Annotated in this window: 117 protein-coding genes (1 of these 117 cut by a window edge); 73 read left to right on the top strand and 44 right to left on the bottom strand. The window is 66.8% G+C overall.

The genetic code is table 11. The features are described from left to right. Together P73_RS22080 and P73_RS25250 are read right to left on the bottom strand one after the other, a co-directional pair. A protein-coding gene (locus P73_RS22080; protein WP_043867978.1) for an IS110 family RNA-guided transposase crosses the window boundary here: on the bottom strand, positions 1-789 show its 5' portion. It extends 240 nt beyond the left edge of the window; only the first 789 of its 1,029 coding nucleotides appear in the window; the start codon lies at positions 787-789; the stop codon falls past the left edge of the window. Between the two features lie 102 nt (positions 790-891). Beyond that, positions 892-1,652 (bottom strand): IS5 family transposase gene (locus tag P73_RS25250; RefSeq protein WP_139267087.1). Its coding sequence is split into 2 segments (ribosomal slippage): positions 892-1,328 and positions 1,328-1,652, totalling 762 coding nucleotides; the frame shifts between segments, so codons are not numbered across the junction. 200 nt (positions 1,653-1,852) lie between these two features. Here P73_RS25250 and P73_RS22065 point away from each other — a divergent pair. From P73_RS22065 to P73_RS22055, 3 genes are read left to right on the top strand one after another with little or no spacing between them, the layout of a single operon-like run. Then, positions 1,853-2,707: an ABC transporter permease gene (locus P73_RS22065; protein WP_043871247.1), complete on the top strand. Its 855-nt coding sequence runs from the start codon at positions 1,853-1,855 to the stop codon at positions 2,705-2,707. Continuing rightward, positions 2,704-3,504, top strand: a complete 801-nt coding sequence (locus tag P73_RS22060; protein WP_043871246.1) for an ABC transporter permease — start codon at positions 2,704-2,706, stop codon at positions 3,502-3,504. Before P73_RS22065 ends, P73_RS22060 begins: the two co-directional genes overlap by 4 nt. Then, positions 3,497-4,528, top strand: coding sequence for an alcohol dehydrogenase catalytic domain-containing protein (locus P73_RS22055; protein WP_139267086.1), 1,032 nt, complete (start codon positions 3,497-3,499; stop codon positions 4,526-4,528). Before P73_RS22060 ends, P73_RS22055 begins: the two co-directional genes overlap by 8 nt. 3 nt (positions 4,529-4,531) lie before the next feature. Here the strand turns inward: P73_RS22055 and P73_RS22050 are convergent, their stop codons facing one another. Genes P73_RS22050 through P73_RS22040 form a run of 3 tightly spaced genes read right to left on the bottom strand, consistent with a single transcriptional unit; the run spans position 4,532 to position 6,716 of the window. Then, complete coding sequence (locus P73_RS22050; protein ID WP_043871245.1) at positions 4,532-4,858, bottom strand: cytochrome o ubiquinol oxidase subunit IV; 327 nt, start codon at positions 4,856-4,858, stop codon at positions 4,532-4,534. Further along, on the bottom strand, positions 4,855-5,481 hold the full coding sequence (locus P73_RS22045; RefSeq protein ID WP_043871244.1) for a cytochrome c oxidase subunit 3: 627 nt from the start codon (positions 5,479-5,481) through the stop codon (positions 4,855-4,857). Before P73_RS22045 ends, P73_RS22050 begins: the two co-directional genes overlap by 4 nt. Then, a complete protein-coding gene (locus tag P73_RS22040; RefSeq protein WP_052453514.1) occupies positions 5,478-6,716 on the bottom strand; it encodes a cbb3-type cytochrome c oxidase subunit I in 1,239 nt (412 codons plus the stop codon). The genes P73_RS22045 and P73_RS22040 overlap by 4 nt, the downstream gene beginning before the upstream one ends. A gap of 133 nt (positions 6,717-6,849) precedes the next feature. Between P73_RS22040 and P73_RS22035 the strand changes: the two genes are divergently transcribed. Continuing rightward, complete coding sequence (locus P73_RS22035; RefSeq protein ID WP_043871243.1) at positions 6,850-9,168, top strand: FdhF/YdeP family oxidoreductase; 2,319 nt, start codon at positions 6,850-6,852, stop codon at positions 9,166-9,168. Positions 9,169-9,174: 6 nt separating this feature from the next. Here the strand turns inward: P73_RS22035 and P73_RS25800 are convergent, their stop codons facing one another. From P73_RS25800 to P73_RS22025, 3 genes are read right to left on the bottom strand one after another with little or no spacing between them, the layout of a single operon-like run. Further along, positions 9,175-9,279, bottom strand: a complete 105-nt coding sequence (locus P73_RS25800; RefSeq protein WP_245629213.1) for a DUF2474 family protein — start codon at positions 9,277-9,279, stop codon at positions 9,175-9,177. After that, positions 9,276-10,283 carry a cytochrome d ubiquinol oxidase subunit II gene (cydB, locus tag P73_RS22030; protein ID WP_043871242.1) on the bottom strand — a complete coding sequence of 336 codons (1,008 nt, stop codon included), beginning with the start codon at positions 10,281-10,283 and terminating at the stop codon, positions 9,276-9,278. The genes P73_RS25800 and cydB overlap by 4 nt, the downstream gene beginning before the upstream one ends. A gap of 3 nt (positions 10,284-10,286) precedes the next feature. Then, positions 10,287-11,684: a cytochrome ubiquinol oxidase subunit I gene (locus P73_RS22025; RefSeq protein WP_043871241.1), complete on the bottom strand. Its 1,398-nt coding sequence runs from the start codon at positions 11,682-11,684 to the stop codon at positions 10,287-10,289. A 258-nt stretch (positions 11,685-11,942) separates the two neighbouring features. Here P73_RS22025 and P73_RS22020 point away from each other — a divergent pair, with 258 nt between their 5' ends. Both P73_RS22020 and P73_RS22015 read left to right on the top strand, forming a co-directional pair. Continuing rightward, positions 11,943-12,737 carry an SDR family NAD(P)-dependent oxidoreductase gene (locus P73_RS22020; RefSeq protein WP_043871240.1) on the top strand — a complete coding sequence of 265 codons (795 nt, stop codon included), beginning with the start codon at positions 11,943-11,945 and terminating at the stop codon, positions 12,735-12,737. A 36-nt stretch (positions 12,738-12,773) separates the two neighbouring features. Next, positions 12,774-13,631: an SDR family oxidoreductase gene (locus P73_RS22015; protein WP_043871239.1), complete on the top strand. Its 858-nt coding sequence runs from the start codon at positions 12,774-12,776 to the stop codon at positions 13,629-13,631. 71 nt (positions 13,632-13,702) lie between these two features. On the opposite strand, the gene P73_RS22010 is transcribed toward P73_RS22015, so the two are convergent. After that, positions 13,703-15,127 carry an alpha,alpha-trehalose-phosphate synthase (UDP-forming) gene (locus tag P73_RS22010; protein WP_082033393.1) on the bottom strand — a complete coding sequence of 475 codons (1,425 nt, stop codon included), beginning with the start codon at positions 15,125-15,127 and terminating at the stop codon, positions 13,703-13,705. 140 nt (positions 15,128-15,267) lie between these two features. After that, the gene (otsB, locus tag P73_RS26085) at positions 15,268-16,005 is read right to left on the bottom strand and encodes a trehalose-phosphatase (protein WP_052453513.1); all 738 of its coding nucleotides are present in this window, start codon (positions 16,003-16,005) and stop codon (positions 15,268-15,270) included. 190 nt (positions 16,006-16,195) lie between these two features. Between otsB and P73_RS26080 the strand changes: the two genes are divergently transcribed. From P73_RS26080 to P73_RS21965, 8 genes are all read left to right on the top strand, one after another. Then, positions 16,196-16,732: a hypothetical protein gene (locus P73_RS26080; protein ID WP_052453512.1), complete on the top strand. Its 537-nt coding sequence runs from the start codon at positions 16,196-16,198 to the stop codon at positions 16,730-16,732. Then, a complete protein-coding gene (locus P73_RS21995) occupies positions 16,729-17,133 on the top strand; it encodes a phage holin family protein (protein WP_043871238.1) in 405 nt (134 codons plus the stop codon). Before P73_RS26080 ends, P73_RS21995 begins: the two co-directional genes overlap by 4 nt. Next, the gene (locus P73_RS24640) at positions 17,126-18,427 is read left to right on the top strand and encodes a DUF3618 domain-containing protein (protein ID WP_052453511.1); all 1,302 of its coding nucleotides are present in this window, start codon (positions 17,126-17,128) and stop codon (positions 18,425-18,427) included. Before P73_RS21995 ends, P73_RS24640 begins: the two co-directional genes overlap by 8 nt. A gap of 96 nt (positions 18,428-18,523) precedes the next feature. Continuing rightward, positions 18,524-19,477 (top strand): YihY/virulence factor BrkB family protein, encoded by a 954-nt coding sequence (locus P73_RS21985; protein WP_052453510.1) that lies wholly within the window; start codon positions 18,524-18,526, stop codon positions 19,475-19,477. A gap of 140 nt (positions 19,478-19,617) precedes the next feature. Beyond that, positions 19,618-21,306, top strand: coding sequence for an alpha-amylase family glycosyl hydrolase (locus P73_RS21980; protein WP_052453509.1), 1,689 nt, complete (start codon positions 19,618-19,620; stop codon positions 21,304-21,306). A gap of 23 nt (positions 21,307-21,329) precedes the next feature. Next, on the top strand, positions 21,330-23,018 hold the full coding sequence (locus tag P73_RS21975; protein WP_043871237.1) for an alpha-glucosidase: 1,689 nt from the start codon (positions 21,330-21,332) through the stop codon (positions 23,016-23,018). A 106-nt stretch (positions 23,019-23,124) separates the two neighbouring features. Continuing rightward, on the top strand, positions 23,125-23,268 hold the full coding sequence (locus P73_RS26075; protein ID WP_158401971.1) for a hypothetical protein: 144 nt from the start codon (positions 23,125-23,127) through the stop codon (positions 23,266-23,268). Between the two features lie 71 nt (positions 23,269-23,339). Continuing rightward, positions 23,340-23,921, top strand: coding sequence for a hypothetical protein (locus P73_RS21965; protein WP_043871235.1), 582 nt, complete (start codon positions 23,340-23,342; stop codon positions 23,919-23,921). A 209-nt stretch (positions 23,922-24,130) separates the two neighbouring features. Here P73_RS21965 and P73_RS21960 read toward each other — a convergent pair whose 3' ends face one another. The 5 genes from P73_RS21960 to P73_RS25230 form a co-directional block, all read right to left on the bottom strand. Then, the gene (locus tag P73_RS21960; RefSeq protein ID WP_043871234.1) at positions 24,131-24,400 is read right to left on the bottom strand and encodes a hypothetical protein; all 270 of its coding nucleotides are present in this window, start codon (positions 24,398-24,400) and stop codon (positions 24,131-24,133) included. A 56-nt stretch (positions 24,401-24,456) separates the two neighbouring features. After that, positions 24,457-24,825, bottom strand: a complete 369-nt coding sequence (locus tag P73_RS26070) for a BON domain-containing protein (protein ID WP_043871233.1) — start codon at positions 24,823-24,825, stop codon at positions 24,457-24,459. Further along, complete coding sequence (locus P73_RS26065; protein ID WP_158401970.1) at positions 24,822-25,334, bottom strand: COG4315 family predicted lipoprotein; 513 nt, start codon at positions 25,332-25,334, stop codon at positions 24,822-24,824. Before P73_RS26065 ends, P73_RS26070 begins: the two co-directional genes overlap by 4 nt. Positions 25,335-25,408: 74 nt before the next feature. After that, a complete protein-coding gene (locus P73_RS21945) occupies positions 25,409-25,912 on the bottom strand; it encodes a sigma-70 family RNA polymerase sigma factor (RefSeq protein WP_043871231.1) in 504 nt (167 codons plus the stop codon). A gap of 288 nt (positions 25,913-26,200) precedes the next feature. Continuing rightward, complete coding sequence (locus P73_RS25230; protein ID WP_074743127.1) at positions 26,201-28,192, bottom strand: Gfo/Idh/MocA family protein; 1,992 nt, start codon at positions 28,190-28,192, stop codon at positions 26,201-26,203. A 232-nt stretch (positions 28,193-28,424) separates the two neighbouring features. Between P73_RS25230 and P73_RS21930 the strand changes: the two genes are divergently transcribed. From P73_RS21930 to P73_RS21895, 8 genes are read left to right on the top strand one after another with little or no spacing between them, the layout of a single operon-like run. After that, positions 28,425-29,537: an NAD-dependent epimerase/dehydratase family protein gene (locus P73_RS21930; RefSeq protein WP_043871230.1), complete on the top strand. Its 1,113-nt coding sequence runs from the start codon at positions 28,425-28,427 to the stop codon at positions 29,535-29,537. Then, on the top strand, positions 29,534-31,519 hold the full coding sequence (locus P73_RS21925) for an NAD-dependent epimerase/dehydratase family protein (protein WP_043871229.1): 1,986 nt from the start codon (positions 29,534-29,536) through the stop codon (positions 31,517-31,519). Before P73_RS21930 ends, P73_RS21925 begins: the two co-directional genes overlap by 4 nt. Further along, positions 31,516-32,595, top strand: coding sequence for a glycosyltransferase family 4 protein (locus P73_RS21920; RefSeq protein WP_043871228.1), 1,080 nt, complete (start codon positions 31,516-31,518; stop codon positions 32,593-32,595). The genes P73_RS21925 and P73_RS21920 overlap by 4 nt, the downstream gene beginning before the upstream one ends. A 4-nt stretch (positions 32,596-32,599) precedes the next feature. Then, positions 32,600-33,709 (top strand): CgeB family protein, encoded by a 1,110-nt coding sequence (locus P73_RS21915; protein WP_043871227.1) that lies wholly within the window; start codon positions 32,600-32,602, stop codon positions 33,707-33,709. Beyond that, positions 33,706-34,806, top strand: a complete 1,101-nt coding sequence (locus P73_RS21910; protein ID WP_043871226.1) for a CgeB family protein — start codon at positions 33,706-33,708, stop codon at positions 34,804-34,806. The genes P73_RS21915 and P73_RS21910 overlap by 4 nt, the downstream gene beginning before the upstream one ends. Beyond that, entirely contained in the window at positions 34,803-35,885 is a 1,083-nt protein-coding gene (locus P73_RS21905) for a CgeB family protein (protein ID WP_043871225.1), read from the top strand. Before P73_RS21910 ends, P73_RS21905 begins: the two co-directional genes overlap by 4 nt. After that, the gene (locus P73_RS21900; RefSeq protein WP_043871224.1) at positions 35,882-36,886 is read left to right on the top strand and encodes a UDP-glucuronic acid decarboxylase family protein; all 1,005 of its coding nucleotides are present in this window, start codon (positions 35,882-35,884) and stop codon (positions 36,884-36,886) included. Before P73_RS21905 ends, P73_RS21900 begins: the two co-directional genes overlap by 4 nt. Beyond that, positions 36,883-37,620, top strand: coding sequence for a TIGR04290 family methyltransferase (locus P73_RS21895; protein ID WP_052453507.1), 738 nt, complete (start codon positions 36,883-36,885; stop codon positions 37,618-37,620). The genes P73_RS21900 and P73_RS21895 overlap by 4 nt, the downstream gene beginning before the upstream one ends. Positions 37,621-37,644: 24 nt before the next feature. On the opposite strand, the gene P73_RS26060 is transcribed toward P73_RS21895, so the two are convergent. Beyond that, positions 37,645-37,812 carry a hypothetical protein gene (locus P73_RS26060; protein ID WP_158401969.1) on the bottom strand — a complete coding sequence of 56 codons (168 nt, stop codon included), beginning with the start codon at positions 37,810-37,812 and terminating at the stop codon, positions 37,645-37,647. A 234-nt stretch (positions 37,813-38,046) separates the two neighbouring features. Between P73_RS26060 and P73_RS21890 the strand changes: the two genes are divergently transcribed. From P73_RS21890 to P73_RS21860, 7 genes are all read left to right on the top strand, one after another. Further along, the gene (locus tag P73_RS21890) at positions 38,047-39,300 is read left to right on the top strand and encodes a cytochrome P450 family protein (RefSeq protein ID WP_043871223.1); all 1,254 of its coding nucleotides are present in this window, start codon (positions 38,047-38,049) and stop codon (positions 39,298-39,300) included. A gap of 214 nt (positions 39,301-39,514) precedes the next feature. Next, on the top strand, positions 39,515-40,528 hold the full coding sequence (locus P73_RS21885) for a cytochrome c oxidase subunit II (protein ID WP_052453506.1): 1,014 nt from the start codon (positions 39,515-39,517) through the stop codon (positions 40,526-40,528). Beyond that, positions 40,525-43,095, top strand: a complete 2,571-nt coding sequence (gene ctaD, locus P73_RS21880; protein ID WP_043871222.1) for a cytochrome c oxidase subunit I — start codon at positions 40,525-40,527, stop codon at positions 43,093-43,095. The genes P73_RS21885 and ctaD overlap by 4 nt, the downstream gene beginning before the upstream one ends. Then, complete coding sequence (locus P73_RS21875; protein WP_043871221.1) at positions 43,092-43,520, top strand: hypothetical protein; 429 nt, start codon at positions 43,092-43,094, stop codon at positions 43,518-43,520. Before ctaD ends, P73_RS21875 begins: the two co-directional genes overlap by 4 nt. Further along, entirely contained in the window at positions 43,517-44,086 is a 570-nt protein-coding gene (locus P73_RS21870) for a cytochrome c oxidase assembly protein (RefSeq protein ID WP_043871220.1), read from the top strand. The genes P73_RS21875 and P73_RS21870 overlap by 4 nt, the downstream gene beginning before the upstream one ends. After that, on the top strand, positions 44,083-45,141 hold the full coding sequence (locus P73_RS21865) for a c-type cytochrome (RefSeq protein WP_043871219.1): 1,059 nt from the start codon (positions 44,083-44,085) through the stop codon (positions 45,139-45,141). The genes P73_RS21870 and P73_RS21865 overlap by 4 nt, the downstream gene beginning before the upstream one ends. Continuing rightward, positions 45,125-45,724: an exopolysaccharide biosynthesis protein gene (locus P73_RS21860; protein ID WP_043871218.1), complete on the top strand. Its 600-nt coding sequence runs from the start codon at positions 45,125-45,127 to the stop codon at positions 45,722-45,724. Before P73_RS21865 ends, P73_RS21860 begins: the two co-directional genes overlap by 17 nt. 112 nt (positions 45,725-45,836) lie before the next feature. Here the strand turns inward: P73_RS21860 and P73_RS21855 are convergent, their stop codons facing one another. Both P73_RS21855 and P73_RS21850 read right to left on the bottom strand, forming a co-directional pair. Next, positions 45,837-46,253: a glucose dehydrogenase gene (locus P73_RS21855; protein ID WP_245629212.1), complete on the bottom strand. Its 417-nt coding sequence runs from the start codon at positions 46,251-46,253 to the stop codon at positions 45,837-45,839. 127 nt (positions 46,254-46,380) lie between these two features. Further along, on the bottom strand, positions 46,381-46,569 hold the full coding sequence (locus P73_RS21850) for a DUF3008 family protein (protein ID WP_043871217.1): 189 nt from the start codon (positions 46,567-46,569) through the stop codon (positions 46,381-46,383). 245 nt (positions 46,570-46,814) lie between these two features. Here P73_RS21850 and P73_RS21845 point away from each other — a divergent pair, with 245 nt between their 5' ends. From P73_RS21845 to P73_RS21825, 5 genes are all read left to right on the top strand, one after another. Beyond that, positions 46,815-47,315: a YciE/YciF ferroxidase family protein gene (locus tag P73_RS21845; protein WP_043871216.1), complete on the top strand. Its 501-nt coding sequence runs from the start codon at positions 46,815-46,817 to the stop codon at positions 47,313-47,315. 87 nt (positions 47,316-47,402) lie between these two features. After that, entirely contained in the window at positions 47,403-48,041 is a 639-nt protein-coding gene (locus tag P73_RS21840; RefSeq protein WP_052453505.1) for a BON domain-containing protein, read from the top strand. Between the two features lie 117 nt (positions 48,042-48,158). Next, entirely contained in the window at positions 48,159-50,492 is a 2,334-nt protein-coding gene (locus tag P73_RS21835) for a pyrroloquinoline quinone-dependent dehydrogenase (protein ID WP_245629211.1), read from the top strand. 257 nt (positions 50,493-50,749) lie between these two features. Further along, a complete protein-coding gene (locus P73_RS21830) occupies positions 50,750-51,022 on the top strand; it encodes a bifunctional DNA primase/polymerase (RefSeq protein ID WP_043871214.1) in 273 nt (90 codons plus the stop codon). A gap of 9 nt (positions 51,023-51,031) precedes the next feature. Next, complete coding sequence (locus P73_RS21825; RefSeq protein WP_043871213.1) at positions 51,032-51,232, top strand: hypothetical protein; 201 nt, start codon at positions 51,032-51,034, stop codon at positions 51,230-51,232. A gap of 102 nt (positions 51,233-51,334) precedes the next feature. On the opposite strand, the gene P73_RS21820 is transcribed toward P73_RS21825, so the two are convergent. Then, positions 51,335-51,838, bottom strand: a complete 504-nt coding sequence (locus P73_RS21820) for a superoxide dismutase family protein (protein ID WP_043871212.1) — start codon at positions 51,836-51,838, stop codon at positions 51,335-51,337. Positions 51,839-52,009: 171 nt separating this feature from the next. On the opposite strand from P73_RS21820, the gene P73_RS25225 reads away from it, so the two are divergent. Then, positions 52,010-52,375, top strand: coding sequence for a hypothetical protein (locus P73_RS25225; RefSeq protein WP_245629210.1), 366 nt, complete (start codon positions 52,010-52,012; stop codon positions 52,373-52,375). A 5-nt stretch (positions 52,376-52,380) separates the two neighbouring features. Here P73_RS25225 and P73_RS21810 read toward each other — a convergent pair whose 3' ends face one another. After that, positions 52,381-52,602: a hypothetical protein gene (locus P73_RS21810; protein WP_043871211.1), complete on the bottom strand. Its 222-nt coding sequence runs from the start codon at positions 52,600-52,602 to the stop codon at positions 52,381-52,383. A gap of 126 nt (positions 52,603-52,728) precedes the next feature. On the opposite strand from P73_RS21810, the gene P73_RS21805 reads away from it, so the two are divergent. Genes P73_RS21805 through P73_RS21790 form a run of 4 tightly spaced genes read left to right on the top strand, consistent with a single transcriptional unit; the run spans position 52,729 to position 56,793 of the window. Continuing rightward, positions 52,729-53,019, top strand: coding sequence for a hypothetical protein (locus P73_RS21805; protein ID WP_043871210.1), 291 nt, complete (start codon positions 52,729-52,731; stop codon positions 53,017-53,019). Then, positions 53,009-53,272 (top strand): hypothetical protein, encoded by a 264-nt coding sequence (locus P73_RS21800; protein ID WP_043871209.1) that lies wholly within the window; start codon positions 53,009-53,011, stop codon positions 53,270-53,272. The genes P73_RS21805 and P73_RS21800 overlap by 11 nt, the downstream gene beginning before the upstream one ends. A 39-nt stretch (positions 53,273-53,311) precedes the next feature. Next, entirely contained in the window at positions 53,312-54,487 is a 1,176-nt protein-coding gene (locus P73_RS21795) for an acetate/propionate family kinase (protein WP_043871208.1), read from the top strand. Further along, on the top strand, positions 54,484-56,793 hold the full coding sequence (locus P73_RS21790; RefSeq protein WP_043871207.1) for a phosphoketolase family protein: 2,310 nt from the start codon (positions 54,484-54,486) through the stop codon (positions 56,791-56,793). The genes P73_RS21795 and P73_RS21790 overlap by 4 nt, the downstream gene beginning before the upstream one ends. Before the next feature lie 3 nt (positions 56,794-56,796). Here P73_RS21790 and P73_RS21785 read toward each other — a convergent pair whose 3' ends face one another. Both P73_RS21785 and P73_RS21780 read right to left on the bottom strand, forming a co-directional pair. Then, a complete protein-coding gene (locus tag P73_RS21785; protein WP_043871206.1) occupies positions 56,797-57,846 on the bottom strand; it encodes an ornithine cyclodeaminase in 1,050 nt (349 codons plus the stop codon). 133 nt (positions 57,847-57,979) lie between these two features. Then, on the bottom strand, positions 57,980-60,100 hold the full coding sequence (locus P73_RS21780) for a GumC family protein (RefSeq protein WP_043871205.1): 2,121 nt from the start codon (positions 60,098-60,100) through the stop codon (positions 57,980-57,982). 743 nt (positions 60,101-60,843) lie between these two features. Between P73_RS21780 and P73_RS21775 the strand changes: the two genes are divergently transcribed. Then, on the top strand, positions 60,844-61,569 hold the full coding sequence (locus P73_RS21775; RefSeq protein ID WP_052453504.1) for a L,D-transpeptidase: 726 nt from the start codon (positions 60,844-60,846) through the stop codon (positions 61,567-61,569). Positions 61,570-61,649: 80 nt separating this feature from the next. Here the strand turns inward: P73_RS21775 and P73_RS21770 are convergent, their stop codons facing one another. The 4 genes from P73_RS21770 to P73_RS21755 form a co-directional block, all read right to left on the bottom strand. Continuing rightward, the gene (locus P73_RS21770; RefSeq protein WP_043871204.1) at positions 61,650-62,012 is read right to left on the bottom strand and encodes a DoxX family protein; all 363 of its coding nucleotides are present in this window, start codon (positions 62,010-62,012) and stop codon (positions 61,650-61,652) included. A 167-nt stretch (positions 62,013-62,179) separates the two neighbouring features. Further along, positions 62,180-62,728 carry a flavin reductase family protein gene (locus P73_RS21765; RefSeq protein ID WP_052453503.1) on the bottom strand — a complete coding sequence of 183 codons (549 nt, stop codon included), beginning with the start codon at positions 62,726-62,728 and terminating at the stop codon, positions 62,180-62,182. Further along, the gene (fdxA, locus tag P73_RS21760; RefSeq protein ID WP_043871203.1) at positions 62,728-63,063 is read right to left on the bottom strand and encodes a ferredoxin FdxA; all 336 of its coding nucleotides are present in this window, start codon (positions 63,061-63,063) and stop codon (positions 62,728-62,730) included. Before fdxA ends, P73_RS21765 begins: the two co-directional genes overlap by 1 nt. An 84-nt stretch (positions 63,064-63,147) precedes the next feature. Beyond that, on the bottom strand, positions 63,148-63,750 hold the full coding sequence (locus P73_RS21755) for a superoxide dismutase (protein WP_043871202.1): 603 nt from the start codon (positions 63,748-63,750) through the stop codon (positions 63,148-63,150). A gap of 154 nt (positions 63,751-63,904) precedes the next feature. Between P73_RS21755 and P73_RS21750 the strand changes: the two genes are divergently transcribed. From P73_RS21750 to P73_RS21735, 4 genes are all read left to right on the top strand, one after another. Next, positions 63,905-64,507 carry a helix-turn-helix transcriptional regulator gene (locus P73_RS21750; protein ID WP_082033329.1) on the top strand — a complete coding sequence of 201 codons (603 nt, stop codon included), beginning with the start codon at positions 63,905-63,907 and terminating at the stop codon, positions 64,505-64,507. Continuing rightward, positions 64,504-65,514 carry a UDP-N-acetylmuramate dehydrogenase gene (gene murB, locus P73_RS21745; RefSeq protein ID WP_074743123.1) on the top strand — a complete coding sequence of 337 codons (1,011 nt, stop codon included), beginning with the start codon at positions 64,504-64,506 and terminating at the stop codon, positions 65,512-65,514. Before P73_RS21750 ends, murB begins: the two co-directional genes overlap by 4 nt. Before the next feature lie 103 nt (positions 65,515-65,617). Continuing rightward, positions 65,618-66,478, top strand: a complete 861-nt coding sequence (locus P73_RS21740; RefSeq protein ID WP_052453502.1) for a glycosyltransferase — start codon at positions 65,618-65,620, stop codon at positions 66,476-66,478. 141 nt (positions 66,479-66,619) lie between these two features. After that, positions 66,620-67,051 (top strand): hypothetical protein, encoded by a 432-nt coding sequence (locus P73_RS21735; protein ID WP_043871201.1) that lies wholly within the window; start codon positions 66,620-66,622, stop codon positions 67,049-67,051. 236 nt (positions 67,052-67,287) lie between these two features. Here P73_RS21735 and hemP read toward each other — a convergent pair whose 3' ends face one another. Further along, a complete protein-coding gene (gene hemP / locus P73_RS21730; protein WP_074743131.1) occupies positions 67,288-67,449 on the bottom strand; it encodes a hemin uptake protein HemP in 162 nt (53 codons plus the stop codon). A 320-nt stretch (positions 67,450-67,769) separates the two neighbouring features. On the opposite strand from hemP, the gene P73_RS21725 reads away from it, so the two are divergent. The 8 genes from P73_RS21725 (at position 67,770) to P73_RS21690 (ending at position 75,917) form a co-directional block, all read left to right on the top strand. Further along, positions 67,770-68,456, top strand: a complete 687-nt coding sequence (locus tag P73_RS21725) for an HAD family hydrolase (protein ID WP_139267085.1) — start codon at positions 67,770-67,772, stop codon at positions 68,454-68,456. Further along, positions 68,443-69,414, top strand: coding sequence for a sugar-binding transcriptional regulator (locus tag P73_RS21720; protein WP_043871198.1), 972 nt, complete (start codon positions 68,443-68,445; stop codon positions 69,412-69,414). The genes P73_RS21725 and P73_RS21720 overlap by 14 nt, the downstream gene beginning before the upstream one ends. 119 nt (positions 69,415-69,533) lie before the next feature. Continuing rightward, positions 69,534-70,850 (top strand): ABC transporter substrate-binding protein, encoded by a 1,317-nt coding sequence (locus tag P73_RS21715; protein ID WP_043872081.1) that lies wholly within the window; start codon positions 69,534-69,536, stop codon positions 70,848-70,850. 97 nt (positions 70,851-70,947) lie between these two features. Further along, positions 70,948-71,820 (top strand): carbohydrate ABC transporter permease, encoded by an 873-nt coding sequence (locus P73_RS21710; protein WP_043871197.1) that lies wholly within the window; start codon positions 70,948-70,950, stop codon positions 71,818-71,820. Between the two features lie 10 nt (positions 71,821-71,830). Further along, positions 71,831-72,661, top strand: coding sequence for a carbohydrate ABC transporter permease (locus P73_RS21705; RefSeq protein ID WP_043871196.1), 831 nt, complete (start codon positions 71,831-71,833; stop codon positions 72,659-72,661). A 13-nt stretch (positions 72,662-72,674) separates the two neighbouring features. Continuing rightward, positions 72,675-73,679: an ABC transporter ATP-binding protein gene (locus P73_RS21700; RefSeq protein ID WP_043871195.1), complete on the top strand. Its 1,005-nt coding sequence runs from the start codon at positions 72,675-72,677 to the stop codon at positions 73,677-73,679. Beyond that, positions 73,676-74,449 (top strand): L-iditol 2-dehydrogenase, encoded by a 774-nt coding sequence (locus P73_RS21695; RefSeq protein ID WP_043871194.1) that lies wholly within the window; start codon positions 73,676-73,678, stop codon positions 74,447-74,449. Before P73_RS21700 ends, P73_RS21695 begins: the two co-directional genes overlap by 4 nt. Position 74,450: 1 nt before the next feature. After that, complete coding sequence (locus P73_RS21690) at positions 74,451-75,917, top strand: mannitol dehydrogenase family protein (protein WP_043871193.1); 1,467 nt, start codon at positions 74,451-74,453, stop codon at positions 75,915-75,917. Here the strand turns inward: P73_RS21690 and P73_RS21685 are convergent. From P73_RS21685 to P73_RS21675, 3 genes are read right to left on the bottom strand one after another with little or no spacing between them, the layout of a single operon-like run. Further along, positions 75,902-76,708 carry a metal ABC transporter permease gene (locus tag P73_RS21685; protein ID WP_174446920.1) on the bottom strand — a complete coding sequence of 269 codons (807 nt, stop codon included), beginning with the start codon at positions 76,706-76,708 and terminating at the stop codon, positions 75,902-75,904. The genes P73_RS21690 and P73_RS21685 overlap by 16 nt on opposite strands. Continuing rightward, positions 76,705-77,478 carry an ATP-binding cassette domain-containing protein gene (locus tag P73_RS21680; RefSeq protein ID WP_043871192.1) on the bottom strand — a complete coding sequence of 258 codons (774 nt, stop codon included), beginning with the start codon at positions 77,476-77,478 and terminating at the stop codon, positions 76,705-76,707. The genes P73_RS21685 and P73_RS21680 overlap by 4 nt, the downstream gene beginning before the upstream one ends. Continuing rightward, positions 77,475-77,963 carry a Fur family transcriptional regulator gene (locus P73_RS21675; RefSeq protein WP_043871191.1) on the bottom strand — a complete coding sequence of 163 codons (489 nt, stop codon included), beginning with the start codon at positions 77,961-77,963 and terminating at the stop codon, positions 77,475-77,477. The genes P73_RS21680 and P73_RS21675 overlap by 4 nt, the downstream gene beginning before the upstream one ends. Positions 77,964-78,064: 101 nt before the next feature. On the opposite strand from P73_RS21675, the gene P73_RS21670 reads away from it, so the two are divergent. From P73_RS21670 to P73_RS21630, 8 genes are all read left to right on the top strand, one after another. Then, a complete protein-coding gene (locus P73_RS21670) occupies positions 78,065-79,165 on the top strand; it encodes a zinc ABC transporter substrate-binding protein (RefSeq protein ID WP_043871190.1) in 1,101 nt (366 codons plus the stop codon). Between the two features lie 71 nt (positions 79,166-79,236). Next, positions 79,237-80,031, top strand: a complete 795-nt coding sequence (locus P73_RS21665; RefSeq protein ID WP_043871189.1) for a S49 family peptidase — start codon at positions 79,237-79,239, stop codon at positions 80,029-80,031. 167 nt (positions 80,032-80,198) lie between these two features. Then, positions 80,199-81,155 (top strand): calcium/sodium antiporter, encoded by a 957-nt coding sequence (locus P73_RS21655; protein ID WP_043871187.1) that lies wholly within the window; start codon positions 80,199-80,201, stop codon positions 81,153-81,155. Between the two features lie 10 nt (positions 81,156-81,165). Then, positions 81,166-81,951: an SDR family oxidoreductase gene (locus P73_RS21650; RefSeq protein ID WP_043871186.1), complete on the top strand. Its 786-nt coding sequence runs from the start codon at positions 81,166-81,168 to the stop codon at positions 81,949-81,951. A 298-nt stretch (positions 81,952-82,249) separates the two neighbouring features. Then, positions 82,250-84,127, top strand: a complete 1,878-nt coding sequence (gene uvrC, locus P73_RS21645) for an excinuclease ABC subunit UvrC (RefSeq protein WP_043871185.1) — start codon at positions 82,250-82,252, stop codon at positions 84,125-84,127. A gap of 18 nt (positions 84,128-84,145) precedes the next feature. Next, the gene (gene pgsA, locus P73_RS21640) at positions 84,146-84,712 is read left to right on the top strand and encodes a CDP-diacylglycerol--glycerol-3-phosphate 3-phosphatidyltransferase (RefSeq protein WP_043871184.1); all 567 of its coding nucleotides are present in this window, start codon (positions 84,146-84,148) and stop codon (positions 84,710-84,712) included. Continuing rightward, positions 84,702-84,953: a molybdopterin converting factor subunit 1 gene (gene moaD / locus P73_RS21635; protein WP_043871183.1), complete on the top strand. Its 252-nt coding sequence runs from the start codon at positions 84,702-84,704 to the stop codon at positions 84,951-84,953. Before pgsA ends, moaD begins: the two co-directional genes overlap by 11 nt. 1 nt (position 84,954) lies before the next feature. Continuing rightward, on the top strand, positions 84,955-85,392 hold the full coding sequence (locus tag P73_RS21630) for a molybdenum cofactor biosynthesis protein MoaE (RefSeq protein WP_043871182.1): 438 nt from the start codon (positions 84,955-84,957) through the stop codon (positions 85,390-85,392). A 507-nt stretch (positions 85,393-85,899) separates the two neighbouring features. Here P73_RS21630 and P73_RS26580 read toward each other — a convergent pair. From P73_RS26580 to ubiA, 4 genes are all read right to left on the bottom strand, one after another. Beyond that, complete coding sequence (locus P73_RS26580; protein WP_245629209.1) at positions 85,900-86,541, bottom strand: ester cyclase; 642 nt, start codon at positions 86,539-86,541, stop codon at positions 85,900-85,902. Positions 86,542-86,614: 73 nt separating this feature from the next. Next, positions 86,615-86,941 carry a hypothetical protein gene (locus tag P73_RS21620; RefSeq protein ID WP_043871181.1) on the bottom strand — a complete coding sequence of 109 codons (327 nt, stop codon included), beginning with the start codon at positions 86,939-86,941 and terminating at the stop codon, positions 86,615-86,617. Continuing rightward, entirely contained in the window at positions 86,938-88,851 is a 1,914-nt protein-coding gene (locus P73_RS21615) for an OmpA family protein (RefSeq protein ID WP_043871180.1), read from the bottom strand. Before P73_RS21615 ends, P73_RS21620 begins: the two co-directional genes overlap by 4 nt. 66 nt (positions 88,852-88,917) lie before the next feature. Beyond that, positions 88,918-89,883 (bottom strand): 4-hydroxybenzoate octaprenyltransferase, encoded by a 966-nt coding sequence (gene ubiA / locus P73_RS21610; protein WP_043871179.1) that lies wholly within the window; start codon positions 89,881-89,883, stop codon positions 88,918-88,920. Positions 89,884-89,894: 11 nt separating this feature from the next. On the opposite strand from ubiA, the gene P73_RS21605 reads away from it, so the two are divergent. From P73_RS21605 to P73_RS21595, 3 genes are all read left to right on the top strand, one after another. Further along, positions 89,895-90,620, top strand: a complete 726-nt coding sequence (locus P73_RS21605; RefSeq protein ID WP_043871178.1) for a 16S rRNA (uracil(1498)-N(3))-methyltransferase — start codon at positions 89,895-89,897, stop codon at positions 90,618-90,620. An 8-nt stretch (positions 90,621-90,628) separates the two neighbouring features. Further along, positions 90,629-91,123 (top strand): hypothetical protein, encoded by a 495-nt coding sequence (locus P73_RS21600; protein WP_139267084.1) that lies wholly within the window; start codon positions 90,629-90,631, stop codon positions 91,121-91,123. Between the two features lie 78 nt (positions 91,124-91,201). After that, on the top strand, positions 91,202-92,572 hold the full coding sequence (locus tag P73_RS21595; RefSeq protein WP_043871177.1) for a glutamate--cysteine ligase: 1,371 nt from the start codon (positions 91,202-91,204) through the stop codon (positions 92,570-92,572). On the opposite strand, the gene P73_RS21590 is transcribed toward P73_RS21595, so the two are convergent. The 5 genes from P73_RS21590 to P73_RS21570 form a co-directional block, all read right to left on the bottom strand. Further along, positions 92,573-92,995, bottom strand: coding sequence for a DUF805 domain-containing protein (locus P73_RS21590; RefSeq protein ID WP_043871176.1), 423 nt, complete (start codon positions 92,993-92,995; stop codon positions 92,573-92,575). Positions 92,996-93,092: 97 nt separating this feature from the next. Next, positions 93,093-93,677 carry a glycerol-3-phosphate 1-O-acyltransferase PlsY gene (gene plsY, locus P73_RS21585; RefSeq protein ID WP_043871175.1) on the bottom strand — a complete coding sequence of 195 codons (585 nt, stop codon included), beginning with the start codon at positions 93,675-93,677 and terminating at the stop codon, positions 93,093-93,095. Positions 93,678-93,716: 39 nt separating this feature from the next. After that, positions 93,717-94,982, bottom strand: coding sequence for a dihydroorotase (gene pyrC, locus P73_RS21580; RefSeq protein WP_043871174.1), 1,266 nt, complete (start codon positions 94,980-94,982; stop codon positions 93,717-93,719). A 310-nt stretch (positions 94,983-95,292) separates the two neighbouring features. After that, positions 95,293-95,814 carry a hypothetical protein gene (locus P73_RS21575; RefSeq protein ID WP_043871173.1) on the bottom strand — a complete coding sequence of 174 codons (522 nt, stop codon included), beginning with the start codon at positions 95,812-95,814 and terminating at the stop codon, positions 95,293-95,295. Further along, entirely contained in the window at positions 95,811-96,770 is a 960-nt protein-coding gene (locus P73_RS21570) for an aspartate carbamoyltransferase catalytic subunit (RefSeq protein WP_043871172.1), read from the bottom strand. Before P73_RS21570 ends, P73_RS21575 begins: the two co-directional genes overlap by 4 nt. 141 nt (positions 96,771-96,911) lie before the next feature. Between P73_RS21570 and P73_RS21565 the strand changes: the two genes are divergently transcribed. The 4 genes from P73_RS21565 to P73_RS21550 all read left to right on the top strand — a co-directional run bounded on the left by P73_RS21565 (position 96,912) and on the right by P73_RS21550 (position 103,252). After that, positions 96,912-97,700, top strand: a complete 789-nt coding sequence (locus P73_RS21565; RefSeq protein WP_043871171.1) for a uracil-DNA glycosylase — start codon at positions 96,912-96,914, stop codon at positions 97,698-97,700. 9 nt (positions 97,701-97,709) lie between these two features. Further along, positions 97,710-98,252 (top strand): molybdenum cofactor biosynthesis protein B, encoded by a 543-nt coding sequence (moaB, locus tag P73_RS21560; RefSeq protein ID WP_043871170.1) that lies wholly within the window; start codon positions 97,710-97,712, stop codon positions 98,250-98,252. Between the two features lie 138 nt (positions 98,253-98,390). Next, the gene (locus tag P73_RS21555; RefSeq protein WP_043871169.1) at positions 98,391-99,872 is read left to right on the top strand and encodes an efflux RND transporter periplasmic adaptor subunit; all 1,482 of its coding nucleotides are present in this window, start codon (positions 98,391-98,393) and stop codon (positions 99,870-99,872) included. A gap of 2 nt (positions 99,873-99,874) precedes the next feature. Then, the gene (locus P73_RS21550) at positions 99,875-103,252 is read left to right on the top strand and encodes an efflux RND transporter permease subunit (RefSeq protein ID WP_043871168.1); all 3,378 of its coding nucleotides are present in this window, start codon (positions 99,875-99,877) and stop codon (positions 103,250-103,252) included. 45 nt (positions 103,253-103,297) lie between these two features. Here P73_RS21550 and P73_RS21545 read toward each other — a convergent pair whose 3' ends face one another. Then, positions 103,298-104,098, bottom strand: a complete 801-nt coding sequence (locus P73_RS21545; RefSeq protein WP_052453500.1) for a protein-disulfide reductase DsbD domain-containing protein — start codon at positions 104,096-104,098, stop codon at positions 103,298-103,300. Between the two features lie 144 nt (positions 104,099-104,242). Between P73_RS21545 and P73_RS21540 the strand changes: the two genes are divergently transcribed. The 6 genes from P73_RS21540 to P73_RS21515 all read left to right on the top strand — a co-directional run bounded on the left by P73_RS21540 (position 104,243) and on the right by P73_RS21515 (position 109,011). After that, positions 104,243-104,815, top strand: coding sequence for a YqgE/AlgH family protein (locus tag P73_RS21540; RefSeq protein WP_043871167.1), 573 nt, complete (start codon positions 104,243-104,245; stop codon positions 104,813-104,815). A gap of 120 nt (positions 104,816-104,935) precedes the next feature. Continuing rightward, on the top strand, positions 104,936-106,648 hold the full coding sequence (locus P73_RS21535) for an acyl-CoA dehydrogenase (RefSeq protein WP_043871166.1): 1,713 nt from the start codon (positions 104,936-104,938) through the stop codon (positions 106,646-106,648). After that, positions 106,645-107,676 (top strand): MBL fold metallo-hydrolase, encoded by a 1,032-nt coding sequence (locus tag P73_RS21530; RefSeq protein WP_043871165.1) that lies wholly within the window; start codon positions 106,645-106,647, stop codon positions 107,674-107,676. Before P73_RS21535 ends, P73_RS21530 begins: the two co-directional genes overlap by 4 nt. A gap of 1 nt (position 107,677) precedes the next feature. Continuing rightward, on the top strand, positions 107,678-108,154 hold the full coding sequence (locus tag P73_RS21525) for a DUF6173 family protein (protein ID WP_043871164.1): 477 nt from the start codon (positions 107,678-107,680) through the stop codon (positions 108,152-108,154). 74 nt (positions 108,155-108,228) lie between these two features. Continuing rightward, positions 108,229-108,363, top strand: coding sequence for an aa3-type cytochrome c oxidase subunit IV (locus tag P73_RS21520; RefSeq protein ID WP_043871163.1), 135 nt, complete (start codon positions 108,229-108,231; stop codon positions 108,361-108,363). 30 nt (positions 108,364-108,393) lie between these two features. After that, positions 108,394-109,011 (top strand): hypothetical protein, encoded by a 618-nt coding sequence (locus P73_RS21515; protein ID WP_245629208.1) that lies wholly within the window; start codon positions 108,394-108,396, stop codon positions 109,009-109,011. Here the strand turns inward: P73_RS21515 and P73_RS21510 are convergent. The 4 genes from P73_RS21510 to greA form a co-directional block, all read right to left on the bottom strand. Then, entirely contained in the window at positions 109,004-109,336 is a 333-nt protein-coding gene (locus tag P73_RS21510) for an AzlD domain-containing protein (protein ID WP_043871162.1), read from the bottom strand. The two genes, P73_RS21515 and P73_RS21510, sit on opposite strands and share 8 nt — an antisense overlap. Beyond that, positions 109,333-110,043 (bottom strand): AzlC family ABC transporter permease, encoded by a 711-nt coding sequence (locus P73_RS21505; RefSeq protein ID WP_043871161.1) that lies wholly within the window; start codon positions 110,041-110,043, stop codon positions 109,333-109,335. The genes P73_RS21510 and P73_RS21505 overlap by 4 nt, the downstream gene beginning before the upstream one ends. A gap of 103 nt (positions 110,044-110,146) precedes the next feature. Then, complete coding sequence (locus P73_RS21500; RefSeq protein WP_043872075.1) at positions 110,147-111,151, bottom strand: hypothetical protein; 1,005 nt, start codon at positions 111,149-111,151, stop codon at positions 110,147-110,149. A 32-nt stretch (positions 111,152-111,183) separates the two neighbouring features. Beyond that, positions 111,184-111,654 (bottom strand): transcription elongation factor GreA, encoded by a 471-nt coding sequence (greA, locus tag P73_RS21495; RefSeq protein WP_043871160.1) that lies wholly within the window; start codon positions 111,652-111,654, stop codon positions 111,184-111,186. Between the last annotated feature and the right edge of the window lie 162 nt (positions 111,655-111,816).

Here is a 111,816-nt window from a genome sequence, read left to right as displayed (position 1 = left end):
CACGTCCCGTTCACCGGACTGGTTGCGTGAAGGCGTCAAACCAACCCAGGGTCCGACCCTTTTCGAAGACCGAAAGCGGGCCGGATCATCGACCGCAGCACGAAATGTCAGTGCTACGACGACACCGATTCCTGGCATCGACATAAGGCGTTGGCAAACCGGATCATCCCAGGCCAACCGCCGCACGCACTTTTCGAGATCGGCCAGTTCCTGTCGTAGGGACGCTCGGGCCCGCAGCATCGGTTCAGTCGCGGCTTCCAGCATCGGATTGCCATCTGCCAATTCCCGAATGCGTGTCTCGAACTTGCCGCGGGAGATCGCACCGACCTTGAGGCCAAAGTTCCGCAGCAATCCGCGCACCGACATTTCCAGAGCGATCATGTTCTGCTGGATAGCCTTTCGAGCGCCGAGAACTGCCCGGGTTTCCTGAGCAGAGACGGATTTACAGTGAACCGGGCGGAACCAGCCGAGATGAAGAAGGCGTGCAATCCCTTCTGCATCGCGGCGATCCGTCTTGATCGGCATCGCCTTCAACGCTCCTTTCACCTGGCGCGTTTCCATGAGCACCGCTTCCAGTCCAGCTTCGGTCAGCCCTCTGTGCAGCCATTGCGACAGTGGCCCGGCCTCCAGGCCAATCGCTGCGATACTGCCGTCAAGTTCGTCCAACCAATGCGCCAAAGCTTCCGGTTCACTTTCAGTCTCCGCCTCTTTGACGATCTGGCCATGCTCGCTGACCACACAAACTGCGGTCTTCGCCAACGACACATCCAATCCAATAAATAGCTTCATCCCGTCATCCTCCATCTGGGTTCAATACGGGAATGGCGACAGCGCGGTGCTGATCTGACAAGTGGCAACGGTCGTGCGTGACGCAGGCCCCGTTACAGCATCTCATAGCCAGAAAAGGACGGTTGCGGCGAGGGCGATGGCTGAGAGAAAAACCTTCGGGCACCTGTCGTAGCGGGTTGCAACGCGCCTCCAGTCCTTCAGTCTGCCGAACATGATCTCGATCCGGTTGCGGCGCTTGTAGCGTCGCCGATCGTATCGGACTGGTGTCTTCCGTCCCTTTCGGCCCGGGATGCAGACCCGCAAGCCCTTGTCTTGCAGACTTTCTCTGAGCCAATCGGCATCATAGCCGCGATCGCCGAGAAACCACTTCGCAGGTGGGAGATCGCGCAGCATCGCCCGTGCGCCGGTATAGTCGCTCACTTGGCCCGCGGACATGAAGAAGCGCAGGGGGCGGCCCTCGCCGTCAGTGACCGCGTGGAGCTTTGTGTTCATTCCGCCTTTCGTTCGGCCGATGAGGCGTCCGCGCCCCCCTTTTTTGCTCGCAGGCTGGATGCCGTGCGATGCGCCTTCAGGTAGGTTGCATCGATCATGATGGTCTCGGGCTCAGGGGCCTCCGCGGCCAGCCCCTCGAAGATCCTGGCAAAGACACCGAGCTCGCTCCATCGCTTCCAGCGGTTGTAGAGCGTCTTTGGAGGCCCATACTCCGAAGGCGCGTCACACCACCTCAAGCCGTTGCGATTGATGAAGATAATGCCGCTCAGGACACGACGATCATCAACGCGAGGGCGCCCATGGCTCTTTGGGAAGAAGGGCCGAAGGCGCTCCATCTGCGCCTCCGTCAACCAGAACAAGTTGCTCGTCATATCGGCCTCCTTGCGGAGCCGTGAATCACGACAAGCCCGACAAATCAATGGGTCCTGAGCCTAGGTGAAAGCCTTCACGTCCTGATGCAGGCCGGGGAGCGGCAGATCACGGCTCATCTGCCACCGGGGCCGTCGCTGCGCTTCACGCCGGGCGAGCGTGTCGGCATCGCGTTCCGCGACGGCGAACGGGTGGTGGTGCGATGAGTGACGAAGTTACGCACGCCGCGACGCCGCGCTGGCTCGGGCTCTGGCCCGCAGCGATGCTCTGCTTGTTCTTCCTCGTCCCCTTCTGCATCATGCTCGCGGTTTCTGTCGCCCACCGCGATGTGAGCGGGTTCTACGAATGGGGCTTCGAACCGGACAGCTACGCCCGCTTCCTCTCGGCCTTTTTCGGCAAGGTCATGGCCGTGTCCCTCTCGGTCTCGCTCGCCGCAGCGGCGATCTGCGTCGCGCTCGGCTTTCCCTTCACGGTGTTTCTCGCCTCGATGGGACACAGGACCCAGACGCGAATCCTCGTCGTGCTGCTCTCCGTCCTCGCACTGTCCGAAGTCATCATCGGTTTTTCCCTCTCCACGCTCCTGTCCCGGACCGCCGGGGTCGGCAACCTGTTCCACTGGTTCGGTCTCGTCTCCGACCCGCGCGCCTACACGCCCTCGCTCTTCGCGCTCGTGACCGGGCTGTGCTATATCGGCTTTCCCTTCGCCGTGCTGGTGCTCTACCCGCCCGTCTCTCGGCTCGATCCGGAGATCGTCGAGGCCGCGCGTGTCATGGGCGCCTCCGGCCCGCGCGCGTTCTTCGGAGTGATCGTGCCGAACCTGCGCGGCGCGATCGTCGGCGCCTTCATCCTCGTCTTCGTTTTCACCCTTGGCTCCTACCTGTTGCCGCAGCTTCTCGGGCGATCCGAGCACTGGACCCTGTCCGTGCACATCACGGACCAGGCGATCTACCAGTCGAACCTGCCCTTCGCCGCCGCGATGTCCGTGTTTCTCATGCTGGTCGCCCTGGCGCTCGTCGGCCTCGCCTCGCTGGCAGGCAGAGACAGGGGGGCGGCATGACGCGGATGCTGAAGACCACCTACGTGTTCGTGATCCTCGCCCTGCTCGTCGCGCCGCTCGTGGTGGTGGCCGCGGTGTCGCTCAACGGACCGCAGACGCTGCGCTTCCCGCCGGTCGATCCGTCGCTGCGCTGGTACGGCGAACTGTTCCGGCAGGACGAATGGCTCGTGCCGCTGCGCCACTCCCTTGTCATCGCCGCCTGCGCGGCCGCCCTCGCTGTCGCCGTCGCCCTGCCGCTTGCCCTTTTTGCCTGGCAGAGGCGCGGACCCGCGGTGCGTGTGCTCGCCGGCATCGGCCTCGCGCCTTTTGCCTTGCCGCCGGTGATTTCCGCGCTGGGTTTCATGATCTTCTGGATGACGCTCGGCGGCTACGGCCGGATCTGGGCGACGATCGTCTCCCACGGGATCTTCCTCGTCACCCTTCCGTTCGTCACCGTCTCGCTCGGGCTCAAGGGGATCGACAAGTCTCTGATCGAGGCCGCGCGGGTCATGGGCGCCGGGCGCTGGAACGTCTTCCGGACCGTCCTGCTGCCGTTGCTCGTGCCCTATATCGTCTCGGGCTATGCCTTCGCCTTCGTGCTGAGCCTCAACGAATACATCATCGCCTATATGGTCGCAGGCTTCACCGTGGAAACCCTGCCGATCAAGATCTTCAATGCCCTGCGCTACGGCTATACGCCGATCCTCGCCGTGGTCTCGGTAATCTTTGCCGTTCTGTCCGCTCTGATCTTCGGCCTGATCGGCCGGTTCGGAAACCTGCCGCGGCTTCTGGGGGCCGAAAGGAGCAATCGTGACTGACAAGCACCTCCCCGCCATGATGAAGGCCGCGCTCTGCGATGCGCCCGGCGCGCCGCTGCGTATCGCGGAGATTGCGGTGCCCGTCCCCGGTCCAGGACAGTATCTCGTGCGGCTCGAGTCCTGCGGCATCTGCCATTCCGACCTGCATGTGCAGCGCGGTGAGGAACCGCTGCCGCCGGAGGCATTTCCCCTCTTGCTGGGGCATGAGGGGATCGGCCGGATCGTCGCGGGGGAGGGGCCTCTGCCGCACGGTACACGGGTCGGGCTGCCGTGGCTCTACGAGACCTGTCTTGCCTGCGATCCCTGTCTCACCGGGCGGGAGACCTTCTGTCCGCATCAGAAGGCCCGTGGCCTCGATGCCTTCGGAGCCTTCGCGGAATATGCGCTCGTCGAGGCCGCCTTCGCGACCAGGATACCCGAGGGCATCGACCCGGTGGCGGGTGGACCGCTCCTTTGTGCGGGCCTCACCGCATGGTCGGCGCTCGAGCGGTGCGACGTGCATGCCGGCCAGCGGCTTCTGGTCATCGGTGCGGGCGGGCTCGGTCAGTATGCCATCGCCATCGGCCTTGCGCGCGGGCTGAAGGTGGCCGTGGTCGAGCCGGATGCGGAGAAACGTGCGGAGGCCCGGCGTCACGGCGCCTCCCTCGCCGTCGGTCCGGGACGCGCGGACACGATCCGCGACTGGGGCGGGGCCGATATCACGCTGAATTTCGCACCGACGCCGAAGGTCTGGGATCTGATCGCCGCCGTCGCCAATCCGCTGAGCCAGATCGTCGCCGTCGCGCTCGTCCATGATCCCGTGCCGCTGTCGATGATGTGGCTCATCAACGGCGGCCACCGGGTCACGGGATCCTCCGTCGGCACCCGTGCCGAACTGCGCGCCTTTCTCGATTTTGCCGCGGATCATCCGTTTTCCGTGCCTGTCGAGGTCCTTCCCTTCGAGGAGGTCGGAACCGGTCTCGAACGCCTCGCGCGCGGGGAGGTGCGGGGCCGGCTCGCGCTGCGGTTCGGGGCGGAGGCCTGAGCGCTACATCCGGCTCCACTGATCGGCCAGGATCCACAACGTGCCGCCGACCATGAGCAGGACGATGAGCGCGGTGAAGAGGACGAGCAACAGGTCGTCACGGTGGGAGCGGCGAATGTCGATGTGCAGGAAATAGTGGAAATGCGCCGCGATCTGGATCAGCGCGAGGCCGGCGATACCCGGCATGAGCACCCCGGAAGAAAGCCCGCTCCAGGCGACGAGCGCGAAGGCGAGAGCGGTGGTGACGAGCGTGACCGCCGCGCCCGTCAGGTAGCGCCGCCGTTCCCGCGCGCGCCCGACGTCTTCGCTTTCCGGGGGGCGGCGGGTCATGCGATCACCCCGAACAGGTAGGCGAAGGAAAAGATGCCGACCCAGACCACGTCGAGCAGGTGCCAGTAGAGGCCGAAGCGCATGAGCCGCAGCTTCACCGGTCGCCAGGCGCCGAAGAGGGTGCGCTGGATGCCGAGCACGACCATCCAGACGAGGCCGCCGGCGATGTGAAGCCAGTGGATGCCTGTCAGCAGGAAATAGGCGGACAGGAACCCGCTGCGGGTCGGCGGGGCGGATTTCGTGACGGCGAGTTCATGAAAGTCCCTTGCCTCGAGCCCGAGGAACAGAAGGCCCAGGACGCCGGTGAGACCGAGCCAGAGCGCAAGTCCGCGCGCGTCGTCGTCATATTTGACGCGCAGCATTGCGAGCCCGACCGTGAAGCTCGAGGCGAGCAGGGTGAGGGTCTGGAGGAACGGCATCCTCAGCTCGAACAGATCCGCGGGACCAGGACCGCCGCCGGTGCCGTGAATGGACATCGAGGCATAGACCGCAAGCAGCAGCGCGAAGAGCACGAGGTCGGCCATGAGGAACACCCAGAAGCCGAAGATCGTCGCCTCCGCCTCCAGATGCGTTCCGGGATCGGTGCCGTGAAGGTTGAGGCCGGGATGGAGGTTTCCGTTCATGTCGGCCTCTTCGCGAGACCCGTGTTGCGGGCGCTCGTCTCTCCGTGGCGATCGACGGGGCTGGCCGCGGAGATTTGATCGTGCCAGGCGGCCAGATTTGCCTCGATCCGTGCCACCGGGATCCGTTCCATCGTGTCGCGCCGGAAACTGTGGCCGATCCAGGCCATGATGCCTGCTGACGTGGCGACCACCGCGAGCCACCAGATATGCCAGGTCAGGCCGAAGCCCGTGAGGAAGGCGGCAAGTCCGATCAGAGGAGCTGCGGCGGACCGTGCGGGCATTTCGATGGCGGCGACCGGGCCCGCGCGATCATAGGCGATGCCCTGGGCCTTGTCCTGCCAGAACGTGTCCTGCCCGCTCACCTGCGGCCGGCGGGCGAAGTTGTAGTCGGGGGCCGGGCAGGGCAGAGCCCATTCGAGACTGCGCCCGTCCCACGGATCGCCGACCGGCACGGCAAGCGACGCGCGTCGGGCGACGCTGCGCCGGATCTGCACGATCAGTGCCGCGAAGCCCCCCGCGACGAACAGCGCCCCCAGTCCGGCGGCATGGAGCCAGGGTGTGAAATCCGCGTCGTGCCAGATCGCGACACGCCGGGGCGCGCCCATGAGCCCGAGGATGTAGAGCGGCAGGAAGGCGAGATGGAAGCCGAGGAAGAACAGGAAGAAGGCGACGATGCCGAAGCGCTCCTCGAGCCGGAAGCCGAAGGCTTTCGGAAACCAGAACTGCATTCCGGCGATCATGCCGAAGAGCAGGCCGGGGATGAGCATGTTGTGGAAATGCGCGACGAGGAACAGGGAGTTGTGGACCGCGAAATCGACGGGGGGATTGGCGAGGATCACGCCGGTGACGCCGCCGATCACGAAGGAGAAGATGAACCCCGCCGCGAACAGCATCGGCGCGGTAAAGCGGATGCGCCCGCGCCACATGGTGAGCAGCCAGTCATAAACCTTCACCCCGGTCGGAACGCCGATCAGCATGGTGGCGATGCCGAAAACGGCATTGAGTGGGTCGGTCTGGATCAGATGTGCCGACTGCCGCGCGGCCACCTCGCCTTCCGGGGCCAGCAGGCCCCGCGCCGGCAGGCAGCCTGTCAGCAAGACGCTTGCCACGCAGAGGCCGATCACCAGCCGCCCGCGGCCGAGGCGCCGGGCCTGGCTGTCGCGTGGCGATAGCGGATCTGCGTCCCGGAGCGTCTTCACGTCACTGTCCCCGGCAAGTCTGGCGTCGTCATTCATTCGCTGCTGAAGATCATCCTTCGCGAAGAAGCTGTTTCACGCCGGTCGAATGTCAAACGCCGGCGGGCCGGAACAATTGGAGAGGCGATCCGTTGACCCGCAAACGCCCCTCGCAGGGGCAAAGGAGTTTTCCATGCGCAAGCCCTCCCCCCGGACCCGCCAGCACGATGCCGAAACCCAGGATCCCGACACGCCGTTCTACGACGCCCCGACCGGCGGCTGGGGTTCGGTGAACAGCCTGAGGCGGAACTTCGCGGAGGCCGCACCGCAGGGCGACGTCTTCGAGGTCCTGGCGCGGCACAACAAGCCCGGCGGCGTGATGTGTTCCTCCTGCGCCTGGGCAAAGCCAGCCACTCCGCATACGGCCGAATTCTGCGAGAACGGCGCGAAATCGGTGATGTGGGAACTCGACCGCCGCCGCGCCGATCCCGATTTCTTTGCCGCGCACACCCTGGCCGAGCTGCGAGGCTGGCCCGACCACGATCTGGAAAAGGCCGGCAGGATCACCGAACCGATGCGCTACGACGCCGAAAGCGATGCTTATCGCCCGGTCGACTGGGACACCGCCTTCGAGGAGATCGGCGCGGAACTCTCAAAGCTCGCGCCGAAGGAAGCGGTGTTCTATTCCTCCGGCCATGCCGGGCTGGAGACCTCCTATCTCTATGCGCTTTTCGCCCGTGCGATGGGCCACCAGAACCTGCCGCAATCGTCGAACATGTGCCACGAGACGACCAGCGTGAACCTCAAGAACACCATCGGCACGCCCGTCGGCACCTGCACGCTCGAGGATTTCGACCATTGCGACGCGATCTTCTTTTTCGGGCAGAACACCGGCTCGAACAGCCCGCGTTTCCTGCACACGCTGAAGGCTGCGGTAAAGCGCGGCTGCAAGATCGTGACCTTCAACCCGCTGCGCGAACGCGGGCTGATCGAATTCGTCGATCCGCAAAATCCGGTGCAGATGACGGTGGGTAAACCGACCAGGATCTCGGATCACTATTACCAGCTGCGCCCCGGCGGCGATGTCGCGGTCCTCGCGGGGCTGATGAAATGCGTGCTCGCCGCAGAGGAGGCCGCGCCCGGCACAGTGCTCGATCACGATTTCATCGCGGATCACACGACCGGCTTCGCGGAACTGGAGGCGGCGCTCGTCGCCCTGAGTTGGGAGGAGATCGAGCGTCAGTCGGGCCTGGCCCGCGCGATGATCGAGGAGGCGGCGGGTGTCTATCTGGCGGCCGAGAAGGTCATCGGCATCTATGGCATGGGTCTCACCCAGCATGTCAACGGTTGGCTCAATCTGGGGATGTATTGCAATTTCCTCATGCTGCGCGGCAATATCGGCCGCCTCGGCGCCGGGATCTCGCCCGTGCGCGGCCATTCGAACGTGCAGGGGCAGCGCACCGTTGGCATCGGAGAGAAGTCCTCCCATATGCCCGCGGACAAGCTCCGAACGCTCTTCGACATCGAGCCGCCGGAGGAGGACGGGATGAACGCGGTCGAGGCCTGCGAGGCGCTGCTCGAGGGCCGGATGAAGGCGCTGATCTCCCTCGGCGGCAACCTCGTGCGCGCCCTGCCCGACCGCGCGCGCATGGAAGAGGCCTGGCCGAAGATGCGGCTCACCGTCTATATTGCGACGAAGCCCAACCGCTCGCATCTCACGCCCGGCGAGGTTTCCTATCTTCTTCCCTGTCTCGGGCGCACCGACGAGGACATCCAGGCCACCGGCAGGCAGGCGATTTCGATGGAGGACACGTTTTCGCATATCTACGGTTCCGTCGGCCGGGCGGAACCTGCCTCGGAACATCTGAAATCCGAAACCGACATCGTCGCCGGAATCGCCAAGGCGACCTTGCCCGAGAATCCGAAGCTGAAATGGGACGATTGGGTGGCCGATTACGGCCTCGTGCGCGACCTGATCGAGCAGACATTTCCCGACGATTTCGCCGGTTTCAACGAACGGCTGTTCCAGCCCGGCGGCTTCTACCGCGGCAATCCGGCGCGCGAGCGCATCTGGAAGACGGAGAGCGGCAAGGCACAGTTCACGACGCCGACGACGCTCAGCGCGCTCGGTGACTCGCCGGAGGGTGCGGATGTGATGACGCTCGTCACCCTGCGCTCGAACGACCAGTTCAACACCACGATCTACGGCTATCGCGACCGCCTGCGCGGGCTCGAGGGCAGTCGTATGGTGATGCTCGTGAACCGCGACGAGATGGCGCGTCTCGGACTCGGGGAAGGGGAGACGATCAGCCTGCGCTGTGCCATCGAAGATGGGGTGGAGCGCAGGGTGGAGGGACTGGTGGTGACGCCCTACGACCTGCCGGAGGGCTGCGTTGCGGGCTATTATCCCGAGCTCAACCCGCTCGTGCCGCTGGCCTATCACGAAAAGAACTCGAAGACGCCGGCCTACAAGGGGACTCCGGTGCAGATCCTGCGTTCGTCCGCGGCCTGACCTCGGTCACAGGATCGCGAGCCGGATCGCGTAGGCAACCGCCCCCACCGCGGCGACGCCTGCGATCCACAGCAGCGCGAACCAGCCGATCCTCATGGCCCAGCGTCTCAATGGTAACCCTCGTCGGGATTGATCTTGCCGCGGAACACCCAATAGGCGTAGGCGGTATAGGCGAGGATGATCGGCACGAGGACGAGCGTGCCCACGAGGGCGAATTTCAGGCTGTCGTCGGGCGCGGCGGCCTCGACGATGGTGAGGTGGGGCGGCACCATCATCGGATAGAAGCTGATCCCGATCCCCACGAAGGCCAGCACGAAAAGCGACAGCGACATGAGGAACGGCCAGAGTTCGTCCCCGCGCGTGAGTCCGATCCACAGACGCGCCGCTGCCAGCAGGACGAGAAGCGGCACCACATAGGAATAGGCCGCCGCCGGGAAGGTGAACCAGCGCGTCCAGTATTCCGCGTTCAGGAACGGGGTGAAGACGGAAACGAGGCCGAGAAAGGCGAGGGTCGCCACGGAAAGCGGCTTTGCAAGCCCGCGCATATGCGCCTGGACCCGGCCGACGAGCTTGAGATTGAGCCAGGTCGCCCCGAGAAGGGCGTATCCGACCGGCACGGCGATGGCGGTCAGCACCGAGAAGGGCGTGATCCAGTCGAAGGGCCCTGCGGCGGCGGCGCGGCCGGACATCTCGATCCCCTGCACGAGCCGTCCGAGCGCGAAGCCCTGCATCATCGCCGCCGCGAGCGAACCGCCGAAGAAGGCGTGGTCCCAGATCCGCTTCCACCGCACCGTGCGCCAGCGGTATTCGAAGGCGACTCCTCGGAAGATCAGCGCAAGCAGCATGACGATGATCGGGATGTAGAGCGCGGGCATCACGACGGCATAGGCCAGCGGGAACACCGCGAAAAGCCCGCCGCCGCCGAGCACCAGCCAGGTCTCGTTGCCGTCCCACACGGGGGCGACGGAATTCATCATCTGGTCCCGCTCCGCCTCGTCGCGTGCCAGCGGGAACAGGATGCCGACGCCGAGGTCGAAGCCGTCGAGCACGACATAGGTGATGACGGCAAAGGCGATGATCCCCGCCCAGATGAAGGAAAGCTCAAGTCCGAACATCTTTCATTCCTCCCTGTCGTCGGGGTCTTCGGCGGGGCCGGGGGTGATGCCCGCCGTGCGGATCGGCCCGTCGCGCAGCCCGAGCCGCGCCGTGCCCGGTGCGGTCCGCATCATTCGAAGCAGGTAATAGGTGCCCGCCCCGAAGACGAAGAAATAGACGACGATGAAGGCGACGAGCGATGTCGCGACCGTGCCGGCGTCGAGTGGCGAATGGCTCTCGGAGGTGCGCATATGGCCGTAGACGGTCCAGGGTTGCCGTCCCACCTCCGTGGTGATCCAGCCGGCGAGGACCGCGATGAACCCCGTGGGACCGAAGAGTATCGCCACCCCGTGCAGCCAGCGGGTGTCGTAGAGCCGCCCGCGCCAGCGCGCCCAGAGCCCCCAGAGGCCGAGCCCGAGGAAGCCGAAGCCGAGCGCGACCATCACGCGGAAGGACCAGAACACGATGGCGACCGGGGGCTCCTCGTCGTCGGGAATGGTGTCGAGCCCGTCGAGCGGCGCGTTCAGGTCGTGCCTGAGGATGAGGGAGGAGAGTTTCGGGATCTGGATCGCGTATCTCATCTCTCCCGCCGCCTGGTCGGGAATGCCGAAGAGGATGAGCGGCGCGCCCTCCGGATGACTTTCGAAATGCCCCTCCATCGCCATCACCTTTGCCGGCTGATGTTCGAGCGTATTGAGCCCGTGCTGGTCGCCCGCGAGGATCTGGATCGGGGCGACGAGGACGAGCATCCACATCGCCATGGAGAACATCATGCGCGCGCCGTGATTGGCCCGGTCGCGCAGCAGGTGGTAGCCACCCGCCCCGCCCACCACAAGCGCGGTGGTGAGATAGGCGGCGAGCACCATGTGCACGAGCCGGTAGGGGAAGGAGGGAGAAAAGACGATGGCCCACCAGTCGACGGGAACGAACTGCCCGTTCTCCGCGATGTCGAACCCCACCGGCGTGTGCATCCAGCTGTTCACCGACAGGATCCATGTGGCGGAGATCAGCGTGCCGATCGCCACCATCAGCGTCGCGATCATGTGCAGCCCGTCCCCCACGCGGCTGCGCCCGAAGAGCATGATGCCGAGGAAGCCCGCCTCGAGGAAGAAGGCGGTGAGCACCTCATAGGCCATGAGCGGCCCGATCACCGGCCCGGCGCGGTCGGAAAAGACCGACCAGTTGGTGCCGAACTGGTAGGACATGACGATGCCGGAGACGACGCCCATGCCGAAGGCGACGGCAAAGATCTTTTTCCAATGGTCGAAAAGCTCGAGGAAGACGTCGCGCCGCGTGGTCAGCCACAGACCGTTGAGCACCGCGAGATAGCTGGCAAGCCCGATCGAAAAGGCCGGGAAGATGATGTGAAACGACACGGTGAAGGCGAACTGGAACCGTGCCAGCAGTTCGGCATCGAGCATGGCATCCCCCGGCTATGCGTTTCCCTCTCGGGCCGGCGACCGGATCCGCGTGGCGGCGGCGTGGTGCCTCCCGCGGATCTCCTTGCCGGTCGAATTAGGGCGCGCGCGCGGAGGGTCCACCTTTCCGCGATGCGACAAACCGGCGCGCCGGCCTCTCCGGTCCGCCGCGCGGAACAATCCCACGGTGCCCGTGTTGCTACTGCACAGGCGCGGCGGGTTTCGGTCCGGCGCCCGCGTTCAGGAAAAAGGAGGCTCATCTTGGATCTCGGACTTCAGGGCAAGCTTGCCGTCGTGACCGGTGCGTCTTCGGGGATCGGCCGGGCGACTGCGCGTGCGCTGGCGGCGGAAGGCGCGCGGCTCGTCCTGTCCGATCTGGGGGCGGAGGCGCTCCGTCGCGGAACGGAGGACGTGCCGAACGTGCTCGAACGCGTCGCCGCCGACCTCACCCGCGAGAAGGGTGCCGCTGCGATCGCGCGTGCGGCCCGCGCCAAGGGCGGAGCCGATATCCTCGTGGAGGCCGCGGGGATCACCGGGGAGAAGGGCGATCCCTTCGCGATGACGGACGCCGCCTTCCGCGATTGCTTCGAGACGAATTTCCTTGGTCCCGTGCGCCTCGCCCGCGCGCTCGTCGGACCGATGGCCGAACGCGGCTGGGGACGGATCGTGTTCATCGTGTCCGAGAACGCGGTCCAGCCCTATCCGGAGGAGGCGGTCTATAACGCCTCGAAAGCCGCCTTGCTCAACTTCACCAAATCCGCCGCCCTGGCCTACGGGCCGAAGGGCGTGCTCGTCAATGCGGTGGCGCCCGCCTTCATCGAGACACCGATGACCGAGGGGATGATGCGACAGCGGGCCGGGGAGCGCGGGGAGACCGTCGAGGAGGCGGTCGACAGCTTTCTGAAGGAAGAACGCCCCTATCTCACCCTTGATCGCCGCGGCCAGCCCGAGGAGGTCGCCGCCGTCATCGCGCTGCTGTGTTCGGAGCGGGCCTCCTTCGTCAGTGGCGCGTCCTACCGGGTCGACGGCGGATCCGTCGCCGCAATGAACACCTGAGCTGCCGCTCATTTCCAAGCGCAAAAGGAGACGTCCATGACCGACAAACCCGACATCCCGCCGCAACACCAGGACAGCATGCCGGCCGACGAATACAAGATGCACCCCGCCCCGGATTACACGCCGCGCCATGCCGGAACCGGAAAGCTCAAGGGCAAGGTGGCATTCATTTCCGGCGGCGACAGCGGCATCGGTCGGGCCGTGTCCGTGCTCTTCGCCCGCGAAGGGGCGAAACTCGCCATCGCCTATCTCGAGGAGGATCGCGACGCCGAGGAGACGAAGCGCATCGTCGAAGAAGAGGAAGGCGGCGAAGCGCTCCTGATCCGCGGCGATCTCGGCAAACGCGATCATGCCTTTTCCGCCGTCGCGCAGACGGTCGAGCGCTTCGGACAGCTCGACATCCTCGTCAATCACGCCGCGCTGCAATGGGAGGATGGGGATTTCGCCAACGAACCCGAGGAGCGGCTGCGCCGGATCATGGAGACGAACATCCTCGCTCCCATGTTCTGCACCCAGGCGGCGCTCCCGCATCTGAAGGAGGGCGGCGTGATCATCAACACGAGCTCGGTGAATGCCTTCAAGGGTAACGACACGCTGATCGCCTATTCCACGACGCGTGGCGCGACCCTCACCTTTTCCCGCTCGATGGCGAAGAACCTGATGGACCGCGGCATCCGCGTGAACGCGGTCGCGCCGGGGCCGATCTGGACGCCCTTCATCCCCGGTTCCATGCCGGAGGAGAAGGTCGAGGGTTTCGGCAGCCAGGCGCCCATGGAGCGGCCCGGCCAGCCCTGGGAAGTGGCGACGGCCTATCTCTTCCTCGCGTCGTCCGACGGAAGCTATTATACGGGACAGACCCTGCATCCCAACGGCGGAAAGATCGTCGGCGCCTGATGGTGCAAACCATGGGAGCGGGAGGCGCATTGCGCGCCTGCTCCCAGACCTTTCCGCCGTTTCCGGACAGCTCAGGCGATCAGCGGATCGTCCGGCGCGGAGAGCGGCCAGCCGGCGGAGAATTCGTCCTTCGGCCATTCGAAGGACGGAAGGGTGCGATCGAGTCCGGCGAGGAACTGCTTGCTCCAGCGGCGGACATCCGTGTCGCGCACCGCCTGGATGCAGCTCTCATAGCGATCCACCCGCTCCTCAAGGGGCATGTCGAGCGCTACTGCGATGGCGCGCGCGATGTCCGCTTCGTCATAGGGGTTGACGAGCAACGCATCAGTCAGGTCCTCCGCCGCACCGGCGAAGCGCGACAGGATCAGCACGCCGGGATCATCCGGCTGCTGCGCGGCGACATATTCCTTGGCCACGAGATTCATCCCGTCCGCGAGCGAGGTCACCAGACAAGCGCGCGCGTGGCGATAGATCCGCGCCAGCCGACTGCGGTCGACGGCGCGATGGATGTAGCGGATCGGCGTCCAGTCGAGTTCGGCATAGGCACCGTTGATATGGCCGGAGATCTCCTCGAGCTCCCGGCGGATGTCCTGATAGGCCTGCACCGCTTCCCGCGTGGGCGGCGCGATCTGCACGAGGCAGGGACGCCGTTCCGGATCGGTGCGTTCCTCGAGATAGCGGGCGAAGGCGTTGAAGCGGTTGGGCAGACCCTTGGAGTAATCCAGTCGATCGACGCCGATCAGGTATTCCTCCGGCGCATCGCGGCGGAAGGGGCTTTCCTCCGATCCTTCCGCATCGCGCGCGAAGGTCTCCGTGTCGATCCCGATCGGGAAGGCACCGAGGCGCACGATCTTGTCCTCGAACTTCACCGTTCCGTCCGTCATGAACTCGGCACGGGGATCGGCGCGGAACATTTCCAGACAGCGGGCCGTGTCGGCGCGGGTCTGGAAGCCGACGAGATTATAGCTGGCGAGCCAGCGGGCGAAATCGCTCGGTTTCGGCAGCACGGCCAGGTCGGTGAGCGTCGGAAAGGGGATGTGCAGGAAAAATCCGATCCGGTTCGTCACGCCGAGTCTGCGCAGCGCCTGCGCCAGGGGAAAGAGGTGGTAGTCGTGTACCCAGAGCACGTCATCCGCCTCGAGCACCTTCGCGATGGCCCGCGCCAGCCGCGCGTTGACCGCGCGATAGGCCGCCTCGAAATCGGGATCGAGATCGACGAGATCGCCCCGGCGATGGCAAAGCGGCCAGAGCACCGAATTGGAAAATCCGAGGTAATAGTCGTGCTGTTCCGTCTCGGTGAGGGTGAAGGCGAGCCGGACATAGGGATCGCGCCCGATCACCTCGAGGGCCTCGCTCGCCTCTCCCGGTTCCGGTCCCGCGCCGATCCAGACGCCTCCGCGCTCCGCGAGCGCGTCATGAAGCGCCACGACCAGCCCGCCCGATGGGGCCTCGCCCGTGGGGATTCGGTTGGATACGACCAAGAGTCTGCCAGGCATCAAATTTTCTCCGGGATATGCTGTCGCAGCGTCGCGGGGGATGCGCCACATGAACCCTGATCAACCATTGTCCGGCGGATCCGTTCCCGCGCCCGCGCATTCCGTCTCCCGATGCGCGGGACTTCGCGCAGGCCGCAGGGTCAGTCCGACAGGGTGGCGCGCAGCCAGTCATGCGCCTGTTGCATCCGGTCTACCCGGTAGCGGGCGGCCGTCTCCACCGTCCCGATCCGCAGCCCGAAACCACCGAGATCCTGCGCCGCGACGAACCCGTCCTCATCGGTCACGTCATCGCCGATCATCACCGGGATGCGGTCGCGAAACGGTGCCTCCTCCATCAGCCGCCGCAGGGCAGTGCCCTTGTCGACGCCCGCAAGCGCGACCTCGCTGACCTTGTTGCCATGCAGCGCACGCAGCCCCTCCGATGCGGCGGCCGAATCCACCGCGCCGCGGCAGGCGGCTTCGAGGTCGTCGCGTCCGCGATAATGCAGCGCGAGCGCACCCGGCTTGCGCTCGAGCAGGAGATCGTGCCGCGCGGCGAAATCCGCGAGGGTATCGTGCGGCGCCGTCAGCGCCGCGCCGGGCGCGGTCTCTTCCACCGTCCCGTCGGCGCGCTTGATCTCGAGTCCGTGGGAGCCTGACATCCACACCGCCGGATCGCCCGTCACGCTGCGCAGGTTCTCGAGCGCGCGGCCGGAGATCATCGCGACGGCCCCTTCCGTGCGCTCGATCAGCGCCTCGACGAGACGGAGTGTCTCCGGCGCCACGACGACGTCCTCGGGCCGCGAGACGATGGGCGCCACCACCCCGTCGAAATCGAGAAACAGCGCATGGTTTCCCCAGGCGAGGGGCAGCGGGGGATGGCAGGGCAGGTCTGGCATGGGCGATACTCGGTCGTTTCGGGATCTGCACGGCAAGCTAGCGCGCCGCCGCCGGCTGCGCAGGGGGAGGGGGCAAAAAGGCTGCAGGACGGCGTGGAACATTCCCGCCGATGACCATGTTGGTCTCCCAGTCGAAGTAAGAGTGACGCGCGGACGCTCCATGAGGCCGATGCGCAAAGGGAGAACAATCATGACCACAGCAGAGACCGGCCAAACAGAGGGCTCGGGGTCCGATATGGCCAGGGCGGCCAAATCGCTCCGGGACGACCTGTCCGCGAAGACACAGGAAACCGCCGGAGAGGTGCGCGAACGCCTGTCCGACGCAGCGCATGACCAGAAGGCGCATCTGGCCGAGGAGGGGGCGTCCATTGCCGCCTCGTTGCGCAAGGCCGCCGAGGACATGCGGTCGGGATCGCCGCAGGAGCGCACGATGGCCCAGATCGCAGACAGCATCGCGGACGCGTCCGAGACGGTGCGCGACAAGGACTTTGGCGAGATGGCCCGCGACCTCTCCGGCTTCGCGCGCCGCAATCCGCTCGTCTTCCTCGGGGGAGCGATGCTCCTCGGGGCGACCGCCGCGCGTTTCGCCAAGGCGAGTGCGCGCAATCCGCGCCTGTCCGCCGGCTCCTACGGATCCTCCTCGCGGGAGGCGTTCGGGTCCAGGCCGGGCAGCGCCGCGACCACGCCGGGCGAACCGGCCGCGACAACGAAGGAGGCCCGCCCATGACCCCCGATCAGGATCCCCGGAGCGAAAGCACCGCCTCGCTGTTCACGAGCGCCCTCAACCATATCAGCGGCCTGTTGCGCAAGGAGGTCGATCTCGCCCGTGCCGAGGTGAATGAAAATCTCAGGAGCGCGGCGGGAGGCCTTGGCCTGATCGTCGGCGCCATCGTCTTCGTCCTGGTATCGCTCAATGTGCTCGCCGGCGCGCTCGTCGCCTGGATCGCCGAACTCGGAATGCATCCCGGCGTGGCCGCGCTTTTGGTCGGCATCGCCGGCCTTGTCGTCGCCTTCGTGCTCCACCGGAGCGGACGGGCGAAACTCAAACTGTCCAGTATCGCCCCGTCCCGCACCGCGGAGAACGTGCAGCGCGACGTCAACGTGATCAAGGAGGCCGGAAATGTCTGACAGCCGCAATCCGAACGCCATCGAACGCGATATCGAGCGGGAGCGCAGCGAGCTTGCGGACACGCTCCAGCAAATCCAGAGCCGCTTCACGCCCGAGGCGGTGATCCGCCAGGTCAGCCGGGAGGTGCAGCTTCACGGCGGCGACATCGGCCGCTCCATCTCCAAGTCGGTGAAGCAGAACCCGGTGGGTCTCACGCTGACCGCGGTGGGCCTCGCCTGGCTCGTCTTCGGCCGCTCCTACGAGGAGGAGGGCGACAGCCGCCTCGCCGGCGATCCTGTCAGCCGCCGTCTCCGCGCCAGGCACCGTGCGGACGATCCGGAGGGCGGACTCGAGGACGATTATGATCCCTACGATTACGACACCTATGAGGATGCGGAGGCCTATGCCGCGTCCTCTGTTCCGCCTTCGCAGCGCCTCGCGTCGCGACGCACCTATCGCGACGATTACACGGCGGAGGAGGAGCCGGTCTGGGCGCGTCCGCGCGCCGGTCTCGGGGAGATCTATCGCCCGGATTATTACGATGATCTCGAGGCGATCGACTTCGACGACGAGGAGGAGACCGACCGCGCCTTCGGTGATCGGGTCTCCGACGTTCAGTCTCGCCTGCGCGACCGCTACCACGCCTCCCGCGGCGCGGTGAGCGACGCGGCGGGGTCCGCCTCGGACGCGGCGGGACACGCCGGTGAGAGGGTTGGCGCGGCCGCAGCCGCGGGGGCTGACCGTCTCGGACAGGCGCGCGACCGGGTCTATTCCACGCTTCAGGACGGGTATGACAACATCGCCGCCGGAACCGAGAAGATGAGCGAGGAGGCCCGCGAGCGCGTCATCGCCGCACGCGAACGGGCAATCATCGCCGGGCGCCGCGCGAAACGTGCCGCGAAACGCGGACAGCGCGAGGCGACGGATTACTTCGAGGAGCATCCGCTCGTCGCCGGCGCCATCGCCCTCGCCCTCGGCGCGGCTATCGGGGGCGCGCTGCCCCGGACCCGTGCGGAGGACAAGTATGTGGGCGACTACAGCGATGCGCTCTTCGACGATGCCGAACGGATCTACCGTGAAGAGCGTCGCAAGTTCCGCGCGGTGGCCGAGGCGGTGAAGGACGAGGGCGAGGAGATCGCCCGCGACGCCCGTGCCGAGGCCGATGCCCGCACGCCCGGCGACAAGAGCGCCGAATACGCGGCGGCAGATGCGGTGCGTGGGGCCGCCGAACGCATCGAGGCCGCCGCGCGCGAGGAGGCGCGCGAGCAGGGTCTCGTCGAGGAGAAGACCTCGCCCGGTTCCTCCGGCAGCTGACGGCAATCTGGCGGCCCCTCTCGCGGGGCCGCCTCTTTCCGTTTCTCCCCGTGCCGACCGGCGCGGGCACGTCCCGCAACAGAACAAGAGGCGACGATGACCACCACAGGATCGACGGAGATGGCTTCCCGCCCGCTGGAGCTTGGCTGGAGCGGTTGGAAAGCTGCGCTGCTGCGGGTGAAGGACGCGTTGCGGCAGGACAGGGTCGGCCTCGTCGCCGCCGGCGTCGCCTTCTTCGGGCTGCTTGCACTCTTTCCCGCGATCACCGCAGTGATCGCTCTGGGGGGCCTGCTCTTCGAACCGAGCGAGATCACGGAACCGATCCGCAGCATCAGCGCCGCGATGCCGGAACGTGCCGCCCAGATCATCCTCGATCAGGCGACCGCGGTGGCCGGAACGCGGGACGGCGGGCTCGGCCTTGCCGCCATACTCGGTCTCGCCATCGCGCTCTATTCCGCCTCGAAGGGCGTCGCCAATCTCATCGAGGGGATCAATGTCGCCTACAACCAGTCCGAGACACGGGGGTTCATCCGGCTGAAGGCCCTGACCCTTGGCCTCACGCTTCTCCTGATCGTCGGAGTGGTCGTGGCCATCGCTGCCATTGTCGTCCTGCCCGGCCTCCTTGCGATCCTCGACCTCGGACCGGTGACGGAAATGGTGATCACGGTCGTGCGCTGGGCCTTCCTGCTCGTGCTGGCGGTCCTGTCGATCGCGGCGATGTACCGCTTCGGCGCGGATCGTGAACCGGCGCAATGGCGCTGGGTGCTGCCGGGGGCGCTGCTCTCCTGCCTGCTCTGGATCGGAAGCTCGCTGCTCTTCGCGCTCTATGCCGAGAATTTCGGCAGCTATCAGGAAAGCTTCGGCACCCTTGCCGGCGTCATCATCCTGATGATCTGGCTCTGGATCTCCGCCTATGTCGTGCTTCTGGGTGCGGAGCTGAACGGAGAGCTCGAGGCGCAGACCTATATCGACACCACGACGGGACGGCCGCTGCCGCGCGGCGCGCGTGGCGCGGTGAAGGCGGATGCCTACGCGCCCGACGACGCCTGATCCGCTAGCCTTGCCTCTTCTCGGAACCCAAGCCGCAAGGCGGTCGTTGGCTCAGTGACCTCGGGGGCGTCCGCCCCACGGCGCGGCGCGAGATCCTCCGGTCCCGTCGCGCCTTCAGCCGGAACAGGAGAGGAGCAGCGATGTCGGCCACGGAACGCGACGCGGAACTCGTTTATGCAATCACCCATCTCGGTCAGCCGCCCGAACCGCCGGAATGGTGGCGCGGTGCCGTTTTCTACGAGGTCTACGTCCACTCCTTCAACGACACCACCGGCAACGGCCTGGGGGACATCCGCGGCATCATCGAAAAGCTCGATTACATCCATTCCCTCGGCGTCGACGGGCTGTGGCTCACCCCGATCTACGATTCCCCGCAAAGCGACAACGGATATGACGTGCGCGATTTCCGCGCCGTCTATCCGCCCTTCGGCACGCTCGACGATGTGCGGGACCTGATCGGGGAGTCGCATCGCCGCGGGCTGAAGATCATGTTCGACTTCGTCCTCGGCCACACGTCCGAGGAGCATCCCTGGTTCCTCGAAAGCAGCGCCTCGCGGGACAATGACAAGGTGGACTGGTATGTCTGGGCCGATCCGGCGCCCGACGGCGGACCGCCGAACAACTGGATCAGCTCCTTCGGCGGGCGGGCGTGGCGCTGGGTGCCGCAGCGGGCGCAATTCTGCTACCGCCCCTTCCTGCGAAGCCAGCCCGCGCTCAACCTCGCCAACCAGCAGGTCATGGCGGAGATGATCGACGCCATGCGCTTCTGGCTCGACATGGGGCTCGACGGCTTCCGCCTCGACGCGGTGCAATGCCTGGCCTACGACCGCGACCTGCGCTCCAACCCGCCCGCGCGGGCCAGCGACAATCCCTCGGTCGGGGGCGGTCCCAACAATCCGTTCAAGAAGCAGATCCACCTTTTCGACCGGGATGTGCCGGAGGCCATCCCGATCCTTCACCATGTCCGGCGCATCGCGGAGGAATACGATCCGCCCCGCGTGCTGATCGGGGAGCTCGCGGATGTCGACAGCTCCCGACTCGCCCCGAAATACACCGTCGGAAACGACCGGCTGCACGCGGTCTACGATTTCGACATCATCAATCGCTGCGAAACCCTCATGGACTGGATAGAGATGCTCGAGATCCGCTCGCGCTACCTCGTGCCGGGGTCGAGCCTCAATGTCTTCACCAACCACGATTCCGAGCGCTCCGTGTCCAAGCTGATGCGGCGGGCCTGCGAGGCCGGGCAGGCGCGGGAGGGCGCGAAGCTCCTCCTGTTTCTCCAGGGCACGCTTGCCGGCGGGGCAATCCTGTTCCAGGGCGAGGAGCTTGGTCTCGAACAGCCCGAACTCTGCCGCGAAGACATCAAGGACCCGTGGGCCAAGGCGCTCTGGCCGGATTTCAACGGTCGCGACGGCGTGCGCTGCCCGCTGCCCTGGGAGGCCGGCGCGCCGCATTGCGGCTTTTCCGACGCCGACGAGACATGGCAGAAAGTGCCGGAAACCCATCGCGCCTCGGCCGTCGACCGGCAGGAAGACGACCCGGAGTCGGTGCTGCACTTCACCCGTCGCCTTCTGCGCTGGCGGCGTGACGTGCCGCTCCTGAAGACGGCGCCGGAAATGATCCTGTCGGACGCCACGAGCGAGGTGATCGCCTTCGAGCGGGAGAAGAGCGGAGAAAGCCTGATGTGCTTCGCCAATTTCGCGCTCAAGCCGAAGGAGATCGCACTGCCCCGCGCGGCGCTGCGCGAACAGTTCAGCAACGGCGAGATCGCGGTGGAGGGTGAGACGCTGACGCTCGGCCCGCTCGCCGTAGCCGCCCTCGCCTGAAACCGTCGATGAAAGGAGCACAGATGACCCTATTTGAGTCTCCCCAACCCGCCCCCGCAAAAGCCCGCGAACGCACGGAACGCTGGTGGCACAGGGCCACCGGTTACCAGATCTATCCGCGCAGCTTCGCTGACAGCAACGGAGACGGCGTCGGCGACATTCCCGGCATCATCTCGAGGCTCGGCCATCTTGCCGATCTCGGAGTGGGCTTCGTCTGGCTTTCTCCGGTCTACGCCTCGCCCATGGTCGACAACGGCTATGACATTGCGGACTACCGCGACATCGCGCCGGAATTCGGAACGCTTGCGGACATGGACCGGTTGATTGCCGAGGCACGCGAGCGCGGGATCGGCATCGTCATGGATCTCGTGGTGAACCACAGCTCTTCGCTTCATGCCTGGTTCCAGGCGGCGCGGAGATCGCGTGAGGCGCCGGAGCACGATTATTACATCTGGCGCGATCCGGCCCCGGACGGCGGCCCGCCCGATGACCAGAGAGCCGCCTTCGGCGGTCCCGCCTGGACCTTTGTCGAGGAGGTCGGCCGGTACTACTTCCACTATTTCAGCCCCGCCCAGCCCGATCTCAACTGGCAGACTCGCGCCCTGCGCGAAGAAGTCTACGACATGATGCGCTGGTGGCTCGACCGGGGCATTGCGGGCTTTCGCATGGATGTCATCAGCCTGATCGGCAAGGACGTGGACGCGCGCGTCTACGAGGAGGGGCCGGACCTGCACCGTTTCCTTCAGGAAATGCACCGCGAGGTGCTGGCCGGGCGCGACATCGTCACCATCGGGGAGAGTTGGTCGGTCTCGCCGGATACCGGCCTGCTTTATTGCGGCCGCGACCGCAAGGAGCTCGACATGGTCTTCGAGTTTTCCCATATCCGCGAGGGCTGGCATCCCGAACGCGGCAAGTTCGCGCCCAAACCGTTCGAGCTAGCGGGCTTCAAGCGGGCGCTCTTCGCCTGGCAGGACCTGACGCGCCACGATGGCTGGCATGCGCTGTTCCTATCGAACCACGATCTGCCACGCCAGGTCTCCTTCTACGCCGACGATCAGGAACACCGCCGTGCCGCCGCGCGCATGCTCGCCACGGTGCTGCATCTGCTGAAGGGTACGCCATTCATTTACCAGGGCGAGGAAATCGGCATGACGAACGCCCGGTTCGACCGGATCGACCAGTACCGCGATCTCGAGACGCTCAACCATTTCGAGGAACAGATCGCACTGGGCGTGCCGCCCGAGGAGTTCATCCTCGGCGCGAACCGCAACAGCCGGGACAATTCACGCACGCCGATGCAATGGAGTTCGGGCGCGAACGCGGGGTTTTCTTCGGGCACGCCCTGGATCGAGATGAATCCCAATGCCGAGCGGATCAACGTGGAACAGGATATGCTGCACCCGGAAAGCGTCTTTGCCCACTACCGTCATCTCGTGCGGCTGCGTCGCGACCATGACGTGATCTCCTTCGGAGAGACCGAGCCGCTTCTGATGGACGACCCCGCGATCATGGCGTTCCAGCGCCGGCTGGGCGGCACGCGCGTGTTGGTGGCGGGCAATTTCACGGGGGAGGAGCAGCACGTGAACCTCCCGGATACGGTCCACGGCGAGGGCAGTTGCCTCATCGCCTCCCATAGCGCGCGCGAGCGGATCGGGCCGGATCTGCGGCTGGCTCCATTCGAAAGCTTCGCCCTGCTGATCGAGGAGGCCTGAGCGCGTGCGGGAACAGGACGGGGAGACGATTGTTCAGGACGACAGGGAAAGCGTGGGGCAGATGGGGACCTGCTCCCGCCTGTACCGCGCAATGAGGAATCGTCCAATGACCCGCCATACGACCGCAGGACGCACCCTGACGCGGCAGTTGCACGAGCAAATGGAACATTTCGAAGCGTCGGAGATGACCGGCAAACTCCGCATGCTCGCCCGACGGCTTGACACGCTGCTGCACAAGCGCGCCCGATAGGTGGCGCAACGTCGGTCTGCCCGCGTCGGCATGTCCGGGGCAGCGCCGTCACGACACGGAAAGGAGTCGCCATGTCCCGCGTGGAATTTCGCATATTCGAGCAAGACAGCGCCGCGCTCCGGCGGCGGATCGATGCGCGTTTCGAGCTGTGCGGCCGCGATCACCGCACCGATATCTACCTGTTGCGCGATCCCGGTACCTCTGCCCTCAAGCTGCGCGACGGGGTGGAACTCGACCTGAAGGTGCTGCTCGGGCGCGAGGGGGACTTCGAACGATGGGCGCCACGCGGCCGCGTGCGTCTGCCAGCGACGGGCGTGGAGATCACAGGAGCGCTCGACGCGCCGGAGGCCCTGCCGCCTTTCGAGCCGATGGAAGTCCACGATGCCGCGGCGTTCGTGGAGGCATTTCGCCGCGAAGGATACCGCGCCTTCCGATTGCACAAGGCGCGGGCGCAATATCGCGCGCCGGGCGGCCTGGTCGAGACCGTCGCGATCGAGGGCGATATCGGCATTCCCGGCGCCAGCGGCATCGACAGTATTGCCCTGGAAGGGGAGGATGTCTCGGCGCTGGAGCAGGTGCGAGAGGAACTCGGCCTCAGCGGGCGCGAGAACCGGAGTTATCCCGCATGGCTCCTCGCACAGAAGAAGGTTTGACCCCCCCAATCCGACCGAGCTCCGGTTCGCACCGGCGCGTCTGGACACAGAACGCCGGCGAGACCGTCATTAAGCGCCTTGTCGACCCGCTGAAGATCCGTGTCCCATGAGGCCGATGCCCGTGCGGCACAGAGGCAGCCAACAATCGCAAACCCGTCAAGCCGATGGGAATGGCCCGATCACGCCGGGCCACTCCCTCTCGGTCTTCCTTACTCGTCGAGGCCGGGGTTGACCGGATCCGGGGTGATTTCGGTCTGAGGCGCGGAGGGGGGCGCATCGACATCGCCTTCGTTCATCTCCTCGGCGCTGGGCGGTTGCATCGCGGGCGCGGTTTGTTCTGTTTCAGGCGCCGTTGCGGTTTCTTCCATCGTCCAGTAAAGGATGATCCCCACGCCGAAACACACGACGAGCAGGAAGGCGAGCAACGGCGGCCAGTGGCGCCGGGCCTGTTTCTTGGTGTTGGTGTCGGGTGCGGACATGATCGTTCTCCTTTCATCCTCCGCCGGCGTGCATTTGCCGCTGTCCCGCAGCGGGTTCAGAGCACGCGGATCGCGAGGTGGTTGTTGACGCTCAGCACGCCGGGAACCGACTGGGCGAGCGCGGCCACGAGCGTGCGGTGGAATTCCCGCTCGACCTCGCCGTGCAGATCCACCACCGCGCCGTTGACCGACACGGTGACATCACCGGCACCCGCCCGCCCGTCGTCGTCAAGCGCGGCACGGACCCGTTCGGCGAGTTCCGCGTCAGAGGCCGGCGGCTCCGGCGGGCGATAGGTGGGCGTCTGCGCCGGGATCGGCTGGTGGACGCCGAAATGGCCTTCCGGGCGGCTCGGTTCCGCGAGGTCGGACCGCACATGCACCACCTTCTCGCTTCCCGCCGGTCGCTTCTCGGTCTCCTGCGTCACTGGAACTCTCCTTCCGTCTGTTCCGGGTCCGGTGCGATCTCGTCCTCGAACGGTGTGCCGTCCGGTGCCAGAAGCGCCCAGTGCCCGCCATGGCTGAAGATACCCTGTCCTTCCGGGGCTTCGCCGGCGCTGTCGCGGTAGAAATAGAAAAGCGGCTGGCCGCGATAGGTGAGCGCCTGCTCTCCCCGCCATTCCACGGTATCGGCGAGATCGCTCTCGACCCCCTCGCCCGTGGTGATATCGTCGTCGATGGTAACCACCGGCCATTCGACGCGGCACTGTTCCTCGCAGGACTGGAGCGGGTCGAGATCGTCGCCTGCCCCGTGCTCGGTGATCATGATATAGACCGGCCGGCCATCCGGGCCGACCAGATAGGTGCCTTGGTCCTCCGTCGCGGCGAGTGCCAGAGTGTCCCGCGACTGGTCCTGTTCCTGTGCCTGAACGGCCTGTGCGCCGAGAGCGGCGGTGAGCAGAAGCGGTGCGAGGATGTGCGGCAGAACCTTCGGCATGAGAACCTCCAAATTCGTTCCTATTGCACTAACCCCCGCCGTCGCCGGTGGTTCCCGTCTCCGGTCGGGACGGGTCACATCCGCGTCATCTCGACCTCCCCGAGCTGTTCGAGAACCATCGCCCGTGCCCGGTTGACGCGGCTCTTGATCGTGCCCGTCGCCACACCGCAGATCTCCGCCGTGGTTTCGTAGCTTTCCCCGAGCATGACGACGAGGATCAGCGTTTCGCGGTAATGCGGCGGCAGGCGTTCGACCGCCCCCATGATCTCCGTGCCATGGAGTGTCCATTCCTGGGTGCCGGGCACCCAGGCCATGCCCGAGGCACAGTCCTTTTCGCCGAAGGTCTCCCTCTTTCTCTTGGCAATCTGGTTGTAGAACGTGTTGCGCATGATGGTCATGAGCCATGCGCGCAGGTTCGTACCCATCTGGAAGCGGTCGATATTGGCAATCGCCTTCATGAGGGTTTCCTGCACGAGATCGTCGACCTCCTGATGCCGCCGGGTGAGGCTCCAGGCATAGGCGCGCAGGGCGGGGATATAGTCGAGGACGCCCTCCGATGCCGGGTCGCGTTCAGTCACTTGAGCCAATGGTAATCCCCCTTCTGTGAAAATTGAGTTCCGCAACTGGGGGGCAGAGCAATCGCTGGCTCCCGCGTCCAAGAGGAGGGCGGGGCGGCAACAGACCCAAACTCGGAACTCGCTACAGTTCGGTCCGACCTCCCCTGATGTAACGAGCGGCGCTAGGGAAACCGGGCCTTTTGACCTGCTAGACAGTAGGGTCGGCCTGTCATCGGTCAAGAAATGAACGGTGCAAATCCGGCCCTGCGCGGGAAGCAGCCCAGAGGGATGTCACTCCCCTAACATTTGTCAATTGTGCGGGACACCGGCCGTCTCATAGACTTGGTCCAGCACCTGCGCCACCGCGACCAGATGCTCGCAGGCCGGATCGTACCCCCCGCCTTGCGACAGCCGGCCGAGCCAGTCCAGCGCAGCCCGTCCTCCCCACGCGTCCGGCGGGGAGGACAGCAGCTCCGACCGGCATCCATCCATCCGACGCGCCTCGAAATCGTAGAAGGACCCACCGACGTTGCGCAGGCTCGCTCCGCCTGCCTCGCCATAGATTTCCGCCGATATGAGCGCGTCCTGACCGGCAGGCAGATTCCAGGAACAGCAAATCCTGACCGGAACGCCCTCCGCCGTCTCCAGCGTGGCGACGGCGAAATCCTCCACGCCGTTGCCTTCGCCGGAGACGGGCGCTCCGCCGCACCGGAGCTGGGCAGAGAGGACCTTCAGTTCCGGCCAGTCGAGCAGCCACATCGCGAGATCGACGAGATGGGTGCCGAGATCGGTGAGGCACCCACCGCCCGACTGGCTGCGGTCGTAGAACCACGGCTTGTCGGGCCCATAGGCATTGTGGAACACCAGATCGACGAAACCGGGGCGACCGATCCGTCCGCTGGCAAGCTCGGCCCGCAGCGCCCGTCCCGCGGCGGTCTGGCGATAGCACAGATCGACGTCGAGCAGCCGGTCCGCCCGCTTCGCCGCCGCGACCACCCGACGCACCTCCTCCGCCGTGCGCCCGAGCGGTTTTTGACAGAAGACGGCGGCCCCGGCGTCGAGCGCGGCGATGGCCTGCTCGGCATGGAGGGCGGAGGGCGTCGCGATGACGACGCCGTCGGGCTTCGTGCCCAGAACGGCGCCGAGATCCCGTGCCGTGACCGCGCCAGACGCGCTGTCGGCACAGACGGCGAGCGCCTCGGGATCGGCATCGGAGAGCGCGACGATGTCGCATCCGCCGCTCGCCGCGAGCGCCTCCATCCGGTTGCGCCCGATCCAGCCGAGCCCGAGAAAGCCGAGCCGCGGCAGCGCGTGCGACGGCGGCATCCGGACCAGCGCCTTCACGAAGCCGTCGGGCTTGTCGCGAGTGGCGTCGAGCGCCGCGCCCAGCCGGTCGAGCGGATAGACATGCGTAAACAGCGGTTCGGGGTCGATATGACCCTTCGCCCAGGCCTCGAGCGCCTCGCGCATGGTCGCCAGGTTCATCGCCCGGTCGCGCTCATGTGCGTTCACGATCTCGAAGGCGCGCCAGTTCCAGAGCTGCATGTTCACCTGTCGGGGACCGTCCTGGTGATAGCCGGCGATGACGAGCCGCCCGCTTTCGCGGGTGATTTCGGCGGCCAGGTCGAGCGGCCATTGATGCCCGGTGCATTCGATCGTGACGTCGCAAAGCGTGCCTCCGGTGAGCTCCCCGACCCGCGCGATCACGTCGCCGTGGTCGCGAAGCGGGACCGTCGCCACCGCGCCATGGTTCTGCGCCAACGCGAGACTGTCGTCGCGGCGCGAGATCGCAATCACCTCGGCCCCGGCGCGCACCGCCATCTGCGTCAGCAGCGCGCCGAGAAATCCGATGCCGATGATCGCGACGCGATCGCCGGCGCCGATCCGCGCCTTGCGGAAGATCGACAGCGCGCAGGCTACGGGTTCTGCGGGGACCGGACGTCCTGCGAGCTCCGGTGGAATGGCCAGCGCCGCATCGGCGGGCACGATCTCCTCCGTGGCATAGCCACGGCTGCCGAACACCGCCACCCGCTCTCCACGGCGCGCGGGATCGACGCCGGGGCCTGTCGCCTCGATCCGGCCCCACGCCTCGTGTCCGAGATCGCCGGCGGGCAGGGGGAACTCCATCCACTCCGGTCCCGACCACGGACCGAGGTTGGACGCACAGACACCGCAGCCTTCGAGCCTGACCCGCACCTCGCCCTGACCCGGCTGTCCGATCGCGTCCTCGACCATCGCCACCCGTCCCGGTTCGACGATCTGCGCCGCAAGTCGTGTCGTGGTGAGCTGTGCTCCGTCCATGGTCCTGGTCCTTTCTGCTGTCATCGCAGCTCCAGCAACAGCAGCAACGTCCGTTTGTTCCGCCTGTTGAGGGACTTGCCCGGCACCGGCAGCGGAAGCTGCTGATATTGTTGAAGAAGTCATCGAAGACATAGTCAAAGAAGATGATCCGGGACTTTCCTTCAACAATTTCTGGAACATACGTGTCCGCCTGCTGTTCATCACCGCAACGCAACCCGAAAAGGAGAGCACCATGCCCCTCGTCCTCATCACCGGCGGCTGCGGCTTCATCGGACGCCATGTCGCAAGCGAACTGATCCGGGCCGGATACGGAGTCCGCCTTTACGACGCGATGATCGACCAGGTTCACGACGGCGCCGGAGAGGTGACCGATATCCCGCCCGAGGCGGCCGTCATCCGTGGCGATATCCGCTTCGCCGAAAGCCTGCGCAGCGCGCTCGAGGGCTGCGATGCGGTGATTCATCTCGCCGCCGAGGTCGGGGTCGGCCAGTCGATGTACGAGATCTCGCGCTACGTGGGGGTGAACGACCTCGGCACGGCGGTGCTGCTCGAGGCGATCGCGGATCATCCGGTGAAGCGGCTGGTCGTCGCCTCCTCGATGAGCATCTACGGCGAGGGCGCCTATGCCCTCGAGACCGGCGACCGCTACGACTCCGCGCGCCGCCGGGCCGCGGATCTGCGTGCGGGGCGCTGGGAGCCGCGCGGCCCGGAGGGCGAGGCGCTCGAGCCGATGGCGACCGACGAGACGAAGCGTCCCGATCTCGCCTCGATCTACGCGCTCACCAAATACGCCCAGGAACAGGCCACGCTGATCTTTGGCGCGGCCTATGGCATTCCGGCGACCGCGCTCCGGCTGTTCAACGTCTTCGGCCCCGGACAGGCCCTGTCCAACCCGTATACCGGCGTGCTCGCGAATTTCGCCTCCCGTCTGGCGTCGGGCGAGCGTCCGCTCATCTTCGAGGATGGCGCGCAGCGGCGCGACTTCGTCCATGTGCGCGATGTCGCCCGTGCCTTCCGCCTCGCGCTCGAGGCGGGGGACGCCGGCGGAGAAGTCTACAACATCGGCTCCGGGCGGGCCTACACGATCCGGCAGGTCGCCGAACTTCTCGCCACGGCGATGGGGCGGCCGGACCTGACGCCGGAGATCCTTGGCCGGTCCCGTGCGGGGGACATCCGCAACTGTTTCGCCGCAATCGACAAGGCCCGCGACGGTCTCGGCTTCGTGCCGGAGCATCGGCTCGAGGCTTCGCTGGACGAATTCGTCGACTGGGTCGGCGGGGCCGGCGTGGTCGACCGAAGCCAGACCATGCGGCGCGAACTCGAGGAGCGGGGGCTGGTGTCATGACCGGCTATGGCTTCGTCGAATGGTTCCGCCCCGGCGACGCGGTCCGCGTCGAGGAGGTGCTCCCCGCGCTGTCGCGGTCCGGCGCCTCCTGGCTGCGGACCCACCTGTCATGGGCGGATTTCCACGCGCCCGGCGGGCAGGAGTGGTACGACTGGCTGATCCCCCGGCTGGCCGGCACGATGGAGCTCCTGCCCTGCCTGCACTACACGCCGCCCTCCCTCTCGCGCACCGGCAAGAGCTCTGGTCCGCCGGTGAACCCGAAGGATTTCGCGGATTTCACCGATACGGTGCTGAGCCGCTATGGCCGCCATTTCGAGCATGTCGAGCTGTGGAACGAGCCGAACAACCTGCTCGACTGGGACTGGCGTGTGGATCCGGGGTTCGAAATCTTCTGCGACATGATCGGCAAGGCCGCCTTCTGGACGCGGGAGCGTGGCTGGAAACCGGTGCTCGGCGGTCCTGCCCCGTTCGATCCCTACTGGCTCGATCTGATGGGGCAGCGCGGGCTGCTCGAACTCATGCACGCGGTGGGCTTCCATGGATTTCCCGGAACCTGGGACAGCGAGGAAAGCTCTTGGGCGGGCTGGGATATGCACCTCGGGGAAATGCGCGCGGTGCTCGACCGCTACAACACCGGGGCCGAGATCTGGATCACCGAGACCGGCTATTCGACATGGCGCAACGACCAGATGGAACAGGCGCGCCGGTTCATGCGTGCGGCCCGTGCGCCTGCCGACCGGCTTTACTGGTACGGCTGGCAGGATATTCAGCCCGACGTGGCGGTGCAGGAGGGGCTCTGGTTCGATCCGCGCCACTACCATCTCGGGGCGGTCGGTGCCGACGGCCAGCCGAAGCTGCTCGCCCGGCTCCTGGGCGAGGGCGGCCTCTCCCGCGTGAGCGAGGTTACCCGCCTGTCCGCCCCCGCGCTCTCGCCCGGCGCAAAGCCGCTTCTGATCACCGGCGGAGCGGGCTTCGTCGGTTCGAACCTTGCCGACGCCTGCCTTTCCGAAGGGCGCGAGGTCATCGTGCTCGACAACCTCTCCCGTCCCGGCGTCGAGGAAAACCTCGCCTGGCTCACCGAGCGTCACCCCGGACGGGTACACCCGGTCACCATCGACCTGCGCGACGAGCAGGGGTTGGGGGAGGCGGTGCGCGATGCCGAGGCGGTCTTTCACCTCGCCGCGCAAACCGCCGTCACCACGAGCCTTCTCTCACCGACGGAGGATTTCGAGGTCAACGCCCGCGGGACGCTCAACCTGCTCGAGGCGATCCGGGCGACCGGACGGCAGGTGCCTGTGATCTTCGCCTCCACCAACAAGGTCTACGGGCCCCTCGACGACATCGCCCTGACGGAGACCGGCGAGGCGGTCGCACCCGACGATCCGGCGCTCGCGGCGGGTATCGACGAAACCCGTCCGCTTCAGTTCGCGACGCCCTATGGCTGTTCCAAGGGGGTCGCGGATCAATACGTGCTCGACTACGCCCACAGCTACGGCTTTCCCGCGGCAGTGCTGCGCATGTCCTGCATCTATGGCCCGCGCCAGTTCGGTACGGAGGATCAGGGCTGGGTCGCGCATTTCCTCATCCGCGCGCTGCGCGGCGAGCGCATCACGATCTACGGCACCGGCCGGCAGGTGCGCGATCTCTGCGAGATCAGCGATGCCGTGGCGGCCTACCGGCTCCTGCTCGACCGGATCGACCGCCTGTCCGGGCGCGCCTTCAACCTCGGTGGCGGCCCACGGAATGCGGTGAGCCTGCGGCAGGTGCTTGCGGAAATCTCCAGTCTCGTCGGCGCCGAGCCCGAGGTGGAGTATGCCGACTGGCGGGAGGGCGACCAGCCGTGGTTCGTGGCCGACAGCAGCGCCCTGCGCGCCTGTTGCGGCTGGACCCCGCGCACCGGATGGCGGGACGGGCTGCGCCAGCTCACGGACTGGCTTCGTGCGCATCGGGTGCCCGTCGAGCCGGAAAGGATGCGTGCATGAGCCTGCGGATCCTGATGACGCTCGATGCCGCCGGCGGGGTCTGGCGTTATGCCATAGATCTCGCCGCCGCGCTGCATGCGCGCAGCCACGAGGTGATCCTCGCCGGCCTTGGCCCGCGTCCGACCGCCGCGCAGCGTGCCGAGGCCGAGGCCGTCGGCCGGCTCGAATGGGGCGAGGCGCCGCTGGACTGGATGGCGGGGGATGCGAGCGCCCTTGAAGGGGTGGCGCCGTGGCTCGAGGAGCTGGTCCGGACCTATCGGCCCGATGTGCTGCACCTCAACCTGCCGAGCCAGGCGGCCGGCCTCGGGGACCATCCGCCGGTCGTCACCGTCTGCCATTCCTGCCTCGCCACCTGGTTCCGCGCGGTGGAGGTCCGCTCCGTTCCCGACCGGCTGTCCTGGCTCGCACGGCTGACCCGCGACGGGATCGACCGGGCCGCCGTCGTGCTCGCGCCGAGCGCGGCCCACGCCCGGCTGACCGAAGAGGTCTATGGGATCGGGGAGGTGGCCGTGGTGCCGAACGCCTCCGCCACCGCCTCCCTCCCCCCTTCCGAGGGCGACGGCAGCGTCGTCGCCGCGGCACGCTGGTGGGACGGCGCGAAGAACGGCACCACGCTCGACCGTGCCGCGGGGCAGGTCGAGGTGCCGGTGGTGATGATCGGCGCCTGCGAGGGCGGCGAGGGATCGACCTTTGCCGCGCGGAACGCCGCGACGACCGGCGCGCTGTCCCATGCCGACACGATCGCGCGGATCGCGGGGGCGAGCCTGTTCGCCTCGCCCTCGATCTACGAGCCCTTCGGTCTCGCCGCGCTCGAGGCGGCCCGCAGCGGCCGTCCGCTCCTGCTGGCGGACATCCCGGTCTATCGCGAGATCTGGGAGGGCGCCGCGCGCTTCTTTCCGCCGCGCGACGCCGAGGCCCTCGCCGCGGAAATCGACGCGCTCGCCGCCGATCCCGAGGCCCGGCTCCGGCTCGGGGCGGCTGCGCAGATGCGCGCGCGAGACCATATTCCGGCTGCCCAGTCCGCCGCGATGGAAACCGTCTACCTGCGAACCCTTTCAGCCCGAGCCGAAGGATAGGATCATGCGCTTCACCTTCTTCACCCATTCTCTCGTATCCGACTGGAATCACGGCAATGCCCATTTCCTGCGCGGCGTCATGCGGGCGCTCCAGGCGCAGGGACATGTCTGCCGGGCGATGGAGCCCGCCGACGGCTGGTCGCGCCGGAACCTGCTGGCCGAATGCGGCACCGCGGCGATCGCCGCCTTCCACGCGACCTTCCCCGACCTGCGTTCGGAGATCTACACCTCCGCTGAAGACCTCGACCCGGTGCTCGAGGACAGCGACGTGGTCATCGTGCATGAATGGACGGAGCCCGAGATCGTCGCCGCCATCGGCGGGCGGCGGGCGGCGGGCGGCCGTTTCACCCTGCTGTTCCACGACACCCATCATCGGGCGGTCAGCGCGGATGACGACATACGCGGGCTCGACCTGTCGGCCTACGACGGCGTCCTCGCATTCGGGGAAGCGCTGCGCGAACGCTATCTCGAGGCCGGCTGGTCCTCGCAGGTCTTCACATGGCACGAGGCGGCCGATGACACGGTGTTCCGCCCCCGTGCAGCAAGCCAGCCGCCGCGCGATCTCGTCTGGGTCGGCAACTGGGGCGATGGCGAGCGCAGCGAGGAACTGATGGAATACCTCGTGCGCCCCGTCGCCGATCTCGGCCTCGCGGCGACGGTGCACGGGGTGCGCTATCCGCCGGAGGCGCGCGAGGCGCTGACTGCGGCCGGTATCGACTACCGCGGCCCCATTGCCAATGTCGACGTGCCCCGAAGCTTCGCCGACCATCGCGTGACCGTGCACGTCCCGCGCCGGCCCTATGTCGAGGCGCTTCCCGGCATCCCGACGATCCGCGTCTTCGAGGCACTCGCCTGCGGCATTCCGCTGGTCTGTGCGCCATGGGAGGACCGGGAGGGGCTGTTTCGTCCGGGCACCGACTATCTCGCCGTGAAGGACGGCGAGGAGATGACCAGGACGCTGCACGCGCTGCTCTCCGATCCGGAGCGGGCGAAGGAACTCGCCCGGAACGGGCGCGACCGGATCGCGCAGCGCCATACCTGCCGGCATCGCGCGGAGGAACTGATCGCGATCCTCGAGACGACCGGCACGCCGGCCGGGGAGGTGGCGCTATGACCCGCATGGCCTTTTACGGATCGAGCCTCGTCTCGAGCTACTGGAACGGCGCGGCGACCTATTATCGCGGCCTCATCCGCGCTCTGGCGGCCGAGGGCTGGGACGTGACCTTTCACGAGCCCGACGTTTGGGACCGGCAGGCGCATCGCGACATGGACCCGCCGCCATGGTGCCGGGTGAACGTCTATCCCGGCACGTCCGAGGGGCTGGAATGTGCGGCCAGCCGCGCGGCCGCGGCGGATGTGGTCGTCGTGGCCTCTGGCATCGGTCACGAGGATGACGCGCTGCGCCGCGCGGTGCTCGACCGGGCGCATCCTGCGGCGACCTGCATCTGGTGGGATGTCGATGCGCCCGCCACGCTGGCGGAGTTGCGCGCACAGCCGCTGCACCCGCTGCGCCGCGATCTGCCGCGTTTCGATGCGGTGCTGACCTATGGCGGGGGCGATCCGGTGGTGCGCGGCTATCGCGAGATGGGGGCCGCCCTCTGTGTGCCGATCTACAACGCGCTCGATCCCGAGACCCATTTCCCCGTCGATCCCGATCCGCGCTTCGAAGCCGATCTCGCCTTTCTCGGCAACCGGCTGCCCGACCGCGAGGCGCGCGTCCGATCCTATTTCCTCGATCCCGCCGCCGCCATGCCGGAGCGCTGCTTCCTGCTGGGCGGGTCCGGCTGGGCGGATGTCGCGCTTCCGGCGAATGTGCGTGCCCTCGGCCATGTCGGCACCGGCGACCACAACGCCTTCAACGCCACCCCTCTCGCGGTGCTCAACATCGCGCGGGACAGCATGGCGGAGGTGGGCTTCTCCCCCGCGACGCGGGTCTTCGAGGCCGCCGGGGCGGGCGCGTGTCTCATCACCGACGCGTGGGAAGGTATCGACCGCTTCCTTGCACCGGGGTCCGAAGTCCTCGTGGCACGCGATGGCCGGGACGTGATCGAGCTTCTGTCCGGGCTGACGCGCGACCGGGCTCGGCAGATCGGCCGTGCCGCCCGCGCCCGGCTGCTCGCGGGACACACCTATGCCCACCGCGCGCGCGAAGTCGGCGCGCTGCTCGCGGGCTTGCGCGATCACAAGAGGCACAAGGAGGTCCTGTCATGACGCCGCCACTCGATCTCGTCTTCTTCGGCCTGTCGCTGTCCTCCTCCTGGGGCAACGGCCATGCCACCACCTACCGCGCCCTGCTCAAGGGGCTGGCGCGGGAGGGGCATCGCGTTCTCTTCCTGGAATGCGACAAGCCCTGGTATGCCACGCGCCGCGACCTGCCCGATCCGCAGTTCTGCGATTTCGGCCTCTACCGGAGCTTCGGCGATCTCGCACGCTGGTCGGACCGGCTCGTAACCGCGGATGCGGTGATCGTGGGCTCCTACGTGCCCGATGGCATCGCTCTGATCGACGAGTTGCACCGGCTCGCGCCGCGCCGTTTCGCCTTCTACGATATCGATACGCCCGTGACCCTCGACGCGCTCACGCGGCGGGATTGCGATTATCTCGCCCCCCGGCAGCTCGGCCTGTTCGATCTCTACTTCTCCTTTGCCGGAGGGGCCGCGCTCGACCGCCTGGAGTCGCTGGGCGCGCGCAAGGCCCTGCCGCTCTATTGTTCCGTCGACCCCGATCTCTACCGGCCGCTCGACATGGCGCCGCGCTGGGATCTCGGCTATCTCGGCACCTACAGTCCGGACCGGCAGGAGACGCTCGAGGCGCTGCTGTTCGAACCGGCGCGTCGCCTGCCCGACCGCCGCTTCGTGGTGGCCGGGGCGCAGTTCCCCGACGATCTCGACTGGCCCGCCAACGTCGAACATTTCGAACATGTCCCGCCCGCCGATCATGCCGCCTTCTACAACCGGCAGAGATTCACGCTCAACGTGACGCGGCAGGCGATGCGTGCGCTCGGGCATTCTCCCTCCGTGCGACTTTTCGAGGCCGGCGCCTGCGGCACCGCGATCCTCTCGGATCGCTGGACCGGACTGGGCGAGGTGCTTCCCGAGGGCGAGGCGCTGCTCGTCGCCGACGGGCCCGACGATGTGGTCGCGGCCCTGTCCCTGCCCGACGCGCGGCGAAGGCAACTCGCCCGCACCGCACAGGAGGCGGTGCTGTCCCGCCATACCGGCGAAGCCCGCGCCCGCGATTTCGCCCGGATGCTTCACACCCTGCCCACACGAAAGGAGATCCCCGCATGAGGAGCGCTTCATCCCCTCGTCCCGTCGCTCTCGTTGCCGGCGGTGCCGGTTTCGTCGGCTCGCATCTCTGCGACGCGCTGATTGCCCGCGACATGCGGGTGATCTGCGTCGACAATTTCCACACTGGCCGCCGCGAGAACGTGGCGCCGCTGTTCAACGACCGCCGGTTCCGGCTGATAGAGGCCGATGTCACCGAAGCGATCAAGGAACCGCTCGAGGCGCTCGACTGGCTCTTCAACCTCGCCTCGCCCGCCTCGCCGCGGCACTATCAGGAAAATCCCGTCGGCACGATGATGACCAATGTGGCCGGAACCAACAACCTGCTGGATCTGGCCCGCCGCCACGGCGCGCGTTTCGTGCAGGCCTCCACCAGCGAGGTCTACGGCGATCCGGAAATCCACCCGCAGCGCGAGGATTATTGCGGCAACGTCAATCCGATCGGTCCGCGTGCCTGCTATGACGAGGGCAAGCGCGCGGCAGAGGCGCTGTGTTCCGACTATCTCAGGGCGGGGCAGGTGGATGTGCGCATCGCCCGGATCTTCAACACCTACGGGCCGCGGATGCGCCCGGACGACGGGCGGATCGTGTCGAACCTGATCGTCCAGTCGCTCGAGGGCAAGCCGCTCACGATCTATGGCGACGGATCCCAGACCCGCTCCTTCTGCTACGTCTCGGACCTGGTGCGCGGCCTCGTTGCGCTGATGGAGACCGAGGAGACACCCGAGGTGCCGATCAACCTCGGAAATCCCGACGAGATCACGGTGCTCGAACTCGCGCAACTCGTGCAGAAGGCGATTCCGACCGCTTCCAGGATCGTGCTCTGCGACCTGCCCCAGGACGATCCGCGTCGCCGCAAGCCCGACATCGCGCAGGCGAAGGCGCGGCTCGGCTGGGAACCGGAGGTGCCGTTGCGCGACGGTCTCGCGCTCACCGCGGCATGGTTCGGCATCTCGCAGAACCGCGGTTTCGACGACGGAGCGCAGGCGAGGCCGGCAGAATGACCGATCTTTCCCGCCGTATCACCGACCTCGCGCCCTGGTTTCACAACCTGCGCCTCGAGGGAATCGAAACCGCGCCGGATCACCCGCTGGGGGATTATCCGCGCTTCAAATGGGAAGGCTTCCGTCATGTCGTGCCGGAGGATCTGAGCGGATGCAGCGTCCTCGACATCGGCTGCAACGCGGGCTTCTACGCGATCGAGATGGCCCGGCGCGGCGCGGCCCGCGTCGTCGGTATCGACAGCGATCCCCGCTATCTTGCCCAGGCCGCGCTCGCCGCGGAGGTGGCCGGGGTCTCCATCGACCTGCGCCAGATGTCGGTCTACGACGTGGCCCGTCTGGGCGAGCGGTTCGACTTCGTCATCTTCATGGGCGTGTTCTACCACCTGCGCCACCCGCTCCTGGCGCTCGACCTGCTGCGCGAGCACGTCGTTGGCGACCGGATGCTGTTCCAGTCGATGCAGCGCGGCTCCACCGAGGCCGCTCCCGTACAGGAGGACTACGATTTCGACGACAGCTCGCCCTTCGAACGAAAGGACTGGCCGGTGCTGCATTTCGTGGAACATCGCTATGCGGGCGATCCGACCAACTGGTTCATTCCGAACCGCGCCGCCGTCGAGGCGCTTCTCAGGACCGCGGGATTCCGCATCGTCGCCCATCCCGAACCGGAGGTCTACCTGTGCGAAGTGACGGAGGCGGAGACAGCCGAAATGGCGCTCGCGCGCCGCGCCGGCTAGGACGCGCCCCCGTCCGGTCCCCGGTCATTTTTCCCCGGTCGTCCCGCGATGGCGCAGATGCGCCTGAAGCTGGCGCGCGAGTTCGAGGAGCCGCTCGGGCACCTCCTCCTCGCGGATTCTTTCGAGCTGCTCGTCCAGCTCTTTCTGAATGTCCCCGGCATCGGAGGCAGACGGATGTTGCTCCTTGATCATGCCACCCCTCTTTCTTTCTGGTTCTGGCGGTATCCCGCAGATATTATGACGCGCCCGCGTGGGTGGATCACAATTCGCGATGCCGCACCAGAATTTCGCACAGGGTTGCGCGGAAGGAACATAAATCCGCGCAATCCGTTCCTCTACACTCCGGAACCTGCCGCGATGCGCGGCGATCCCGCGTCGCCCCGGCCGCCGGGGCCGGGGACCAGGAGCCATAGGAAAGGAGCTGCGATGCCTTCCCCCGACGGACCGACCCGAATTCCTGCCATCTCGGCGCCCGACAGCACCCTGGCCTTTCTGCGGGACGGCTACGACTTCATTGCGACCCGGTGCGACGCGCTCGGAACCGACGCGTTTCGCACGCGGATCCTGCTCCGGAAAGTCACCTGTGTCAGGGGCCCCGAGGCGGTCGCGGCCTTCTATGCGCCCGGCCGGATGAGCCGGCGCGGAGCGATGCCGGTAAGCGTGATGACCCTGCTTCAGGATCGCGGCAGCGTCCAGACGCTCGACGGGGAGGCACACCGGCGCCGGAAAGCCTTGTTCCTCGACCTCATGACCCCCGAACGGCTGGAGGCGGCGCGGGCGATCCTGGCTGAGGAACTGGCGCGCGCGGCGGCGGAGGAATGGCGCGGTCGGAAGGAGGTGGTCCTGAGCGACGCCATCGGCGGGATCATGTGCCGGACTGCCCTGCGCTGGTGCGATCTGCCGCTCGAGGGCGAGGATATCGCCGCGCTCGCCCGCGAGCTGTCGGCGATGATCGCGGGCGCGGGCAGGATCGGGCCGGACCGGCTGCGCGCGGGCTTGCTGCGCGCACGGTCCGAACGCCGGATGCGCGACCGGATCGCCGCCGCGCGGCAGGGGCATGGCGGGCAAGGCTGGGTGATCGACCGGCTGATCGCTCATCGCGACGCGGATGGCAGCGCCCTCGACGATGCCGTGGCGGCGGTCGAGTTGCTCAACATCCTGCGTCCCGTCGTCGCCATCGGACGTTTCATCGTCTTCGCCGTCCATGCCCGCGCCTGTCATACCGGCGCGGCCCACTGGCTCGAGGCCCGCGGCGACGAGGCCGCCTGCCGCGCCTTCGGAGAGGAGGTGCGGCGGGTCTATCCCTTTTTCCCGGTCATCGGCGGGCGGGTGCGCGAGGCGTTCGACTGGCGGGGAGAACGGTTCGGGGAAGGCGACTGGATCCTTCTCGACCTCTATGGGACCTGCCGCGACGGATCGGTCTGGCCCGCGCCCGCGCAGTTCGATCCCGAGCGGCACATGCGGCCGCCGCCGCCCGGCGCGATGGTGCCACAGGGCGGGGGTGACATGGAGGAAGGACATCGCTGCCCCGGAGAGGATCTCACCCGCGCGCTGCTGACCGAGGCGATCGGATTCTTCCTCGGGCTCGATTACGAGGTGCCTGCGCAGGATCTCCAAATCCCGCATGACCGCTTCCCGCCCTGGCCGCGCGACGGGATGCGCCTCGGCTTTTCGCGTTGAACGGAATGGAACAATCGAAGCCCGCGCTAGTTTGTGAACAGATGCGCGCCGCGCCCTGACCCACAGACCGCCGTAGCGAGACTGACCGGTTTCGCCGAAAACCGAACGCGTGAAGGAGACCCGCCATGCCTCGGCTCGATACCGTCGCACGAGCCCCGACCGCCCTCGCCGCCCTTCGTCCGTCCCTCTTTCCGCCGCGATCCTCGTCCGCGCCGTGAGGGCCACGCGTTCCTTCCTCCCCGCGCGCCCCGGCCCGCGGCCTGCGGCCGGACTGGTCGCGGTCGTGGTGCTGTCGGGCTGCGCCGGACGGCAATCCGTGCTCGATCCTGCCGGGACGGACGCCGCGGCGCTGTCGGTACTGTTCACCGGCCTGCTGATCGGAGCCGTCGTACTCTGGCTCGCGATGAACGGGATGTTCTACTACTTCATCCGCCGCAGGCTCGGCACCCTGCCCGAACGCTACGGCCGCCTCGTCATCTTCTATGGCGGGGTTGTGACGCCGACGCTCCTGATCGGCGCGACCCTCGTCTGGGGCCTGTCGCTTCTGCCGGACCAGCGGCTGCCGGGGGAGGGGCTGCGCGTCCGCGTGACGGGCGAGCAATGGTGGTGGCGGGTGGAATACTGGCCTGACGGTGCTGCGGAACCCGTCGTCTCCGCCAATGAGATCCGCCTTCCTGCGGGACGGCGCACGGAATTCGTGCTCGATTCCGATCAGGTCATCCATTCCTTCTGGATCCCTGCACTGGGCGGCAAGATGGACATGTTTCCTGGCCGCGAGACCCGCATGAGCCTGCATCCGGAGACACCGGGCGTCTATCGCGGCCAATGTGCCGAATTCTGCGGCACGAGCCATGCCTGGATGGCCTTCGAGACGGTTGTGATGCCGGAGGAGGAGTTCGAGGACTGGCTGGCCGCCGAGGCGGAGGACGCCCGCCCGCCCGCCAGTGCCGCCGCGGAGCGCGGCGCCGCGCTCTTTCGCCGCGAGGGCTGCGGCGCCTGTCATGCGGTCCGCGGCACCGACGCCATCGGACAGGTCGGACCCGATCTCACCCACCTGGGCGCGCGCCATTCGATCGGCGCGGCGCGGATCGGCACCTCCACGGAGGAGATCGCGGCCTGGATCCGCGATGCCGGCGCGTTCAAGCCCGACGTGCGCATGCCCGCCTATCCCGACCTGACGGACGCGGAAAGCCGCGACATCGCCCTCTATCTGAAGGATCTGAAATGACCCGGTCCGCCGCTCCCGATCCGCGCCGCGAACCCCGCGGCACCTATCCGCCGGAGGAGGAGATGCTCGCCGAGCCGGTCCCCCCCGAGCTCGCCCGCGCGCAGGCCGCCCGTCTCCGCGAGGTCTGGCAGGCGCCGAAAGGCTGGCGCTACTGGTCAGCGGTGAACAATACGGAGGTAGGAAAGTGGTATTCGGCCACGGCCTTCGCCTTCATGCTGCTGGCGGGGATCCTCGCGCTCGTGATGCGCGCCCAGCTCGCCCTGCCGGAGAACGACCTGATGTCCTCGGACAGATTCAACCAGTTCTTCACCATGCACGGCTCGGCGATGATGTTCCTCTTCGCCGTCCCGATGTTCGAGGCGATCTCGATCCTCCTGCTGCCCGGCATGCTCGGCGCCCGCGACATGCCGTTCCCGCGGCTCTCGGCCTTCGGCTACTGGTGCTTCGTGATCGGCGGCGTCTTCGTCATGGGCTCGCTCCTGTTCGATGCCGCGCCGCGCGCCGGATGGTTCATGTATCCGCCGCTCGCCACCGAGGATCCGGGACCGGGCTCCGACATCTGGCTCCTGGGGCTGTCGTTCATCGAGATCGCCTCCATCGCCGCCGCGGTCGAGTTGATCGTCGGCACGCTCAAATGTCGCCCGCCGGGCATGCGCGTGAACCTCATGCCGCTCTACGCGTGGTACGTGCTCGTCGTCGGCGGGATGATCCTCTTCGCCTTCCCGCCGCTGATCGCCGGGGATTTCCTCTTCGAACTCGAACGCAGCTTCGACTGGCCGTTCTTCGACCCGGAGCGCGGCGGGGATCCGCTGCTCTGGCAGCACCTGTTCTGGATCTTCGGCCATCCGGAGGTCTACATCATCTTCCTGCCCTCGATCGCCATCGCCGCGATGATCGTGCCCACCGTCGCGCAGCGCCCCATCGTCGGCTATTCCTGGATTGTGCTCTCCGCCGTCGGCACCGGGTTCCTGAGTTTCGGCCTCTGGGTGCACCACATGTACACGACCGGCCTGCCCGAACTCTCCCTCGGCTTCTTTTCGGCCGCCTCCGAAGGGGTGGTCATCCCCACGGGAATCCAGCTTTTCGCCTTTCTCGCGACGCTGATGGTCGGGCGCATCCGCATGATCCTGCCGATGCTCTGGATCGCCGGCGCGCTCGCGGTCTTCACCATGGGCGGGCTGACCGGCGTCATGCTCGCCCTCGCGCCGTTCGACTCGCAGGTGCACGACACCTATTTCGTCGTCGCGCACCTGCACTACACGCTGTTCGGCGGGATGGTCTTTCCGGTGATCGCCGGGATCTATTACTACTATCCCTTCATCGCCAAGAAGATGCTGTCCGAGCGGCTCGGCCGCTGGGCCTTCTGGCTGATCTTCACCGGGTTCAACCTGACCTTCCTGCCCATGCACTATACCGGCCTCATGGGCATGCCGCGCCGCGTCTTCACCTATCCCGGCGGGCTCGGCTGGGACGTTCCGAACCTCGTGTCCTCCCTCGGGTCGGCGGTGATCGCTGCGGGATTCGCCGTCTTCGTCTGGGATCTCGTGCGGCCGAAACGCGACCAGCCGCCGGTCGAACGCAACCCCTGGCGCGGCGGGACGCTCGAATGGACCCATGAAATACCGGCGGAGGGATGGGGCATCCGCTCCATCCCCTATGTCACCAGCCGCTATCCGCTCTGGGACCAGGCGAAGCTCGTGGAGCGGATCGACGCCGGGCGCTTTTACCTGGCGGATGCCGAGGAGGGGTTGCGCGAGACGTTCGTCACCTCCGTCATGGACGGCGAACCGGTGATGGTGCAGCGGGTGGGCAAGCCGACATGGATCACCCATATCGCCGCGCTCTTCACCGGCGGGGCCTTCATCTTCCCGACCTTCCACCTCTACACCCCCGCGATCCTCTGCGCCGGCCTGGCTCTCGCCGCCATCCTCTACTGGCTCTGGACCCTGACGGCGCGGCCGCCGGAAAAGGACCGAAAGGACGTCGGGCTGGGGCTGACGCTGCCGACCTATGTCTCGGGTCCGGAATCGACCGGATGGTGGGCGATGTGGATCACCATGCTCGGGGACGCCACTGCCTTCGCCTCCCTGGTCTTCGGCTTCTTCTTCTACTGGACCACCGGAGCGTCCTTCCCCCCCGAGGATGCACTGCATGCCGGGGGAGGCGCGGTGGCGATCGCGGCGGCCGGCTATGCCGTGAGCTGGGCGCTGACGCTCTCGGCGCGCGGGCTCAACACGCGTGGGCGGGTCATCGCGGCGCGCGCGGCCCTGCTCGTCGCCGCGCTCCTCACGCTCGTCGCCGCTCTTGCGCTGATCGCGGCGATCCTGCCGCTGGAACCGACCTCGCATGTCTATCCGGCGCTCATCTGGGCCCTCGCCGTGTGGATCGTGGCGCATTCCATCGCGGGCTTCGTGATGCAGATCTACTGCCTCGCCGGAAGCCTCACCGGAAAACTCACGCCGCGCTACGATGCGGATCTGTGGAACATCTCTCTCTACTGGCATTTCTTCCTGATATCGGCGCTCGTGACCTGCGCCGTGATCGGACCCGTCGCGAGGGTGCTATGACCGAAGACCAGCAACAGCAGCAGCATCAACACCCGCCGCAGCCGGACGAGGACCGCCAGGAATTCGCCGCCGAAGCCGGCAGCCTCTGGCGCCTCACCCTGCCGCCCGCGACATGGGCGGTGCATTTCGTGCTGTGCTACAGCGCGGTGTCGCTTGCCTGCGTCCGCGGCCTGCTGCCCATCGGGCTGGTCCGGATCGGGCTGCTTGGCGCGAGCGTGATTGCCCTCTGTCTCATCGCCCTCGAAGGACGGCGTGCCCTGCGGCAATGGGATGTTCGCAACAGCGGCGTCTTCGTCCACAAGGAAGGCACAGACGAGGACCGGCACCGTTTCCTCGGACACGCCACCTTTCTGCTCGCCATCATTTCCGGCATCGGCACGACCTACACATCCCTGCCGCTCCTGATGCTCGGGGGCTGCCGATGAGGCCGATCTTCCTCCTCCCCGCCCTCGCGCTTCTCGCGCTCCTCTGGGCCGCGCCGCTGGACGACTGGCTGCCGGCCTTTCCGGTGCACATGCTGCGTCACATGGGGCTCGTCGCGGTGGCCGCGCCGCTCCTCGTCCTCGGACTGCCGCCCCATGCCGGTCGGGTCGCCATCCAGCCGCTTCTGGCGGCGGTGATCGAATTCCTGCTCGTCTGGGGCTGGCACCTTCCGGCGGCCCATGCGCTCGGCCGGCTCTCCGGAGCGGGCTTCGCGGCGGAACAGGCGAGCTTCCTGCTTGCCGGCGTGCTCGTCTGGGCCGGCTGCCTGAGGGCCGGGCATCCGCTCGCGGGAGCGGGCGGGCTCCTGCTGACCTCCATGCACATGACCCTTCTGGGCGCGCTGCTGATCCTTGCGCCGCGCGATCTCTATGCCGAGATCTGCGGCACCGCGCCCGACCTCGACGGCCAGCAGGTCGGTGGCATCCTCATGCTCGCCATCGGCACACCGGTCTATCTGTTCGGCGGCATCGCCCTCACCGGCCGCGCCCTGGCGGAGGAACCGGCATGAGGCACGTCGTTCTCACCCTCGTCGCGCTTGCCGTGCTGGGCCTCGCCTTCGCGAGCGCCGTGGTCGGCTTCGGCCTCTACAACGTGTCCGCCCTGGCCGGCCATTTCCCCGGCGTGAGCTGGGTGCTGCACAGCACCTACCGCAATGCGGTGAAGCTGCGCGCCCCGGCGACGGAGGTGCCGGACCTGACCGATCCCGACATGATTGCGCTTGGGGCCGGGCATTATGCCACCGCCTGCGTCCCCTGCCATGCCGCACCGGAAGTGCCGCGGACGGCCACCGCGCGGGCGATGGTACCGGAACCGCCCGCGATCACCGAAGCGATAGAGGACTGGGAGCCGGGCGAGTTGCACTGGGTGGTCTACAACGGCATCAAGATGAGCGGCATGCCGGCCTGGCCCGCGGCCGGGCGCGAGGACGAGGCATGGCCGGTCGTCGCCTATCTCGAGGCGGTGCGGCGCGACGCGGCGCCGGTGCTGCCCGAGGCGTCGCCGCGCGAGGACAGCACCGCCTATTGCCGGACCTGCCACGGGGACGTGGGCGGACAGGTCCCGCGGCTCGACCTCCTGACGCAGGAGGAGATCGGCGCCGCCCTCGCCGCCTATCGCGACGGCACCCGGCCGAGCGGCATCATGCAGCACGCGGTGAGCGAAGTGCCGGAGGCCGATCTCGCGAGCCTCGCCGAGACCTTCGCGGGCCGCACGCGGAGCGGTACGGAAACCGGACAGGACCCCGATCCCGCCGCGAGCCTTCCGGGGGAGGGGGAAGAGCAGCCGCTCGCCATGCGTGGCACCCGCGATGTGCCCGCCTGCACCGCCTGTCACGGTACGGGGACAGCGGCGGGCGAGGATCCCGGCGCGCCCGCTCTCGCCGGTCAGAACCGCGCCTATCTGGAGATCCAGCTCCGGCTGTGGCGGGAGGGTATCCGGCAGGGCGCGCCCAAGATGAGCGCGGCCGCACAGGCGCTCACCGACGGCGATATCGCGGAGCTGGCCGACTGGTTCTCGCGTCAGCCGACGCCGCAGGGGAGCGCGCCAGATGCCCGACAGGAGTGAACGCGGAGACGGACCAAGCTCGGTGGGCGAGATCGTCGATCGGCTGGCAGATGCCGCGGAGCGGGGGGAGGAGGTCGCCCTCGAAAATATTCTCGACACTCTCGGCAGGGCCTCCTTCGTGCCGATGCTGATGGCGGCGGCGCTCGCGGTGGTGACGCCGCTTTCCGGAATTCCGCTGTTCTCGAGCCTTTGCGGCATCACAATCGCCCTGATCTCCGCCCAGATGGTGATCGGGCGGGATTGCCTATGGATGCCGCGCTGGCTCGGCCGCCGCACTGTCCCCGCCGCCCGACTCAAGACGGCAACCGACGCACTTCGCAAACCCGCGGGCTGGCTGGACCGAAACTCGGGGGAACGCCTTCGCCCGCTCGTCTCTCCGCCCATGGACAGGGTGATCAGCCTCATCTGCATGCTGTGCGGCCTCACCATGCCGCTGCTGGAACTGGTGCCCTTCACCTCCTCGATCCTCGGGACGGCGGTGGCCTTCCTCTCGCTCACGCTTCTGGTCCAGGACGGCCTCTTCGCCCTCATCGGATTTTCGGTGATCGGGGTGGCCGTCGGCGTCGGGATCTATGTGATCTGAGATGCCGCAGAACGTTTGGCGCGTGCCGGCACATGGCAAAGCCCCGCCGCAGGGACGGGGCCTTGTGCACGCTCCGTCTCTCTCCTCTCCCCGGTGCGATCGCGAAGAGGGATCACACCGGCTCGGCCACCGTCCCGCGCGGCTGACGCGGACCACGCAGGACGGGGATGGTGATGAGCACGAGAATCAGGACGACCGTGGGCGCCACGAGCCGGGGCACCTGTGCCCAGCCGTCGAACCCCTTCTCCCACAGCGCCCAAATCACGGTGAACACATAGGTGAGAAGATAGATCCAGAGCGCGGCCATCGACGCGCGCACGAGCAGCCACGCGGTGATGCAGAGACCGAGGCCAGCAATGGCATAGTACCAGCTTCCGCCGAGGGTAATGAGCCATATGCCGCCCCCCAAGAGGACGAGGCCGAAAACGGCAAGCACCACGGCGAGAACGACCGTGGCGATATATCCACCGCTTCTGGTGCGGGTTGCTGACTGGGGGGTGCGGCGCGCCTCCGGCTGTAGATCGGTCATGTCTGCCTCCTCTTTTGCGCAATTCCATGCCACCCCAACCCCGCCACGCGCCGGATGTTCCCGACGCGCGGGTCTCGCCGAACCGCGCGCGCCGCATCAACGCGGAGCGTCCGCGCCGCCACCTTCGTCAATCCTTCTTGACGTGCTCGGGCTTGCCCTTGCGTTTGGTCGAGGCGAGATCCTCAAGCTCATCTTCGGACATCGAGTCGTACATGCCCTTGGACGCACCTTGCAGATCTCCCTTGCGCGTGTCGCCGCGCTTCGCGGAGAGGGCGGCTCCGGCGGCCTTTTGCTGGGCTTTCGACTTTGCAGGCATGGTCAACCTCCTCTTGCCTGGGGAACAGGGGAACAACCCGCAGGCCGCGAAAAGGTTCGCCTTGCACGCCCGCGGACGGGTCCGGCCGGCGGCGGTCCGCCGGGCGTGGCACTCCCGATGCGGGCCGACGGATCCGGCGGATTTCATGGGACGAGGGCGGGAACAATCCGTTCGGGGCGCTGTTGCTTGGTCCACGGAGCGGGTCCGGCGAAAGGGCTCCGCAGCGCCATGAAAGGAACAGTCGAATGGCACTCTTCTCCAAAGATATCGATTCCATGGAAGACCTGTACCTGCACACTCTGCGAGACATCTACTATGCGGAGAAACAGATCGAGAAAGCTCTGCCCAAGATGATCGACAAAGCCTCCGACGAGAGGCTGAAGGAGGCGTTTACCGTCCATCTCGACGAGACCCACGGACATGTCCAGCGTCTCGAAAGAGTCTTCGACATGATCGGCGCCCAGACCAAGGGCGTCACCTGTCCCGCCATCGACGGCATCATCAAAGAGGCCGACGAGATCGCCGGCGACATTTCCGACAGTCATGTGCTCGATGCGGCGCTCGCCGCGGCCGCGCAGGCGGTCGAGCATTACGAGATCACCCGCTACGGCACGCTGATCGCATGGTCGAAGGAGATGGGGCGCAACGACTGCGCGGAGCTTCTGGCGCAGACCAGTTCCGAAGAACACGCCGCCGACGAAAAGCTGACGCGGCTCGCGGAAAGTCGGCTCAACGAGATGTCCTGAGGCAGGACTGTCCCGCGCGTACCGTCCCCGCCATGCCGGCAGGGGCGGAACGCTCCAGTAATTTCAGATTGTCGGGAGGAAAGACAAATGGCACGAGACAACGAAAGACAGCGTCAGCGCCGCGGTGCGGCATCGCAGGACTACGGGTATGACTATCGCGAGGATCGCGACGTCTGGCCCGGTGCCGGAAGCCCCGGCCGCGAATATCGCGACCGTGACGACTATTCCTATGGCGGCCCCGGCTATGGCTATCCGGGGGTCGGCCTCGGCGGCTGGGCGGGCGGCTATCCCTATGGACCCGGCGGCTATGGCGCGGGGATGTACGACACTCCGCGCGACTGGCGGGGCGACTGGCGCGACCGCTATCGCGGCAACCGCCGGGACTTCTGGGACAGGGCCGGAGACGAAGTGGCCTCTTGGTTCGGCGATGACGACGCCCAGGAGCGGCGCGAGCAGGATCACCGGGGCCGCGGGCCTCGCGGCTACAGCCGTTCTGACGACCGGATCCTCGAGGATATCCACGACCAGCTCACCGCCGATCCGATCGTCGATGCGCTCGATATCGTGGTCTCCGTCACGGATCGCGAGGTGACGCTCGACGGGGAGGTCGGATCGCGCCGGGAGAAACGCCGGGCGGAGGATTGCGCGGAGGACGTGCTGGGCGTGGAGCACGTCCAGAACAACCTGAGGGTCCGGCGCGCCGCGTCGGGCGCGGCCGAGTCCTGAGCCGCCCGGAGATTCGGCCCGCGCGGCCCTGACACGCCTGCCGGGTCCCGGCTTTTCGCCGGGGCCTGGAACCGGTTGAAGAGTCAAGAAGTTGTCCGAGAGAAGGAGGATTAGTTTATGACCCCAAATTTGCCCGTCGTTTGCCTTCTGGCGCTGAGTTGCACCGTTGCCCCCGTGCTCGCGCAGGACGATACCCTCCCTCCGGCACCGGATACGCCGCCGCCCGCCGACACGGCCCCTCCGCCGGAAACCGGGCAGGCCCCGGAGCCCGCACCGGACGCGGATACCGATACCGAAGCTCCCGATGCGGGTGTTTCGGAGCCTGGGGAAACCCCCGCCGCGCCCGCAGAGGAGCCCCCCGGAGCGGAGCCGGCCCCTCCCGAAGATACCGCGCCTCCCGCAGATGACGGCCCTGCCGCAGATGATGAGACGGACGCCCCGGAACCCGCCGCCCCGGCCGCTCCCCCCGAAACCGGCACAGACACCACGACAACAGACACGACGACCCCCGCCCCGGCAGAACGTCCGGCGGCGGATCTTCCTGCGCAGGCGGGGGCGGACTGGCCGTTCTACGGCGGCGGCGCGAACGCGACCCGCTATTCTCCCCTCGACCAGATCGACCGCAGCAATGTCGGCGATCTCGAGCGCGCCTTCGTCTATCGCACCGGCGACATGCCGGAAGGCACCGCGGAGGGCAAGTATTCGCCGGAGACGACACCGCTCAAGATCGGCGACGATCTCGTGATGTGTTCGGCGATGAACATACTGATCTCCATCGACGCCGCCACGGGCGAGGAGAACTGGCGCTTCGATCCAGGCGTCCCGAACGACGCGATCCCCTATGGCGCGTCCTGCCGTGGCGTGTCCACCTACACCAACCCGGACGCGGCCGAGGGCGACCTCTGTGCGACCAAGGTCATCGAGGGCACGCTCGACGCCAAGCTCGTGGCGGTCGACCTCGAGACCGGCGAACCCTGCGAGGAGTTCGGTGAGAACGGCACCGTCGATCTGTGGCAGGACATCGGGGAGCGGGTGCCCGGCTGGTATGCCGTGACCGCGCCGCCCGCCGTGGTGCGCGGCATCGTCGTGACCGGCGCCCAGGTGAAGGACGGTCAGGCCGAGGATGCCCCCTCCGGCGTGATCCGCGGCTACGACGCCGTCACCGGCGAATTCCTCTGGGCCTGGGACCTCGGCGCCCCAGACGCGAACCGGGACGGGCCGCCGGAGGGCGAGATCTACACGCGCGGCACGCCGAACATGTGGACGACGGCGGTGTCCGACGAGGAACTCGGCTATGTCTATCTGCCGATGGGCAACTCCTCGGTGGATTATTACGGCTCGAACCGGTTCGAGGCGGAAAACGAATATGCCACCTCCCTCGTCGCACTCGACGCGACCACCGGCGAGCCCGTGTGGCATTTCCAGACCGTCCGCCACGACGTCTGGGACTACGACCTCGGCAGCCAGCCGACGCTGATCGACTTCGACGGCACGCCGGCGATCATCCTGCCCTCCAAGCAGGGGGACATCTATATCCTCGACCGCGAGACCGGCGAGCCGCTGACGCCGGTCGGCGAATTGTCCGGCCTGCCGAAGGGGGAGGTCGAACCGGACTACATCTCCGATACGCAACCCTATTCGGAATGGCACACGCTGCGGATGGAGCCGCTGGAGCCGAAGGACGCCTGGGGCTTCACCCCCATCGACCAGCTCTGGTGCCGCATCCAGTTCCACCGCGCGAATTACGAGGGCTATTTCACCCCGCCCTCGAGCGAACGGCCCTGGATCCAGTATCCCGGCTACAATGGCGGTTCCGACTGGGGCTCCGTTGCCGTCGACCCGGAACGCGGCGTGCTGGTGGCGAATTACAACGACGTTCCCAACTACAACCGACTCCTGACGCGCGAGGAAGCCGATGCACGCAACCTGCGTGCGATCCACGAACTCGCATCCGGTGAGACCTCGGGCGAGAATGCAGAGGGTGCGGGGGATCCGCAGGCCGGATCGCCCTATGCCATCGACGTGAATGCCGGCTGGCGCAACACCGTGACCGGCATGCCCTGCGTCGAGCCCCCCTATGGCGGCATCCGCGCCGTCGATCTCGAAACGGGAGAGACGTTGTGGGATACGCCGCTCGGCACGGCGCGCAAGAACGGTCCTTTCGGAATTCCCTCCATGCTGCCGGTCAAGATCGGCACGCCGAACAACGGCGGTGCCGTGGTCACGGCGGGCGGGCTGATCTTCATCGCCGCCGCCACCGATGACCTGTTCCGTGCGATCGACATCGAGACCGGCGAAACCGTGTGGAGCGACAAGCTGCCCGCGGGCGGTCAGGCCAACCCGATCGCCTATGAGGTGAACGGCAAGCAATATGTGATGGTCGCCGCAGTCGGGCACCATTTCATGGAGACGCCCGTCGGGGATTACCTGATCGCCTACGCGCTGCCCTAGCCGGCGCAGGGAAAGCCGGAGCGGGCCAGACCGTCAGCCCCTGCGGTCGCAACCCTCAGGGCCCGCTCCGACCCAGGACGCGTTCGTTGCCGACCGCTGCGAGCGCGTCCGCATTTTTCGCGGGCAAGGAACCGCCGGGGCGACACGGCCAGGCGGCGGTTGCGGAACCCCGGACGGGTGGGAACGGTTGATCCGGTGACGGGCGCGCGCCGCCGCCGGCGGCCAGACCCACTCCCCAATCGCAGGAGGACGACACCATGAGCGAAGCCATGCAGACCACGGATCACGAGACCATCCGCGCCTGGGCCGAGGCCCGCGACGGACGTCCCGCACGAGTCCGGAACACCGGCGGAGGCGGCGGCATCCTCCGCATCGACTTCGATCCGCCCGAGGACACGCTCGAAGCAATCGACTGGAGCGAATTCTTCGAGGTCTTCGAGGATCGGGACCTCGCCTTCCTCTACCAGGACGAGACCGCGGATGGCGGCCAGAGCCGCTTCAACAAGTTCATCGACCGTAACGGCGGATAGGAGGACAGCATGATCCGGACACTTTTCTGGGGCGCGGCGGCGGTTCTTGCCGGCGTGGCGCTAGGCAGACGCTCCCGTCCCGCCACCGGCACACCCGAGGTGCGCGACGCCGGGCCATCGGAAATGCGCGACCCGCCGCGGCACTGGGACCGGGTGGACGAGATGAGCGATGAATCTTTCCCGGCCAGCGACCCGCCCGCGAATTATTGAGCGGGAGGTCCCGATCGTGAAAACCGGCGCCGGCCTTTCGGAAGGTCGGCGCCGGTTCTCATTTGGCGGCGGCCCGGAGGGCCAGCGCATCAGTCCGCGACCCTATTCCGGCGCGGAGAAGGCGCCGCAGGCGAGGCGGTCCCCGGCATCGCCCGCCGGCTGTGACTCGTAATCGTCGACGCCCTCATGCATCACGAAAGCGGCCCCGTCCTCGTCGAGCAGATCTCTTTCCACGTCGATATCGGGGAGGAAGACTTCCACCTCTCCCACGCCGTTCTCCTTGACCGTGAGATTGGGCATGTCGCCCGGATGCGGCCCGCCTTCGGCCAGCACGCCGTGCTCGCGGTCCCCGGCGATATGGCCGCCGGCGGAGCTGAAATCCTCGGATTCGCAGTCGCCCACCTCGTGCAGGTGGATGGCGTGCACGCCTTCGGGAAGCTCGGTGAGCGTGATCGTCGCCACCGCCACACCGGAGGGGGTGTCATAGACGCGCACCGCGCCGAGCGCATTGCCTTCGAGGTCCTGCACGTCCGCCGTCGCTTCGGCGGCATAGGCCGCCGGCGCGAGCAAGGTGCCTGTGAGTGCGGCAATCATGAGGGTCTTCATGAAAATCTCCTTTGTCCGGATGAAGCCCGCCCGACGCCGGGGCGCGTTCGCGGGCAGTGAGGAGACAACAAACCGTCGGCGCCGATGTTCCGAGGCGACTCGCCTGTCCTCCCGGAGCCGGGAACATCGCCGGGCAGGCGGGGTTGAAGGTGCAGGACAAGGAGGACGTTCATGACCCCACCAAAGACTCCAAAGGCAAAGACTCCAAAGACCCCGAAGCAGAAGGCATCCGGGGCTGCGGCCGTCGATCGGCTGCGCGACGACATCGACCGCGGCGGAACCGGAGACAAGGTGGCCTTTGTCGATCCGGCGGCCGCACCGCTCGGAACCGATGACGAGGCCGCAGGTCATTCCCCGACGGCCGAGGAGGCCGTGGTCGCCGCGGGGCACGAACGCGCCCGCCCGGCCGAGAGGGGGGACAAGGCCACACCCGCAGACCTCGCAAGCGGCTCCGCGAGCTGGGGCTCGATCTTCCTCGTCTGCGTGGTGGTGGCGGTGATCGTCGCGATCATCGCCTGGGCCATCCTCGGGGGCTGAGCCGCTCAGTCCTTCCGTCGGCGGGCCTCCGTCTCGTCGGCCGTGCCGGTGGCGGGGGCAGGATGGGGGCCACCGGGTTGTTTCATCGACGGAATGCTCGTCGCGTTGAGATCCGCGCGGTGCCGTCCGGCAGGGTCGATCTGTTGCTGGCGCTGGTCGAGCACGCCCTTTTCGGGCGCGCGGGCCTTCAGGTTCTCGGGCTTCTCATGGATGTCTCGGTTCGCCATGGCGTCCTCCTGTGTTCCGGGGACCAACAGCCGTTCGGGCGCAATGTTCCCCGGCCGGCACGGCGAGGGCGCGGGAACACTTGCCGCAGTTGCGGGTTGGCTGCCTAGAGACGAAAAGGAGGTCACATGCCGTTTCCCGCCCTCTCGCCCCGCGTGACGCCTCTGCCGGTGGAGGCCGCCATCCCGCCCCAGCAGCCGCCGACCGAAGTGCCCCCCACGCCGGACCCCGACATCATGCCGCCCGCCCCGCCCGAGGCTCCCGACCAGCCCGATGTGCCGGAATACGAGCCGCCCGATCCGCAGGAGGTGCCCGAACAGTCGCCGCCGCCCGAGGGACCGCCTGGCGCGCCGCCCGAACTGCCGACGCAACGCGCCATTGCGGCAGCCGCGTGGCCCGGAGGTCTCCATGCCGGGTGAGGAGGACAGGCTTTGCGAGCTGGAAGGCCGGATCATCGCGCATCGCCGCCTGCTGGTGCGGCTGATGGGCGCCATGGATCCCGGAGCACGGGAGGAACACCTCCGCTGGATCGCCGACCGCGAAATCCTGCATGACGGGCAGGAGGATCCCGGCGCCGTGCCGACGGGAACGGAGGCGCTCTCCCTCAGCATCGCCGAGGAATTCAAGGAAATCGCCGAACTTGCCCGCGCCCGCTTTGCCGACGAGGCGTGAGGTCGGGCGGTGCGCCAGGACGACACGACGAGGAACACGATGACCGCCGTCCTCTCCCTCAATGTCGGCTCCTCGAGCCTCAAGGCGGCCGGTTTCGTCAGGACCGGCGCGGAGCTGAAGAAGGTTTTCACGGCCACCCACGACGCCTCCGCGGGTGACACCGAACTCGTCGTGCATCGCAACGGTACGGCGCATACGCTGGGCAGGCCCGGCGAGGACTATCGCGAGGGCGCGCTGGCCCTTCTGGCCCATGCCGGGGAGGTGCTCGGGGGCCGCCTCGTCGTCGGACATCGCGTCGTCCATGGCGGCCGCCTGTCCGGTGCGCCGGTACGGCTCGATGCCGGCACCATCGATCGGCTGCGCGCCTTCGCCCCCCTCGCGCCGCTGCACCAGATCGCCAATCTCGCCCCGGCGGAGGCACTTCTGGAGGCGCGGCCGGATCTGTTCCAGACTGCCAGCTTCGACACCAGTTTCCACGAAACCATGCCGGAGACGTCCCGGCAATTGCCGCTGCCCGCCTCGGTGACGGGGGAGACGTTGCGGCGCTATGGCTTCCACGGCCTCTCCTTCCGCTCCGTGGCCCGCCGCATGGCCGGGCACGGGTTTGTGCGGATCGTCGCACTGCATCTCGGGGGAGGCGCCTCGGTCTGCGCAATGCGGGACGGGCGGAGCATTGACACGACGATGGGGGCGACACCTCTCGCCGGCCCGATGATGACCACGCGCGCGGGCTCGGTGGATCCGGGCGTTCTGCTCCATCTGCTCGAGCGTGGCCATGACACGGAGCGGCTGGCCGATCTGCTCTGGAAGAAGTCCGGCCTGCTTGGGGTATCCGAGGAAAGCAGCGATCTGCGCGACCTGATCGGCAGCGGCAGCGCGGCGGCGGAGACGGCGGTCGAACTCTTCTGCGCCGATCTCGTGCGACACACGGGCGCGATGGTGGCGCGGCTCGGGGGTATGGATGCCGTCGTCTTCACGGGCGGAGCCGGGGCGGGACAGCCGCTGATCCGCGAACGGGTCGCCGAAGCGTTCGACTGGGCCGGCCTGCGCCTTGATGCGGAGGGAAATGCCGCGCTGACCGAGCAAGGCGTTGCGCCGCAGGGAAGCCGGATCTCCGCACCCGACAGCGGAATCGAAGCCTGGGTCCTGCCGGTGGACGAGGAGACGGAAATCGCGCGCGACGCCTGCCAGTTGAGTGAGGAGGAGGACCTATGACCGATCTGCAAACCGTGGATGCCTGGTGGCGCGCGGCGAATTACCTTTCCGTCGGGCAGATCTATCTCATGGACAACCCGCTCCTGCGCGATTCCCTCCGGCCGGAACATATCAAGCCGCGGCTGCTCGGGCATTGGGGGACGACGCCGGGGCTGAACTTCGTCCACGCCCATCTCAACCGGCTGATCCGCGCGCGGGAGATGCAGATGCTCACGATCACCGGGCCGGGCCATGGCGGCCCTGCGCCGGTCGCGAATGCCTGGCTCGAAGGCAGCTATCCCGAACGCTATCCGGATGTGGACTGGTCGGAGGCGGGGATGCGGCGGCTGTTTCGCCAGTTCTCCTTTCCGGGCGGGGTGCCGAGCCATGCCGCGCCCGAAACGCCCGGCTCGATGCACGAGGGCGGAGAGCTCGGCTATTCGCTCGCCCATGCACATGGCGCGGCCTTCGACACTCCCGATCTCACGGTCGCCTGCGTGATCGGCGACGGCGAGGCGGAGACCGGGCCGCTTGCCGGCTCCTGGCAGTCGGTCCATTTCGTCGATCCCCGTCGCGATGGGGCGGTGCTGCCGATCCTGCACCTGAACGGCTGGAAGATCGCGGGGCCGACGGTGCTGGCGAGGATGAGCGACGATGCGCTGGACGCGTTCTTCCGCGGTATGGGCTATGCGCCGCTCCATGTCGGTGGCTCCGATCCCGTGCAGATGCACAGGGACATGGCCGCCGCGCTCGACGCCGCGGCCGACCGGCTTGCGGAGATCCGGCGTGAGGCGCCCGCGGCGCCCCGCTGGCCGATCATCGTGCTGCGCAGTCCGAAGGGCTGGACGGGCCCCGACAGGGTGGACGGCAAAAAGGTCGAAGGCACGTTCCGCGCCCATCAGGTGCCGTTGCCTGGTGTGCGCGAGGAGGCCGATCACCTCGCGCAGCTCGAGCGATGGATGCGCAGCTATCGGCCCGAGGAGCTGTTCACCGAAGCCGGGCCGGCAAAGCACCTGCGCGCGCTGATCCCGGCGCCGGAGGCGCGGATGACGGCAAGCCCCCATGCCGAAGGTCACCGTCTGTGTCCGCTCGAGCTGCCGCCGGTCGAGCCCTCCGCCTTCGGGATGATCCGCCCCGGCGCTGAACTGGCCGGGGCAACCGGACATCTGGGGACATGGCTGCGGGAGCTGTTCCGCCGCAACCCCGACCGCTTCCGCCTCTTCGCGCCGGATGAGACGAAGTCGAACCGGCTCGATGCCGTCTTCGAGGTCACCGCCCGGCGCGCACCCGGTCCCGTCGGACCGGAGGACGAGGACGTGGCTCTCGACGGACGGGTGATGGAGGTGTTGAGCGAGCATCTGTGCCAGGGCTGGATGGAAGGCTACACGCTCACCGGGCGGCACGGGCTCTTCACGAGCTACGAGGCCTTCATCCATATCGTCGATTCCATGTTCAACCAGCATGCCAAGTGGTTGCGCACCATCCGCCGCATCGACTGGCGGCCGGAGGTGCCGTCCTTCACCTACCTGCTGACCAGCCATGTCTGGCGCCAGGATCACAACGGTTTTTCCCATCAGGACCCCGGCTTCCTCGACCACGTCGCCAACAAGAAGGCGGAGGTGGTGCGGCTCTACCTGCCGCCCGACGCGAATTCACTGCTCGCCGTGGCGGAGCGCTGCTTTTCGGACATGGGCCGGATCAACGTCATCGTCGCGGGGAAGCAGCCCGAGCCGCAATGGCTTTCCCTTGCGGCGGCGCGTGCGCATCTCGACCTCGGCTTCGGAACCTTCGACTGGATCAGCGATGCCGCGCCGGATGTCGTGCTCGCCTGCGCCGGCGACGTGCCCACGCTGGAGGCGGTGGCGGCCGCGCAGCTGATCCGCACCCATTCGGACCTCCGGGTGCGGCTGGTCAACGTGGTGGACCTTATGGCGTTGCAGGATCCCGAGCGGCACGAGGCTGGCACGCCGAACTCGGCGTTCGCAGCGGCCTTCACCACTGACCGGCCCGTGGTCTTTGCCTTCCACGGCTATCCGGGGCTGATCCACAGGCTTACCTACCGGCGCCCGAACCACGACAATTTCCACGTCCACGGATATCAGGAGGAGGGGACCACGACCACGCCCTTCGACATGACGGTGATGAACCGGCTCGACCGTTACCATCTCGCGCTCGCGGCGGTGAAATGGACGGGGGCGGACGCGCCGGACCTCATGCGCCATTGCCGGGAGGCGCTGGAGCGGCATCGCGACCATGTCCGCGCCCATGGCGAGGACATGCCGGAGATCCGGGACTGGGACTGGTCGGTTCCTGCCTTTGGGCGGTAGGGTTCAGCGCGCGCGTTCGAGCATCCCGAAGAGATCGCGCGGATCGTCAGGATCGGCGAGCATGTCGAGCGGCTCGCAGAAATCCGTTCCCCCAATCTTCGCGTGGATATAGCGCAGGGCGGAGAAATCCTCGATCGCGAAGCCGACGCTGTCGAACAGCGTGATCTGCTCCGCGCTGCTGCGCCCCGGCGCCTCGCCCCGGATCACCCGCCACAACTCCGTCACCGGATGATCCGGGGCGAGCTGCTGGATCTCCCCCTCGATCCGTGTCTGCTCCGGATATTCGACGAAGATCTCGGCGCGCCGGAGGATGTCGGGGTGCAATTCGGTCTTGCCGGGGCAATCGCCACCGATCGCGTTGATGTGCTGGCCGCTGCCGACCATGTTGTCCGTGAGGATCGTCGCATATTGCTTGTCCGCGGTGCAGGTGGTGATGATTTCCGCACCCTCCACCGCCTCTTGGGCGCTCTTGCAGATCACCACCGTAAACCCTCGTGCCGCGAGGTTGCGCCGTGCCTTCTGCGTCGCCGCCGGATCGGTGTCGTAGAGCCTCAGCCTGTCGATGCCGCAGAGCGCGCGGAAGGCGAGCGCCTGGAATTCGCATTGTGCCCCGTTGCCGATCATCGCCATCACCTGCGCCCCCTTCGGCGCGAGATACCTGCCGACGAGCGCCGATGTCGCCGCCGTCCGGAGCGCGGTGAGCACCGTCATCTCGCTCAGGAGGATCGGATAGCCCGTCGCCACGGAGGCGAGTACGCCGAAGGCGGTGACCGTCTGATAGCCCTCGCGCGTGTTCTTCGGATGGCCGTTGACGTATTTGAACCCGTAATTCTCCGCATCCGCCGTCGGCATCAGCTCGATCACACCGTCGCGCGAATGGCTGGCCAGGCGCGGCGTCTTGTCGAAGTCAGGCCAGCGTCTGAAGTCCTCCTCGATATATCCGGCCAGTTCGGAGATGAAGCTCTCCGTTCCCGTCGCGTTCACGAGGCGCATCATGTTCGCGACGGAGACGAAGGGGACGAAGGCGAGGGGAGAGGGATCGGGTCGGGTCATCACGGGTCCAGTCGGTTGGATCCGGGCGGAAATTGCACGCCATGAACTTGCCGCGCGGAGGGGGTGCGACGGACCGGATCCTTTGGCCGGAGTATGGCAGACTGCGCCGCCGTCGCAAGCGGCGGCGCCGGGGTCAGTTGGTGTAATATTTCTTGCCGTAGGCACCATAGGCGCCGTAGCTGTCGCCGTAGCCGTAGCGCCTCATCCCCTTCGGGTCGATCTGGTTGAGCAGCAGCCCGGTGATCCTGACACCGACGGTTTCGAACATCCGCAGCGCCTCCTGCACCTGCGTCTTGCTCGTCTTGTCCCAGCGCACGGTGAAGAGCACCGCGTCGACCTGTTGTGCGACGACCCGCGCATCCGGCACGACGAGCACCGGCGGCGTGTCGATGATCACGAAATCGTAGCGCTCCCGCGCCTCCGCGATCAGTTCGGCGAACCGCGGCGAGGACAGCACGTCCGCGGCATTGACCTTGCTCGGCTCGCTCAGGAGCACATCCGCCCCGGTCAGCGGGTCGTGGACGACCGCTTCCTCGAGGGAGATCTCGTCCGACAGCACGCTGATCAGGCCCTTTCGCGTCGTGATGTTCAGGTACTCGCCGAAAACGAGGCGGCGGATGTCCCCCTCCAGCAGGAGCACCTTCTTGCCCATCCCCGTCAGGCTCTGGGCCAGCGCGAAGGAAATCGTCGTCTTGCCCTCGCTTGGTACGGAGGAGGTCGGCATGATCACCTGCGGCGTCTTGTCCGGTCCGGATAGCAGGACCGAGGTACGCAGGTTGCGCACCGCCTCCGCGGCGGCGGAGGTGGGCTTCCGCGACAGGTAGGTGAGCGTGTCACGCCGCGTCCTGCCGGCCGGAAGGAGCGGGATCTGGCCCATCACCGGCAGGCCGGACTCCGCCTCGAGATCGCGCGCAAGCCGATAGTTGTTCCGCCGGGCTTCCCACAGCAGCGCCACACCGCTGCCGGCGAGAAGGCCGAGAAAGAGCGCGATCGTGAGGATCATCGACTTGCGCGGCTCCGACGGCGCGCCGGGAAGCTGTGCGTTCGAAAGGATCCGGGCATCCGGTTGTTGGATCCCTTCCTGGGCCGAAGTCTCCTTCAGCCGCCCGAGGAAATATTCGTAGAGAAGCCGGCTCGCCTCCGCCTCGCGGGTCAGCTGCTGGAGCTGGATCATCTCGGCGCTTTGCGTTGCGATCTGGTCCTCGATCGCGGCGATGGTCGACGTGAGGGACGTGACCTGCTCGCGCGCCCGCCGTGCCTGGAGTTCCGCACGCGCGATGATCTGCTCGAAGCGCGTGTCGAACGCCTCTCCCGCGCCGTCTTCGCGCAGGATGGTGCTCAGCCGCGTGTCCCCGACGGCCTCCGCCTTCTCCGCCGCCGGGGCGCTGCGCAGCACCTCGAGCCCGGCAAGCCCGGCGTCCGCCTCCACGAGCGTCGCGCGGGTCGACACCAGCCTGTCCCGCAGTTCCTTGACCTGCCGGTCGAGTCCCTGGACGCTTTCCTCGCTTACCACCTCCGAATTCGTGGCGAATTCGGCAACGCGGGCTTCGGCCGTCTCCAGATCCTGCTTGAGATCGGCGACGCGCGAACTCAGCCATTCGGAGGCTTCCTTCGTCGCATCGAATTTCACGTCCATCTGGTAGAGGATGTATTCCTCCGCGATCCGGTTGGCCAGGCGCATGGATTTCAGCGGCGTTCCCGTCGTGACCGTGACCTGGAGCACATAGGTGTTCGGCACGTTGCGCACGTTCATGCTGCCCAGCACCGCATTGACTGCACGCGCCATGTCGGGATCGACCCCGTCCTCCGGCGTCACGGGCGGAACGGCCGGCCGGAACAGCCCGGTCACCGCTGCGCGCGCACGCTGCATCATCGACGGCGAGCGCAGGGCGCCGTTGAACTCGGGATCCTCGGTCAGGTTCTCGCCCGCTACCACGCGCTCGATCAGGCGGCGGCTCTTGAGCACCTCGACTTCGGTGTTGATCGCCTCGCTGTCGCTTCCGAGATTGGGCAGGATCGCCCCGAGATCGACGAGGGTGCTTTCCTGTGTCTCCAGCAGCACGACCGACGTCGCCTGATATTTCGGTTCTGCCACGGCGAAGGCGTAATAGCCCGCCACGAGGCCGAACCCCGCGGTGATGGCGAGGATCCAGAATTTCCGGCGCCAGAGCGCACCGAAAATCCGGGAAAGGTCGATGAGATCATCGTCAGCACTTCCATCGCTTTGCACGACGAAATCTTGAGTCACTTTCATTGCGGCCCTTTTCTTCGATCTGTGCTCGCCCCACCTCACTATAGACGGCATCTTGATTTTCAGTGAACCCATATTCACGCGCGGGTTTGGCGTGGCGTCCTGTCTTTTTGCGTCCGCGGAAACAAGGCCGCCCGGTTCGTGCGCCGGTGGATTTTTGCCGATGACTTCCCGGACCTTAGCTGCTTTGCCACGGGTTTTCCCCCGGCGACGTTCGGTGGCGGAATCCTGCCCGTCCGGTTGCCGCTCCTGTGCCGGTGTGCGCCGGCGCGGGCGATATGGTGCAATCGGGCGGAACCTTCTGCGCTGTCAAGGCGTTGAGGCCTCGGTGCCGCCGCAACAGGGCGGCTTCCCGTTTCGCATCGGCTGCGGACGGTATGTCGCGTTCCGCATCCCGCGGAGAGCGGTCGCAAGTGCAGAAGGGCCCGGAGGGACGGCAATGGGACAACAGGATTTCGGCCGATCGTCGCCTGCGTCCGTATTTTCGGCGCAAGGATCGGCAGTGCTGCCTCCATTTTCGCCCCGGCCGCCGGCATTTCCGACCGATGAGCCCGATTTCGTGCACCCTCTCTCGCAAAACATGCCCGCATTTGATAGCGACGGCCGTGCGAATCCTGCTGGCCGTCCGTCCGGCTCGAAGATCGCCGCTTTCGGACAGGGCGCTCCGCCCCGAGATGTCCGTACCTCCCGAACCTGCGCGTCCCGACCTGTGACGCATGACTGACATAAGACCGGAGACGTCCAAAATGATACGATTCGCCCATAGGTTTCTCATCGGTGCCGCGCTGCTCGCCAGCCTCGCCGCCTGTACCGCAGGACCGCAGGTCAGCCGGGCGGACCAGACGCCGGGGCGGGTGAGCCCGCGCATTCAGGCCATGTACGGCGAGATGCAGGACGGCGATATGCTGATCCCGGCGGTCGATCCGAAATATCTCAGCGCCGAAAAGGCCCGGCAGGAGGTCGACTACTGGACCGACGAAGAGCCCGGCACGATCGTCGTCGACCCCTATGCCCGCTATCTCTACTATGTGCTCGGCGGCAATCGCGCGATGCGCTACACTGTGGCGGTCGGCGAGGCGGGGCGCGGCTTTTCCGGCACGGCAACCATTCCGGTGAAGCGGGAATGGCCGCGCTGGACACCGACGAAGAACATGCTGCGGGAGGATCCCGACCTCTACGGTCCTGTGGCGGACGGAATGGAGGGGGGCCTCGACAACCCGCTCGGCGCCCGTGCGCTCTACCTCTACCGCGGCGGTCGCGACACGATGTACCGCATTCACGGCACGTCGCATCCCTGGAGCATCGGGCGGGCGACCTCCGCAGGCTGCATCCGGCTTTTCAACCAGGATTCGATCGACCTGGCCGAACGGGTCGAACCCGGCACCCGCGTGGTCGTTCTGACCGAGGCGCAATCCGGCCAGGGCACCGTACCGCCCGCGACCACCGTGGCGCTCGCCGACGCCTCCTTCTGACGCTGGCAGCCGAGGACACAACGGATAACAGGAATGGCCGGGATTTCCCGGCCATTTTCATGGGACAGGGGTGCCGCGCCTCAGGGCTGTCCGGCCTTTTCCTGCGCCCGCCATGTCAGCCAGCCGTTCAGCCCGGCCAGCATGAGGACGACAGCGGGGGAGAGTGCATGGGCATATTCGCCCTGGGCCAGAACCGTGCCCGCCGCTGCCGCCATGATGACCGCGGCTAACCCGCTGCCGAGCAGGCGCGTGGAGGAGGGGACGAGCAGCACCGCCGCCGCCCATTCGAGCAGGCCTGTCACATAGTGGAACCAGCCCGGATAGCCCCAGCGTTCGTAATCCGCGACAAGCTCGGGCGTCGCAAAGACGTTGAGGCTGCCGCCCAGTACGAAGAAGGCCGAGAGTAGCCAGGCGAAGATCTGTCGCAACATGTCGCGTTTCATGGTCTTTGTTCCTGTTCCAGGGGAGGGATGGGGTTCGGTCGTTCGCGCCCGGCGAACCGGGCACGCAGCCGCCGGACGCGCCGGAGGGGACGGCGACGGATCGGAGAAACGGAGCGTGTTTTCGGGCTCCGGCCGGGGCTCAGGCGGCGGTCATCGGCCCCGGCGGGTCACAGCGGCTGCACCGAATTGTAGCGCCGGTGATGCCAGACGAGGGGCGGGCGGCCCGCGTCGAGGGCCATCTGGTGCGGCGCGCCCACGAAGAGGATATGGCCCTCCAACTCGATCTCGCCCGCCACGACGCAGTCCATGGAGGCCACGGCACCCAGCAGCCGCGGGTGACCCGAGGACCATTGTGCCCAGTCGCCATGCTCGAACCGCCGCTCGGCGGCCGTCTTGCCCGCGAAGGCGTCGGCAACCGTGGCCTGGTCTTCCGCGAGCATGGCAAATGAAAACGCGCCCTTCCGCTGCACCATCGCGGCAAGCGCGGAGGTCGCGGCGACGGACACGAGGATCCTCGGCGGGTTGACGTTCAGCGAAAACGTCGCCGTCACCGTCCGTCCGAGCCGCCTGTCCCCCTCGCGTGCCGTCACGAGGCAGGCGGTTGCCGCGAGCGAGGCCATGGCTTCCCGGAACATGTGCCGCAGATCCTCGCTGCCGGCCTCGGTCTTTGTCTGCGTCGCCGTGGCGGGCGTTGTTCGGGGGGTGGTGCGAGTCATCACGAATTCCCTGGCTTGGGGGAGAACAGCGTTTCGAGCTTGTTCGGCACGCCGTCCATCTCATCTGCATTTGCGGGCGGTTCGCCTCGTTCGAGGATCACCGGCCAGACTTCTGCGTATCTTCGATTGAACGCAACCCATTTGTCCATGTCCGGTTCCGTATCCGGGCGGATCGCATCCGCCGGGCATTCCGGCTCGCAGACGCCGCAGTCGATACATTCGTCCGGATGGATGACGAGCGTGTTCTCGCCCTCGTAGAAACAGTCCACGGGACAGACCTCCACGCAATCCATGAATTTGCAGGCGATGCAGTTTTCGGTGACGACATAGGTCATGGGATGTCTCGGAGGGATGGGTGCCCTGCCACGCGCCTCGGGAACGGGGGGAACAGGCGATCTGTGGCAGGGCCGACGCCGGGGTCAGGCGAGGTTGGCCTCGGCGAAGTCGTAATTGGCGAGCCTGTCGAGGAAATTCGACACGTAATCGGGGCGGCGGTTGCGGAAATCGACGTAGTAGCTGTGTTCCCAGACGTCGAGACCGAGCAGGGCGCGGCCTTCGCCGGTGGCCAGCGGATTGACGCCGTTCGGCGTCTTCGTCACCGCGAGCCTGCCGTCGTCGGTCTGGATCAGCCAGGCCCAGCCGGAGCCGAACTGGCCCACGGCGGCGGCCTTGAACGCCTCCTTGAACTGACCGACGGAGCCGAAGTCCTCGACGAGCTTCGCCTCGAGCTTGCCCGGAATGTTCCCTCCGGTGGGCGACAGGGCGTTCCAGAAATGGATGTGGTTCCAGTGCTGGCCGGCATTGTTGAAGACCGGCGCGCGGTCGGCGTCGCCATAGGTGAGCGCAATGATCTCCTCGAGGGACTTGCCCTTGAGATCGTCCTGCGCCTCGACGAAGCCGTTCAGCGCCGTGACATAGGCCTGATGATGCTTGTCATGGTGCAGCTCGAGCGTCTCCTGGCTCATGCCGCGCCCGTCGAGGGCCGAGTGTGCATAGGACAATGCGGGCAGTTCGAAAGCCATGTTCCATCTCCTTGTGGCGGCCGGAGCTTGCATTTTCCGACTCGTTGCGTTAATAAATCAAGCACTAGCTTTGAAAAATATCGGGACGAATATGTCAAGCGACATCTTGGAAAATAGTTCATGGTCCCCGCGCGCACCTTCGGAGCGCGTCCTGATGGCGCTGAAGATGCATGGCACGCTGACCTCCGCACAGACGGGGGAACGGCTCGGCATCACCGGGGAGGCCGCGCGGCAGCACCTCGTGAAGCTCGCCGAGGACGGGCTCGTGTCCGAGGAACGGCGCACCGCGGGGCGCGGCCGGCCTTCGAGCTATTGGCACCTGACGGACAAGGGACAGGGACGTTTCCCCGACACCCATGCCGCGCTGACCGTCGACATCCTGCGCAGCATTTCCGAAGTGCTGGGTCCCGAGGCGCTCGACCGGATCGTCGCGGCGCGTGAAGGTGCGACCCAGGCGCTCTATGCGGCGGAGATGGCGCAGCGTCCGACGCTGCGCGACCGCGTCGCGAAGCTTGCCGAGCTGCGCAATACCGAAGGCTACATGGCCGTGGCGGAGGAGGCCGAGGACGGCACCTTCCTGCTGATCGAGAATCATTGCCCGATCTGTGCCGCCGCCACCTTCTGCCAGGGATTTTGCCGTGCCGAGAAGGCGGTGTTCGAGGCGGTGCTCGGCGCGGAGACCAGCGTCGAGCGCATCGAGCACGTCGTGAGCGGCGGGCGCCGCTGCGCCTATCGCATCACGGAAGCCGGCGCGTGAGCCTCGCCACGCCATCCCCGTCGTCCCTGACCGGCGCCTTCGACCTGTCGGAGCACAACACGCTGGGCCTCGCCGCGAGGGCGCTCCATGGCGGTTTTCTCACCGAGCCGCAGGATGTTGCCGCGGCGCATGATTTCGCCTCCCGGCGCGGCCTGCCCTTCCACCTCCTCGGCGGCGGGAGCAATTGCGTCCTTGCGCCGGAGATCGAGGCGGTGGTGGGCCTCGTGCGGTTGCGTGGCCGCTCCCTCGACCGTTCCACACCGGACCTCGTCCGGGTAACGGCACGGGCCGGGGAAAGCTGGGCGGATCTTGTTGCCTGGACCGTCGCACAGGGCATCGGCGGGCTCGAGAACCTCGCGGGCATTCCCGGAACGGTCGGCGCCGCGCCGATCCAGAATATCGGCGCCTATGGCATCGAGCTGGCCGATGTGTTCGACCACCTGACCGCGCTGGAGGTCGGGACGGGACGGCGCCTGCGCTTCGACCGCGCCGCCTGCCGCTTCGCCTATCGCCACAGCCGGTTCAAGGAGGCGCCGGGCCGCTATATGGTCTGCGACGTCACCCTCGCCCTGCCGCAGCCCTGGCGCCCGGTGCTGGGCTATGCCGGGCTCGACGCGCTCGACGGTCCGGTGACGCCGCGCCGGGTGATGGAGGCAGTGCTCGCCCTGCGGAGTGCGAAGCTGCCGGACTGGCGGCGGACCGGCAACGCCGGCTCCTTCTTCCACAATCCGATCCTCCCCGCCGAGGCTGTCGCCCGCCTGCCGGAGATGCCGTCGCATCCGGTAGAAGGCGGGATCAAGCTCTCCGCCGGATGGCTGCTCGAGGCCGCAGGCCTCAAGGGCGCGCGCCATGGCGGGGCGGGGTTTTCCGACCAACACGCCCTCGTCCTCGTCAACCACGGCGGAGCCACCTTCGAGGACGTCACGGCGCTTGCCGCGCGGGCCGTCCGCACCGTCGAGACGCGCTTCGGCGTGACGCTGGTGCAGGAACCCGTGACGCTGCGCTAGGCCATCGCTTCCGCATCGCACGCGCCGCGGCGGCGCGCAGGCTTTGCCAAGCCCGTGCGCAACGGCTATCAGGGGAAAACCCTCCCCGACACACGGGATCTCTATGCGAACCGAAATCATCATCGCCACCTACAACAAGCCTGCCTATCTCGCGCTCTGCCTTGAGACATGCCTGGCGCAGACGGTCCCGCCCGACACGATTTGCGTGGCCGACGACGGGTCGGGGGAGGAGACCGCCGCGGTGATCGCTGCGGCACAGGACCGGGCGGGACCGGTGTCGATCCGCCACAGCTGGCATGAGGATGACGGCTTTCGCAAATGCAAGGCGCTCAACACCGCCATTGCGGAGTCCCAGGCCGACTATCTCTTCTTCATCGACGACGATTGCCTGCTGCATCCCGGCTTCGTCTCCCGCCATCTCGACCTCGCGCGGCGCGACCGCTTCCTGACGGGCAGCCTGATCCGGCTCGATCCGGCGCTGACACAGGCGATGCTCTCCGCCGGCAGGGTGGCATGGAGCGCGGAGGGCCGTCTGTCGGGCTGGACGCCGCAGAGCGGCTCGGAACGGCTGAAATCCACACCGCCCGCCCCGCGTCTGAACCGGGCGCTCGACCGCCTGTCGCCGGTGAAGCGCAACTGGCAGGGTGGCTGCGCCTCGACCTTCCGCGACAATCTCCTCGCGGTGAACGGCTTCGACGAGCGGATGGCCTATGGCGGGCTCGACAAGGAACTGGGCGACCGGCTCGGCAATGCCGGGGTGCGGGGGCGGCATGTGCGCTACACCGCGCCGGTCTATCACCTTGACCACGGGCGCGCCTATGACAAGCCGGAGGTCCGCGCCTTCAACCGCGGCATCATCGAGGACACGCGCAGGACAGGCCGGACCTGGACCGAGCATGGCATCGTGAAGGGACCGCGCCGTCGGGGTCATAGCACCGCGCCGGGCATCACACCAGCCCGATGACCCATCACTAAGCCGGCGCATCGCGCGCCACGGGACGGCCGCTTGCGGAGGACGCAACGAGCCGGGAGATCCCGCGGTGGTTGCCTCCGGGGTCCACACCTGCCATTTTTCTGGGACAGTTTGCCGTTGAGGAGCGCGCCAATGGACGAGACGGTTCGGAAACTGTTCGAAAGATACGAGAGCTTTTTCGAACGTTCTCTGGCAGGCGATTTCGACAAGGAAGAGCCTGGGAAGCTCTATGCTTCTGAATTCATAGAAGCTTCCCCGGCCGGTGTCATGGCCGGGAAGAATGATGAGACGTTCCTTCAGGCGATGGTCCAGGTCTACCGGACCTACAGGGACATCGGCACGCAGTCCATTCGGATCCGTGGCCTCCGCCTGTCTCCGATAGACGACCTTCATTGCGTCGCCCACGTTTCCTGGACCGCAACCTATGTCCGGGACGATCTGCCCGAGACGGCGATAGATTTCGATGTCCATTATCTCGTTCAGATTCTGGACGGCGATGCAAAGGTCTTTGGCTGGGTGTCCGGCGACGAAACGGCGCTGCTGAAACAGCACGGCGTCCTTTGACGCCTGTTTCGCCCGGCACAGCCACCCGCCGGCCCCCATGGACCGGAGGTCTGTCTCGACTTCGCATGACAACCGCGCCGGAGAGGCCCGACGCACATCGGCCGGTGGGCGCCCGCGCGCCCGCCCGGTTGCTCCGGGCGGGGATCAGGCGGCGCGCGCGATTGAGAGGATGAAGCGCAGGGCGCCGCCGACGGCCCCCGCCGTCCGGCTCAGGGGATGTCCGGGCAGGGTTCCGCTCATTTCGTCAGGATGAGCTTGCCTGCCCGCGTGATGCGCAGGGTATAGATCTGCCCGTCGAGGTCGATCTGGCGCGTTGCGCCGTCGGTGATGAGGGTGCGGGCATTGAGCGGCGGGAGGGTGCCGGCGGGAGCGGAAAGCTGGGTCACATGTGCGTTCATCGGATCGCCTTTTTGGGTCTTTTCGGTTTCGTCTGTCATATGCGGGCCGCCTTGCGGAACTGCGGGACGGGCTGGCGTCATGAATGATGGGAACCAAGACTGGCTGGGCGTGCGGGGCCGTTGCTTGCCGTTGGAGCGTGAGCGAGCGTCGGAATTTTTTCCGATCTGTCTCCTTGGTATGTAATCCTAGTTTTTCTGTCAACTATTCCTTTTGCGGTCCGCACCGGGCGACGTGCTGCCGCCTGGCCTCCCGCACATCGCCCTTGAGCATTGTCTCGTGCCGCGGCCGCGGATAGGCTGCGCCGCGCAGGGAGGGACGCATGATGGATCTGGTGATTTTCGACTGCGACGGGGTGCTGATCGACAGCGAGGTGATCTCGGCGCGGATGCTCATCGCGGAGCTTGCGCTCCATGACGTGCGCATCGACACCGCCTATGTCGCGCGCCACTTCCTCGGACGCAGCTATCCGACCGTGCTGAGGCAGATCCGCGACGAATTCGGCATCCATCTTCCCGAGGGATTCGAGGCGGCGTATCGCGCGCGGCTGATCTCCGCCTTCCGAAGCGATCTCGTGGAGGTGGCGGGCGTGCGCGCGGTGATCGCCGGGCTGGGGGTGCCCTATGCGCTCGCCACGAGCTCGAGCCCGGAGCGCCTCGGCGAGTCGCTCGCCATCGTCGGAATGGCCGATCTCTTCGCCGGGCGCTGCACCACCGCCTCCGAAGTCGCCAACGGCAAGCCGGCGCCCGATCTCTTCCTGCGTGTGGCGGAGAAATACGGCGTCGCCCCCGCGCGCTGTCTCGTGATCGAGGATTCGCGCGCCGGCGTCGAGGCCGGGCTGGCCGCGGGCATGAATGTCTGGCGCTTCACCGGCGGCAGCCACCTGGCCGGCCTCGACCTGTCGCTCGAGGAGGGGCCGGAGCCGCATCGCGTATTTGCAACTTATGCCGATTTCTTCCATCTTGCGCCCCAGCTTCTGAAAGGGGACGCGCACCATGAGCAAGGCTAAGGCGGCCGGGAACATCGAGGAGCTGGACGTCTCGCCGCGCGACCTCGCGGCGCGGGCAGCCTGGATGTCCTTTGTCGGGGGCATGACCCAGGACCAGATCGCCACCGAACTGGGGATCTCGCGCCAGCGCGTCCAGCGGCTCGTCGCCCGCGCCTCGGCCGAGGGGATGATCCGGGTGCGCATCGACCACCCGATCGCCGAATGCCTCGAACTCGAACGCGCGCTGAAATCCCGCTTCGCCCTCGACGCCGCCTGGATCTCTCCGGGCCTCGCCGCGGGGGCCGACCCGCTCACCGGGCTCGCGCCCTTCGTCGCGCCGGTGCTCGAACGGATCTTCGAGGCGGAACAGCCGAAGACCTTCGCCCTTGGCACCGGGCGCACCCTGAAGACGGTGGTCGACCATCTCCGCGTCGTGGACGGCGCCCACCACCGGCTCGTCTCGCTCATCGGCAATGTCGCCCCCGACGGTTCGGCGTCCTTCTACGAGGTGATCATGCGCTTTGCCGAAAAGACCCGCGCGCGTCACTATCCCATGTCCGTGCCCGTCGCCGCGCGCGACCAGACCGAACTCGACCTCTACCGCAGCCTGCCGCATGTCCATGCCTCGCGGGAACTCGCCAAATCCGCCGATGTGGCGATCGTCGGGATCGGCCAGATGGGAGATGACGCGCCGCTCTACGTGGACGGCTTCCTCAGCGCCGAGGAGCTTGTGGACCTGCGTGCCGCGGGCGGGGTGGGGGAGATCTGCGGCCATATCTTCGATGCGTCCGGGCGCTATCTCGACCATCCGGTCAATCACCGCATGGTCGGCGTGCGCGTGCCCGAGGGCGACATGCCGGTCTTCTGCATCGCCGCCGGGCCGGTGAAACGCCCCGCCCTGCGCGCCGCGCTCGAAGGCGGTCTGATCCGCGGCCTCTTCACCGACGAGGCGACGGCAAGGGCCCTCATCGAGGATTAGAGCCCCCTTTCCATGACTTTCCTTCCGACCGGACTAAAACGTCTTGACAAAAGGCATGGATTTATCCGAGCATCGGCCCGCGACATGAGCAAATGCTCATTCTCATATGGGAGGACATTATGACAACGACTTTCCGCGCCCTGATGGGGGCGTGTGCCTTCGGCGCACTTGCCACCGCATCCATGGCAGAGACCATCACCGTCGCCACCGTCAACAACGGCGACATGATCCGCATGCAGGGTCTGATGGACGAATTCAAAGCCGAACATCCCGATATCGACGTCGAGTGGGTCACGCTCGAGGAAAACGTGCTGCGCCAGCGCGTGACGCAGGACGTCGCCACCAAGGGCGGGCAGTTCGACGTGATGACGATCGGCAATTACGAAGTGCCGATCTGGGCGAAACAGAGCTGGCTCGTGCCGCTGACAGACATGCCGGAAGGCTATGACGAGGAGGACCTCATGCCCGCCATCGCCGACGGCCTGCGGCAGGACGGAACCCTCTACGCCGCGCCCTTCTACGGCGAATCCGCCATGGTGATGTACCGCACCGACCTCGCCGAAGCCGCCGGGGTAACGATCCCCGATGCACCGAACTGGGGCCAGATCGAGGAAGCCGCCGCGGCCATGACCGACCGCGACAACGAGATCTACGGCATCTGCCTGCGCGGCAAGGCAGGCTGGGGCGAGAACATGGCCTTCATCTCCTCCATGGCGAATTCCATGGGGGCGCGCTGGTTCGACATGGACTGGCACCCGCAGTTCGACAGCGAGGCTTGGTCGGAAACGCTCACCGACTATCTCGACCTGATGAACAACTACGGCCCGCCGGGCGGCTCCGGCAACGGGTTCAACGAGAACCTCGCGCTGTTCCAGCAGGGCAAATGCGGCATGTGGATCGACGCGACGGTCGCGGCGTCCTTCGTGACCGACCCCGAGGAATCGACCGTCGCCGACAGCGTCGGCTTCGCCCAGTTCCCGAACAAGGAAGGCATGGAAGGCACCGGCCACTGGCTGTGGTCCTGGAACCTCGCGATCCCCGCCGGCACGCAGAAGGAAGAGTCCGCGAAGGCCTTCGTCGCCTGGGCGACCTCCAAGGAATACACCCAGCTCGTCGCCGAGCGCGAAGGCTGGCGCGCCGCGCCTCCGGGAACCCGCACCTCGCTCTACGAGAACCAGGACTATCTCGACGCGGCACCCTTCGCTGAGATGACGCTCAACGCGATCAACGGCGTGGACATCCTCAATCCCACCGTGGACGAGGTGCCCTATATCGGGTCGCAATGGGTCGGCATCCCCGAATTCCAGGGCATCGGCACCGCCGTGGGACAGCAGTTCTCCGCCGCGCTCGCCGGTCAGGTCTCCGCCGAGCAGGCGCTCCAGAGTGCACAGCAGCTCACCGAGCGTGAGATGACGCGGGCAGGCTACATCCAGTAAGTCTCCTCCCGAGGGGCGGTCCGGTGTCCAGTCCTCCGGGCCGCCCCCTTTCCCTTTCGCACACCCAGCGATCCGACACCCGTTGGAGGATATGCCCATGGCCACCAAACATTCCCGCGCCGCGGCACGGCTGATGATCTCTCCTGCCGTGATTCTGCTTCTCGGGTGGATGATCATCCCGCTCGGCATGACGCTTTATTTCTCCTTCCTGCGCTATAACCTCCTGATGCCGGGGATGGAGGAGTTCACGGGTCTGGCGAACTACCGCTTCTTCCTCACCGACCCGGCCTTCTTCGCGGCGCTCAAGAACACGCTCCTGCTCGTGGGCGGCGTGCTTCTGGTGACCGTCGTCGGCGGTGTCCTCCTCGCGCTCATGCTCGACCAACCGTTCTTCGGCCAGGGCATCGTCCGCATCCTCGTGATCGCCCCGTTCTTCGTCATGCCCACCGTGTCGGCACTGGTCTGGAAGAACATGTTCATGAATCCCGTGAACGGCCTCTTCGCCCACGCGGCCAAGGCGCTGGGCATGCAACCCTTCGACTTCCTCTCCGCCGCGCCGCTCGCCTCGATCATCGGAATTGTCAGCTGGCAATGGCTGCCCTTCGCGACGCTCATCCTGCTGACGGCGCTGCAATCGCTCGACCAGGAACAGCTCGAGGCGGCCGAGATGGACGGCGCGCCCTGGATCAAGCGGTTCTTCTACATCATGCTGCCGCACCTGGCCCGCGCGATCACCGTGGTGATCCTGATCCAGACGATCTTCCTTCTGTCGGTCTTCGCCGAGATCCTCGTGACCACCAACGGCGGACCGGGCGTGGCCTCCACCAACCTCACCTATCTCATCTACGTGCAGTCGCTGCTGCAATTCGATGTGGGCGGTGGCTCCGCCGGTGGCGTCGTCGCCATCATCCTCGCCAATATCGTCGCGATCTTCCTGATGCGGATGATCGGCAAGAATCTCGACGCGTAAGGAGGCGACCATGGCCCGTGCCGTTTCGACCCGCCGCAAGCTCCTCACCACCGTCTTCGCATGGCTGGTGGGGCTCGCGATCTTCTTTCCGATCCTCTGGACGATCCTCACCTCGTTCAAGACGGAAGCCGCCGCCATCGCCAGCCCGCCGGTCTGGTTCAACTTCCACTGGACGCTCGACAATTACGTCACCGTCCAGAACCGCTCGAACTACTTCCGGCACTTCTCCAACTCGGTGATCATCTCCGTCGGCTCCACCCTGCTCGGCCTCATCATCGCCATCCCGGCCGCCTGGTCGATGGCCTTCGTGCCCGCCAAGCGCACCAAGGACGTGCTGATGTGGATGCTCTCGACCAAGATGCTGCCGCCCGTCGGCGTGCTGGTGCCGATCTACCTCATCTTCCGCGACCTCGGCATTCTCGACACCCGCATCGGCCTCGTGATCGTGCTCACGCTCATCAACCTGCCGATCATCGTCTGGATGCTCTACACCTATTTCAAGGAGATCCCCGGCGAGATCCTCGAAGCCGCGCGGATGGACGGCGCCTCGCTGCGCGAGGAGATCATCTATGTGCTCACGCCGATGGCGATCCCCGGCATGGCCTCGACCGTACTCCTCAACATCATCCTCGCCTGGAACGAGGCCTTCTGGACCCTCAATCTCACCGCCGCGCGGGCCGCGCCGCTCACCGCCTTCATCGCGAGTTATTCGAGCCCCGAAGGTCTGTTCTACGCCAAGCTTTCGGCGGCCTCCACCATGGCCATCGCGCCGATCCTCATCATGGGCTGGTTCAGCCAGAAACAACTCGTCCGCGGCCTCACCTTCGGCGCGGTGAAATAAGGAGACCTGCGACATGGGACGCATCACGCTCGACAAAGTCCGCAAGGCCTTCGGCGATATCGAAGTCATCCCGCCCTTGGACCTGACCATCGAGGACGGCGAATTCGTCGTCTTCGTCGGCCCCTCCGGCTGCGGCAAGTCCACCCTCCTGCGCCTCATCGCGGGGCTCGAGGACGTCACCTCCGGCCAGATCCGCATCGACCGCCAGGACGCCACCGACCTGCCGCCGGCCAAGCGGCGGCTCGCCATGGTGTTCCAGTCCTATGCGCTCTATCCGCACATGTCGGTGCGCAAGAACATCGCCTTCCCGATGAAGATGGCGGGCGTGCCGAAGGAGGAACAGGAGAAACGGATCGAGGCCGCCGCCAAGGCGCTCAACCTCACCGACTATCTCGACCGACGCCCCGGCCAGCTCTCCGGCGGCCAGCGCCAGCGCGTCGCCATCGGCCGGGCGATCGTGCGCGAACCGGCGGCCTTCCTCTTCGACGAACCGCTGTCGAACCTCGACGCGGCGCTGCGCGTGGGCATGCGGCTCGAGATCTCCGAACTGCACAAACGGCTCAAGACCACGATGGTCTACGTGACCCACGACCAGGTCGAGGCGATGACCATGGCCGACAAGATCGTCGTGCTGCGCGCCGGCAATATCGAACAGGTCGGTTCGCCGCTCGAACTCTACAACCGCCCGCGGAACCTCTTCGTCGCGGGCTTCATCGGCTCGCCGAAGATGAACCTGCTGTCCGGCACGGAAGCCGCGAAACACGACGCGGCCACCATCGGCATCCGCCCGGAACATATCGCGATCTCGACCGAGTCCGGGACGTGGAAGGGCGTGATCGGCGTGTCCGAACACCTGGGATCGGACACCTTCTTCCACGTCAATGTGGAGGGGTTCGACGAGCCCTTCACCGTGCGCGCCTCCGGCGAGGTCTCCCTCAAATACGGCGACGAGGTCTACCTGACCCCGAACGAGGCGAATCTTCATCGCTTCGACGCCGAGGGGCTGCGCATCGCATGACCCGGCTCACTGGCAAGACCGCCCTCATCACCGGCAGCGCCCGCGGGATCGGGCGCGCCTTTGCTGAGGCTTACGTGGCCGAAGGCGCGCGCGTGGCCATCGCCGATATCGACATCCTCCGGGCGGAGACGACCGCCCAGGAGATCGGCGATGCGGCCATGGCTGTCGAGATCGACGTGACCTCGCAGCAGAGCATCGACCGCGCCGTCTCCGAAACCGTCGCCGCGCTTGGCGGAATCGACATCCTGATCAACAACGCCGCCGTCTTCACCGCCGCGCCGCTTACCGAGATCACGCGCGCCGATTACGACCGCGCCTTCGCGATCAACGTCTCCGGCACGCTGTTCACGATGCAGGCCGTCGCCCGCCACATGATCGCGCGCGGCAAGGGCGGGAAGATCATCAACATGGCCTCCCAGGCCGGGCGGCGCGGCGAGCCGCTGGTCGCCGTCTATTGCGCCACCAAGGCCGCGGTCATCAGCCTCACCCAGTCGGCGGGGCTGAACCTCATCGGGCATGGCATCAACGTGAACGCCATCGCGCCTGGCGTGGTGGAGGGCGAGCACTGGGACGGCGTCGACGCCTTCTTCGCGAAATACGAAAACAAGCCCTTGGGGCAGAAGAAAAAGGAAGTGGGCGAGGCCGTGCCCTTCGGCCGCATGGGGCGCGCCTCCGACCTGACCGGCATGGCCGTCTTCCTCGCCACGCCCGAAGCCGATTACATCGTCGCCCAGACCTACAATGTCGACGGCGGCCAGTGGATGAGCTGACATGAAACTCTCGAACGACACCCTCCCGCATCTTCCCGCCAGCGTCAGACGCCCGTCCTATGACAGGACGCGGCTTTCGCCGGGCATCGTCCATATCGGGCTCGGGAATTTCCACCGCGCGCACCAGTCCTGGTACCTGCACCGGCTGATGGAGCAGGGGCTCGCCCATGACTGGGCCATCGTCGGCGCCGGCGTGCGCCCCTATGACGAGACCATGCGGCAAAAGATGGCTGCGCAGGACTACCTCACCACGCTGATCGAACTCGACCCCGCGGGCACTTCCGCCGAGGTCGTCGGCCCGATGATCGACTACGTGCCCGTCGAGGAGGGCAACGGCGCGCTGATCGAACGCATGGCGCAGCCGGAGATCCGCATCGTGGCGCTGACCGTCACCGAAGGCGGCTATTACATCGATCCCGCCACCAAGGGCTTTGACGCCCTGCATCCCGACATCGTGCACGATGCCGCAAATCCCTGGACCCCGCGCACCGCCTTCGGCGCCATGGTCGCCGCGCTGAAGCTGCGCCGGGACCGCGGGGTCGGGCCCTTCACCGGCCAGTCCTGCGACAACCTCCAGGGCAACGGCGAGGTGCTGCGCCAGACCGTCGTGTCGCTTGCGCGCCTGTCCGACCCGGAGCTCGCGGAATGGATCGAGGCGCATTGCACCTTCCCCAACGCGATGGTCGATTGCATCGTGCCCGCCACCGGACCGAAGGAACTCGCGCTCGTGCGCGAATTCGGCATCGAGGACGAGGTGCCGGTGACCCATGAGAACTTCCGCCAATGGGTGATCGAGGACAATTTCTGCGCCGGCCGACCCGACTGGGACCGCGCGGGCGCGACCTTCTCCGACGACGTGCATGCCTATGAGACGATGAAGATCCGCATCCTGAACGGCGGGCATCAGGTGATCTCGGATCCGGGGGAGGTGCTGTCGGTGGAAACGATCTCCGGCTGCATGGAGCATCCGCTGATCTCGGCCCTGTTCGAGAAGGTCGAGCGCGAGGAAATCATGCCCCATGTTCACGCCGTGCCGGAATTCACGCCAGAAGACTATGTCACCTTGATCAAGGCCAGGTTCTCCAACCCGAAGATCGTGGACACCACCCGCCGCGTCGCCTTCGACGGCTCCTCGCGCCATCCCGGCTTTATCCTGCCCTCGGTGCGCGACGGGCTCGCGGCAGGCACGCCGGTCGAGGGGCTCGCCCTCGTCTCTGCGATCTGGGCGCGGTACTGTCTCGGCACGCGCGAGGACAGCTCCGGGGTGGCGCCGAACGATCCCTTCTGGGCGGAACTCACCGTGCTGGCCGCGCAGGCGGCGGAGACGCCGCAGATCTGGCTCGAGAACCGGCTGATCTATGGCGACCTCGCGGATCAGCCGCGCTTTGCCGACGCCTTCTGCCGCTGGCTCGCCCTCGTCCATCGCGACGGGACGGAAGCCGCGATCAAAGCTTACCTCGCCGCCTGAGGGCGGAGGATCCGCGCGAGGTTCGCGACCGCAAAGAGCAGCGCTGCGACGCAGACGATCGTCGGCCCCGTCGGCGTGTCGAGGGCAAAGGCGCCCTCGATCCCGCCGAGGATCGCGAGTGTGCCGATCCCCGTCGCGGCCAGCGCCATGCGTTCCGGCGTGCGCGCGAAGGGCCGCGCGGCGGCGGCGGGCACGAGGAGCATCGCGGCGATGAGCAGCGTGCCGACCACCTTGATCGCCACGGCCACGACCAGCGCGAGGGCAAGCGACAGGATGAGCTGTTCGCGTTTCGGGGAGATGCCCGACGCCATCGCGAGATCGGGGTTGAGTGTCGCCGTCAGGAGCGCCGACCAGCGCCAGTAGAGCAGGACGAGCACCAGCAGCGCGCCGCCCCAGATCACCGCGAGATCGGCCTTTCCGACCGCTAGGATGTCTCCGAACAGATAGGCCATCAGGTCGACACGCACGCCGGGCACGAAGGAGACGGCGACGAGACCGAAGGCAAGCGCGCTATGGGCCATCACGCCAAGGAGCGTGTCCATGGCAAAGCCGCGCCCCGCAAGGCTCGAGACGGTGAGCGCCATGGCCAGCGCGACCGCCAGGACACCCGCGAAGATCGAGAGGCTGAACGCCAGCGCCAGCGCCACGCCGAGGATCGCGGCATGCGCCGTCGCGTCGCCGAAATAGGCCATCCGCCGCCAGACGACGAAACAGCCAAGGGGTGAGGCCGCGAGAACGAGGCCGATCCCGGCCAGGATCGCACGGACAAGGAAATCGTCGAGCAGGGTCATCCGTGGCTGGCCTCATGCGGGGGGTGGGTCTCGGGATCGTGGGCGCAGGCATCCGGGCCCGGATCATGGCTGTGGCTGTGCTCGTGGCGGTAGAGCGCAAGCGCGCCATGCGTGCCGGTGCCGAACAGCGCCCGGTATTCCGGGGCGGAGGCTACATGTTCCGGCGCGCCCGAGCAGCAGACATGACCGTTGAGGCAGATCACCCGATCCGAGGCCGCCATGACCACATGCAGTTCATGGCTGACCATCAGCACCGCGCATCCGGTCGACTGCCGGACCTCTTCGATCTGGGTGTAGAAATCGGCGGACCCCGGCTGGTCGAGGCCCTGGGTGGCCTCGTCGAGGATGAGCAGGTCCGGCTTCGCCAGAAGCGCACGCGCCAGCAGCACCCGCTGGAACTGTCCGCCCGACAGGTCGGTCATCTGATGGCTGCACAGATGCCCCGCCCCCGCCTCGTGCAGCGCCGCATGCGCCGCCTCGTCGCCCACGCGCCGCGGCAGCGACAGGAACCGCCGCACCGTCAGCGGCAGGGTCGGGTCGATATGGAGCCTTTGCGGCACATATCCGATCGTCATTCCCGGCGCGCGCGTCACCCGCCCCGCCGCGGGGCGGATCGCCCCGATGATCGTGCGCAGCAGCGTCGACTTGCCGGACCCGTTCGGCCCGACGATGGTCACGATCTCGCCGCGCGCGATCTCGAGCGAAACGGTGTCGAGCACCGTCCGTCCGCCGAGGCGCACACTCACGTCCGTCAGTGCGACGAGGCTCATCTCGCGTCCTTTTCCAGGCAGTTGGGGCAGGTGCCCTCGGCCTCGAGCACGGCGCGGTCGATTCTGAACCCCGTGCGCGCCGCGATCTCTCCCATCATGCTGCGGGTCGGGTCCGTTTCCGCCTCCGCAACGGCGTTGCACGTCGTGCAGATGAGGAAGGCCGGCGTGTGCAACTCGCCCGGATGGGCGCAGGCGATAAAGGCGTTGAGCCGCTCGATCTTGTGCGCGAGCCCGTGTTTGGTGAGGAAGTCGAGCGCCCGGTAGGCCACGGGCGGCTGCGCGCCGAAGCCCTCCTCCGACAGGCGCCGGAGCACGTCATAGGCCCCCAGCGCGCGATGCTCCTCGAGCAGGATCTCGAGCGCGCGCTTGCGTACGGGCGTGAAATGCAGCCCCGACCGCGCGCACATCTCCGCCGCGGCCGCGACCGCGTCCTGCACGCAATGCGCGTGGTCGTGCTGTTGAAATCCGATCGGGTTGGGGTCCATCGCCGTCTCTTTTCGCTCGGGAAGGGAAACAGGGACTTGATATGTTATAGTATGACGCTTATCAAGTCCGACAAGTGATAACATAACATTTGAGAGGACACATGTCACCCCGCCTGACGCTCACCGCCCTTCCGTTTCTCCTCGCCGCCGGCGCCGCCACTGCCGAGGTGCCCGACGTCGTGACGGACATCGCCGCGCTCCAGTCGCTCGCAGCCCAGGTCATGGGCGATCTCGGTACACCCGAGGCGCTGATGGAGCAGGGCGCCTCCCCCCACGGCTATGCGCTCCGCCCCTCCGAGGCGCGGGCGCTTCAGCAGGCCGATGTCATCTTCTGGACCAGCCCCCAGCTTGCCCCTTGGCTCGGGGAGATGATCGACAGGGTCGCCGCAGACGCGCATTCCATGCCCCTCGCCACGATCGAGGGCACGACCGTGCTCGAGCTTCGCGAAGGCGCCGGTTTCGAACGTCACGTCCATGGCGGAGAGGACGAGGCTCATGGGCACGACGACCATGATCATGACGGGGAGGAGGAGCACGCCGATCACGACCACGCCGATCACGACCACGACGACCATGCCCACGACGACCATGCCCATGATGACCACGAGCATGAGACGCACGACGACCACGACCATGACGACCACGACCATGACGATCATGCGGTGGCGCACGATCACGACCACGAGGGCCCGGACGCCCATGCCTGGCTCGATCCGGTGAACGCGCGCGTCTGGCTCGGGGCGATGGCCGAGGAGCTCTCCGCCCTCGATCCCGAGAATGCCGGAACCTACCGCGCCAATGCAGCCGCGGCACAGGAGCGGATCGACGTGCTGCTCGCGGATGTCTCCGCCGAAATGGCGCCGCTCTCGGACCTGCGCTTCATCGTCTTCCATGACGCCTACCAGTATTTCGAAAACCGCTTCGGCCTCCAGGCCGCGGGCGCGATCTCCCTCTCCGACGCCTCCGCGCCCAGCCCGGCCCGCGTGCGCGAGATCCAGCAGGTCATCGCGACGCAGGAGGTGAGTTGCGTCTTCTCCGAACCGCAGTTCAATCCCTCTCTTGTCGAGACCGTGCTCGACGGAACGGACGCCCATTCCGCCGTGATCGACCCGCTCGGTGCCGCCATCCCCGCCGGCCCGGACTATTACGACCGGCTCATCCGTGATGTGGCTGCCGCTTTCGTGAGCTGCGCCGCGCAATGACCTGAAAAAAGGGCGCGGTCTTGCGTGCCGTGCCCTTGTTTGCCGGCGAGGGGCGTTTTACATGCCTTGGCATGAAAAGACACATCCCCTTTCTCGATGATGCGCCGCGGGTCAACGTCATCCGCCTCGAAGGCGCGATCATGAGCCGCAAGGGCAGCCTCAACGACCAGAGCGTCGCGCCGGCGATCGAACGCGCCTTTCGCAAGGGCAAGCCGGTCGCCGTCGCCCTGGCGATCAACTCGCCGGGCGGCTCGCCGGTACAGTCGGCGCTGATCGCCGCGCGCATCCGGCGACTGGCCGCGGAAAAGGACATCCCGGTCCATGCCTTCGTCGAGGATGTGGCGGCGTCCGGCGGCTACTGGCTCGCCTGCGCGGCCGACAGGATCCATGTCGACGAAAGTTCCATCGTCGGCTCGATCGGCGTGATCTCCTCCGGCTTCGGCTTCGACCGGTTCATCGCGAAACACGGGATTGAGCGGCGGGTGCATACCTCCGGCCGTTCCAAGAGCCAACTCGATCCGTTCCGGCCGGAAAACTCCGAGGACGTGGAGCGTCTCAAGGCACTTCAGGAGGACATCCACCAATCCTTCATCGCCCATGTGAAACGGGCGCGCGGCAGCCGCCTTTCCGAGGGGGAGGAGCTTTTCGACGGGCGCTTCTGGACCGGAACGCGCGGCGTCGCGCTCGGCCTCGCCGATGGCATCGGCCACCTCGTCCCCCGGCTCAAGGAGATCTACGGCGACAGGACGCGCTTCACCGTCTTCGGCCCGAAACGCTCGCTCCTGCGCCGCGTCGGGGTGGACCTCGCTTCGGGCCTCGCCGGACAGGTGGAAGAACAGGCGCTCTGGGCGCGGTTCGGTCTCTGAGGAATGCTGTTCAAGGTCATCACCGTCTTTCTCGTCTTCATGATGGTGCTCGCCATGTTCGGCAAATTGCGCTTTCCGGGGCAGAAGAGGCTGACGGAGCTCAAATGCCCTGACTGCGGGCGCTACAAGATCGGCAGGGGGCGCTGTCCCTGCCAGAGAGGCGGGAGATGATGGATTTCGTGTATGCGCTCGGCGGCCTGGTCCTCTTGCTCGTGGCGGGGGACCTTTTGGTGCGGGGGGCGGTCAACCTGTCGCTCCGGCTGGGGATCCCGGCGCTGATCGTGTCGCTGACCGTGGTCGCCTTCGGCACCTCCGCGCCGGAACTGCTCGTCTCGGTCTCCGCGATCCTCGACGGTGTTCCGGGGCTCGCCCTCGGGAATGTCGTCGGCTCCAACACCGCGAACATCCTTCTCGTCCTCGGCGTGCCGGCGCTGATCACCACGTTGCATGTGATCGACAATTCCACCCGCGCCTCCTATCTCCAGATGATCGCGGCGACGGTCCTCTTCATCCTCCTGGCCTTTCGCGGCACCCTCGACTGGATCGCGGGCCTCGCGCTGCTCGCGGCGCTCGTCGCGATGCTCTGGCATGCGTTCCATTCCGCCCGCAGCCACCGCGCCGCGACGAAGGAGGCGGAGGCCGAGGCCGAGGAGGATCTCGAGGGGGCGGATCCCGACCTGCCGTGGTGGAAGATCGGCCTGTTCCTCCTCGCCGGCCTCGTCGGCCTGCCGCTCGGCGCGGATATCCTCGTCGATGCCTCGACCAATATCGCGCGCGCCTTCGGCGTGTCCGAAACCGTGATCGGCCTGACGCTCGTCGCGCTCGGGACATCCCTGCCGGAGCTCGCGACCACCGTCATGGCGGCGCTGCGCAAACAGGCCGACGTGGCCTTCGGCAACGTCATCGGCTCGAACATGTTCAACCTGCTGGGCATCATCGGCATCTCCGCCTTCGTCGGCCGCATCCCGGTGGATCCGGAGATCATGCGCTTCGACATCTGGGTGATGCTCGCTGCCTCCCTGCTGCTCGGGGTCTTCGTACTGCGCCGGATCGACATCACCCGGTTCTGCGGCGTGCTCCTGTCGGTCCTGTATGTGCTCTACGTTCTGGCGGTGCTGAACTGAGGAGGATGTCATGACGGGGCAAAAGGCACTGGTGACAGGGGCGGGGCGCCGGCTCGGCCGGGCAATGGCCCTTGCGCTGGGCGAGCGCGGCTTCGACGTCGCCGTCCATTACAACCGCTCCGCCGACGATGCCCGCGACGTCGTTGCCGCGCTGCGCGACATGGGCGTGCGGGCGGAGGCGCTTCAGGCCGACCTGCTGTCGGAGGAGGCGATGACCGCCCTCGTGCCCCGCGCCGCGGAGGCCCTGGGCGGCCCGCTGACGCTGCTCGTGAACAACGCCTCTATCTTCGAACCCGACGAGATCGGCAGCGCGACGCGCGAAAGCTGGGACCGCCATTTCGACAGTAATCTGCGCGCCCCCTTCGTTCTGACGCAGCATTTCGCCGCGATGGCGCCCGAGCCGCTCCGCGATCCCTCCGGCCGGCCCCGTGCCCAGGCGCTCGTGGTGAACATGATCGACCAGCGCGTGCTGAAACTCACGCCGCTCTTCATGTCCTACACGCTCGCCAAGTCGGCGCTCTGGACCTTCACCCGCACCGCCGCGCAGGCGCTCGCCCCGAAAGTGCGCGTCAACGCCATTGGGCCGGGCCCCACCCTCCGCGGCGCGCGGCAGTCTGAGGTGGATTTCGACGCGCAGCGTGCGGCGACGCTGCTCGAACGCGGGTCCGATCCGTCGGACATCGTCTCGGCCCTCGACTACCTGATCCGGGCGCCCGCCGTGACCGGCCAGATTCTCTGCGCCGACGCAGGTCAGCACCTCGCCTGGCGGACCCCCGATGTGGACGGGGCGGAGTAGCCCGTCGCACGCCCGCATGTGCCAAGTTGTGCACGTTGCGCAAAATGCGTAAACCTGTGTTACCGAAATGTAAATATTTTCAATGGTTTGTAGGGGGTGCGCCAAAATGTCCAGTAAAACCAAGACAGTATGAGTGCGGTGATTTTTTGGGCAAAGCGATGAAACTGCCCGGATTCAAGGAAGAATCCATGTTCACGGAAACTTATCGCCAGAGTTATCCACAGAAATGGTGGATGAGTTTTCACTTGCCCCCGACGCGATAAGATTGCAGCCAGAAACGGGAATCACGAGCCGGCAGATGAGCGACGACAAGGACACCAGAACCGCTTCGACCGCACCACGCGGTTACAGGGTGATCGAGGGCTATCTGAAGACCCTCGACGGCTCGCCCGGCGTCTATCGGATGCTCGATGCCGAGCATGACGTGCTCTATGTCGGCAAGGCCCGGAACCTGAGGAACCGCGTCTCGAACTACGCGCGGCCCTACGGTCATTCGCCCCGCATCGCAAAGATGATTTCCGAGACATCGCAGATGATGTTTCTCACCACACGGACGGAGACGGAGGCGCTGCTGCTCGAGCAGAACCTCATCAAGCAGCTCAAGCCCCGCTACAACGTGCTGCTGCGCGACGACAAGTCCTTTCCCAACATCATGGTGACGAAGGATCACGATTTTCCCCAGATCGCCAAGCATCGCGGCGCGAAGAAGCGCAAGGCGGCCTATTACGGTCCCTTCGCCTCGGCGGGGGCGGTGAACCGTACGCTCAACCAGCTCCAGAAGGTGTTCCTGCTGCGCAATTGCAGCGATGCCGATTTCGCCACCCGCACGCGCCCCTGCCTCCAGTACCAGATCAAGCGCTGCACCGCGCCCTGCGTCGGCAAGATCTCGAAGGAAGACTACGCCGCCTTCGTCTCCGACGCGGAAAGGTTCTTGCAGGGCAAGGACACCGGCCTACAACAACGCCTCGCCGCGGAGATGGAGGCCGCCTCCGAGGCGATGGAATTCGAACGCGCGGCAGGGCTGCGCGACCGCATCCGCGCGATGACCCAGGTCCAGACCTCGCAGGGGATCAACCCGCGCACCGTGGGGGAGGCCGACGTGATCGCGCTCCACATGGAGGGCGGGCAGGCCTGCGTGCAGGTCTTCTTCATCCGCGCGCATCAGAACTGGGGGAACAAGGATTTCTATCCCCGCGTCTCCGGTGCCGAGGCCGACGAGGTGCTCGCCGCCTTCATCGGCCAGTTCTACGACCAGAAGGAGCCGCCGCGCCAGCTCATCCTGTCGCATGACATCGAGGACCGCGACCTGATGGCGGAGGCTCTGTCGGAGAAGGCCGGCAAGAAGGTCGCGATCCTGATCCCGCAGCGCGGCGAGAAGGCGGAGCTCATCGCCGGCGCCCTTCGCAACGCGCGCGAAAGCCTCGGGCGGAAGATGTCGGAAGGCGCGGCACAGGAACGGCTGCTCGAGGGGCTGAAGGAGGCCTTCGACCTCCCCGTCGTGCCGCAGCGCGTGGAGGTCTACGACAACTCCCATATCCAGGGCGCCCATGCCGTCGGTGCGATGATCGTCGCCGGGCCCGAGGGCTTCATGAAGAACCAGTACCGTAAGTTCAACATCCGGGGCGACGAACTGACGCCCGGCGATGACTTCGGGATGATGAAGGAGGTGCTGACGCGCCGCTTCAGACGGCTGCTGAAGGAGGATCCCGACCGCGACAGGGGGCTCTGGCCGGATCTGCTGCTGATCGACGGCGGCGCGGGCCAGGTCTCCGCCGTGCATGAGATCATGGTCGAACTCGGGGTGATGGACATTCCCATGGTCGGCGTTGCCAAGGGTATCGACCGCGACCAAGGCAAGGAGGAATTCCACCGCACCGGCAAGCCGGTCATGGCGCTCCGCCGCAACGACCCGGTGCTCTATTTCATCCAGCGGATGCGCGACGAGGCGCACCGCTTCGCCATCGGGACCCACCGCGCGAAACGCTCGAAGGCGATCTCGGCCACCCCGCTCGACGAGGTGCCGGGCGTCGGGTCCGGCCGCAAGAAGGCGCTCCTGGCGCATTTCGGCTCGGCCAAGGCCGTCTCGCGCGCGAATCTCGCCGACCTGAAGGCGGTGGACGGGATTTCGGAGAATCTGGCACAGACGATCTACGACTTCTTCCATGAAGGGGCCTGAGGGGATACACCGCAAATCATGACCTGGAACCTGCCCAATCTTCTCACCGTCTTCCGGCTGCTCTGTGCGCCCGGTGTCGCGCTCGTCTTCCTGATCCTGCCGCGTCCCGCGGCCGACTGGGCCGCGCTCATCCTCTTCGTCGCCGCCTCGCTCACCGATTACGTCGACGGCTATCTGGCGCGGAAATGGGACCAGATGTCGAAATTCGGCGCGATGCTCGACCCGATCGCGGACAAGGCCATGGTCGTGACCGCCATTGCCGTGCTCACGATGCTGCACGGGGTGAACGCGCTCATCGTCCTGCCGGCCGCGCTGATCCTGCTGCGCGAAACCTTCGTCTCCGGCCTGCGCGAATACCTGGGCGACACCGCCGGAACGCTGAAGGTGACGAAGCTCGCGAAATGGAAGACCACGGCCCAGATGGTGGCCATCGCCGTGCTTTTCGCCTATGGTGCGACCGCGGCCGCGCCGCTGTTCACGCTCGGCCTCGCGATCTTCTGGATCGCCGCAATTCTCACCGCGATGACCGGATGGGATTACCTTTCCAAGGCGATGCCCTATCTGAAAGAGCATGATGACGCTTGACCTTCTCTATTTCGCCTGGGTGCGCGAACGCATCGGCCAGCCGCGTGAGCGGGTGGAGACCGCCGCGGCGACCGTGACCGATCTGGTCGCGGAGCTGCGCCGGCGCGAGGAGCGCTACGACCTCGCCTTTTCCGACCTGAAGTCGCTGCGCGTCGCGCTCGATCAGGAACTGTCGGATTTCGATGCCCCGCTCGCGGGCGTGCGGGAGGTCGCCTTCTTCCCGCCGATGACGGGAGGCTGAGATGCGGGTATCCGTCCAGGCGGAGGATTTCGATCTTTCCGGGGCGCTCGACGGTTTCGGCACCGCGCCCGGCACCGGCGCGAGCGTCACCTTCACCGGCCTCGTGCGCGACGACGGTGGCGATCTGCTGCATATGGAGATCGAGCATTACCCCGGCATGTGCGAGGCCGCCATCGCGAAGATCGGCGAAGAGGCGATGGCGCGCTGGTCGCTCACCGATTGCCTCGTGATCCACCGCCACGGCAGGCTCCGGCCCGGCGACCGGATCATGATGGTCGCCACCGCTGCCCGGCACCGTGCGGAGGCCTTCGCCGCCGCCGAATTCCTGATGGACTACCTGAAATCCCGCGCGCCCTTCTGGAAGAAGGAAGTGACGCGGAACGGGGCGGACTGGGTGGCGGCGAAAGAGACTGACGAGAACGCGCTGAAACGGTGGTGAGAGCCGCCCGCCCTCTCCGCGTCCTTACCCACGGCGTGCTCCGTCCGGCTCGACGAACGTTCCGCTCTCCTCGCCCCCGAGCGCGTATCGCACGGGCAGCCGTGCCCCTCCTCCCCCGGCGTCATCGTGCCGTAGCCGGTCAGGTCCGTCCTGACGAAACCCGGACTGACGGAATTGACCTTGAGTGCCCGCCGCTAGAGGGGGAGATACCGTATCTGCACCCGCCGCGCGGGTGCGCCGCTTCATGAAAACCTGAAGGCGGCTTGGAGCCTATTCCTGGACGTTCCCGCGCATCGACAACGAATGCATCACCAAGTGGCGCTTACTCGCGCAGGGCGGCAACAGCGCCGATCTCGACTTTGAGCTCCGGACGGCTCAGACCGCAGATGCCAATGATCGACCAGGCCGGGAACGGGCTCTTGAAAAACTGCTGCTTGACCTCGAGAAAGCTCGGAAGCGATTCTGCTATATCGACGTGATATCCCTCCTGTGGTGTCCTGCAATCTCTCAGATTTGATGGGCTATGCTCGACTTGTCGATAACGGACCAGACCCGTCGAATCTTGCCTTCCTGAAACTCGTAGAACACGTTTTCATCGAAGCGGACACGCGTTCCGTTCACCGGCAAGCCGAAGAGTTCACCAACCGGCGTGCAGTCAAACGCGAGCCTGCTGCCAATCATCGGCGGGTCGCAGACAAGACCTGCAATATTGAACGAAAGATCGGGGATCGCACGGAAATCCGCAACGAGCATGTCCCGATAGCCGTCGAGACCGATTGTTGTCCCGTTGTATTGTACCTGGTCTGCAACGAAGGATACCGCAGTTGACGACCACCCGCGTAGACCGGCGACGACGGCCATGCTCGCCAGCACGCCGGATGCCGGTCTCGCGGATGTGGCCGCCAGCAACCTGACGCTGGTCACGCTGATTTTCGGAAACGGTGCGCAGCGCATCGAACGGGGATTGTCGGCCGGGGAGGCGGAGGCGCTGCGCCGCAATCTCGTGATCATGTGCCGCCTATCTGGACCGTGTGTCGATCTGAGGCGGTCACCCGGCAGAGCGGCGAAGGTGCCGGCCGGTCCCCGGTCCGGCGTGGTCAGGATGCGCAGGCACACCGGCGCACCGGCCCTGCGGACGGGATCCGGCATCGGGATCTGCCGGCAGGACGCCGATATCGTGCCCGACAGGAAACCGACGGTTTGCCGACCGCGGGAAAAGCGGTCAGCCGGCGTTTTCGCGTTCGATATAGGCGCGCAATTCCTCGGCCTCGTGCCGCGCTTCCCGCAGCCCCTCCATCGCCGCTCGCAGCTCCGCCTCGGTCTGGTTGAGCTGGCCGGTCATGTCCGCTTCACGCTGCTGATAATAGAGAATCGCCTGGTCGCGCTGCTCCTCCGCCTCGTGAAGCTGCTGCGCCATCGTGTCGAGATCGCTCATGTCGCCCTGTCCCACGCGGACGAAGCGGTGGATCAGCCAATGTGCAAACCATCCCATGAGAAAGGCGATGAATAAGACGATCGCCGTGGCGATGATCAGTTCGGTTCTGTTCATTCCGTTCCCTCGTCGGCGGCAGGCTCCTCCTCCGCCGCCTCTTCCGTCCCCTCTTCGGGCGTGGCGTCATCGCCAGACCCGTCTTCCGCCGCGGGATCCTCCGCCGCTTCTGCGAGCAGCTTGAATTCGATCCGGCGGTTCGCCTCACGACCTTCTTCGGTGTCGTTGTCGGCAATCGGCTGCGTCTCGCCATAGCCGTGCGCGGTGAAGCTCACGCCCACCACGCGGCGCATCAGGAGCCCGTCGAGCACCGCATTGGCGCGCGAGACCGAGAGCTCGAGATTCATCTCGTCGCGCCCCTGGCTGTCGCTGTGCGCGCCGATCTCCATCTCCACGTCCTCGCATTCCTTGAGCGCCTCCGCGATGCGGTCGAGCGTATCGTTCGCGGCCTCGTTCAGCTCCGTCGAGCCGGGATCGAAGACGATCTTCTGCACCGCAACGATCTGGTTGGCGCGCGCCACGCATTCCTCGGGCGTCGGCAGGTTCAGCACGGGATCGAGCTTGCGCACATAGGCCACGTCGATCCGGAACTCCGCCCCCTCGCCAAGCTGTTCGGCCAGAAGCCCAGCAATCGCCGCCTTTGCGTTCTGATCGCCGGTCTGGCCACGCACGGTGACGAGGTCCTCGGTCATCACCGCCGCGCCCTGCGACAGGTGCGACAGGGCCTCGATCGCGGCCATGACCCGCACCGACCAGCCGGCAGGCAGTTCGCCATCCTCGCGCAGTGCGGAATAGACCGAGCTCGTGCCGAAGGCCGCGCGGGCGAGCGCTTCGGTCGCGGCCCGGCTGCGCGTGTCGGCGATGCGGCCGCGAAGCTGGGTCTGGCCTTCCGGAGAGCGGGTGATGACGAACTCGGGGCGGGTTTCGCCCTCCTCCGCTTCTGCCCTGGGCAGGGAACTGTGCAGGGTGAAGCCCCGCGGGAGGTCGGTTTCGAGCTCACCCACCGTGGCATCGAAAGCGTCAGGGGAAGTGCCCTCCGCGGCGATGAGCGTCACGTCCCCGTCCGCGAAGGTGATGCTGCCCTGGCCGAGCCCGGCGAGCGCGCGCATGCCGGTCTCCACCGCCGCCGCCCATTGCGCGGAGGGCGAACCGAGGCCGACGGTGCATTCGGGGTTGTCGAGCCCGAGCGATTTCGCGGCCGCGAGGATGCGCAGGTGGCCCTGCGGCGTCTCCACCGCGCAGGCGTCGAAACGCGGCCCGGCCTCGTCGATGACGAAGCGGACGGTGAAGGGGGTGATCACCGGGCGCGGCGCGGCGATGTCGATCTTCACCGGCACGTCCTCCGGCAGTTGCGATTTCAGCGCCCGTTCGAAGGACGCCTTCTGCGTCCGGCTGTCTGCGAGGGCAGTCACGGTGATCGCATCCGCGGCCAGCGAGATCTTGGACCGCGGCAGGCGCGAAATCGCCTCCAGCCCGAATTCCATCGCCTCCGCCCAGTTCTCGGGGCTGGGGTAGTCGGCCTGTTCCATCAGGTCCGCCACCGACCCCGTGCCTCCCGCTTTCTTCAGATCCGCGACGAACCCCGCCCGGTCCCAGGAGGCGGGCACCAGGCCGATCAGCGAGATGCCGTCATCGTTGCGCAGGATCTCGATGGAGAAGCGCGGCGCGGGGATCTCCTCCTGCTGCACCACGTTCATCACGTTCATGACCCGCGAACTGTCGACCACATGTCCGGCCGCGCGCTGCGCGGCGAGCTGGCTCTGTTCGTCGGGGGCAGTGCCGGTGAGCACGATCTGCAACCCGTCGGCGGACACCTCGACCCAGTCGTAGCCGCCAAGCCGCATCTCGTTCTCGACCGCCGTGACGGAGGTGCTTTCGATGGCGCGGGCGCTGAAGGCGGCAGCGGCAAGGCTGAGCACGGCACCGGCGAGAACCGCGGCGAAGACGGGAAGCGTATGTGAGATGCGCATCGGGGTGAACAGAACCTGTTTTTTTACCGAGGAGTCTCTCTTAGGGGCATCCTTCCTGCGCTGCAATCAGACGAAGACGGAAGCGGCAAGAAACAGCGCAGCGAGCAGGCCCGCATCCCGGTTCGCGCGAAACAGTCGCAGGCAAACATCGGGATTGTCGATGTCAAGCCGAGACATCTGCCAGGTCATGTGCAGCCCGATCGCCCAGGGCGCGCCGAGGCCGAGCACGAGTGCAAGCATCGGTCCGTCCGCGAGCGCCTCGATCACGGCGGCGGCCATCAGCAGCACGGCGACCACGAGAAAGCGCTTGAGCCAGCGCGCGGTCTGCGCACCGAACAGCCGCGCCGTCGACTTCACCCCGATCAGCGCGTCGTCCTCCTTGTCCTGATGGGCGTAGATCGTGTCGTAGAACAGCGTCCAGGCGATCCCCGCGAGATAGAGGAAGACCGGCGCGGCGGTGAGCCTGCCGGCCACCGCGGCATAGGCCAGCAGCGCGCCCCAGTTGAAGGCGATACCGAGGAAGATCTGCGGCCACCATGTGAAGCGCTTGGCGAAGGGATAGATCGCGACCGGCAGGAGCGAGATGACGCCCAGCAGGATCGCGAGCCGGCCGAAGCTCAGAAGGATCGCCAGGGCCAGAAGGCTCTGGATCACCATCCAGGCGGCAGCCTGTCGCGCCGTCACCTGCCCGGAGGGGATCGGCCGGCTTTTCGTCCGCGCCACGGAGGCGTCGAATTCGCGGTCGGTGATGTCGTTCCAGGTGCAGCCCGCCCCGCGCATGAGCCATGCGCCGAGGGCGCAGCCCAGCAGGATCCAGCCGGTGCGCAGGGTGAAGGCGCCCGCCTGCGACGCGGCAAGGAGCGCCCCCCACCAGCAGGGCAGGAGCAGCAGCCATGTGCCGATCGGCCGGTCCGCCCGCGACAGGCGCAGATAGGGCCGGCTCCAGGCCGGGGCGAGGTGGTCCACCCAGTTGCCTCTCACGGCATCCGACACTTGTCCTCTGGGCTCTGGCGCGCGCACGTCTTCGGTCATATGTAGGGTCCATGGTTCAGGCAAAGATCAGGCTCTATGTAGATCACCCGCTGTCCGAGGGGCAATCCATTCCTCTGGACCGCGACCAGGCGCATTACCTGTTCGGAGTGATGCGCCTGCCCGTGGGGGCGCCGGTCCTGCTCTTCAACGGCCGCGACAGCGAATATCGCGCCGACGTGGCCGAGGCGGGCAAGAAGGGCGGCGTCCTGACCTGTGTCGAACGGACGCGCCCGCTTCAGGTGCCGCCCGATCTCTGGCTCCTCTTTGCGCCGATCAAGAAGGCGCGCACCGACTTCATCGTCGAGAAGGCCGCCGAGATGGGCGCTGCGCGCATCCTGCCGGTGCAGACCGAATTCACCAATTCCGACCGTATCCGCCAGGACCGGTTGCAGGCTCATGCGGTCGAGGCGGCGGAGCAATGCGGCGGCACCTATGTGCCCGAGGTCGCGGAGCTCGCGCGGCTCGACCGTCTGCTCGCGGACTGGGACGCGGAGCGGCAGATCATGTTCTGCGACGAGGCACTCGCCGGCGCGGCGGCGGCGCCCGGTATGGCGACGGGTGGGAAATGGGCGATCCTCATCGGCCCCGAGGGTGGGTTTTCGGAGGCGGAGCGCGCGCGGCTTCACGCGCTGCCCTTCGCGCATCCCGTGTCCCTCGGACCGCGCATCCTGCGCGCGGACACGGCGGCGGTCGCGGCGATGACCGTCTGGCAGCAGCGGTTCGGGGACTGGGCGTGAGGCCCGAGGTGAAAGCTGCCCTCCGGCGCTGGCGCGAGGTGATCGCCGGCGGCGCGCTCACGGGGCTCCTGCTGTGGTGGACGTTCGCCGCCTATGGCGCGGTTTTCTGGGTCGCTCTCGCCTTCACGCTCATTTCCGCGGGCTTTGTGCTCGCCGCGGTGCAACGGGCGCGCTTTGCCACGACCGGCGGCGGCTTCGGTGCGGTGGAGGTGGACGAGGGCGTTGTCAGCTATTTCACCCCGCAGGGCGGCGGCCAGGCCGAGATCGCGGCCCTCACCTCCGTCATGCTCCTGCCGGAAGGCGACGGCAAGGCGGCCTGGCTTCTGGACGCGCCGGGCCAGATGCCGTTGCGCATCCCGCTCGACGCCTTCGGGGCGGACCGGCTTTTCGACGTCTTCGTGGCGCTCGACGGGATCGAGACGGAGCGGATGCTGCGGCAGATCAGACAGGCGCCGGACAGTCCCGTGGTGATCTGGCGCAAACGCACAGCGCGTCTGCACTGACCGCCCGAGGGATGGATTGACTTCGCCAGACGCATGAACCAAGTCTTGCGGACACTTCAACGCTCCGGAGAAGCACGCATGTCCATTCCACAATCCGGCGGCGGCCTGATCGAAAGCCACGACGATCTGGTTGCTTACCTCATGTCCGGGTGCAAACCCCGAGACGCGTGGAAGATTGGGACGGAGCATGAGAAATTCGGTTATTGCAAGGATACGCTGGCGCCGCTTCCCTATGCCGGAGAACGGTCGATCAAGGCCATTCTGGAGGGCATCCAGGACCGTTTCGGCTGGAACCCCATCTTTGAGGGGGAATATCTCATCGGGCTCGAGAAGGACGGGGCGAACATCTCGCTCGAGCCGGGGGGGCAGCTCGAACTCTCCGGCGCGCCGCTCGAGACCATCCACCAGACCTGCGACGAGGTGAACGAGCACCTGCGCGAGGTGCAGTCGGTGGCCGATGACATCGGCGCGCGTTTCATCGGGCTCGGCATGGCGCCGCACTGGCGGCACGAGGACATGCCGCTGATGCCGAAGGGGCGCTACAAGCTGATGGACGCCTACATGGACAAGGTCGGCAGCACCGGGCGCGACATGATGCGGCGGACCTGCACGGTTCAGGTGAACCTCGATTTCGCCTCCGAGGCGGACATGGTGCAGAAGTTCCGCGTGGCGCTCGCGCTGCAACCGGTCGCGACGGCGCTCTTCGCCAATTCGCCCTTCCGTGAGGGCAAGCTCAACGGCCACAAGTCCTGGCGCTCCTATATCTGGCGCCATCTCGATCCGTCGCGCACGGGCATGCTGCCCTTCGTCTTCGAGGACGGGATGGGGTTCGAGCGCTATGTCGACTATGCGCTCGATGTGCCGATGTATTTCGTCTATCGCGATGGCAAGTATATCAACGCGCTCGGCCAGTCCTTCCGCGACTTCCTGAAGGGTGAACTGCCCGCGATGCCGGGGGAAAAGCCGACGCTCAGCGACTGGGCCGATCACCTCACCACGATCTTTCCCGAGGCGCGGATCAAGAAATACATGGAGATGCGTGGCGCCGACGGGGGGCCGTGGCGGCGGCTCTGCGCGTTGCCGGCCTTCTGGGTCGGGTTGCTCTACGACCAGTCGGCGCTCGATGCGGCCACGGATCTCATGCGGGGATGGAGTGCCGATTTCCGGCAGGAGCTGCGCGTCGCCGCCTCGGTGAAGGGGCTCGCGGCCGAGGTCGGCGGGGTGAAGATGCTCGACCTCGCGCGCGAGAGCGTCGCCATCGCGGAGCGGGGCCTTGCCGCGCGCGCCCGTCCCGGCGCGGGCGGGATGGTGCCGGACGAGACCCATTTCCTCAACGCGCTCAAGGACAGCGTGGACACCGGAAAATCGCCCGCCGACGAGCTGATCGAACGGTTCGAAGGCGATTGGAACGGCGATGTGACCCGTGTCTTCGCGGAATATTCCTACTGATCAGCGGCGCTCGACCGGCGGAATGCCCGAGGCGGACAGGGGACGGCCGTCCTCCGCCTCGGTGACCGGGTCGGCTCCGTAGCGGTTCGCACCCTGATCGCCGCGCGACGCGGCCCAGACCAGGAGCACGATCCATCCGATCAGGGGGATCACGATCAGGAAGACCCACCAGCCGGACCGCCCGACATCGTGCAGGCGGCGCACCCAGACCGCGAGACCCGGCAGGAAGGTCAGGAGCGAGAACAGCCCCGCCGTCGGGCCCGTGATCTCCGGAACGCCGAAGAAGATCGTGTCGACCCCGCCGAGGATCAGGCTGCCGATCATGACGAACAGCGCCCACCACCAGTATTCCGCACGGCGCGCCCGGCCGGAGAAGGTGACGTATTTCTCGAAGCAGGATCGGATGGCGGTCAGGAAGCCCATTGCTCACTCCTTGGTCGGGGGATCGTTCTCTCCGTCATGACATGCGCCGAACCGCGGGGAATTCAAGGGCTTGCCCGCTCGGGGTCGCACCGGGGCCTCAGCCCTTCTGGCCGATCTTCGTTTCCGTTCCCGCCTTCAGCCGCAGGATGTTGTCCCGGTGCTTGAAAAAGATGAGCGCGGTCAGCACCAGCACGAGAAGCGCGCCGTGGAGGTGATAGAAGACCGCTGTATAGATCGGAGCGAGCAGCGCGGCGACAAGGGCGGAGAGGCTCGAATAACGGGTGACGACCGCCACCAGAAGCCATGTCGCACAGGCCAGGAGCCCGGCGGGCCAGGAGAGCGCGATGAGCGTGCCGAGGAAGGTCGCGACGCCCTTGCCGCCCCGGAAGCGCAGGAAGAGCGGGTAGAGATGGCCGAGCATGGCGCAGAGCCCGGCGATGCCCGCCGCCTGTTCGCCGACGAGGGCGCGGGCAAGAAGCACTGCCGCCGCACCCTTGCCGCTGTCGCCCAGCAGCGTGAGGAAGGCCGCGAACTTGTTGCCGGTGCGCAGCACATTGGTCGCGCCGATATTGCCCGATCCGATTTGGCGCAGGTCGCCGAGGCCGAAGAGGCGCGCCATGACGATGCCGAAGGGGATCGACCCGAGGAGATAGGCGAGCAGGGCGGTGAGGAGCATCATCATCTGGAGTCTTCCTGTCTGGATATGCGAAACGTGCGGCGATCAGCCCTCGAACACTCTCTCTCCGCCGACCCAGGTGCCCTTGACCTTTCCCTGAAGGCGCGCGCCGTCGAAGGGCGTGTTCTTCGATTTGGAGCGCAGGGTGAAGCGATCGAGTACGAAAGGCGCGTCGGGATCGAAAAGCACGAGATCGGCGGGAGCGCCCTCGGCGAGCCGTCCGCTGTCGAGCCCGAGCCGGCTGGCCGGGTTGAGCGCCATGGCGCGGAAAAGCTGCGGCAGGGAGAGCTGGCCGGCATGGTAGAGCCGGAGCGCCGCCGGAAGCAGCGTCTCCAGCGCGACCGCGCCGGAGGCCGCCTCCTCGAAGGGCAGGCGCTTGCTCTCTTCGTCCTGCGGGGTGTGCATGGAACAGATGATGTCGATCAGCCCCGATCCGACCGCCGCGACCATCGCGAGCCGGTCCTCCTCCGATCGCAGCGGCGGCTTTACCTTGAAGAAGGTGCGGTAGTCGCCCACGTCAAGCTCGTTGAGCGTCAGGTGATGGATCGACACGCCCGCGGTCACGTCGAGCCCCTTGGCCTTCGCCCTTTCGAGGGCGGACAGGGCGCGGGCGGTGGTGATCTGGTCGAAATGATAGCGTGCGCCGGTCATCTCGATCAGCGCGAGGTCGCGGTCGAGGCCCATGCGTTCGGCCATTGGCGATACAGCCGGAAGCCCGCGGAGGGCCGCGAATTTGCCGGAGGTCGCCGCCGCCCCCTGCGACAGTCCCGGATCCTGCGGATGGCCGATGACGAGCGCCCCGCAGGAGCGCGCATAGGTGAGCGCGCGTTGCAGGACCTTCGTGTTCTCGACCACATGATCGCAATCGGTGAAGGCGACCGCGCCCGCATCCATCAGGAAGCCGATCTCGACCATTTCGCGCCCCTCGCGCCCCTTGGTGAGCGCGGCCATGTGCCGGACCCTGACCATGGCGTCGCTGGCGGCGCGGCGCTGTACGAATTCGAGCACTTCGGGCGTGTCGATGGCGCTTTGCGTGTCGGGGCGGGTGATCATCGTCGTGACCCCGCCCGCGGCGGCGGCACGCCCGGCGGAGGCGAAGCTCTCCTTGTGCCGCTCGCCGGGCTCGGAGACCTTCACGCCCAGATCAACGATCCCCGGTGCGAGGCATTTCCCCGCGCAGTCGATGCTGTCCCCCCACGGCGGCGCACCGGTGCCGCGCTCGGCGATGGCGGAGCCTTCGAGCCGGAGCCAGCCGATTTCGTCGGTCAGCGCCTCGGGGTCGATGAGACGGGCATTGGTGAAGATGGTCATGCTTGGCCTCTCTGGATATCGCGGATCGGGCGGCCGCCGCCGTGCGCCTCCGGTAGGTCGGAAAATCCCGGCGCGCTGTCAACACAGGGGAGGGACGTCGCCTTTGCGAGAAAACGAAAAGGTCCGGACCCTGTGCCGTCAAATCCCACACCGGACGCGGGGGTGAGGCGGATGCCGCCGGGTGTGCGTCCGGCGCGCGGCCTCGCGGTCGCACCGCAGCGGCGGCGGTCGAGGGGCGAATGCCACGCGCGCCAGCGGAGGGCGCGGTCAGGCAGATCCCGCCAGAGGGTGTGCTTGCCCCGGCCGTCGCTCATCCGCCGATCCAGACGAAGGCGACGACGAAGATCGCAAGGAAGATCAGGACGACCGTCGCCACCATGCCGGAAATCCGCGCATTGCTGGCGGGCGGCGCGCCCTGTGGCAACTGCCCCTCCGCGCTCATGCTCTCGAGACCGGTGTGGGGCGGAAGTTCGACCGGCGTGCCGTAGCGACCGACGAGGCGGAAGGGCGGTTTCGGCGCGAAAGTCGTGTCCTTTTCGTTTAGCCCCGTGGAGAAGACCAGAAGCACCGGTCCGTCCAGGGCATCGAGTTTAGCCGCCTCGTCACGAATTTCCATGCCGCTCGCCTCCGAGAGGTAGCGGGAAAATCCGTAGTCGTTGAGCGTGGACACATCGAACCACTCGACCGCGCTTTCCTCGGGCGCGGCCTGAAGGCCGAGCGCCTCGGCCAGCGCTTCGGGTGAAAGTGCTTCAAGCCCGTCGATCGTGCCGTCATAGGAGAAGACCCAGACGAGCCGGGCGCCGGATTGCGGAATGTCATGTGCATCGGTCATACCATCGTTCCCTCCGTGGCTTCACGGGAGGAACGCAGGTTGCGCGCCAAAAGCTCCATTGCGGCCATGCGCACGGCCACGCCCATCTCCACCTGCTCCTGGATGACCGAACGGTTGATGTCGTCGGCGATGGTGCCGTCGATTTCCACGCCGCGGTTCATCGGGCCGGGGTGCATGACGATGGCGTCGGGCTTGGCGAAGCCCAGCTTTTCGCCATCGAGGCCGTAGCGATAGAAATATTCGCGCTCGGAGGGGATGAAGCCGCCGTCCATGCGCTCCTTCTGAAGCCGGAGCATCATCACCACGTCGACGTCCTGAAGCCCTTCGCGCATGTCGTCGTAGATCTCGCAGCCGAACTCCCGGAACTGTTGCGGCACGAGCGTCGGCGGGCCGACGAGACGCACGCGGTTCTCCATCTTGCCCAGCAGAATGAGGTTGGAGCGTGCCACGCGGCTATGGGCGATGTCGCCGCAGATCGCGATGTTGAGCCGGTGAAGCCGCCCCTTTGCCCGCCGGATCGTCAGCGCGTCGAGAAGCGCCTGGGTCGGGTGTTCGTGCTTGCCATCGCCTGCGTTAAGCACCGCGCAATTGACCTTTTGCGCCAGAAGGTCGACCGCGCCCGAATGCGGATGGCGCACGACGAGCAGGTCGGGATGCATCGCGTTCAGCGTCAGCGCCGTGTCGATCAGCGTCTCACCCTTCTTGATCGAGGAAGCCTGCATCGACATGTTCATAACATCCGCGCCGAGCCGCTTCCCGGCGAGTTCGAAGGAGGACTGCGTGCGCGTCGAGTTCTCGAAGAACATGTTGATCTGGGTGAGGCCCCTCAGCGCGTCGGAATGCTTGTCCGTGCGGCGGTTCTGCTCGACATAGCGTTCGGCCACGTCGAGGACCGTCGTGATCTCGGTCGGATGCAGCGGTTCGATGCCCAGAAGGTGTTTTTGCCGGAATGCCATGATGCCCCTCTCGAACAGAACGCGCGACCTGACCCGCGTTATAGAAAAGCGGGCGCGGCGCGGCAATGGGGCGGAGATTTGCGGGCACAAAGAATCCGGTGACAGATTTACCTTGCGCCGTGCAGCGGGTAGCGTCGCGTCATGGAGACTCAACCCGACTATTGGCAGGCCCACGCTCTTCTGGAGTGGATGATCGACCTCGGCGCCGACGAGGCGATCGGGGAGACGCCTGTCAATCGCTACGAGATCCCGCAGGAACGTCCGAAGCCGGCCGCGTCGGCGGAGGCACGTCCGGCCACCGTTCCGGCGCCGGAGGAGAAGGTCGACACGGCGGCGGAGGCGCTTGCGCTTGCGCGGGCGGCGGGATCGCTCGAGGCGCTGCGCGACGCCGTGGCGGGGTTCGAGCATTGCGATCTGAAACGCGGCGCGCGCAATCTCGTCTTCTCGGATGGCAATCCGAAAGCGCGGGTGATGATCGTCGGGGAGGCGCCGGGGCGCGAGGAGGACATCCAGGGCAAGCCTTTCGTCGGGCGCTCGGGCCAGTTCCTCGACCGGATGTTCGCGGCCATCGGCCTCGACCGGACCGCGCCCGATGCCGAGCATGCGCTCTACATCACCAACCCGATCCCGTGGCGCCCGCCCGAGAACCGCGATCCGACGCGGGAGGAAATCGCGATGCTGAAGCCGTTCCTCCTGCGGCATATCGAACTGGCCGACCCGGATGTGCTCGTGCTCATGGGCAACTGGGCCTGCACCGCCCTTCTGGGCCGGGCCGGGATCACGCGGCTCCGGGGCAACTGGCAGACGGTTCTGGGCAAGCCGGCGATGCCGATGACCCATCCGGCCTATCTGTTGCGCACGCCCGCCGCGAAGCGGGAGGCCTGGGCCGACCTGCTCGAGATCCAGGCGCGGCTGCGCGCGCTCGCATGAGGTGACACCATGTCCCGTATCGACGAGACGAGAGATTTCATCCCGGTCCGCATCGCCGTGCTGACCGTGTCCGACACGCGTGGCATCGCGGAGGATCGTTCCGGCGGAGCCCTCGTGGAGATGATCGCGCAGGCCGGACACCAGCTCGCGGACCGGAAGATCGTCACCGACGATCGGCCTGCGATCCGCGCGGCGCTTCAGGCATGGATCGACGATCCGGACGTGGACGTGGTGATCTCCACCGGCGGCACCGGGCTCACCGGACGCGACGTGACGGTGGAGGCGCATCGCGACGTCTATGAAAAGGAGATCGACGCCTTCGGCACTGTCTTCACCCTCGTGTCGATGCAGAAGATCGGCACGTCGGCGGTGCAGTCGCGCGCGACCGGCGGCGTAGCGGGCGGTACCTATCTCTTCGCGCTGCCCGGCTCGACCGGGGCCTGCCGGGACGCCTGGGAGGAGATCCTGAAATGGCAGCTCGACTACCGCCACCGGCCTTGCAATTTCGTCGAGATCTTCCCACGTCTCGACGAACACCGGCGCCGGAAGTGACCCTCTCAAAGACGTGAAAATTTACCGTGACGGAAAACGACCCGCCATGCGTATGATTTTTCAATGGCGATCCGGTATGCCTGCCGGACCCGTTGCCCGAGACCGACGTCCGCGCTCTGACATCCGAGGTTGAACCGAATGCGCTTTCTCCGCCGATCCCTGACGGGCCTTTTTCTGGTCGCCCTGACCGTCGCGCTGCTCTTGGCAGCCGGCTTCCGGTTCTATTCGGCAGTGCAGGAACGTCTGGCCGCTGAAAGCCTGCCGCCGCAAGGGCAGGAACGTCAGTTCGCCGTCAATGTGGTGGAGGTCACACCGACGACGCTCACGCCTGTGCTGACGAGCTACGGTTCGGTACAGGCGCGGCGCACGCTCGAACTGCGCGCGCCGGCAGCCGGGCGGATCGTGGACCTTGCCGAAATGTTCGAGGAGGGCGGGGCGGTGCGGGCGGGCGAGGTGATCCTGCGCATCGACCCGGCGGAGGCCTCCGCCGCGCTGCGCGTGGCCGAGGCGGATCTTCTGGAGGCGCAGGCGGGGCTGCGCGATGCGGAACGCGCGCTGTCGATCGCCGAAGACGACCTCGCCGCCGCCCGCGCCCAGCTCGATCTGCGCACGAGCGCGCTCAACCGGCAGCAGAGCCTTCTGGACCGCGGCATCGGCAGCTCCCTGTCCTTCGAGGATGCGGCGCTGGCCGAGGCCTCCGCGCGCCAGTCCGTGCTGTCCAAGCGCCAGGCCCTCGCCGATGCGCAGACCGCGGTGGACACCGCCCGCACCGATGTGCTGCGCGCCGAGATCGACCGCGATGAAATGCAGCGCACGCTCGACGACATGACGGTGACGGCCGCTTTCGACGGGGTGCTGAGCGAGGTCTCCGGCGCGATGGGCACGCTCCTGAGCGGCAATGAACAGTTCGCCACGCTGATCGCTCCCGGCGATCTCGAGGTCGCCTTTCGCATCTCGACCGAACAATATGCGCGCCTCGTCGTGGACCGCGGGGCGCTGCCGCACATGCCGGTGAGCGCGACACTCGATGTCTCCGGCCTCGATCTCGTCGCGACGGGCAAGGTGGTCCGCGAAAGCGCCGCCGTGGCCGCGGGACAGACGGGGCGGATGCTTTATGCCCGTCTCGATGACGCGGCCGGCTTTCGGCCGGGTGATTTCGTGACGGTCCGGATCGAGGAGCCCATGCTCGACGAGGTCGCCCTACTGCCCGCGACGGCGGTGGCCGCAAACGGAACCGTGCTCGCCGTGACCGCGCAGAGCCGGCTCGAGGAGGTCAGGGTCGAAACGCTCCGCCGCCAGGGTGACGACGTGATCGTCGCCGCCACGCCGGTTGCCGGCCGCCAGATCGTCGCGGAGCGTTCGCCGCTGCTCGGGGCAGGCATCCGCGTGCGCATCAACGGGGCGGAGACACAGACGGAGCTCCGGGCGGGCGACCCCGCGGATGGCGGGGCGGCGGAGATGGTCACGCTGACCGAGGAACAGCGGGTGCGGCTGATCGACTTCGTCGAAAGCAACAGTCGCATGCCCGAGGAGATGCGCGTTCGCGTGCGCGAACAGCTCGCCGCAGAGGAAGTGCCCGCCGATCTCGTGACGCGGCTCGAAGAGCGGATGGGGAGCTGAGCATGGCGATCGGGCTCGACCGCGCGCGGGGCATCCTGTCCTATTTCACCCGCCACCGCACGGCGGCGAACCTTGTGCTCGTGCTGCTGCTCGCGGCGGGGTTGACGGCGCTGCCCCGGATGCGGTCGCAATATTTCCCCGATGTGGTGGTGGACACCGTGCGGGTCTCCGTCGTCTGGGAAGGCGCCGGGCCGGATGATGTCGACAACGCGATCATCCAGGTGATGGAGCCCACCCTGCTCGCCGTTGAAGGTGTGGTCGAAAGCTCGGCCACCTCAAGGGAGGGCGGCGGCACGATCCGGCTCGAATTCGAACCCGGCTGGGACATCCAGCGGGCGGCCGACGACGTGAACGCGGCGATCGACACGATCACCGAACTGCCGGAGGGCGCGGACGACGCCGTGGTGACCTGGGGCGGCTGGACGGACCGGGTGACCGATGTTGCGATCACCGGTCCCGTCGGCCTCGACCAGCTTGCGCGGTTCGCCGACGAACTCGTCGCGCGGCTCTTTGCCAGGGGTGTGACGCGCACGACGATTTCCGGCGTCGCGGCGAGCGAGACCATCGTGGAGGTGCCGACGCTCAACCTGATCGAGCATGATATCACCATGGCGGAGATCGCGAGCGCCATCGCGGCCGAGGCGGATACGAGTCCCGCGGGCAATGTCGGCACCGGCGGCGCGCGGGTGCGCGCGGGGGTGGAACGGCGCGCCGCGGCGGATATCGCGGGCATCGTGCTGAAGACCAACGAGGACGGATCGCAACTGACCATCAGCGACGTGGCGACGATCCGGGTGGAGGGCGTGGACCGCAACGAGGCCTTCTATGTCGGACCCAATCCGGCCGTGTCTGTCCAGGTCGCGCGTTCCGACAAGGGCGATGCGATCGCGATCCAGGACACGGTCGCGGAGGTGGCGGCGGAGATGGCGGCCACCATGCCCGAGGGCGTGACGCTCGATCTCTACCAGACGCGGGCGGAGGCCATCAGGGCGCGGCTCGATCTGCTGCTGTCGAACGGCGCGATGGGACTCGGGCTCGTCCTTGCGCTGCTGTTCCTGTTTCTCAACGCGCGCACTGCGATCTGGGTTGCGGCCGGCATTCCCGTCGCGATGCTCACCGCCATCGCCCTCATGTATGCCGCGGGCCTCACGCTCAACATGATCTCGCTCTTCGCGCTGATCATCACGCTGGGGATCGTCGTGGACGACGCCATCGTCGTGGGGGAACATGCCGATTTCCGGGTGCGCCGGCTGGGCGAGGGGCCAGTCGAGGCCTCCGAGAACGCCGCGCGGCGGATGTTTGCGCCGGTCTTCTCCTCGACGGTCACGACGGTCATCGCCTTCTTCGGGCTGACGGCGATCTCCGGGCGTTTCGGCGAGATGATCGCGGACATTCCCTTCACCGTGATCGTGGTGCTGATCGCCTCGCTCATGGAATGTTTCATCATCCTGCCCAATCACCTCAGCCATTCGCTTGCCGGCCATGGGCGCAGCCACTGGTACGACTGGCCCTCGCGGCAGATCGACAAGGGCTTTCGCATCTTCCGCGAACGCCTGTTCCGTCCGCTCCTCATCTGGTCGGTGAGGCTGCGCTATCCGGTCGTGGCGCTCGCGGTTCTCGTGCTGATGTCGCAGATATCGCTGCTCGTCACCGGGCAGGTGCAATGGCGCTTCTTCAATTCGCCCGAACAGCCGGTGATCTCCGGCAATTTCGCGATGGCGCCGAGTGCCGTGCGCGAGGATACGCGCGAGATGCTGGATGAGTTGCAACGTGCCGTCGATGCGGTCGGCGCGCGCTACGAGGAAGAGTATGGCGCCAATCCCGTGGTCTATGCCATCGGGCAGATCGGCTCGAACGCGGGGCGCGGCCTCGAGGGCGCGGATACGAAGGAGGACTACCAGCTCGGCGGGATCACCATCGAACTGTCCGATCCGGACCTGCGCCCCTATTCTTCCTTCGCCTTCGTCGCCGATCTCCAGGAGGAGGTCGTGAACCATCCGCTCGCGGAGACCGTCTCCTTCCAGCGCGGCTTCTTCGGTCCCGGCGGGGATGCCATCGACGTGGAACTCTACGGCGCGGATACCGTCACGCTGAAGGCTGCGGCGGAGGCGCTCAAGGCACGGCTCGCACAATTTCCCGAGGTCGCCGGGCTCGAGGACAACCTGTCCTATGACAAGGAGGAGCTGATCCTGGAGCTGACGCCGCAGGGCGAGGCGCTCGGCTTCACCACCGACGCGCTCGGCTCCGTGCTGTCGCACCGCCTGGGCGGGATCGAGGCGGCGACCTTCCCCGAAGGCATGCGCACCGCGGCCATCCGCGTCGAGCTTCCGGAGGACGAACTGACCGCCGATTTCCTCGACCGGACGCAGATGCGCACGGCGACCGGCGACTACGTCCCGCTCTCCGATATCGTGACGGTCGAGCGCCGGACCGGGTTCGCGAGCATCCGGCGCGAGAACGGCCTGCGCATCGTCTCCGTCTACGGCGATCTGAGCGAGGACAGCGCGGCGCGGGCGAGCGAGATCCAGCAGGCGATCTCGACCGAGATCCTTCCTGCGCTCGACGAGGAATTCGGCATCACCCACCGCGTCGCGGGTCTGTCCGAACAGGAAGACCAGTTCATTTCCGATGCGGTGCTGGGGCTCGGCGGCGTGCTCGTCGGGATCTATCTCACGCTTGCCTGGATCTTCTCGAGCTGGACGCGGCCGCTCGTCGTGATGTCGGTGATCCCCTTCGGACTCATCGGCGCGGTCCACGGGCATGCGATCTGGGGCATGGCGCTGTCGATGTTCTCCATCGTCGGGCTGATCGGCATGACCGGGATCATCATCAACGATTCCATCGTCCTCGTCTCCACCGTGGACGAATATGCGCGCGACCGGGGGCTCGTGCCGGCGGTGATCGACGCGGCCGCGGACCGGTTGCGCCCGGTGATGCTGACGACGATGACGACCGTGCTGGGGCTGGGCCCGCTGCTCTACGAACGGTCGGCGGATGCGCTGTTCCTCAAGCCGACGGTGATCACGCTGGCCTACGGTCTCGGCTTCGGAATGGCGATCGTGCTGGTGCTGATCCCCGCGATCCTCGTGATTCAGCTCGACGTGGGGCGTCAGGTTGCGGCCATGCGCCGCGCGCTGGGGCGTCCGCGCCGGCTTGGCCGCGTCGGTCAGATCCTTGTCGCCGCTGCGGGTTTCACCCTTCTGTGGTTCATCGCGACGCTGGGACAGGTCATGCTCCGCGGCGCGCTGCCCGCGCTATTCGGAGGCGGGGGCGTCTGGACGGCGCTGGGCATCTTCGTCCTGGGGCTGCTGGTGTTCTTCGTCGCGGTCTATGGCATTGCCGCGCTGGTCATGGCGCGGGGGGCGCGGCGAACCGTCTGAGCGCGGGCGGGGCCGGGAATGGGAATGGGAAGCGGACCGACGGGGTCAGCCGCCGGTGCATCCCTGTGCCTCATATGCCTTGCCGCCCCCGATCACCGTGATGGTCAGTTCGGAGCGGTCGATGAAGAAGGGCTGCGCGGTCTCCGGCACGAGATCGCTCGCGATCTCGACCGTCTGTCCCGCACGCCGCAACGCGCTTTCGGAGACCCAGATCGCCTTGTCGGGATGCTCGATCACCGCCACCTCGCGCGGCCCCAGGTCGGGCAGCGCAAGCGTCGCGACGAGGCGCATCCCGTCCTTGATCGGAGCCGCCTCACAGCGGGCGCCGGACAGCCGCTCGGGCCTGTCGGCGAGCGCGGCGCGGATCGGAGCGCTCGTGCCGCCGTCGCCGGAGGCGGACAGCGGCGCGGAAATCTCCGCCCGCATCGGCACGCAGATGTCGTTGCACACGCCCAGATCCATCGTCCCGGCGAGGTGCAATTCGCCCGGTCCCGACGGCGTGATCTCGAGCGGCAGCACGAGTTCCTGCTCGTAGCCCAGATACCACATGCCGTTCTGGTCGTAGAGCGCGGGAGCAGGCCAGTGCGGCGTCACCCGCGCGACATTGCGCGATCCCGACCAGTCGAAGCTCGGCGGAATGCCGGCCTCGCCCGGAGCGCGCCAATAGGTGTGCCATCCCGGCGCGAGGCGCACCCTGAGTGCTGCCATGCGGTGCCCGTTTTCCATCTGCCAGCCGGGCAGGACCTCCACCCGCGTGAGATCCGCCCCCTCCTGCGCCGCGAGCGGCGGCGTCAGGGCGAGGCAGAGGGCGGCGGAACGGAACAGGAGCGAGAGCGTTTTCATCATGGAACCGATATACGCGCGCGCCCGCCTCACTCAAACTCACTTTTGGGCGACAGGCCGCGTGGCGGAGCGCATGTGGCCGCCGCGTCGCGATCGAGGGCGATGTCGGCCCTTGCGCCCGGCAAGGACATGGGGTGAGGTAAGGGCATGGACAAAGAGATTTTACAGGATCTGGCCGGCAAGCTCCTGATCGCGATGCCCGGCATCGGCGACGCCCGCTTCGAGACGGCGGTGGTCTTCCTCTGCGCACATTCGGAGGAAGGGGCCATGGGGCTCATGATCAACAAGATCTCCTCGGAGATTGCCGTGGGCGACGTGCTCGAGCAGCTCGATATCGAGCCGACGCCGATGATGCGTCCGCTGCCCGTGCATTTCGGCGGGCCGGTCGAGATGGGGCGCGGCTTCGTGCTGCACAGCGCCGATTACAACACCGACCATGCCTCGCTCGACGTGGGCGAGCGGTTCGCCATGACGGCCTCGCGGGAAATCCTGCGCGACATGGCGGAAGGCCTCGGGCCGGCGGAGCGTCTTCTCTGTCTCGGCTATGCCGGCTGGGGGCCCGGACAGCTCGAGGCGGAGATCGCGGAGAACGGCTGGCTCATTTGCGAGGCCGACCCGAAGATCGTGTTCGCGACGCCCGATCTCGGCAAGTGGGAGGCGGCGCTCTCCTCGCTGGGCGTGAGCCCGGCGCTTCTCTCCGGGAATGCAGGGCGGGCGTGACGCAGCGTTCGGGTTGGGCGGTTTTTCCTCCTTGGTTAGGGTAAAGGCCGAATTGACGGCGCGGGTCGCGTTCCGGCGCCGCGTAACCGCGTGACACATGCGTGTCAGGAGGAGACGGAGATGACCTATCGCGCCCCGGTTTCGGAGTATCAGTTCATTTTCGACCATGTGGTCGATTTCTCCAAACTGTTGAAAAGTCCGGCCTTCGCGGAACTCGACGCGGAGACCGTCGCAGCCATCCTCGAGGAGGCGGGAAAGCTCGCCAGCGACGTCATCGCGCCGCTCGACCGGGGCGGAGATCTCCATCCCGCGGTGCTCGAGGACGGGGTGGTGCATACCTCGCCGGGATTCGCGGAGGGCATCGCCAGGATCGCCGAAGGCGGTTGGATCGGCATGCTCGCGCAGGAGGCCAATGGCGGACTTGGCCTGCCGCTTGCGGTGGCGACGGCGGTCAACGAGATGATGGCGGGCGCCTGCCTGTCGCTCTCGCTCCAGCCGTTGATGACCCAGGGTCAGATCGAGGCGCTCGAACATCACGCCTCGGAGGAGCTCTGCGCGCTCTATATCCCGAAGCTGATTTCCGGCGACTGGTGCGGCACGATGAATCTCACGGAAAGCGGCGCGGGATCGGATGTGGGGGCGCTGACGACGCGGGCCGAGCGCAACGGCGACGGCACCTATCGCATCACCGGCCAGAAGATCTTCATCACCTGGGGCGATAACGATTTCGCCGAAAACGTCTGTCATCTCGTGCTCGCGCGGCTGCCGGATGGCGGGCCGGGAACCAAGGGCATTTCGCTCTTCATGGTGCCGAAATTCCTGCCCGATGCGGAGGGGAAGGCCGGGGCGCGCAACAGTCTTCATGTCGTGAGCCTCGAGCACAAGCTCGGAATTCACGGCTCTCCGACCTGCGTCATGCAATATGACGGGGCGACGGGCTGGCTCGTGGGCGAGGAGCACGAGGGCATGAGGTGCATGTTCACGATGATGAACAACGCCCGTCTCGGCGTGGCGGTGCAGGGCGTGGGCGTGGCCGAGGCCGCGACGCAGAAGGCGCTGGCCTATGCCGTGGAGCGGGTGCAGGGCAGATCACCGCTCGGGCGCGAGGGCGCGGGGATCATCGACCATGCCGACGTGCGCCGGATGCTCGCCACCATGCGCGCGGAGACCTATGTGGCGCGGGCGATTTCGCTGGCCTGCGGCGTGGCGCTCGATCTCGGACGCACGGAACCCGAGCAGCAGGCGCGGGGGGCGTTCCTCATTCCGGTGGCAAAGGCCTTCTCGACCGATATCGGCCACGAAGTCGCCCAGACCGGGGTGCAGGTCCATGGCGGCATGGGCTTTGTCGAGGAGGCCGGCGCGGCGCAATATGCGCGGGATGCGCGGATCACCTCGATCTACGAAGGCACCAACGGCATTCAGGCGATGGATTTCGTCGGGCGCAAGCTGGCGGACGGGGGCGAGGCCGCCTTTGCCTTGCTCGACGAGATCGAGAGCTTTGCAGAGGCGGCGCGCGCGACCCTGCCGAAACGGGCCAAGGCGGTCTGGGACGCGGCAGAGACGCTGCGCGAGGCGACCGAGGAGATGGTGGCCCTGCCGCTCAACGACCGGTTCGCAGGGGCCGTGCCCTTCCTGCGCGCCTTTGCGCGGGTGCTCGGTGGGCATTTCCACCTCAAGGCGGCGATCGCGGAGGGCGGCGCCGGTCCCCGCGCCCGGCTTGCGGATTTCTATATCAAGCGTATGTTGCCCGAACATGTCGCGCTTCTCGCGCAGGCCCGCCTTGGGGCCGCCGACATCTATGCCCTGAGTGCCGAGGACCTTGCAGCCCCATGACCCAGCCGATCCGCACGTTCCATGATGCACCCGAACCGGGGGGCGTGCGCGAGGTTGCGGAAGGCGTGTTCTGGGCGCAGATGCCGATGCCGAAACCGCTCGGCCACGTCAATGTCTATGCTTTCGACGAGGGCGACGGGTGGAGTGTGGTGGACACGGGGATCGACACCGCGCAGACACGGGCGGCTTGGGAGGCGCTTCTTGCGGGCCCGCTCGCGGGGAAGCCCGTGACGCGGGTCATCGCGACCCATCACCACCTCGACCATATCGGCCTTGCCGGCTGGTTCATGACCGATCACGGCGCCTCGCTCATGACGACGCGCACCGCCTATCTCATGGCGCGGATGCTCCAGCTCGATGTGCAGGAGGCGCCGACGCCGGAGATGTGCGCCTTCTGGCGTTCCTGCGGCATGGCGCCCGAGATCTACCAGAGCCGGCTCAGCGAACGTCCCTTCAACACCGCGGATGCCACCGCGCCGATCCCGCTCGGCTACAGGCGCATTCGCGAGGGCGATACGGTGGAGATCGGCGGGCGGCTCTGGGACGTGCGCTGCGGCGACGGGCATGCGCCGGAACACGCGACCTTCTGGAGCCGGGACGGGGATCTGGTGATCGGCGGCGACCAGCTCCTCGGCGCGATCTCCCCCAACCTCGGGATCCACAGCACGGAGCCCTTCGCGGATCCGGTGGGCGACTGGCTGGAGAGCTGCCAGAAGTTCCTTCCTCATGCGACGGGGGAACAGCTCGTGCTGACCGGTCACCGGCTGCCGTATCGCGGCCTTCCCGTCCGGCTGCGCCAGCTGATCGACGGCCACGAACACGCGCTCGGCCGGTTGCTCGAGGCGCTCGCGGAACCAAGAACCGCTTGTGAATGTTTCGACGTGCTCTTTCGGCGCAAGATCGGTGCGGGGGAATATGGCCTCGCCATGGTCGAGGCGATGGCCCATTGCCGCCATCTCGAAGCACGGGGGCTTGTCATCGGACGGCTGAGGGAGGATGGTGCGATCCTGTGGCAGGCAGGAGAGTGACATGGCCGGACAGGACGATATCCGCACCACAGCCGAGGCGCATGAGGAAGCGGCGCTGCCGCAGGCGCGCGTCGCCCTCGTGGATCCCGGCGCCCCGCGCACGGCGGAGCAAAAGCCGCTGCCGAGCGCCGTGGCCCGCAAGCCGCTTCAGGAAAAGAGCCCGGCCGAATGGGCTTACGAGCGCCTCATCCTCTACATCCAGAATTTCGAGGAGCAGCTCGACAGCGAACATGAGATCGCGATGGGGTTCGCCGGCTCCGACACGGGGGTGATGCGGATCGAGGGGGTCGGCTTTTTCGATCCCGATATCGTGACCTTCTATGGCTGCGACGAGAGCGGGGCAAAGACCCAGCTCGTCCAGCATGTCACCCAGCTCAACGTGATGCTGCGCGCCCTGCCGAAACAGGCGCCCGAAGAGGCGCCAGCGCGCATCGGCTTCCGCCTTGTGGCCGATCTGGAACAAGAGGCGGCAAGCTGAACGTCGCGGGTGACAGGGCGATTCAAATCGTCTAATCCAAGGCCAGAGAAACGCACGGAAAAGGACAGTTGAAGATGTCGGACTACAAACACGGAGAGATGGACATCACCGCGCAGGAAAAGACCTTTAACGGTTTCCTGAAGGCGGCCACCTATGTGGCGGGCGCCTCGGTCGTGGTCCTGTTGTTCCTCGCCATCTTCAACAGCTGATCGCGTTCGCTGCGGCCGGGGGGCTTAGTTTTGCCGATTCTTTACCGCGTGTTCGGGCTTCTGGGCCTTCTGATCCTGTCTGCCTGTGGTGCCGCCGAGTCGAAATGGGCGCCGGACGCAGAGGTCGCCCGCGCCCGCTACGTTCACGGCGCACCCTATTCGCTGACCCTGTTCACCGTCATCAACAACCGGAGCGGCAAGGGCGGGCATTCCTCGCTCTTGGTCAACGCCCCCTCGCAGCGCGCGATCTTCGATCCGGCGGGCACGTTCTATCATCCGCACCTGCCGGAGCGGAATGATGTGCATTTCGGCATGTCGGATGCGGCTGTGCAGTTCTATATGGATTACCACGCCCGCGTGACCTGGCATGTGGTGCGTCAGGAGATCGTGGTGAGCCCCGAGGTCGCGGAGCTGGCGCTGGCCAAGATCCAGTCCCATGGCGCGGTGTCGAAGACCCAATGCGCCGCGAGCGTCTCCTCGATCCTGCAGGGGCTGCCGGGCTTCGGGGATGTGCCCCGCACGATGTCGCCGAAGAAGCTGATGTTCTGGTTCGCCGAGCAGCCGGGAGTGATCGAGAGCAAGTTCTACGACGACAGCCCCGACGACAACGGGCGGCTCGTGCAGGCCCCGCCGCTTCTGCTCAACTGAGCTGAAGGATTGCGCCAAGGCCGAAGAACAGGCCGAGGCCGGCGACGATCGCCCAGAGGACGCTGCGTGTCCAGATGCCCACAATCACCGTCAGTGCGGCGCAGACCAGCCGCAGCGGTTCCGCCGCATGCTCTCCCGATCCGAAGATCATCGGAGAGGCGACCGCGGGAAGCACCGCGACCGGCGTATAGCGCAGGAGCCGCAGCGCCCAGCCGGGCAGCGGGCGGTCTCCGACGAGGCCCAGGAAGGAAAAGCGGATCAGGAAGGTGCCGATCCCGAGGCAGATGATGATCGCCCAGATTTCCCCGCTGTCTGCTTCGATCATCTGCGCGCCTTTCGTTTCTCTACCCAGGTTTCCACTCCCGCTCCGACGAAGAGCGCCACACATGCCGCAACGAGCAGTCCCGTGCCGAAGGGGAGGACGTCGAGCACGAGCGCGAGCACCATCGCGGTGACGGCGGAGGCCAGATGGGCCAGGGATTTCAACAGCGGCGCGATGACCGCCAGGAAGGTGATCGGCACCGCGAATTCGAGACCGATATCGGACGGCATCCGGTCACCCAGAAGCGCCCCGAACAGGGTCATCGCATACCATCCGAGCCCGATAGGAATGGCGACGCCGAAGAAATAACCGAGCTTTTCGGACAGGCTCAGCTCCGGCTCCTCCTCGAACTTGACGCTCGAGAGCGCAAAAGGCTGATCGTAAAGCAAATAGGCCGCGAAGGCGCGGGTCAGAAGCGGGGCCTTGCCGAGATGTGGCGTGATCGAGGCCGAATACATGCCCGCCCGCAGATTGACCGCAAGGGCGGTGAGGATGACGATGACGGTGGGCGCCTGCTCGGTCATGAGCTGGAGCGCGGTGAGCTGTGCTGACCCCGCGATCATCAGCACGGAAAATCCCATCACCTGCGCGACGTTCAGGCCCGCCTGGGCGGCAATCGCGCCGAAGATCGCGGCAAATGGCCAGATCACGATGTGAAAGGGCAGGCCGTCTCTGACGCCGGTGAGGAACTGGCGCGTGCTGGGGGACATGGCATTCTCCGGGTCCGAAGGTCAGGCGACACTAGGCGAAATCACAAGGCTGTCCCAGCGCCATTTTTCGCGAAGCCGGGGGGGCGATCGGTGAATGGCGCGCTCAGTCGAAGGTTCCCGTGACACGCCCCAGGAGCATGAAGGCGCGCGCGGTGCGGGTGTCGGTCAGCGCGGCGATTTCCTCGTCCGTCGCGGAGGAGGCGAATTCGGAGAAGGTCTTGTCGAACTTGCGCAGAAAATGATGGACGGCGTCCCGGAAGATGGCGTCCTGCTTCATCCGGCCCGAGGCGAGGGCGAGCGAGGAGCGGTCGCGGACCCCGCCCAAGGGAGCGATGGCATGGCCGCGTTCCCCGCCCGCAAAGCGCCGCCAGAGCGCGGGTTTCGCGCGGTCGGGACGGAGGTCGTCCATGTAGATCCCGTCCTGGGACAGCAGCGTGAGCACATCCTGCGCGGCGTGAATGAGCTGGCTGATCTTGCGGTCGGAGAGGGCGCGGCGCAGGGCACGGAATCCTTCCTTGTCCTCTGCGGTTTCGGGAAAATTCATCGCCTTGATGAAATCGGCAACCGAGAGTGGCGGGGCGAGGGATTCGGCGGGTGTCCCCAGCGCCAGGGAGGCCTGTTCCTCGACAAGCGCGGGCGCGGGGATCGCCAGCCGGTCCTCCGCCGGGGTCGCCGCGGGGCGGATCGAGGTGAACATGGCCAGCGTCGTCTCCGTCTTGCGCTGGGCGGCGGCGATCTCTTCGAGCTTCTTCTCCACGCTCGTCGGTTGCGCGCCGGCATGTTGCTGCGACAGGTAGGACTGACGCATGGCGGAGATCGCGGACTGAAGCCTGCGGCTTTCCTCGCGCATCGTGACGGAGACCCGCACCGCGAGCGCGCCGACCCAGATCATCGCCACCGGCATGAAGATCGCGATCAGCATCATCACGAAGCGGATCGAATCGAACTCGCCGGAACCATCGCCGAGGATGAGGAAGAAGCCGGCGGTGAGGGCAAGCCAGATCAGCGAAAGAACCGCGGCGATCACTTCCGTCGCGGTGATCTTCGGTTCTTCTTCCGGCCGCTGGTACACGCCGAGCTCGATCTTCTTGGGGCTGTCCTCTGCCACATGGGCCTCCACGACCGCGTCTTCCTGCCGCCTCAGATATACGCGATCTTGAGGATTTCGTAGCTCTTTTCGCCGCCCGGCGTGCGGACTTCGACGCTGTCGCCCTCGTCCTTGCCGATGAGTGCACGAGCGAGCGGAGACTTGATGTTCAGAAGTCCGCGCTCGATATCGGCCTCATGTTCGCCGACGATCTGATAGGTCTTCTCCTCATCGGTGTCCTCGTCGACGATCGTCACCGTGGCGGAGAATTTCACCGCACCGGACAGGCTTTTGGGATCGACCACTTCGGCGAGCGACAGGATGCCTTCGAGCTCCTTGATCCGCCCCTCGATGAAGCTCTGCTTCTCCCGCGCGGAATGGTATTCGGCGTTCTCGGAAAGATCGCCAAGCTCGCGCGCTTCCGCGATGGCCTGGATAATCGCCGGGCGCTCGACGGACTTGAGTTTTTTCAGCTCTTCGTTCAGCGCGGCATGCCCCGCGCGGGTCATCAGGATCTTTTCCATAGGATCTCTTCCCTGGCCTTCCACTGCATAAAAAAAGACCGCGGCGGAAAACCGCCGCGCGTGTGGTCTCTCTGACTCTTGGCGTTATACCTGACGCGGAATGGCCCTCGATTGCAAGCGTTCTGTCGTTCCGGCGAGGCCGTGCATGTCGCTTTCCGACCG

Source organism: Celeribacter indicus (genome assembly GCF_000819565.1).
Lineage (GTDB): Bacteria > Pseudomonadota > Alphaproteobacteria > Rhodobacterales > Rhodobacteraceae > Celeribacter > Celeribacter indicus.
This window is presented reverse-complemented; position numbering and strand designations above follow the sequence as displayed.

Coding starts and splice junctions, on each gene's coding strand:
- P73_RS21670 (WP_043871190.1), top strand. CDS start 78,065: ATGTCACCCCGCCTGACGCTCACCGCCCTTCCGTTTCTCCTCGCCGCC.
- P73_RS21790 (WP_043871207.1), top strand. CDS start 54,484: ATGACCGATCTGCAAACCGTGGATGCCTGGTGGCGCGCGGCGAATTAC.
- P73_RS26060 (WP_158401969.1), bottom strand. CDS start 37,812: ATGATCAAGGAGCAACATCCGTCTGCCTCCGATGCCGGGGACATTCAG.
- P73_RS21540 (WP_043871167.1), top strand. CDS start 104,243: ATGGACAAAGAGATTTTACAGGATCTGGCCGGCAAGCTCCTGATCGCG.
- P73_RS21750 (WP_082033329.1), top strand. CDS start 63,905: ATGGCGCTGAAGATGCATGGCACGCTGACCTCCGCACAGACGGGGGAA.
- P73_RS21840 (WP_052453505.1), top strand. CDS start 47,403: ATGGCACGAGACAACGAAAGACAGCGTCAGCGCCGCGGTGCGGCATCG.
- P73_RS21960 (WP_043871234.1), bottom strand. CDS start 24,400: ATGTCCGCACCCGACACCAACACCAAGAAACAGGCCCGGCGCCACTGG.
- P73_RS21530 (WP_043871165.1), top strand. CDS start 106,645: ATGACCCAGCCGATCCGCACGTTCCATGATGCACCCGAACCGGGGGGC.
- P73_RS21765 (WP_052453503.1), bottom strand. CDS start 62,728: ATGACTCGCACCACCCCCCGAACAACGCCCGCCACGGCGACGCAGACA.
- P73_RS21855 (WP_245629212.1), bottom strand. CDS start 46,253: ATGACCGATCTACAGCCGGAGGCGCGCCGCACCCCCCAGTCAGCAACC.
- P73_RS21525 (WP_043871164.1), top strand. CDS start 107,678: ATGGCCGGACAGGACGATATCCGCACCACAGCCGAGGCGCATGAGGAA.
- P73_RS21775 (WP_052453504.1), top strand. CDS start 60,844: ATGATACGATTCGCCCATAGGTTTCTCATCGGTGCCGCGCTGCTCGCC.
- P73_RS26075 (WP_158401971.1), top strand. CDS start 23,125: ATGACCCGCCATACGACCGCAGGACGCACCCTGACGCGGCAGTTGCAC.
- P73_RS21700 (WP_043871195.1), top strand. CDS start 72,675: ATGGGACGCATCACGCTCGACAAAGTCCGCAAGGCCTTCGGCGATATC.
- P73_RS21925 (WP_043871229.1), top strand. CDS start 29,534: ATGACCGGCTATGGCTTCGTCGAATGGTTCCGCCCCGGCGACGCGGTC.
- P73_RS21575 (WP_043871173.1), bottom strand. CDS start 95,814: ATGACCGATGCACATGACATTCCGCAATCCGGCGCCCGGCTCGTCTGG.
- P73_RS21665 (WP_043871189.1), top strand. CDS start 79,237: ATGAAAAGACACATCCCCTTTCTCGATGATGCGCCGCGGGTCAACGTC.
- ubiA (WP_043871179.1), bottom strand. CDS start 89,883: ATGACCGAAGACGTGCGCGCGCCAGAGCCCAGAGGACAAGTGTCGGAT.
- uvrC (WP_043871185.1), top strand. CDS start 82,250: ATGAGCGACGACAAGGACACCAGAACCGCTTCGACCGCACCACGCGGT.
- P73_RS21835 (WP_245629211.1), top strand. CDS start 48,159: ATGACCCCAAATTTGCCCGTCGTTTGCCTTCTGGCGCTGAGTTGCACC.
- P73_RS21690 (WP_043871193.1), top strand. CDS start 74,451: ATGAAACTCTCGAACGACACCCTCCCGCATCTTCCCGCCAGCGTCAGA.
- P73_RS22035 (WP_043871243.1), top strand. CDS start 6,850: ATGCGCAAGCCCTCCCCCCGGACCCGCCAGCACGATGCCGAAACCCAG.
- P73_RS21550 (WP_043871168.1), top strand. CDS start 99,875: ATGGCGATCGGGCTCGACCGCGCGCGGGGCATCCTGTCCTATTTCACC.
- P73_RS21890 (WP_043871223.1), top strand. CDS start 38,047: ATGCCTTCCCCCGACGGACCGACCCGAATTCCTGCCATCTCGGCGCCC.
- P73_RS21845 (WP_043871216.1), top strand. CDS start 46,815: ATGGCACTCTTCTCCAAAGATATCGATTCCATGGAAGACCTGTACCTG.
- P73_RS21975 (WP_043871237.1), top strand. CDS start 21,330: ATGACCCTATTTGAGTCTCCCCAACCCGCCCCCGCAAAAGCCCGCGAA.
- P73_RS21715 (WP_043872081.1), top strand. CDS start 69,534: ATGACAACGACTTTCCGCGCCCTGATGGGGGCGTGTGCCTTCGGCGCA.
- P73_RS21705 (WP_043871196.1), top strand. CDS start 71,831: ATGGCCCGTGCCGTTTCGACCCGCCGCAAGCTCCTCACCACCGTCTTC.
- P73_RS21870 (WP_043871220.1), top strand. CDS start 43,517: ATGAGGCCGATCTTCCTCCTCCCCGCCCTCGCGCTTCTCGCGCTCCTC.
- P73_RS25225 (WP_245629210.1), top strand. CDS start 52,010: ATGACCCCACCAAAGACTCCAAAGGCAAAGACTCCAAAGACCCCGAAG.
- P73_RS21555 (WP_043871169.1), top strand. CDS start 98,391: ATGCGCTTTCTCCGCCGATCCCTGACGGGCCTTTTTCTGGTCGCCCTG.
- cydB (WP_043871242.1), bottom strand. CDS start 10,283: ATGTTCGGACTTGAGCTTTCCTTCATCTGGGCGGGGATCATCGCCTTT.
- P73_RS21685 (WP_174446920.1), bottom strand. CDS start 76,708: ATGACCCTGCTCGACGATTTCCTTGTCCGTGCGATCCTGGCCGGGATC.
- P73_RS26580 (WP_245629209.1), bottom strand. CDS start 86,541: ATGCCGGATCCCGTCCGCAGGGCCGGTGCGCCGGTGTGCCTGCGCATC.
- P73_RS21510 (WP_043871162.1), bottom strand. CDS start 109,336: ATGATCGAAGCAGACAGCGGGGAAATCTGGGCGATCATCATCTGCCTC.
- P73_RS21565 (WP_043871171.1), top strand. CDS start 96,912: ATGGAGACTCAACCCGACTATTGGCAGGCCCACGCTCTTCTGGAGTGG.
- P73_RS21820 (WP_043871212.1), bottom strand. CDS start 51,838: ATGAAGACCCTCATGATTGCCGCACTCACAGGCACCTTGCTCGCGCCG.
- plsY (WP_043871175.1), bottom strand. CDS start 93,677: ATGATGATGCTCCTCACCGCCCTGCTCGCCTATCTCCTCGGGTCGATC.
- P73_RS21985 (WP_052453510.1), top strand. CDS start 18,524: ATGACCACCACAGGATCGACGGAGATGGCTTCCCGCCCGCTGGAGCTT.
- hemP (WP_074743131.1), bottom strand. CDS start 67,449: ATGAACGCACATGTGACCCAGCTTTCCGCTCCCGCCGGCACCCTCCCG.
- P73_RS21735 (WP_043871201.1), top strand. CDS start 66,620: ATGGACGAGACGGTTCGGAAACTGTTCGAAAGATACGAGAGCTTTTTC.
- P73_RS22065 (WP_043871247.1), top strand. CDS start 1,853: ATGAGTGACGAAGTTACGCACGCCGCGACGCCGCGCTGGCTCGGGCTC.
- P73_RS25230 (WP_074743127.1), bottom strand. CDS start 28,192: ATGGACGGAGCACAGCTCACCACGACACGACTTGCGGCGCAGATCGTC.
- P73_RS21545 (WP_052453500.1), bottom strand. CDS start 104,098: ATGATGAAAACGCTCTCGCTCCTGTTCCGTTCCGCCGCCCTCTGCCTC.
- P73_RS21680 (WP_043871192.1), bottom strand. CDS start 77,478: ATGAGCCTCGTCGCACTGACGGACGTGAGTGTGCGCCTCGGCGGACGG.
- P73_RS21805 (WP_043871210.1), top strand. CDS start 52,729: ATGCCGTTTCCCGCCCTCTCGCCCCGCGTGACGCCTCTGCCGGTGGAG.
- P73_RS22040 (WP_052453514.1), bottom strand. CDS start 6,716: ATGAATGACGACGCCAGACTTGCCGGGGACAGTGACGTGAAGACGCTC.
- P73_RS21740 (WP_052453502.1), top strand. CDS start 65,618: ATGCGAACCGAAATCATCATCGCCACCTACAACAAGCCTGCCTATCTC.
- pgsA (WP_043871184.1), top strand. CDS start 84,146: ATGACCTGGAACCTGCCCAATCTTCTCACCGTCTTCCGGCTGCTCTGT.
- P73_RS21980 (WP_052453509.1), top strand. CDS start 19,618: ATGTCGGCCACGGAACGCGACGCGGAACTCGTTTATGCAATCACCCAT.
- P73_RS21895 (WP_052453507.1), top strand. CDS start 36,883: ATGACCGATCTTTCCCGCCGTATCACCGACCTCGCGCCCTGGTTTCAC.
- P73_RS21920 (WP_043871228.1), top strand. CDS start 31,516: ATGAGCCTGCGGATCCTGATGACGCTCGATGCCGCCGGCGGGGTCTGG.
- P73_RS21695 (WP_043871194.1), top strand. CDS start 73,676: ATGACCCGGCTCACTGGCAAGACCGCCCTCATCACCGGCAGCGCCCGC.
- P73_RS21795 (WP_043871208.1), top strand. CDS start 53,312: ATGACCGCCGTCCTCTCCCTCAATGTCGGCTCCTCGAGCCTCAAGGCG.
- P73_RS26065 (WP_158401970.1), bottom strand. CDS start 25,334: ATGCCGAAGGTTCTGCCGCACATCCTCGCACCGCTTCTGCTCACCGCC.
- P73_RS21995 (WP_043871238.1), top strand. CDS start 16,729: ATGACCCCCGATCAGGATCCCCGGAGCGAAAGCACCGCCTCGCTGTTC.
- P73_RS21865 (WP_043871219.1), top strand. CDS start 44,083: ATGAGGCACGTCGTTCTCACCCTCGTCGCGCTTGCCGTGCTGGGCCTC.
- P73_RS21780 (WP_043871205.1), bottom strand. CDS start 60,100: ATGAAAGTGACTCAAGATTTCGTCGTGCAAAGCGATGGAAGTGCTGAC.
- P73_RS22045 (WP_043871244.1), bottom strand. CDS start 5,481: ATGAACGGAAACCTCCATCCCGGCCTCAACCTTCACGGCACCGATCCC.
- P73_RS21770 (WP_043871204.1), bottom strand. CDS start 62,012: ATGAAACGCGACATGTTGCGACAGATCTTCGCCTGGCTACTCTCGGCC.
- P73_RS21725 (WP_139267085.1), top strand. CDS start 67,770: ATGATGGATCTGGTGATTTTCGACTGCGACGGGGTGCTGATCGACAGC.
- P73_RS21535 (WP_043871166.1), top strand. CDS start 104,936: ATGACCTATCGCGCCCCGGTTTCGGAGTATCAGTTCATTTTCGACCAT.
- P73_RS21620 (WP_043871181.1), bottom strand. CDS start 86,941: ATGAACAGAACCGAACTGATCATCGCCACGGCGATCGTCTTATTCATC.
- P73_RS21825 (WP_043871213.1), top strand. CDS start 51,032: ATGATCCGGACACTTTTCTGGGGCGCGGCGGCGGTTCTTGCCGGCGTG.
- P73_RS21810 (WP_043871211.1), bottom strand. CDS start 52,602: ATGGCGAACCGAGACATCCATGAGAAGCCCGAGAACCTGAAGGCCCGC.
- P73_RS21905 (WP_043871225.1), top strand. CDS start 34,803: ATGACGCCGCCACTCGATCTCGTCTTCTTCGGCCTGTCGCTGTCCTCC.
- P73_RS21720 (WP_043871198.1), top strand. CDS start 68,443: ATGAGCAAGGCTAAGGCGGCCGGGAACATCGAGGAGCTGGACGTCTCG.
- P73_RS21655 (WP_043871187.1), top strand. CDS start 80,199: ATGATGGATTTCGTGTATGCGCTCGGCGGCCTGGTCCTCTTGCTCGTG.
- P73_RS22015 (WP_043871239.1), top strand. CDS start 12,774: ATGACCGACAAACCCGACATCCCGCCGCAACACCAGGACAGCATGCCG.
- P73_RS21570 (WP_043871172.1), bottom strand. CDS start 96,770: ATGGCATTCCGGCAAAAACACCTTCTGGGCATCGAACCGCTGCATCCG.
- P73_RS22025 (WP_043871241.1), bottom strand. CDS start 11,684: ATGCTCGATGCCGAACTGCTGGCACGGTTCCAGTTCGCCTTCACCGTG.
- fdxA (WP_043871203.1), bottom strand. CDS start 63,063: ATGACCTATGTCGTCACCGAAAACTGCATCGCCTGCAAATTCATGGAT.
- P73_RS21650 (WP_043871186.1), top strand. CDS start 81,166: ATGACGGGGCAAAAGGCACTGGTGACAGGGGCGGGGCGCCGGCTCGGC.
- P73_RS21930 (WP_043871230.1), top strand. CDS start 28,425: ATGCCCCTCGTCCTCATCACCGGCGGCTGCGGCTTCATCGGACGCCAT.
- P73_RS21785 (WP_043871206.1), bottom strand. CDS start 57,846: ATGACCCGACCCGATCCCTCTCCCCTCGCCTTCGTCCCCTTCGTCTCC.
- P73_RS21875 (WP_043871221.1), top strand. CDS start 43,092: ATGACCGAAGACCAGCAACAGCAGCAGCATCAACACCCGCCGCAGCCG.
- P73_RS21675 (WP_043871191.1), bottom strand. CDS start 77,963: ATGGACCCCAACCCGATCGGATTTCAACAGCACGACCACGCGCATTGC.
- P73_RS21605 (WP_043871178.1), top strand. CDS start 89,895: ATGGTTCAGGCAAAGATCAGGCTCTATGTAGATCACCCGCTGTCCGAG.
- P73_RS21595 (WP_043871177.1), top strand. CDS start 91,202: ATGTCCATTCCACAATCCGGCGGCGGCCTGATCGAAAGCCACGACGAT.
- P73_RS22050 (WP_043871245.1), bottom strand. CDS start 4,858: ATGACCCGCCGCCCCCCGGAAAGCGAAGACGTCGGGCGCGCGCGGGAA.
- pyrC (WP_043871174.1), bottom strand. CDS start 94,982: ATGACCATCTTCACCAATGCCCGTCTCATCGACCCCGAGGCGCTGACC.
- greA (WP_043871160.1), bottom strand. CDS start 111,654: ATGGAAAAGATCCTGATGACCCGCGCGGGGCATGCCGCGCTGAACGAA.
- ctaD (WP_043871222.1), top strand. CDS start 40,525: ATGACCCGGTCCGCCGCTCCCGATCCGCGCCGCGAACCCCGCGGCACC.
- P73_RS26080 (WP_052453512.1), top strand. CDS start 16,196: ATGACCACAGCAGAGACCGGCCAAACAGAGGGCTCGGGGTCCGATATG.
- P73_RS21800 (WP_043871209.1), top strand. CDS start 53,009: ATGCCGGGTGAGGAGGACAGGCTTTGCGAGCTGGAAGGCCGGATCATC.
- P73_RS21590 (WP_043871176.1), bottom strand. CDS start 92,995: ATGGGCTTCCTGACCGCCATCCGATCCTGCTTCGAGAAATACGTCACC.
- moaD (WP_043871183.1), top strand. CDS start 84,702: ATGACGCTTGACCTTCTCTATTTCGCCTGGGTGCGCGAACGCATCGGC.
- P73_RS21755 (WP_043871202.1), bottom strand. CDS start 63,750: ATGGCTTTCGAACTGCCCGCATTGTCCTATGCACACTCGGCCCTCGAC.
- P73_RS21965 (WP_043871235.1), top strand. CDS start 23,340: ATGTCCCGCGTGGAATTTCGCATATTCGAGCAAGACAGCGCCGCGCTC.
- P73_RS24640 (WP_052453511.1), top strand. CDS start 17,126: ATGTCTGACAGCCGCAATCCGAACGCCATCGAACGCGATATCGAGCGG.
- P73_RS21900 (WP_043871224.1), top strand. CDS start 35,882: ATGAGGAGCGCTTCATCCCCTCGTCCCGTCGCTCTCGTTGCCGGCGGT.
- P73_RS21710 (WP_043871197.1), top strand. CDS start 70,948: ATGGCCACCAAACATTCCCGCGCCGCGGCACGGCTGATGATCTCTCCT.
- P73_RS21850 (WP_043871217.1), bottom strand. CDS start 46,569: ATGCCTGCAAAGTCGAAAGCCCAGCAAAAGGCCGCCGGAGCCGCCCTC.
- P73_RS22060 (WP_043871246.1), top strand. CDS start 2,704: ATGACGCGGATGCTGAAGACCACCTACGTGTTCGTGATCCTCGCCCTG.
- otsB (WP_052453513.1), bottom strand. CDS start 16,005: ATGCCAGACCTGCCCTGCCATCCCCCGCTGCCCCTCGCCTGGGGAAAC.
- P73_RS21520 (WP_043871163.1), top strand. CDS start 108,229: ATGTCGGACTACAAACACGGAGAGATGGACATCACCGCGCAGGAAAAG.
- P73_RS21910 (WP_043871226.1), top strand. CDS start 33,706: ATGACCCGCATGGCCTTTTACGGATCGAGCCTCGTCTCGAGCTACTGG.
- P73_RS21830 (WP_043871214.1), top strand. CDS start 50,750: ATGAGCGAAGCCATGCAGACCACGGATCACGAGACCATCCGCGCCTGG.
- P73_RS22010 (WP_082033393.1), bottom strand. CDS start 15,127: ATGCCTGGCAGACTCTTGGTCGTATCCAACCGAATCCCCACGGGCGAG.
- P73_RS21630 (WP_043871182.1), top strand. CDS start 84,955: ATGCGGGTATCCGTCCAGGCGGAGGATTTCGATCTTTCCGGGGCGCTC.
- moaB (WP_043871170.1), top strand. CDS start 97,710: ATGTCCCGTATCGACGAGACGAGAGATTTCATCCCGGTCCGCATCGCC.
- P73_RS21505 (WP_043871161.1), bottom strand. CDS start 110,043: ATGTCCCCCAGCACGCGCCAGTTCCTCACCGGCGTCAGAGACGGCCTG.
- P73_RS21915 (WP_043871227.1), top strand. CDS start 32,600: ATGCGCTTCACCTTCTTCACCCATTCTCTCGTATCCGACTGGAATCAC.
- P73_RS21860 (WP_043871218.1), top strand. CDS start 45,125: ATGCCCGACAGGAGTGAACGCGGAGACGGACCAAGCTCGGTGGGCGAG.
- P73_RS21615 (WP_043871180.1), bottom strand. CDS start 88,851: ATGCGCATCTCACATACGCTTCCCGTCTTCGCCGCGGTTCTCGCCGGT.